Source organism: Solirubrobacter ginsenosidimutans (assembly GCF_027587205.1).
The window spans coordinates 1-115343 of record NZ_JAPDOD010000011.1 but is presented as its reverse complement, the minus strand read 5'-3'; the positions used below and the strand labels follow the sequence as shown (position 1 = coordinate 115343).

The following is a 115343-nucleotide window of genomic DNA, read 5'->3' as shown; positions in this document are numbered from 1 at the left end:
GTAGACGGGACCTAACAACGGGGTCTCCGATCAGTTGGCGATGAACTGATGCAGGGCTTCGTTGACTTCGTCGGGGTGCGTCCAGGCGATGCAGCCGCGCGGCGGTGGACGCGAAGGGCAGGAGCGCGCGCTATGGGTCGGCCTCGCGTTGCGCGCGGATCGCGTCGCGGTGCGGATCTTGAGCGGGAAGCCAGGTGTCGCCGGGCGGCAGTACGTGAAGCCCGGCGGCACGTGCCAGCGCGATCGCCGTTTCGCGCAGCGCGAGGACCGCCGGGCGCTCGTCGTCGGCGCGCGTGACCAGTGACCAGCACCACAGCGGTGTCGGATCGACGACCAGATGGGTCCGCAGCCCGGCGGGCAGCGGGTCTGGATGCCGCTTGGGTGACATCAGCAGCGGTGCGCGGTACTTGCGCGCGCGGTCATAGAACGCGCGCCCGGTGATGCCACCGTCGTCGATGTGGAGGATCTTGGCGCCGACGTCGTTCGCGAATTCCGTCGCGTACCGGTTCCACGCGTCCCACGAGGTGAGGTCGGCGTCGACCAGCACGCGCAACGCTGACGCCTTCACGATCTCGTTGCCGCCCTTGGCGGGCGCGACGGCCGCGAGCGGCTCGGCCCACAACAGCTGGTGATCCAGACGCTCGTCGGGCCCCGAGGCCCAGGCGATCGCCGCGTCGAGTCCGCGGTCCAGGACGCGCGCGATCTGGATGTGGCTGGGCATCACCCACTCGTCGATGCGCACGTCGGAGCGCAACGAAGCGATCAGCTGGTCCGGCAGCCAGCTGACGTAGCCAAGCCGGAACGTGACCGTCGTTCCGGCGAGACGGCGCTCCGCGTGGGCCGCCATAGTGAGGATCTCACGCGCATCGGGGAGCAGCGTTCGGCCCGCGGCGGTGAGTTCGACGTGGCGGCGGTCCCGTGCGAACAGCGCGACGCCGAGGCTCGCCTCAAATGCCTTGATCTGCTGGGAGAGGGACGGCGCGGCGATATGCAAGCGCGCGGCCGCACGGCCGAAGTGCAGTTCCTCGGCGACGGCCACGAAGTAGCGCAGCTGTCGTAGTTCCACCAGGACGCACCGTACGCCGTCTGTTAGGCGACGTCTACGAGCATGACCTCCGAGATCGTGGAGAACGCCCGCCCCTACGGGGACCATGAACGCCATGACCTTGATCGCCGCCGACGCCACACGAAGTCGGGCACTCGGGCTCACGGGGATCTGCCTGGGCTTCCTGGTGATCACGCTCGACGCGACCATCGTCAATGTCGCGCTGGGGCCGATCGGCGCCGACCTCGGTGGCGCGCTCCCGGCGGCGCAATGGATCGTCAACGGCTACACGCTCACGTTCGCGTCACTGCTGTTGTCGGCTGGAGTGCTGGCCGACCACGTCGGCTCGCGCACCGGCTTTCTCATCGGCCTGGCGATCTTCGCCCTGGGCAGCGCCGCCTGTGCGGGAGCGGGTTCGCTGACCGTGCTCATCGTCGCCCGGGTCGTCCAGGGCGCCGGCGCCGCCGCGTTGATGCCTTGCTCGCTGGCGCTTGTCGCGCTCTCCTTCCCCGAAGCGCATGACCGCCGCAGAGCGCTCGGCCTGTGGGGCGGCGCGTCGGGGATCGGCCTTGCGGCCGGCCCGGTGCTCGGGGGAGTGTTGGTCGCCGCCCTCGGCTGGCGCGCGATCTTCCTGGTCAACGTGCCGATCGCAGCCGCTGCTGCGCTCCTGCTCGTGCGCCATGTCGACGAGACGCGCCGGCATGCTCATCCGCTCGACGTTCCAGGGCAACTGCTGGCCGTAGCCGGCCTGGCGTCACTAACAGGCGGGTTTATCACCACGGGCAGCCAGGGCTGGGGCGCGACGCTCACCGTCGCGCTGCTGGTCGCCGGCATCGCGATCGCCGGCGCATTCGTGATCGTCGAACGATCGGTCGCCCACCCGATGGTCGATCCGCTGCTCTTCCGCGAGCGCACGTTCTCGACGGCGGTCGCGATCGGAACCGTGTTCAACTTCTGCTTGTACGGAGCGATCTTCTGCTTGGCCGTCTACCTGCACCGCGCCCAGGGACTCGATGCGCTGCACACCGGCCTGGCCCTGCTGCCCATGACGGCCGTCACGGGGACGATGGCGTTCCTCAGCGGTCGCCTGGTTAGCCGCGTCGGCGAATGGCGCGCGATCGTCGTCGGCCTGACCGCAGGCACCGCCGGAGCGCTGCTGATCTCGCTCGAGGCGCCCGGCGCTTCCACGACGGCGTTGATCCCTTCCACCGTTCTGCTCGGCGTCACCGCACTGGCGATGCCGGCGATGACCGCGCTCGCGCTGAGCCGCGCGCCACGCGACCGCGTCGGCCTGACGTCGGGCGTGTTCAACGCATCCCGCCAGACCGGAGGAGCCTTGGGCGTCGCCGTCCTCGGCGCCCTGCTCGTCTCGGACGGCAGCTCCGTCTCGTTGCGCGCCGCCTTTATGGCCACCGCTGCGGCCTACGCGACCGGTGTCGCCCTGGCGCTGAGCGGCCACCGCCGAGAGCGGGTCGGCTCGCTGGCATCGGCAACGAGTCCAGGGCTGTGACCAGGGCATTCAACCGGTACGACCCGCGGCCCAGGACGTGAGCATGACGCCTCCATGACGACCCGAAGGAGAGGCACCATGCGTAAGTTCAGACTCATCGTCGTCGCGACGGTGGCCGCGGCCGGCGTGCTGGCCACGGCCGCCGTGGCATCGACGAGCAAGTCAACCATCTCGCTACGGAAGACGGCGGTGGGAAGCGTGCTCGTCGCCGCGAACGGCCGGACCGTCTATCTGTTCACCGCGGACAAGGGCTCCAAGAGCGCGTGCTACGGAAAGTGCGCAGCCGCCTGGCCGCCGCTGCTCAGCGCCAAGCCGACGGCCGGCGCCGGCCTGAGCGCTTCGAAGCTCGGTACGACGAAGCGCAAGGACGGGAAGCTGCAGGTCACCTACAGCGGCCACCCGCTCTACTACTTCGCCCCGGACAAGAAGGCCGGCGACGTCAACGGCCAGAGCGTCGTGCATTTCGGCGGAACGTGGTGGGTCGTCTCGGCCGCCGGCGAGAAGATCACGTCGAAGCCATGAGCGTCATGCCCTCACCAACGAAGGCCGCGCAAGTCAGGCTCGATCGAGTTACACCTGCACACTGTCGAGTCCTGCTCGACAACCCGCCGCTCAACCTCATGGGCCCGGAATTCGTCCCGCAGATCCGAGACATCGTCACGACGCTCGAGAACGACGACCGCGTGAAGGTGGTGGTCTTCGAAAGCGCCGTCGACGGCGTCTTTCTGAATCACTCAGACTTCCTCGCGAGCTTCGACGATCTGATCAGCATCCCGCAAGGTCCGACCGGCCTTGAGGCGTGGCCCGACGTCCTGGTGCGGTTGACGCGCGCCCCGTTCGTCTCGATCGCGCTGATCCGGGGGCGTGCGACCGGAAACGGCAGCGAGCTCGCGCTCGCCTGTGACATGAGCTTCGCGAGCCGCGAGAACGCGCTCTTGTCGCAGTTCGAGGTGGGCGTGGGTCTCGTCCCCGGGGGCGGGCCCATGGCGCGCCTGCCGCGGGTCATGGGACGGGGACGCGCGCTCGAGGTGCTCCTGGGCGCGGACGACATCCGAGCCGCCGACGCCGAGTTCCTCGGCTACGTGAACCGTGCGCTTCCGGATGCCGAGTTGGACGATTTCGTCGATGCACTCGCCACCCGGATCGCCTCGTTCGACAAGTGGGCGATCGCCAACACCAAGCGCCTCGTCAACGAGGCCAGCCTGCCGCCCGACGTCGAAATCAGAGCGGGCTGGGACGCCTGCATGGCCTCTGTCAAGCGCCCAGCGGCACAGGAACGCATCAAGGCCCTGCTGGATCAGGGGCTGCAGACGCCCGGCGACGCGGAAGATCGACTCGGATTCCACGTGGGACAGCTGGGCCGGCAGGGACCGTGCTGACCATGGACTTGCTCGCTACCGCCAAGCAGGTCGCCGACCGCGTCGAGGCCGAGTCGCTCAAACAAGGCGTGCCCGTCGCGGTCACCGTCATCGACAGCCACGGCAACGTCGTTCTCACGCACCGCATGACCGGAGCGCCCGCTTTCTCTCTAGAGCTCTCCGAGCGAAAGGCCTACACGTCCGCTCTCGTCGGCCTGCGCACCGCTGACCTCGTGCCCCTGGTGCAACCCGGCGCGGAGCTCTATCCGCTCCTCGCCGTCTCCGGCGGCAGGTACTCCGCGATGGGCGGGGGCGTGCCGCTCACCAGTGAGGACCAGGTCATCGCCGGCGTCGGGGTCAGCGGCGGAACGACGGAACAGGACATTGTCATCGTCGAAGCGGCGATGACACAAGTCATGGCTACCGAGCTCGTCGCGTAGCCGCCTACCTACCCACTCTTGAAAGGAACAGCATGTCCAAGCCGACGATCCTGCTCATCCACGGCGCGTTCGGAGACGCCTCGAGCTGGCGTCCCGTGTTCGACCGCCTCGACGATGACGGGCACACCGTCATCGCAGCCCCGAATCCGCTTCGTGGGCTCGCGGCCGACGCCGCCTACCTCTCAGTGGTCATCGACCAGATCGACGGGCCGATCGTTCTCGTCGGCCATTCCTACGGCGGCTCCGTGATCACCGTCGCCGGCGCGTCGGACAAGGTCACCGGACTGGTCTACGTGGCCGGGTTCGCGCCCGTCGAGGGCGAGTCGATCGCCGACCTGCAGGCACGCTTCCCATCGCTGGCGATGGGGAACTTCCTCCAGCCGACGCCACTGCCCGACGGGACCGCCGAGCTGACGGTCGCCCCGCAGCGCTTCCACGACATCTTCTGCGCCGACGTGCCTGACGCCGACGCGGCGTTCATGGCCCACGCGCAACGCCCTCTCCTGGCGACGGCGTTCGAGGAGCCGGCCACCGCTGCCGCCTGGCGCATGAAGCCGTCTTGGGCCGTGTTCGGCACCGCGGATCAGCCGATCGCCCCGCAGCTGCACCGCTTCTCGTATGACCGTGCCGGCTCCACGGTGACGGCGGTCGAAGGCGCCTCGCACTTCGTGCAACTGTCGCAGCCCGACGTCGTCGCCGACGTCATCCGCGACGCCGTGCAGGCGTCCACCTCGAAGCTGGCTGCGTGATGCCAGGATGCCGCCGATCTCGCGCGGGTTCCGTCGTCGCCGCGGCAACGAGGCCGAGGCCGAGGCGGAGCGCGTGCCGCAGGGCCAGTACGTCACGCCGGACTTCCCGGTCCTCTCCGCCGGGCCCACCCCGCACCAGCCCATCGAGTCGTGGACCTTCGAGATCCGCGGCGAGATCGACGAGGTGCGGTCGTGGACGTGGGCCGAGTTCAAGGCGCTCCCGAGCGAGCGCATCACGGTCGACATCCACTGCGTGACGAAGTGGTCGAAGCTCGACACGTCGTGGACCGGCGTGTCGCTCGACACGCTGCTGGACGGCGTCGACACGAGTGCGGCGTACGTCCTCGCGTTCAGCGACGGCGACTACTCGTCGAACCTCCCGCTCGCCGACGTGCGCGACGGCAAAGCGTGGGTGGCGTACGAGTACGAGGACGAGCCGCTCGCCCCGGAGCACGGTGGCCCGGCGCGGCTGCTCGTCCCTCGCCACTACTTCTGGAAGAGCGCGAAGTGGGTGCGCGGGATCGAGCTCCGTCCGGACGATCAGCCCGGATTCTGGGAGACCTACGGCTACCACAACTACGGTGACCCATGGAAAGAGCAACGGTACGCCGGCGACTGAGCTGGCAGCTTGGCCGGGTGGTCGAGCTGGTCTCCGAGAACGCGCGCACGAAGAGCATCGTGCTCGACGTACCCGAGTGGCCGGGGCACCTCGCCGGCCAGCACGTGGACGTGCGGCTCACTGCGGAGGACGGTTATCAGGCGCAGCGCAGCTACTCGATCGCGTCCGCGCCCGAGGACGACCACTTGGTCCTCACCGTGGAACGGCTCGAGGACGGCGAGGTGTCGCCGTACCTGACCGAGAGCCTGCAGCCCGGAGACGATCTCGAGCTGCGCGGCCCGATCGGCGGCTACTTCGTCTGGCAGGAGTCACTCGGCGGCCCGCTGCTGCTCGTCGCGGGCGGCTCCGGCGTCGTCCCGATGCGCGCCATCCTCCGGCACCACCGCGCGACGGCGAGCGACGTCCCGGCCAGGCTGCTCTGCTCCGCGCGCACCCGCGGTGACCTCATCTACCCGGGCGAGCTCCAGGGCGACGGCACGATCATCACCCTGACGCGCGAGCAGCCACAACGATGGGACGGCCGGACGGGCCGCATCGACCGCGAGCTTCTCGCCGAGGTCGGGTGGCCGGCGGCCAAGCGCCCACTGATCTATGTCTGCGGCCCAACAGGCTTAGTCGAAGCCGTGGCTGACACGCTCGTCGCGTTGGGGCACGAGCCTGGTCGCATCAGAACCGAGCGCTTCGGCCCAAGTTGAACCTGTACCAGGCCGGGTCGACGTCATCGAACTCGGCACCGGACGGTAAGTAGTGTCGCCCGGCGGCGCGAGCTGCGGCTACTCGACCAGATACACGTCGTAGGAGACGCCGCCGGGCCGGCGCGCGCCGACGCCGATGAAGACGCCGTCGTTGAGCCAGGCCAGTTCCGGGGCCGAGGTCTCGATTCCGACCGATATGCGAAATGTGTACTCGGAGGGTCGACGTCCTCACCATTGGCTAGGCGCGCGAGCACGTCCGGCTTGCCATGGCGTACCCCGTGCGACTGAACGTAGAGCAGCGCTCCGCGATCGGTCTTGAGCGTGTATCGGATGTCGGCGACCGAGCTGCCTGACGGCCGGACGATCTGCCAGTCGGCGCCGCCCCTCGCCAGAAGTTCCGCATGGAAGTCGGGGCCCTCGGCGCGCCCACCGGTCAGTGCGACGATGCGGCGGTGACCTTGCGGCGTGACGCCGAGGTCGATGGGGGCCTCGAGGTCAGCGTCCAGGCGATAGATGTGGCGGAGTTTGGGGGCTGGGAGGGCGGTCATGGCCGATCTCTAGTGGCCGGCACTCTGGCCGCCGTCGACGTGCATGAACTCGCCGGTGACGAACGGCGCCGACTCCAGGTACATGATCGCGTTGACGACATCGCTCGTCTCACCCATGCGTCCCATCGGGTGCAACGCGTCCAGGCCGTCATAGGTCTCCGGCGCGTGCATGGGTGTCTTGATGACCCCCGGTGAGACGGCGTTCACGCGAATGCCCGTGGCGGCGTACTCGGTCGCCAGCGACTTTGTCACCGCCGCCAGCCCGCCCTTGGTGAGCGACGCCAAGGCCGACGGAATCTTGACGTCAGCGTGCTCGACCAGCGTGGTCGTGATGTTGACCACGTGGCCGCCACCGAGCCGCTCCATCTGCTCGATCGCGCGCCGGGTGATGTGGAAGAACCCGCCGAGGTTCACCCCCGTGACCAGGTCATAGTCGTCATCGGTGTACTGCGTGAATCGCTTGGCCACGAACACGCCGGCGTTGTTGATCAGCGTGTCGATGCGACCGAAGCGGTCAATCGCGTGTCGGATGACGCGCTCGGCGGTGTCCGCCGTTGCGATGTCTCCCTGAACCGTGGCAATCATCGGGTCGTCGGAGAGCGGCCGGATCGTCCGCGAGGTGCCGAGCACGGCATAGCCCAGCTTCCTGTAGGCGGGGACCAAGCTCGCGCCGATGCCCTGCGACGCGCCGGTGATGACCACCACACGCGGCGTCTGGTCGCTCATGATGCCGATCCGCCAGACAGAGCGGGGTCGTTGGGGTGCTCGGCCAGCGCAGTCACCGAGATCTCCATCCAAGGCCACAGCGGCAGGGATGCCAAGTTCGCCTGCAGCTCTGTGTCATCGGCCGCCCGATAAAGGCCGATGGCGCGAGCGCGTCCGTCGTCGGGCAACGGCTTCCAGACGCGCAACGCGCGACCCCGGGCCGCGAGCTCGGCAACTCGGATTCCTTCGCCCGTCGTGCGTTGCTCAAGCTCGGAGGCGGGGGTCCCCTCCGGCACCGTGAGGGCGAAGTCGACGAGATAGTCCATGACGATCGCTCCTGTCCTCTTTCAAGCGGCCCGGACGAACTCGAGCTCGGCGGTCAGCTCGACGTCGTCGGACAGAGCGCGCCCGCCCCTCGGCAGGTCCGCGTTCCAGCTGATGTCGTAGGCCGTGCGGTCGATCATGGCCTTGAGGGAGAAGCCCAGGCGCGTGATGCCCGTGGAGTGTGGAGAAACGACGGACATGATGACCTCCTGCGGTCAATTCGGAGTCTGCGAGGGCCAAACAGGCCCCCGTGGCGACATGGTTGCCCATGCAACTCTCGAACTCCACGACCTATCCCGTCACGCTCTTAGCCGCCCCCTCATACGAGCGTTCGCAGTCCGTCTGATGCGGGGAGCCCAATAGTGCCGCAGTTCCGGTGGTCGATTAGTGCGCCGCCGGCACCCGCGAGGGTGCGCCAAAGTCGGCGCTGCACGAGCACTGGCGCATGGCGCGGACCGCGGGCCAGGGAATCTGCAAGTGATCACCACGGGTACGACGGGGCATCCGGAGCGCGACGCTGAACCAGACCAGCCTGCAGAACAAATCCGCGGGCGGCGGCGGCGCCGCAGGGCGGCGCCGGCCATGCCATGTCTCTTCAAACCCGGAGTCAATCGATGAACGACAACAGACGCCAGGATGGCATCAACCCCTTCCCGGCCGGTATGCGGTCGCATGAGATCGAGACCAACGGCGCCAAGATCCACGTACGCGTGGGCGGGCATGGTCCAGCGGTCGTCGTGCTCCACGGCTTCGGCACAACCGGCGACATGTGGGGCCATCTGACGAGCGCACTCATCGAAGACCACATGGTTGTCGCACCCGACCTGCGTGGGTTGGGCCTCTCGTCGAAGCCTGACGGCGGCTACGACAAGAAGAATCAGGCGGCGGACGTGGTGGGCGTCCTGGACGCCCTGGGTGTGCGTACGGCCCAATTGGTGACGCACGACATCGGCGTCATGGTCGGCTACGCAGTTGCCGCCACCCACCCCGAGCGCGTGAGCCGATGGGTGGCGATCGATGCGCCGCTGCCCGGCGTCGGACCCTGGGATCAGATCACGCAGGATCCGGCCATGTGGCACTTTGGGTTCGGTGGTCAGGACATGGAGCGCCTGGTCGCCGGCCGCGAGCGCATCTATCTCGACCGCTTCTGGAACGAACTTTCCCGGGACCCGAAGCGGTTTGATGAAGCGAAGCGCCAGCACTACGCGGCGCTCTATGCGCGACCCGGCGCAATGCGAGCGGGCTTTGCCCAGTTCCTGGCGTTCAGCCAGGATGCGGCCGACAACAGGACGTTCCTTGCGCAGGGCAAGCTTCAGATGCCGGTCTTGGCCTTCGGTGGCGAAGCCACATTTGGCCCGATGATCGGCTCGGTGATCCGGTGTGTCGCCGAAAACGTCGAAGATCTGATCATCCCGGATTGCGGTCACTGGATCACGGAAGAGCAGCCGCAGGCGACGACAGGCATCGTCGTCGAGTTCCTGCGCCGGTCCTTTGAGGCCGACACCCCGTCAGGTGTGAACGGTGGCGGCGTCGCCGTTTAGGGCGGGACGTCGTTGGTGCTCACCGCCTTTGCCGTCGCCCCCACCGGACCGACAGCGCGCTAAAACAGCGCTGCGGGAGCTTGTGGGGACGCTGGCACCCGATGACCGGTGCCGAGCGTGCGTGAACTGAGCATCCCTCAGTCAACGGATCCTTCAGCTCGTCTGGTCCTTGAGCTCGCCAGATCCCTGGTCTTTAGCGCCGGCCGGGACGGCTTGCCAGAACGAGAAAGGCCCCGCTTTGCGGGGCTTTTCTGTATGCTCCGAAGAGGACTCGAACCTCCACGGGATTACCTCCCACCAGGCCCTCAACACGGTTCGCACCTTCCCGATCCGTGCCGTTTTGCTCGCGCCCGACGGCGTCGAGGTGTTTGACAACGTCGGCGGCGAGATCCTCGACGCGGTGCTCTCGCACTTGGCTCGCGGGGCGCGCGTCGTCATCAGCGGGGGTCTCTCGCAGTACGACGAGGATCAGCGCTGGGGACCGTCCAACTATCTGGAGCTCCTGCGGACGCGCTCGTCGATGACCGGATTCGTCACGCCCGACGACGCCGACCGCTATCCGGAGGCCGTTGCGGAGCTCGCCGGCTGGCTGCGCGAGGGCGGCTGGTACGCGAGCGGTTGCGCTGCCCAGCACGCTCGCGCCTGTCCGCTCTACGGAGAGTGGTGCGCGGCCCCGGCCGCCGAGCCGACGCGCGCGAGCAGGTGCGCACCGCGCACGACAGCTTCGAGGCGATCGGCGCGCGCGGGTTCGCCGAGCGCGCGCGACATGAGGTGCCGACGACCGGGCGACGGTCCGCAAGCGCCGCGACGACACGCGCGACGACCTCACGCCGCAATCGGATCAGCTCACGCAAGGCCTCGCCGGCGCTCTGCCCGTGCCGGCTTGACCCAGACGCCGCCGGTCAGCGCAGCGCCCGGAACGCAGCGCGGACCTCGCTCGCGAACAGCTCGGGTTCCTCCCAGGCGGCGAAGTGGCCGCCCCGTGCGGGTTTGTTGTAGTACGTGAGCGTCGGGTAGCCCTGTTCGGCCCAGGTGCGCGGGGCCTGGAAGAGCTCGCCAGGGAACGCGCTGAAGCCGACCGGGATCTTGACCGGCGCGGGGACCTGACCCGTGGGCTGTGCGTTTTCCCAGTACGAGCGGGCTGCCGAGGCGCCGGTGCCGGTCAGCCAGTAGAGGGTGATGTTGTCGAGGATGTGCTCGCGGGTGAGGTGGCCTGCGGGTGGTTCGCCGAGGAAGGTGCGGGAGATCTTGGTGTAGCTGTCCGTGTCGTGATCGAGCATCCATGCCGCCAGCGCGATCGGTGAGTCCAGCAGCGCGTAGCCGATCGTCTGGGGGCGAGTTGCCTGCTCGACGAAGTAGCCCCTGCCGGTATCGGCGAAGGCTTTCAGTGCGGCGGCCGCGGCGCGTTCCTCGTCGGTGTTCACCGGCTCGGCGGCGCCGCCGAGCGCCGTCACGAGCAGGTTCGTGTGGATGCCGATCAGCCCCGCGGGGGCCTGGCGGCCCATCGCGTCCGTGACGATGGCGCCGACGTCGCCGCCTTGGGCGACGTAGCGGGTGTAGCCGAGGCGGCGCATCAGCTCCGCCCAGGCGCGCGCGACGCGGCCAGGGTTCCAGCCGAGCTCTCTTGGCTCACCGGAGAAGCCGTAGCCGGGAATCGACGGCAGCACCAGGTCGAACGCGTCATCGGCGCGGGCGCCGTACGCGGTCGGGTTCGTGAGCGGGTCGACGGCCTCGAGCATCTCGATGATCGACCCGGGCCATCCGTGGGTCATGATCAGCGGCAGCGCGCCGCGCTGGCGCGAGCGCACGTGGATGAAGTGGATGTCGACGCCGTCGATCTCGGTCCTGAACTGCGGCAGCGCGTTCAGTCGCGCCTCGCACGCGCGCCAGTCGTACCTGGTCACCCAGAAGCGGGCGAGCGCCTGGGTGGCCGCCAGTTGCACCCCCTGCGAGCGGTCGGCGACGAGCTCCATCGACGGGTAGCGCGTCGCGGCGATCTGGCGTCTCAGCGTGGCGAGCTGGTCGTTGGGGATCTTGACCCGGAAGGGGTGGATCCCGGCCGGGTTGGCCGACCAGTCACGCAGGCGTGTTGCCTTCGCGGGCTGTGCCGCGCCCGCCGCGGAATCGGCGAACGCGCTCGCGGCGCCGACGGCGAGCCCCGCGGCCAGGCCACGCTGCAGAAGCTGCCCGCGCGTGATGCCGGGTGTGTCGAAGGAGGTTGAGCTCATGTCGAATCCCTCTCTTGATCCGTTGAGCGGCAGTGTCATCGCGAAGCCTGTCCCTCTCGTCCGGTTCTCGCCCCCCTGCGAGTACTGGCGCGACCCCGGGTCGCGGCCACGTTCCCGCGCCCCGGGGTTCCACTAAGCGCCAGGGGATCAGGCGTCGGGCAGCGATTCGACGACGCGGTGGCCGAGCGAGCGTTCGAGGTCGCTGTCGGTGTTGAGCCCGAGGGCTTGTAGCCGCGCCCACTGCGCTTGCTGAGCGGGACGGGCGAAGAGCTCGCGGAAGTCGGTGATCGCGCCCGTCAGCTCGGCTTCGGCGGGGAGCGTGACGCGGTCGACGTGGGCCTTTGTTCGCGCGATCGCCTCGCGATCGAAGCGTGCCAGCCGGGACGCGATGGCGGCGACCTCGTTGTCGAGCTGGTCGTCGGCGATGACGCGATTGACGTACCCGTAGCGCTCCGCGCGCGGCCCGTCGAGATCGTCGGCGACCAGGAGGATCTCGAGTGCCCGGCCGCGACCGACCAGACGGGCGAGCCGGGCCATCGGAGCGCCACCGGGCACGACGCCGATCCCGACCTCGAACTGGCCGAGCAGCGTGTTCTCGCGCGACGCGAAGCGCAGGTCGCAGGCGAGGATGAACTCGCTGCCGGCGCCGCGGGCGCGTCCGCGGATCGCGCAGATGCTCACCACCGGCAGGCGCGAGATCCGGACGAGGACGTCGGTCCAGGCCGGCAGCCCGGTCGGGCCGAGGCCCAGCGCGGCCGTCCGCGCAGGGTCGTTCTCGACGTCGTAGTGCGCGAGGAAGAAGTCGGGGTTGGCGCTTGAGAACACGACGACCTTGAGCTCGGGGTCCTCCTCGATCAAGGTGACCAGCTCGGCGAGCTCCGCGACGGTCGCCGCGGTGATCGTGTTGATCGGCGGGTGATCGAACGTGACCCGGCAGTGGCCGGAGCTCACGCGCTCGACCGACAGTTGCGTCCAGGGCCTCGCCCACGCGTCGGAACCGCGGCCGTTCGCGGCCGCGGTCGTTTCGTTGATGCTCATGCCAAGAAGCGTCGCGCGACTCGTGCGCCGTTGCGCCCGTAACTTCACGTGGCCGGTACCCGGGCCAAGGCCAGGGGGCCTACGGGGGCGACGAAGGGCCCGCTGGCGGGACGCTGACGGCCCATCAACTCATCGGTCCAAGGAGCTCCCATGAGCACCATCGACGTGCACGCTGATGCCTCGGCGACAAGCCAGCAGATCGCGACCATCGACATGAAGCTCGAGGTCGTGACGCTTCCCGTTTCCGACGTCGATCGCGCGAAGCGGTTCTATCAGCGCCTCGGCTGGCGCTTGGATGCGGACTTCGCGATCGGCGACAGCATCCGCGCGGTGCAGTTCACGCCGCCGCGGTCAAACGCTTCGATCTCCTTCGGCACGGGCCTCACCACCGCCGAGCCGGGCTCCGTTCAGCGCCTCGAGCTCGTCGTCTCCGACATCGTCGCGGCACGCGAGGACCTGATCGCGCGGGGTGTCGAAGTCAGCGACCTCTTCCACCGCGGCCCCGAAGGCTTGGTCGGAGGCCCTGACCCGGAGCGCCGGTCGTATCTGAGCTACGCGTCGTTCAGCGATCCCGACGGCAACGGGTGGCTGCTGCAGGAGATCACCGCCCGGCTTCCGGGCCGCGTCTGGGAGGGCTGACGACTCGGCTGCGTGGACGTCCCGACGACGGGGCGCGGGTCATGGGGGTACACCTCCAGCGCGGCGACAGCCTCGTCCTGGCTCAGCTCCACACGCGCGCGCCCAGCCGCGATGGGAACACGTGGATCAGGAGCACGCCCTCGAAGGCTGGATCGGCCGCGACCTGTGTCTTAGGCTCCGTTGCCCATGTCCACACGCCGTCCGCCGGTGTTGCTGGGCCGCGGCCGCGAGCGCGAGCTGCTCGACCGCATGTTGCGCAACGTCCGCGACGGCCAGAGCAGCGTGCTGGTCGTGCATGGCGAGGCCGGTGTCGGCAAGACCGCTCTGCTGCGTCATTGCGCGCGGCAGGCGGTCGGGTTCCGCGTCGTGGAAGTCCCTGGCATCGAGGCGGAGATGGAGCTCCCGTTCGCCGGGCTCCACCAGTTGTGCGCGCCGCTGGCGGAACATTTCGACGCCCTTCCGGAGCCGCAGCGGGCGGCGCTCCGCGTCGCCCTTGGCCTGTCGTCCGGTGCTGCGGCTGACCGGTTCCTGGTCGCACTGGCCGTGCTCACCCTCATGTCGACGGTGGCGACGGAGCGCCCGCTGCTGTGCCTGGTCGACGACGCGCAGTGGATGGACGCCGAGTCGGGTCACGTCCTCGGGTTCGTCGGGCGGCGGCTGCTCGCGGAGTCGGTCGCGCTGGTGTTCGCCGTCCGCGAGCCCGGCCGCAGGACCGACTTCGACGGCCTGCCTGAGCTGCCGCTCGCAGGGCTCGACGAGGAGCACGCGCGTGCACTGCTGGCACGGGTGGTTCCCGGCAGGTTGGACGAACGCGTCCGCGACCGGATCGTCGCCGAGACAGATGGGAATCCACTCGCGCTGCTGGAGTTGCCTCGCACCATGAGCACCGCGGACCTCTCCGCCGGGCTCGAGCGATCCGGGACCGGCGATCTTCCCGCGCAGCTGGAGGAGCACTACCTGCGGCGGGTCAGCGAACTGCCCGCCGAGACACAGCGCCTCCTACTGCTGGCGGCGGCTGAACCATTGGGCGACGCGACGCTCCTGTGGCGCGCCGCCACGCAGCTCGGCATCGGCGCGGACACGATCGCGTCGGTCGAGAGCGGCGGGTTGGTCGACATCGGGGCAAGGGTGCGCTTCCGTCATCCCTTGGTTCGCTCGGCGATCTACGGGGCGGCGTCGCGCAGCGACCGGCGCCGCGTGCACGAGGCACTCGCCGCGGCGATCGATCCGCGGGACGACCCCGATCGCCAGGCTTGGCATCGCGCGCTGGCGGCTCCCGGCCGCGACGAGGCGCTGGCCGGAGAGCTCGAACGCTCGGCCGGGCGAGCGCAGTTGCGCGGCGGGCTTGCCGCGGCCGCGGCCTTCCTGGAGCGGGCGGCCGAGCTGACGCCGGAGGCCGGACCGCGGGCCCGGCGTGCGCTGGCCGCGGCGGAGGTCAAGCACTACGCGGGTGCGCGCGATGCGGCACTGCGGCTGCTCGCGCAAGCCGAGGCCGGCTCGCTGGACGAGCTGCAACGTGCCCGCGTACACCTGATCCGCGGGCAGTCCGCATTCACGTCGAGCCACGGCCGCGACGCTCCCCCGCTGTTGCTCGCGGCGGCGCGCGAGCTGGAACCGCTCGATCCCCTGCTGGCGCGCGATACGTACCTGGACGCGCTCTCCGCGGCGTTGTACGTCGGCCGGCTGGCGGGTGAGGTCGGCGTCCGCGAGGTGGCCGAGGCGGCCTGCTCCGCGCCGCCTTCAGCGGCCCGTCCACAGGATCTACTCCTCGACGGCCTGGCCTTGACGATCACCGACGGGCACGAGGCCGGCGCTCCGGCGCTCAAGCGCGCGGTCCGCGCGTTCATCGGCGAGGAACCGCCGGCGGGCGAGGCCATTCGGTGGTTGTGGCTCGCCGCCCACGCCGCCCACGATGTATGGGACGACGAGAGCTGGGCTCGGCTGTGCGCCAGGCACATCGACCTCGCACGGCGGGCCGGCGCGCTGTTGGTCTTGCCGATCGCACTGAGCGCCCGTATCGGGCTGCACCTGTTCGCAGGCGAGCTCGCGCAGGCGGCCGCGCTCAACGAAGAGATCGCCGCCGTGAACGCTGCGACCGGCAACGGTCTACCGCCTTACGGCACGCTCGCGATCGCCGCGTTCCGCGGGCGCGAGTCCGAGGCCGAACCGCTGATCCGCGCGGCTCGCGTGGGCCTGGAGCCGCGCGGCGAGGGGATGGGCCTCACGCTCGTCGAGCACGCCGTCGCGGTGCTCTACAACGGACTCGGGCGCTACTCGGAGGCGTGCGCCGCGGCACAACGCGGTGCGGCCCATCCGCAGGAGCTGGCGTTTTCGATGTGGTCCCTGCCGCAGCTCATCGAGGCGGCGATCGGCAGTGGCCGATCCGAGCTCGCCGCCGACGCCATGGAGCGGCTTGCGCGGGTCACCGGACCGAGCGGCACCGACTGGGCACTCGGGGTCGAGGCGCGCTGCCGTGCGCTGGTGAGCGAGCGCCCGGAATCGCACTACCGCGAGGCGCTCGAGCGGCTGGGACGTACGCGCCTGCCGGGCGAGTGCGCTCGTGCCCACCTGCTCTACGGCGAATGGCTTCGCCGCGAGGGCCGCCGCGGCGACGCCCGCCCGCAGCTGCGAACCGCCTACGAGCGCTTCACCGAGATGGGCATGGAGGCCTTCGCCGAGCGCGCCCGACACGAGTTGCAGGCCACCGGTGAGACGGTGCGCACGCACACCCCCGAGGCGCAGAGCCAGCTGACGCCCCAGGAGACGCAGATCGCGCGGCTGGCGCGTTCCGGGCTCACGAACGCGGAGATCGGAAGCCAACTGTTCCTCAGCCCTCGCACCGTCGAGTGGCACTTGCGCAAGGTGTTCGTCAAGCTCGCGATCAGCTCTCGCGCGGGCCTCCGGGACGCGCTGCCCGAACCCGTGACCGTTGGGTGATCAACCGCCGGTGCGCCACTGGTCGAGCAGCGCCAGCAGTCCGCCGCCGTCATGGCCCGCGCCGGGAGGCGCCACACCCGGCGGCATGCCGTTGACGGTGATCTCCTGGTCGCGCAGCCCAGCCTCGACATCCGGGAGCATCGGCTCCGAGCCCGCGAGGCTGAGGATCGCCCCGCCGCGGCGCAGCTTACGCGCCGCGAACCGATAGACCAGGTTCGCACCACGTACGGCGGTGTGGCCGATCACGTCGACGGCTCCGAAGGCGGCGTCGGTCTCGTAGAAGAGGCGCTCGACGTCGACCTCGTCCGTGACGTCGGCCCGCACCGAAACCGCCGTGCCGCCCGACGCGAGGATCTGCTCGACGGCAGCCTCGGCGCGCTCCGGGTCGCGCAGGTACACGATGACCACCGCAAAGCCGCGATCGGCGAGGCCACGGGCGAGCTCGCGACCGATTCCGCAAGCTCCGTCGGTGACGATGGCCACCGGATCGCTGACCGGGAGCATGGCCTCAGTGTGGCCGCGAGCGTGATCAGTCGCCCCCCGGATCCCACCGGGCGGCACCCTGGTCAAGACCAGATGGGCAGCCCATGTCAAACGTGCGAGAATCGCGGCGGTGAGCGGCCAGCGGCTCACGGTGGCGCAGGAATGCGGACAGTGATGTCCACGGGCCTGGATCCCGTGCTGCTGGGTCGCGCGAGCGAGCGCCAATCGCTCGATCGGGTACTCGACGACGCGCGCGACGGGCGCAGCGCGGTGCTGGTCATCCGCGGCGAGGCGGGCGTCGGCAAGACGACGCTGCTGCGTCATTGCGCCCGCCAGGCCTCTGGGTTCCGGGTCGCGCACGTTGCCGGGGTCCAGTCAGAGATGGAGCTGCCGTTCGCCGGTCTGCACCAGTTGTGCGCGCGCATGCTCGGCGAGGTCGAAGCGCTCCCCGAGCCGCAGCGGGACGCGCTCGGTGTCGCGCTCGGGGTGACGTCGGGGGCGGCGCCGGACCGCTACCTGGTCGGCTTGGCCACGCTCAGCCTGCTGTCCGAAATCGCGGCGCGACGGCCGCTGGCGTGCCTGATCGACGACGCGCAATGGCTCGATGCCGCATCCGGCCAGGTGCTGGGGTTCGTCGCTCGCCGGTTGCACGCCGAGTCGGTCGCGATGATCTTCGCGGTGCGCGAGCCGCTCGAGGTGCGCGAGTTGGCGCGCTTGCCCGAATTGACGCTCGACGGGCTGGCGGACGAGGACGCGCGCGCATTGCTGTCCACCGTGATGCCCGGCCGGTTGGATGCGGCGGTGCGCGACCGGCTCGTCGCCGAGACGCGCGGCAATCCGTTGGCCATCCTCGAGTTGCCGAGCGCGTTGGACACGCCTTCGACGTTCGAAGCCCCTCCGGCGAGGCGGATCGAGGAGCGCTTCGTGCGCCAGCTTGAGCTGCTCGACGATCACGCGCGGTTGCTCTTGCTGGTCGCGGCGGCGGAGCCGGCCGACGACGCGCGGCCGGTCTGGCGCGCCGCCGAACGCCTCGGCGTCGACCCGTCCGCGACAACGGACACCAGGGGCCTGCTGACCATCGGCGAACGCGTGACGTTCCGGCATCCCCTGGTGCGCTCGGCGGTGTACGGAGCCGCGCCCCTGGAGCGCCGCCGGGCCGTGCACGCGGCGCTGGCGGACGCAGTGGAGGAAACGGACCGTCGCGCGTGGCATCGGGCCGCGGCCGCGCCGGGCCCCGACGAAGCGGTGGCCGCGGCGCTGGAGGCATGCGCGGTGCGCGCCGAGGCGCGAGGCGGGCCGGGGGCGGCCGCGGCCTTCCTGGAGCGAGCGGGCACGCTCTCGACCGTCCCGGCCAGACGCGCCGAACGGCTGCTGGCGGCGGCCGGGGCCAAACACGACGCGGGGGCACTCGACCCGGCGCTGGCCCTCCTCGACGCGCTCAACGCGGACGCTCTCGACGCGCGCGGCCGCGCCCAGGTGGCGATCCTCCGCGGGCAGATCGCGTTCGACCAGCTTCGGCCTGGCGATGCCGCACGCCACCTCGCCGGCGCCGCCCGGCGCCTTGAACCCGTCGACGGCGGCCTCGCGCGCGAGACGTACCTGCAGGCACTCGGCGCCGCGATGTGGGATGGAGGGGGGATGGGGGAGATCGCCGCCGCCGCGCGAGCCGCGCCGCCCGCTCCCGCGCCACCGGCGGCCGGCGACGCGCTGCTGGACGCGGTGGCCCGCCTCGTGACCGACGGGCACGTGGCCGCGGCGCCCGCACTGCGGCTTGCGCTCGAGCTGGTGCTCGACGCGCCGGACGACTGGGTGTGGTTCGCGGTGGCGGGGAACGCGATCACGATCGCCCAGGAACTGTGGGAGCCCGACGCCTGGCGGGCGTTGTCGGCGCGACACGAGGACTTCGCGCGCGAGGCGGGTGCGCTCGTCCAGCTCCAGTACGCGCTGGGGATGCAGCCGTGGGTCTATGTGCTTGCTGGCGACATGTCGCGAGCCAGGGCCGCGATCGCCGAGGAGCGAGCGATCGCCCACGCCACGGGCAACCCGTCGATGGCGTTCGTCGAGATGGTCCGCGCGGCGTGGTGTGGCGAGGAGAGCGAGCTGATCGCGGCGACGCGAGCGAACACGCCGGTGCGCGGGCGGATCGGCTGCTTCGCCGCGTACGCGGGCGCGATCCTTCACAACGGCCTCGGCCGCCACGCGGAGGCGCTCGAGGCCGCGTCGCGCGCGTTCGCGCCCGATCACCTCGGGTATGGGCCGTTCGTCGTGCCGGAGCTGGCCGAGGCCGCGGCGCGAACGGGCGACTCGCAGCGACTCGGGTCGGTGATCGACTGGATGGCCGAGCGTACCCGCGTGACCCGGACCGATTGGTCGCTGGGTACCGAGGCGCTCGTGCGTGCGCTGGCAGGCGACGGAGAGGTCGCTTACCGCGAGGCGATCATGCGTTTCGGCCGCACGTGGCTGCGTCCGCAATGCGCTCGCACGCAGCTGCTCTACGGCGAATGGCTGCGCCGCGAAGGCCGTCGCATGGCAGCTCGCGAACAGCTGCGTGCCGCATACGAGACCTTCGCCGCGATGGGCATGGAAGGGTTCGCCGAGCGCGCCCGGCGCGAACTGGCGGTCACCGGAGAAACCGCCCGCCGGCGCACCGTGGAGACGCGTGACGATCTCACACCGCAGGAGCGCCAGATCGCCACCCTCGCCCGCGACGGCCTGACGAATCCGGAGATCGGTGCGCGGCTGTTCCTGAGCCCGCGAACCGTCGAGTGGCATATGAAGAACGTGTTCAAGAAGCTGGGGATCGGCTCGCGCACCGTTCTCCGTGACGTCCTCGAGGGCGAATCGAGGGGGGTCTAGATGGCCGCCAACTCGGCGCTCGGTTTCTTGGGCCGGACCGCCGAGCGCGAGCTGCTCGAGCGGTTGCTGTCCGACGTCCGCGAGGGCCAGAGCGCGGTCCTGGTGCTCCGCGGCGAGGCGGGCATCGGGAAGACCGCGCTGCTGCGCCATATGGCGCGGCAGGCGTCGGGCTTTCGCGTCGCACGGGTCACGGGCATGCAGGCGGAGATGGAACTGCCGTTCGCCGGGCTGCATCAGCTCTGCTTGCCGCTTCTGGCTCGCCTCGACACGCTCCCGCAGCCCCAGGGCGAAGCGTTGCGCGTCGCCTTCGGCCTCGCGCCGGGTGATCCCCCCGACCGATTCCTGGTCGCGCTGGCGACCTTGACGCTGCTCTCGGCCGCCGCCGAGGAGCGGCCGCTGCTGTGCCTGATCGACGATGCGCTCTGGTTGGACGGTGCCACGGCCCAGGCACTCGCGTTCGTCGCACGACGGGTGCTGGCCGAGCGGATCGCGCTCGTCTTCGCGGTGCGCGAGCCGGCGAACCGGCCCGAGTTCGACGGGCTTGGAGAGCTGTCGCTCGCCGGTCTGGACGAGCACTCCGCGCGCGAGCTGCTGGCGAAGGTCATCCCGGGCCGGCTCGACGAACGCGTCGAGCGCCGCATCCTCGACGAGACGCGCGGCAACCCGCTCGCGCTGCTCGAGCTCCCGCGGGTGATGACGCCGGTGCAGCTGGCGGGCGGGTTCGCCCTTCCTGCCGTGGGAGACGTATCCGGCGAGCTCGAGGACCACTACCTCAGGCGCACCGACGCGCTGCCCGAGCCGACGCAGCTGCTCCTGCTGCTCGCGGCGGCGGACCCCTCTGGCGACCCGGCGCTGTTCTGGGCCGCCGCCCGAACGCTCGGCGTCGACGCAACCGCGCTCGAACCCGCGCTCCAAGCGCAGCTCATCGCCGTCGACACGCGGGTCCGGTTCCGCCATCCACTCGTCCGTTCGAGCGTCTACGGCGCGGCGACGGAGAAGAACCGGCGCCGTGTGCACGCCGCGTTGGCCGAGGCGAGCGATGCGGAGCTGGACGCCGATCGCCGGGCCTGGCACCGGGCGCTGTCAGCGGCCGGCTACGACGAGGACGTAGCGGTGGAGCTCGAGCGCTCCGCCGGACGGGCCCAGATGCGCGGAGGCGTGGCCGCCGCCGCGGCGTTCCTCGAACGCGCCGCGCGCTTGACCGCCGACCCCGCGCCGCGTGCGCGCCGTGCGCTGGCCGCCGCGCAGGCCAAGCACCAGGCGGGCGCACCCGAGGCGGCACTCGCGATCCTGGCAGGCGCTGAAGCGATGGCGCTGGACCCGCTCCAGCGCGCACAGGTGGAGATGCTGCGCGCCGGAATTGCCTTCACGACCGATCGCGGCCGGGACGCTCCCGCGCTGCTGCTCCGTGCCGCGCGCCGGCTCGAGCCGCTCGACGCGACGCTGGCGCGCGAGACCTACCTCCAGGCACTGGTGGCCGCCCAGCTGGCGGGCCGCTTCGCCCCTGGCGCGGTCCTCGAGGTGGCGCGGGCAGCGCGAGGCGCGCCGCCTTCGCCCTCGCCGCGCCCACCCGACCTGTTGCTGGACGGCTTTTCCTTGCTGATCACCGACGGGCACGCTGCCGCGGCGCCGATCCTCAAGCAGGCCGTGCACGCGTTCCGGACCGGGGATGCCGTCGCCGTCGGCGGGTTCCGCTGGCTCTACCTCGCCGAGATGGCGGCGATCGAGCTGTGGGACTACGACAGCTGGCACCACTTCACCACCCGCGAGGTCCAGTTGGTCCGCGACGCGGGCGCGCTGACGGTGCTGGCGCCCGCGCTGAGCGTCTACATCTTTGTCCGGATCTTCGGCGGGCAGCTCGACGCCGCCGCGTCGCTGATCGACGAGCAGCGGATCGTCACCGAAGCGAGCGGCAGCCGGCTCGGGCCGCATGCCGCGCTGATCCTGACCGCCTGGCAAGGCCGTGAGCCTGAGCTGTCGGCATTGATCGATGCCACGATGAAGGACGTGGTGCCGCGCGGAGAAGGCATCGGGCTAAGCGCCGCCCAGTGGGTCAACGCGCTGCTCCACAACGGTCTCGGCCACTACGAGGTCGCCTTGGCATCGGCGCAGGAGCTGATGGAACCGCCGCGGAGATTCGACCAGGCGATCGGCTGGGCGCTCCCCGAGCTCATCGAGGCGGCGGTCCACTGCGATCAGCTCGACGTCGCGCGAGCCGGGCTCGCGCAGCTCGCGGAGATGACGCGCGCCGCGGGTTCTGATTGGGGCCTCGGGCTCGAGTCTCGCTGCCGGGCGCTGTTGAGCGACGATGCGGCGGCCGAGTCGCACTACCTCGACGCGATCGAGCGGCTCAGTCGCACGCGGGTCCGCGGGGAGCACGCCCGTGCCTGCCTGCTCTACGGCGAGTGGCTGCGTCGCCAGGGCCGCCGCACGGCCGCCCGGGAGCAGCTGCGCCAGGCACATGCGTGGTTCACCGACATGGGGACGGCGGCGTTCGCGGAGCGCGCGGGGCGCGAGCTGGTGGCGGCGGGCGAGCGGACCGTGGCGCGCCAGGCGCCGGCCGGCGTCGAGCTGACCGCGCAGGAGCGTCAGATCGCCCAACTGGCGCGTGCCGGACTGTCGAACCTCGACATCGGCACGCGGCTGTTCTTGAGTCCGCGCACTGTCGAGTGGCATCTGCGCAAGGTGTTCAACAAACTGGACATCAACTCTCGGCGGGAGCTCGCGGATGCGCTCCCGGCGGCGGAGGGCGAGCTCGCCCCCGCCTGACCTAGGAGCGATACCCGGTCGTCAGGTCACGCGTCGTGACACGCGCATCCCGGGGGGCGAGCACGCGCGCCGCCCGGGACGCTTGGGTGCATGGACAGCACGATCAACCAGGTCTCCACGTGGACCCATCTGAAGCTCGAGCGCCGGAGCCCCGCCTATTGGCGCGTGACGTTCGACCATCCGCCGATCAACACGATCACCGCAACGACGGTGATCGAGCTCGTCGAACTCGTCGAGCTGATCGAGGCCGACAGCGAGCTCAACGTCGTCGTCTTCGACAGCGCCAACCCCGACTTCTTCCTCGCCCACTACGACACCGAGGGCGACCCGGGGCGGACCGCGTCCATGCCGGCCGGGCCGACCGGGATGCACCCGTGGCTGGACCTCATGGCGCGCCTGGCTCGCGCACCGGTGGTCAGCATCGCCGCGATCCGCGGACGCGCCCGCGGCGCCGGCAGCGAGCTCGTCCTCGCCTGCGATCTGCGGTTTGCCTCGCGTGAGAACACGCTGATCGGACAGTTCGAAGTCGCGTCCGGGTTCGTGCCGGGCGGCGGGCCGACCGCGCGCCTGCCCCGTCTCGTCGGGCGCGGCCGAGCGCTGGAGATCCTGCTGGTTGCCGACGACCACGACGGACCCCGCGCCGAGCTCTACGGCTACGTCAATCGCGCCATCGCCGACGACAATCTCGACGACGAGGTCGACGCGATCGCGTCGCGACTCGCCCGCTTCGACCATGAGGCGATCGCCCGGACCAAGGCGCACGTCGACACGGCGACGCTGCCGTCCGACGCGGAGCTCGGGGCCGCGCTGCCGGACTTCTTCGCCGCGTTCGGACGTCCCGGCCCGCAGGCCCGGTCAGCGCGGCTCGCCGCGCTCGGGCTCAACCGCGACGGCGATCTCGAGCGCGACCTCGGCCGGCGCGTGCTCGATGTCAATTGATCAAAGGAGAACCCATGGCTGTCATCACCCACCAGGAGAACCCGACGCTGGTCGAGTCCAGTGTCTCGGCGACGATCCACGCACCGTTCGAGAAGATCGACCTCCCCGCCTGGTGCTACGCGCTCCCTGAGGCGGAGTACCAGGCGTGCTCGCCGGCGCACGTCGCGGCCGGGGCGACCACGAGCCCGGACGGCCGAGCGATGTCGATCAACGTCGAGGTCATCGGCGGGAGCCTGATCGTGCAGCACTACGTCGAGGAGATCGGCGAGCCAGACCACCTCAGGCTCGTGTCGCGTTCGGACCTCTTCACCCCCGCCGGCCGCACCAAGATCGACGTCGTCTGGGACCTGCAGGTCCGCCGCGTCGACGACGAGACGTGCGAGTTCACCAACACCGTGCGCAGCTCTGCACCACCGGAGATGCAGGAGTTCCTCGCCCGTCAGGGTCTCGCGTTCGACGCCTTCGCCGCCGCCCGCCGTCCGAACTCCGTGGCGCACAACCAGCAGGAGACGCCGGAGTTCGCCAAGAGCATCGAGCGCCACGCGCTGGGGTGAGCCGTGACCTACGACCCCGACAACACGGCGCTGCTGGTGATCGATCCCTACAACGACTTCCTGTCCGAGGGCGGGAAGATCTGGGATCGGCTGAAGGCGGTCGCGGAAGCCAACCGGTGCATCACCAACATGCTCGCCGTCCTCGAGGCCTCGCGGGGCGCCGGGCTGCGCGTCTTCTACGCGCTGCACCATCGTTACCGGCCCGGTGACTTCGAGGCGTGGAAACACATGGCGCCGATCCAGGGCGCGGCGTGGCGGGCCAAGACCTTCGAGGAGGGCAGCTGGGGCGGTGCGATTCGCGAGGGCTTCGAGCCGGGTCCCGGCGACGTGGTGGCGCACGAGCACTGGTGCTCGAGCGGCTTCGCGAACACCGATCTGGATCAGCAGCTGAAGGTGCACGGAATCCAGCGCGTGATCGTGATCGGCGTGCGCGCGAACACGTGCGTCGAGGCCACCGTGCGCTTCGCCGCCGAGCTGGGTTACGACGTCACGGTCGTCAGGGACGCCACAGCGAGCCTCTCCGAAGAGGAGATGCACGCGACGCTCGAGGTGAACCTGCCGAACTACGCCGCCATCGTGACCACTTCGGAGATCGTCGAGTCGCTCGCCGGCTCACTCAGGCGGCCGAACCCAGCGCGGCCTCGAGCTCTCTCCGGGAGCTGATCCCGAGTTTGGCGAACACCTTGCGCAGGTGCCACTCGACGGTGCGCGGTCTCAGGAAAGAGCTGGCCGGCGAGCTCCGGATTCGAGACGCCGTCCCGCCCCAGCTGCGCGACCTGGGCCTCTTGGGCGGTGAGTTCGTCCCGGGTCGCCGACTTGCGGTTTGCGCACGGTCGGACCGTGCTTCCAGCTCTCGGCGCACACGCTCGGCGAAGACATCCATGCCGATCGTGGTGAACATGCCGTGCGCGGCGCGGAGCTGCTCACGCGCGTCGGCTCGCCGGCTTGTCCGCCGAAGCCATTCGCCGTAGAGCAGGTGGGCGCGGGCCACGTCCGGAGTTGCGAGAGCGCCGCCTCGTCGCCGCGGAAGCCGCGAGGGTCAGCCGGGTGGCGCCGATCCCTGCGCTCGAGCGCACGGTCGGGTTGATCGAGGCGACCGCCAGCGACCTCGGTGTCGCGCCGATGGTGCAAGGGACCTTCGGTGTCTCGGACGGCAGCAGCCTGTGGGCGGTGCGGTACGCGACCGAGGGCCGGGCGCGGTCCCTCTTCGCGTCGGCCGACGTCGACTCGCCGCACCATCTCTATCCCGATAAGAAGATGTGGTTCGCGACGGCGGGGTCGGGCGACCGGCTGATCGCGTCCGAACCGTTCTCGGATCTGCCGGGCGTGTGGCACGAGATCGACGAGTCCTCCGCCGTGATCGTCCGCAGCGGCGGCGTGCTCGAACACGTGCCGTTCCGCCCTCAGGTTCCGCGGGCCACCGTCTCGTCGCCATAGACCACGACGCCGTCGATCACGGAGACGCACAGAAGAAGCTCGCGAGCTGCGCGGACCGGGTCGTCGGGCACCCTCATCCGTTTGAGGTGATGTGTGCTGGTGCGTCAGGGAGGACGCTGCATGCCGTGGCCGCGACACTCCCCTCACCCGCTGCTGAAGTCGGCGCCGCTCCGATGCGCGGGCGACGCCGCGCGCTTGTCTGGACCTTGATCGTCCTCGCCTCGCTGATCGGGCTGGGATCGATCCTCACGACGTGGGTCCACAGGCAGATGCTCGACAACCAGTCCTGGAAGAACGCGAGCGCCCGGCTGATCGAGAACCCGCAGGTCCAGGACTCGCTCTCTGTCTTCCTGGTCAACGAGCTCTACGACAACGTGGATGTCGCTTCAGGGCTCGAGCAGAGACTGCCCGACAACCTCAAGCCATTGGCCCCGTCCGTCGCCGCCGCGCTGCGCCAGCCCGCCACGGACGGTGTCAAGCGGCTGCTCGAGGCGCCTCGCATACAGCAGCTCTGGATCAATGCCAACGCGGTGGCGCAAGAGAAGCTCGTCAACGTACTCGAGGACAAGACCGGCCACGGGATCTCGACCGGCAACGGGGACGTCACGCTGGACCTGAGCGCGCTGGTGACGGAGATCGGGACCGAGCTCGGCGTCCCGGCCTCGGCGCTGGCCAAGATCCCGCCGGACACCGGGGTGATCACGGTCATGCGCTCGGACCAGCTGTCCGCGGCCCAGACCGCCGTCAAGGGCGTGCGTGTGCTCAGTACGGGCCTCCTGGTCCTCGTGCTCGCGCTTCTCGCGCTTGCGGTCTATCTGGCGCGCGGCGAACGCCGGCAGACGCTCCGGGACATCGGATTCGCGCTCGTCCTCGTCGGTCTGACGGTCCTCGTCGTGCGCCGAGTGGCCGGCAACGTCGCGGTCGACGCGCTCACGTCCCCGCAAGGGGAACCTGCGGGGCACGAGGCGTGGCTCATCGGCAGCGAGATCCTCAGCCAGATCGGCTGGGCGACCATCCTCTACGGCGCCATCCTTCTCGCGGGCTCGATCTTCGCCGGTCCAACCGCAGCCGCGACCAGCGTTCGCCGGCGGGTCGCGCCGCTGCTCAACGAGCGCCCGGGCATCGCCTGGGCCGCCGTCGGCACCGTGTTTCTCTTGCTCGTCCTGTGGGGCGGCACACACGCGCTTCGCACGTGGTGGGGCATCCTGCTGCTCGGCGCACTGATCGTCATCGGCGTCGTGGCGCTGCGTCGCGAGACGTTGAGAGAGTTCCCCCGCGGAGGGTCCGATTCCGCCACCGCTACGGTCGCGTCCGCGTGAGCCGCGCCGCTCATTAGGCCGCGATGCGGCGCGTGCGGCGAGGCACGGGACTCCGTCACCGAGAACCGCCCTTGTCCAGCGATCCGCGGCGATCTGCCAGAAACGGCGCTCCGGCTGCGCAACCGACGAGGATCAGCCCCGTTCGCAGCCCTGGATGGCTGTCTGAGATCAGGAGTTCCGAGGCGCCGTAGGCAATCGCCGGAACGACGACGAAGTTCGCGACCAGGGCGAAAGTGCCGGTCGTCCACATCACCGGCCCTTCCGTCTCCGCTCCTGCGCCGAGAGGAACGAGACGGCCCTCGCCGCTGGGGACCAGAGACGCGCCACGAGCGCGAGACCGCCTGGAGGTTGCCGGCGGCACCTGTGGCCGAGTTCGAGCCGTTTATGGCCGCTTGCTCCACCGGCGACCGCTGCGCGACTGACCGATAGGTGCGTGCACCCCCGGGGTGACGTGTGCGCATCCTTGCTCGCACGGGCGCCGCCCCGCAGGCTGCGTCCCCATGAGCGCCCGCCGCCTCCGGACCCCGAAGGAGTCGCCCCCTCCGCTGGTCACCAAGCTGCTGCCGCCGCGCCTCCCGTCGGCGCATATCCGGCGTCCGCGGCTGATCGAGCGGCTCGAGCGTGGCGCCGCCGGACCGTTGACGCTGGTCTGCGGTCCGCCCGGCAGCGGCAAGACCTCGCTGCTGTGCTCGTGGATGCAGGAGCGCTCCGGGACCGAGCGCGTCGCCTGGGTCTCGCTCGATCAGAGCAGCGACGCTCCCGCCGTGCTGTGGAGCGCCGTGCTGACGGCCCTGCGCGGCGACTCCGCGGAGCCCTCGATCGCCCCGCCGGTGCGCGGATCGCACCTGACGTTCATGCCGCGGTTGGTCAACGCGCTGGCCGAGCTGCCCGAGACCGCGATCCTGGTGCTCGACGACGTCCACGTCCTGCGCTCGCGCGAGTGCATCGCCCAGCTCTCGTTCCTGACGCTGCACCTGCCGCCGACGGTGCGGATCGTGCTAAGCGGACGCGCCGAACCGCCGCTGCCGCTGCACGTGTCGCGCGTGCTCGGCACGCTCACCGAGATCCGCGCGAGCGACCTCGCCTTCAGCGGGAGCGAGGCCGCGGAGCTGCTCGCCGCGCACGAGCTCCCGCTGGGTGACGCGGCCCTGGCCACGCTGTGTGCGCGGACCGAGGGCTGGGCTGCGGGCCTGCGGCTCGCCGCGCTCGGCCTGAAGGGCTGCGACGATCGCGACCGCTTCGTCGTCGAGTTCGGCGGCGACGATCGGGTCGTCGCCGACTATCTGCTGGCCGAGGTCCTCGACCACCAGTCGCCGTGCCGACGGGCGTTCCTGCTGCGCACGTCGATCGCCGACCGCGTCACGGGAGCGCTAGCCGACGCGATCACCGGCGAGAGCACCGGCGCCGAGACGCTCGCCGACTTGCAGCGGACCAACGGCTTCGTGGTCGGTCTCGACCAGCGCGACGAGTGGTACCGCTACCACGCGCTGTTCGCCCGCCTGCTCGAGGTCCGCGCGCGCTGGGAGCTCGGCGACGAGATGCGCACGCTGCACGCGCGGGCCGCTCGCTGGCACGCGAGCGAGGGTGAGATCTGGCCGGCGCTGCGCCACAGCGTCGCGGGCGAGGACTGGGAGCTGGCCGCACGGCTGATCGTCGCGCACGGCGTGGAGCTGCTCGTCGGCGGCCAGGGCGGATCGCTGGGCGCACTGGTCGCGCAGCTCCCGCCCGAGAGGGTGGAGTCTGATCCGGAGCTGTCGGCGATCGTGGCGTGCAGCCTGCTCGACGCCGGTGACGCTCAGGCCGCGGCGCCGCACCTCGAGGCCGCCGAGCGCAACGCCGCGCTGGTCGCGCCCGACCGGCGGAAGGATCTCGCCCAGACGCGCGCGGTCGCGCGGCTCTATCTCGCGCGGTTGCGCGGCGACGTGAGCGACGCGCTGGTGGCGGCCGACGAGCTGCTGGCCGGCGCCGCTGATGCGCGCGGGTTCTCGGGCATGTCGCGACAGGCGCTGGTGAGCTCCAATCTCGGCCGGGCGGCGCTGTGGGCCGGCGACGTCGCGCGCGCCGCGTCGCTCCTCAAGGACACGGTGGCGATCGGGCGTTCCGGCGGGCTGGACTACCTGCTCGTCGGCACGCTCGGCCAGCTCGCCCTGTTGCAAGTCGCGCGGCGCGGGCCTGACGCCGCGATCCCGCTGGCCGAGGAGGCGCTCGAGCTCGCGTGCCGCCGCGGCTGGGAGGGAATCCCGGAGACCGCGCCCGCACAGCTGGCCGCCGCGGCGGCGGCGCTCGACGCCCACCGTCTTGACGCGGCCGCCGCGCACCTCGACGCCGCGCGCACGGCCCTCGGAGGCGCGGGCTCGGACGTCCATCTCCGCGCGGTGGCGCGGCACCTCGACGCACTGCTGGCCGCCGCGGACGGCGACGTCGAGCGCGGTCTCGCCGAGCTCGAGGCCGGCGGGATGCCCGGCTGGGGGCTCGCCGACCCGGGGCTGGCTGACGTCACGCGCGCACGGCTGCTGATCGCCGTCGGCGACCTCGCCGGCGCGGAGGACGTCTTGCGTCGTGTGGCGTCCGCACCCGCGGGGGCGCTCGAGTGCGGCTTCGCGCGGCTGCACCTCGCCGCCAGCGATCCGTACGCCGCGCTCGCTTCGATGGAAGACGTGCGCGCGGAGCTCGCGTCCACCCGAGTTGAGCTGCTGCTGATCAGGACGCTCGCGCTCGAAGCGCTCGACCGGTCCGACGTCCGCCTGGCGCTGGAGGCCACGCTCGCCGCCGCCGAAGCGACCGGCAACCGCTCGGCACTACTCGAGCCCGGCACGTGCCCGCGCTCGCTCCTGCGTGACGCGATCCGCCACGGCACCCAGCATCGGGCGCTGGTCGGCGAGCTGCTCGACGTGCTCGACGACCGCCAGCCGGTGATCGAAACGCCGGGCCTGACGCTCGATCCGCTGACCGAGCGCGAGCAGGGCGTCCTGCGCTACCTGACCACGTCGCTCTCCAATCGCGAGATCGCCGGCGAGCTGCTGGTGACCACGAACACGGTGAAGACGCACGTGCGCGCGATCTACCGCAAACTCGACGTGCCTGACCGCCGTGCCGCGGTCGAGCGGGCCAAGGCCCTGGGCCTACTCCGCGGCCAGCTCGCACACGATGGGCAAGTCATCCGCTCGGGGTGATGCTCGGCGTGAGGATCGCCCCGCGCCCGCACCTCCAGAGGCAGCCGTGGTCTGACGGGTTCACCGTCCGGGTCCTGATCGTCGACGATGTCGCGCTGTTCCGAGACGTGGCGAGCGAACTGGTGCAACACCGCGGGTACACGGTGGCCGGCGAGGCTGCCAGCGCCGCGGCCGCCGTGGAGACGGCCGCCCGGGTCATGCCCGACGCCGCCCTGCTCGACCTAGGACTGCCCGACGGGAACGGCATCGAAGTCTCAGCAGCCTTGACACGCGCCCACCCGGGCCTGGCGGTGCTGCTGACGTCCGCGGATCGCGACGCGCCATCCGACGAGCAGATCCACGCGTGCGGCGCGCAGGGCTTCGTCTGCAAATCGCGCCTCGCGGCCACTGATCTCAGTCAGTACTGGCCTTCACCAGCTCGCGCACACGAGTAGTCCCGTCGCAACCGCCGGCTCAGACGTCCGGTTCGCGACGATGATCGCCAGTACGAAGCCGATCAACCCGGCGATCATGAAGATCAGACCGACGGTTTAATCGCGATTCCCTCGAGCTCGGCCGTCACGATGAAGCGCTCGGCGGAGTCAAGCCCGGGTGAGCGGGCTCGCAAACCGATCGGTGTCGCGCGCGTTCGTCAGCCGGTGCGAGACGCGGAACGGCTAGGAAGGGATCGAGGCCCAGACCGAGCAAGCCCTGACCAATCTGGCGGCCGTGCTCGAGGCTGCGGGTGCGTCGATGGATGACGTGGTCAAGACGACGATCTTCTACGCGGATGTCGAGGACTTCGGCCGCCTCAACGAGGTGTACGCGCGGCACATGCCCGACCTTCCCCCGGCGCGCTCGGCCCCCGCTCACGTGCGGCTTCCGCGCGGCCTGCTCGTCTCGATCGAGGCGATCGCGGTCCTCCCGACCTAGATCCATCCGCGGCGCTGACGGGAGCGTGTGACACTTCGCACCTCGGCGATCTTCGTGCTGAGCACTCGGTCATCGGCAGACCGGGTGGCCGAAGGGTTCGGCGGCAACGAATACGACGTCCTGCGCTCCGAGCTCTTCGCCGCGCAGGAGCAGCATCTCCGCTACGCGCTCAGCGACCGCTGAGGCCTGGCGGGATCACCGGGCCCGGTGAGATTCCCTGGCTGCGTGCGCCGTCGAGCTCGAGACCCGCGGTGACGCTTGTTCAGTCGAGGTCGCGGTAGGGATCGTCGGCACGCGCTGCTGACCCCCCCTCGCGGCTGAGGGACCAGTGCGTCCGCGCCTGCCTCGCGAGTCCGCTTTGCTCCAACGCGACGAGTGCGACTTCGACGTATTCGAATTCGACATGCGGTGGTTCCGCCCGCCGGGATCTGTGCGGGGCCGCCGGCAGGGCTGTCCCCACCCGATTGACGGGCTGTCGGACTCGCCGCGATTCGGTGAACGCGGGTCAGGCCACTAGACCGGTGCGCAAGGCGGTGGCGACAGCGGCTGCACGGTCGCCGACGCCGAGCTTGTCGTAGATGTGCTCGAGGTGGGTCTTCACCGTCGAGGGGCTCACGAAGAGCTCCTCGGCGATCTGCGGGCCGCTGTACCCCTCCGCGGCCAAGGTGAGCACCTCCAACTCGCGATTGGAGAGAGGTCGCGGGCCCAGTTGCGCGCGCCGGCGCGAGAGGAAGCGCCCGAGTTCGCTGCCGATGCCGGTCAGCGTGCGGATCAGACTCGGGCTCGGCACCCGCTTCTCAAGCGAGTAGAGCGACAGCACCGCGAGCGGGCCGTCGGGCCCGACCGCGGGGAACGCGATCGCGGACTGGACGCCGAGCGCGAGCGCTGCGTCACGCGGCCGGAACGCGGGATCGGTCGCGACGTCGATCGTGATCACCGGCTCCTGGCGCCGCCAGGCGAGTCCCGGCTTGCCCTCGCCCGGCGAGAACACTGCTGAGCGCATCACGGGCTCGAACTCGCCCGGGTCGAGGTCCGGAACGTGCCAGAGCGCGCGGCAGCGCAGACCTTCGATCGACTTGTCCCACAGCCACAGCGACGCCATCGGGTACTCGAGCGCGGTCGCCATCCGGCGCAGGAGGTCGACGACGCCTTCGTCGAAGGACTCCCACTCGCGCAGCGCCTGGCTGACGGCGTAGTGCGCTCGCAACTCGCGTTCGGTGAGCAGCTCGGCGGTCACATCCTGGCCGCTGCCGATCCAGCGCCGGCGGCCGGTCCGATCGTCGCACTCGATCCGGCCGAGGAAACGTACGTGGCGCACCGAGCCGTCCGCCAGGCAAGCGCGGTACTCGTCGACGATGCCCTCCGGCCCGGCGAGGTCGGGGCGCTCGCCGACGTTCTCGAGCAACGCCTGGATGCGGTCGCGATCGTCGGGGTGGACGAGCTTCAGCAACATCTCGACCCCCGGCTCGACCGACTGCGGCGGCAGGCCGTGGATGCGGTACATCCCGTCCGTCCAGCGCGCGTGCTGCGTGTCGAGGTCCATCTCCCAACCGCCCATCAGAGCCAGCTCCTCAGCCGACGCGAGCAGCGCCGACATCTGGGTCGCCGCGACCGGCTCGCGCAAAAACAGCGACCACAGAGCGGGGTTCCTCCGAGTCTGCGCCACGGTGACCTCGGCGGCGAGCTCCTGACCGGCGCGCCGCACGCGTGCCTCATGCGGACCGCCGGACTCCGGCTCGGCCCTAGGCCGCAGCGCGGGCGCCGCGATCCACTCGCCCACCGCCCGGCCGACGACCGCCTCGCGCGCCTGCCCCAGCAGCGTCTCCGCCGCCCGGTTGACGTGGACGATCGTCCCAGCGATGTCGATCGTGACGATCGCGTCGAGCGCGGCCTCGACCGCCGCGCCGGTCCAATCCTCGCCAGGGTTGACGCTGCTCGCCACCTCTCACACCTTGCCAGGCCGGCCGAGCGAATGCGTGGCAACGCGCCACTTACGAAGCGTCGGAGAGCGCTCGGCATCCGCCGATTGAAGGATCTCCGGGTACTGTCACGGCGAGATCCGCCGAACGGCGGATGGGCCGGCGGCGCGTTCGTTCCGATCTTCATTCACATGACCATTTTGGCCGCTGACGCCCAGCCGCACCGGAGCGCCGACGCGAGCTGGTGGGAACGCTCCGAGGACTTGCTGTGCGTGCTCGGGGACGACCTCGTGCTGCGCGCCGCGAACCCGGCATGGGGCCGCGTGCTCGGCCGCCCGCCGCACGCGTTCGTGGGGGCCCACGTGTTCGAGTGCGTACACCCCGACGACGCTCGCGCCATCCTCGATTGCCTGCCCGTGGCGGCAGACCGCTTCACCGACCTGCAATGCCGCCTCCGCGACGCGCGCGGCCGCTGGCGCTGGGTGCTCTGGTCCGGCGTTCGCCGGGGAGCGGCGTGGGACTGCAGCGGCAAGGACGTGACCGCGCTCCGCGCGCGCACCGGCCGCGGCCGCAACGGCGACGCCTTGGCGCGTGTGCTGCGCGATGGGCTGTGCGAGGTCGACCCGTACGGCCGCATCGTCGAGGTCAACGAGCGGTTCTGTGAGATGGTGGGCTTCTCCGCGGCGGAGCTGGAGGGCGCACGGGCCCCGTTTGCGTTCTGGCCGGAGGAGGATCACGCCACGCTGGCCGCCCACTTCGCGCTCGCGCTCACGGGCGACGAGCGGCGACTGGAGCTCGTCTTCTGCCGCAAGGACGGCGAGCGCTTCCCGGTGACCCTCGACGCGTCGCACATCGAGGTCGGTGCGGACATAGGCGCCTTCATCTGCGTCGTTCGCGACATGTCGCGCGAAGTGGCCGAGCGCGAGCGGCTGCGGGAAGCGCATCGGGTCGCCCGGCTCGCGAGCTGGGAGCTGGACCCGAGGACGATGTCGCTGGAGCTCTCGAGCGATCTCCGCCACATCGGCGGTCTGCGGCTCCCCAGTGATCCGCGCGTCGAGCACGTACTCCCCCTCATCGCCGACGCGGATCGCGATCGGGCTGTGGACGCGCTCTCGGAGGTGACGTCCGGCGTCGTCGACGAGATCGTGGTCGAGACCGCCGTCGCGTTCGCGCCGGATGACACGCGCTATCTCGAGACGCGGATGCAGGGCGTCCGGGGCGCCGCCGGCGCGGTGCGCAGCGTGCGCGGGACGACACAGGACGTGACCGCCCGCCGGCGCGCCGAGCTCGCCCGCGAGGAGTCCGAGGAACGCCTGCGCCAGGCGCAGCGCATGAGCGGCATGGGGAGCTTCGAGGTCGACTACTCGACGGCGACGATCAACTGGTCCCCGGAGCTCTACCGGCTCTTCGGCGTCGAGGGCGAGCACTTCGAGCTCGGGCTGTCCGGGGTTCGGGCGATGCTGCCGGCGCCGGACCGCGAGCACGTCGTCGAACTGGCGTCTGAGACCGCCGCCGACGGCCGGCCGAGAGGGTTGGAGCACCGCTATCTGCGCGCCGGTGAGCCGCGCTGGGCGGAAATGCGGCTCGAGCGCCTGCGCGAAGGGGCGGTGCGCGGCACGATGCAGGACATCACCGCGCGCAAGGAGGCCCAGCGCGAGATCGACCTGCAGGCGCAGCTGCTCGACGCCGTCGAGGTGGCGCTGATCGCGAGCGACCTCCAGGGCTGCGTCACGCATTGGAACCGCGGTGCGGAGCGGCTCTACGGCTGGTCGGGCGCCGAAGTCCTCGGGCGCTCGATCACCGAGTTCACGGTTGTACCCGAGGACGATGGAGTCGCCGACGAGATCATGGCCACGGTGCTCGCCGAACAGACTTGGGAGGGCGAGTTCGAAGTGGGGCGCAAGGACGGCTCGCGCTTCCCGGTCTACATGCGAGCGGCCCTCTTCGTCGACGCCGATGGGCACCCCGCGGGCATCGTCGGCGTCTCCGTCGACCTCAGCGAACGCAACGAGACCGCGCGCCGGTTGCGGGTCGCGCTCGACTACTCGCGGGCGATCACCGACAGCATGGGGGAGGGGCTGTTCACCGTCGACGGAGACGGCCGCCTGACCTACATCAACTCGGCCGCCGAGGCACTGCTCGGATGGTGCGGGGAGGAGCTCGTCGGCCGCGACATGCACGACACCATCCACCACCGCCGGCCCGACGGCACGCCGTTCGATTCGGCCGACTGCCCGCTGTACACCGCGCGACGCGAGGGCCGGCTGGTCCGAATCGAGGACGACGTCTTCATCCGCCGCGACGGGGCACCGCTGCCGGTCGCGTACACGGCGACGCCGTTGGACGTTGGCGACGGCGTCGCGGGCTCGGTGGTCGTCTTCAGCGACATCAGCCACCGCAAGGCCGAGGAGCGGCGCCTGCGCGAGCAGGTGGACCGCGTCACCTGGGCCGGACGCGTCCACGAGGCGCTCAACGACGAGCGCATGGAGCTGCACGCCCAGCCCATCATCGAGCTGGCGACGGGCCGCACCGTGCAACACGAGCTGCTGATCCGCATGCGCGATCGCGACGGCGCACTGGTCATGCCGGACCGCTTCCTCCCGGCGGCCGAGGCGTACGGCGTCATCGTCGACGTCGACCGGTGGGTCGTCTCGCGCGCCACCGAGCTGGCGGGCCAGGGTCACGCGGTCGAGCTCAACCTGTCCGCGCGCTCGCTCGGTGCGCCCGGGCTGGTCGAGCACTTCCAGGCCGAGCTCGCCCGCACCGGCGCGGACGCCGGCCTGCTCGTCGTCGAGCTGACGGAGACGGCGCTGCTCGAGGACGAGCAGGCCGCCGAGGCCTTCATCGAGCGCGTCAAGTCGTTCGGCTGCAAGCTGGCCCTCGACGACTTCGGAACGGGCTACGGCGGCTTCGTGTACGTCAAGCGCCTGCCCGTCGACTACCTCAAGATCGACATCGAGTTCGTGCGCGACCTCGTTGTCAACCAGGCCAGCCAGGAAGTCGTCCGTGCGATCGTGGGCCTGGCCCGCGGCTTCGGTCAGCGGACCGTGGCCGAGGGCGCGGAGGACCAGCGTACGCTCGAGCTCCTGCGCGAGCTCGGCGTCGACTACGCCCAGGGCTACGGGATCGCCCGCCCGGCGCCGGTCGCCGAGGTTTTCGGCGGATAAATCCGCCGAACGGGGGATGGTCCGGCGGGCCGGCGTCACCCATCCTGAGTCAAGCGGGTACACCACCCGAGCGAGACCCCGGCGACCGATCCAGCGGTCTCCGGCAGATCGATCGGCACCCGTGCGGCAAGCCCTCGGCCCGCCGTTCATCCGCTCCGGATGGCGCCCCGCGACTGGTCATCGCGCGGCCCACGCCCTCCGAACCCGGTGCGGTCGGACGGCGGGCGCGCCGCCCACGTCAACGCGCAGTGGGGGCTGACCCTCCTTGAACGCGCCCTCCGCGCCCTAGAGCGAGGACGTGTTTGTCCCCGGCAGAGTGGGAGACCTCGGAACGCTCTTCGCGCATCTCACAGGCCTGGAGGCGCTCGATGAGGCGGTCGCGCTGGGGTTTCTCGCAGGCCGCGCCGCTGACCGTCCACGCCACCCGAGGTCGCTCGACGTGTCCTCGTTCTTGATGGACCACGATCTGCTGGTCCGCGGCGCCGGGGGCCGAAGCATCCTCGAGCTGCCCTGGTTCGACGACGATCTATTCGTCGCCCGCCAACTGCCCGACATCAGGGAGATGCCATCGGCTGTGCGAAAGCTGTGCGTCCAGCATTACCGGACCGCGTTGGGCGGGCAGCGTGGACGCATCGAGTTCAGCAGCTACAGGCTCTCCTACGCGGTAGACGCCGGAGCCAGTCAGAGTCGGGCCGCCTCACCGCCCGTGAGCTCGAGATCCTCCAACTCGCTGCCGACGGGATGTCGGGACCGCAGATCGCTGAGCATCTGGTACTCAGTCCCGGGACCATCAAGACACACTTCCAGCACATCTACGCAAAATGCGGCGTATCCGACCGTGCCGGCGCTGTCGCCGCGGCGCTGTGTCGGGGCTTGATCGATTGACACAGATCTGCTCGTGGCCACGCTCGGCCGGCGGGACGAAGGCGGCCAAACGAGGTCCGGCGACCGCCTCGTCGAACTACGTGAACTGCATGAGCTGGCCGAATGTGGCGAGCAGCGCGGGGTCGTAGCGGCCCGTGCGACCGTTGAGCGCGCGCATGGCCGTTTCGCCCGGGGCGCCTTGGCGGAGCTGTAGCTCGAAGTCGAGCGCGATCCGGAGGACCTGGGCGCCGCCGGGGACATCGGGCGTACGTGGGCGTGACGTGGCGAACGGCGGCGCCGTGGCCGCGAGCAGCGCCGCCACCGGCTCCAGCGCCACGAATCCCGGCACCAGCGGCGCAGCGAGTTCGGGCAGCCGCTCGAGCTCGGTGGCGTGCTCGGGGCCGAGCCGGCTGTTGGCTGCGGCCCGGGCGCGCGTCTCGGCGGAGACTCCGACCGCGCCGAGCTGCATGAGCAAACATGCGGTAGCGAGCTCGGACGTGGAGGTGATCGCCTTGACCCGCCCCGCGAGCTCGAGCGCGTGGCGCTTGACCCGGTCGCCGCGAGCGCGGCCATCGGGGTCGACCTGGGCGGAAAGCTTCATCATCGCCTGCACGGTCGTGTCGACCAGCCCGTCGCGCTCCGCGCGTTGGTTGATCCGGGCCCCGTGTTCGACGACGGCGGCTTCGAGTGCTTTGACGAGGTCGTCGGTCTTGCACGGCTTGAGCAGGAGCCGGAAGATCTGGCCATCGTTGATCGCGGCGGCGGCATCCGGCAGCGCGGACTGGCCGGTCAGCATCACGCGGACGGTGTCGGGTGCATGCTCCTGAGCGAGGGTGAGAAAGCGGGCACCGTTGAGCATCGGCATGCGCATGTCGGTGAGGACCACGGCGAACGGGTCGGACGCCAGCAGCCGCAGCGCCTCGAAGCCGTTGGTGCTGACGACGACCTCGAACTGACGGCGCAGGGCGTCACGTAGCGACTCGAGCACTTCGGGCTCGTCATCGAGGCACAGTACCCGGGGCTTCGTCGTGCGGTTCATGGGAACACCGCGGGGTTGGAGGCGTTCGTCAGCGGGAGGCGGATCGTGAACGTCGTGCCTCCGCCGGGCCGGGGGGCGAAGCTCAGGACTCCGGCGTGACGGCCGACGACGATCGCCCGCGCGATGGCGAGCCCCTGGCCCGTTCCACGCCCGACGTCCTTCGTGGTGAAGAACGGGTCGAACACCCAACCTGCCAGCTCGGGCGGGATGCCGCAGCCGCTGTCGCCGACACTGCACACGATCGCGGGAACCGGCCCGAGTTCGGTCTTGATGTCCGCCACGTACTTGTACTGGTTGGCCGCGACGATGAGCGTGGTCCGAATGGACTCGTTGATGTCCACGGCCGTGTCCCCGCCGCACGCGAAGGTGGCTCGCCACCCGCGGCGCCACGGACGCAGTGCGTCACGGAGACTCTCGAGCACGCTCGGGTCGTCGTCGACGAAGAGGGCCTGTTTCATGCCGCCTCCAGTACTGTCCGCGCGGCGCTGATCGGCAGCCGGACGTGAAACGTCGTGCCGGTGCCTGGCACGGTGTCGAAGGTCAAAGTGCCGCCGTGCCGCTCGACGATCATGGTGCGCGCGAGCGCGAGCCCCTGGCCCGTTCCGCGCCCTACCTCCTTGGTGGTGAAGAAGGGGTCGAAAACGCGCGCCGCGACCTCGGCTGGGATGCCACCGCCGGTGTCAGCAATTGAGACGAGCACGTCGTCGCCGTCTTGCTCGGCGCGCACGGTGATCTTTCCGCGCCGGCCGGAGTCGCCGACGACGCTCTCGATGGCGTGCGCCGCGTTGACGATCAGATTGAGGAACACCTGGCCGATCTCGCCGCCGTTGCACGTGACGTCGGGCAGCACGTCGATGTCGGTCTCGACCTCCGCGATGTACTTGTATGCGTTCATTGCCACGGCTAGCGCGTCGTGCACCGTCGCCGCGACGTCCACGGGGGACTTCTCGCTTGTCGGCGGGTACGCGAAGACGCGCATCGCGCGCACGATCGCGCCCACGCGCGCGACGCCGTCGACGCCGCGCGCGACGGCCGCCGGTACACGATCGCTGAGGTATGTGAGATCGGCAAAGTCCTCGGCCTCACGCGCCCGTGCCAGCAGCTCTGGCGAGACCGTGTGCGCCTCCGCGGCCCGTCGCAGCTCCGACTGAACCTCGGTGAGCGCGAGCAGGTCCGAGAAAGCGTTCTGCAGGAAATTGAACGTGTCGCCGACGAACTGGATCGGGGTGTTGATCTCGTGCGCGATGCCGGCGGCCAACTGGCCGACGGCCTCGAGCTTCTGAGAGAGCCTCAGCTCGTGCTCCATCTGCTGCCGTTCGCACTCCGCTCGCTTGTACTCGGTGATGTCGACGAGCATCGCCTGCAGGTAGCGACCTCCCGGCTCCTCCATGATGAGGCCGCTGACGTCGCGGACCCAGACCTCCTCGCCGTCGGGACGCGTGAAGCGGAACTCCGGGTGGTTCGTGCTCCTGCCATCCTCGCGTCGAGCGAGCTCGGAGTCGAGCTGTGCCAGGTCCTCGGGATGGATGCGGGCACCAATCGCGCTCGGATCGGCGAGCCACTGCTCCGGACTCACACCGAACATGCGCTCCGACTGCGGGCTTACGTAGACCGGGATCGGCTGGTGCTGCCCGAGCCGGAACACGACCACGACCGCAGGGACCTTCTCGATGAGCTGCCGATAACGGCTCTCGCATTCCTCGAGCATGCGACTCCGCTCGTCCAACGCAGCCGTCGCCGCGTCCGCTTGTGATCGCGCTCGTCCGAGAAGCTGCATGACGCACGCGATGACGAGCGTCGTCAGGACTGCCCCGCACGCCATCACGGCAACGCTGAGATGGCTGGTGTCATCGATGCCGGAAAACGCCGCGGTGAATCTGTGCATGGTCAGCACGAGCGATGCGATCAACGAGGTGAGGCCTAAGACGACTGCGCTGGTCGTCCGCAGGCCGTGGCTTGACGGCTTTGAATCACCGATACGACACACAGACGGATGCAAGGCGGCCCACCCGAGCAGAAGGGCAGCCGCCGCCGAACCGACCTCGGTCGCAAGTTGTTCGCCACCCGTGCCACCACGGACCAGGAGCGAGCCGATGACCAGGCCGGCGCCTACCGCAATCGTGACGAGCTCGACTAGCACCGTCGATGGGCGCTGGCGCCGGCTCAGCGCAACGATCAACGTGGCGGCCAGCATCAGGGCCGCGAAGACGAGTCCTGGGTCGGCGTGCGATGGCTCGGCCAGCGAGCCGCTGGGGTCGAGAATCACCGGGGTCACCGACCCCAGTACAAACACGAGATTCGTGACCATGGTGACGGCGAGCAGTCGGAACAACCCGCGAGGAAGACGGTGACGTCGAAGCCCGGCGCCCACCCACACCGACCCGAGAACGGTGGCGCCCACGATGGCGAGACCGTGCAGCCGCGGGTCGAGCGCGAACGCGACCGCCGCTGCGGCCACGACGGCAAGGAGCACCGCTCTCGGGGGCAAGAAGAACATGTCCGTTGCATCGGCTTCTGCGGTCGGTCGCCGAGATCCGCCAAACGGCGGATTTTGGCTGGTTCCGGCCGGCCGATCACTCAGAAGGTGAACGCCACGACGACTCCAGCTGTCAACGTTGCTCCCGCGGTGCCGGCCGGCGATCCTTGAGGCGCGATCGAAGCGGTGGCCGCGGCCTATCGATCGTCTGCCAGCCGATCGTGGAGCTCGGCTCACGCGCCGTCGTCGGGTTCGCGAGGTAGCGCGAGAGACAGAGCTCGCCGAGCACACGAGCCCTATGCGCCGAGCCGGCGCTAGGAGCTCTCGGGCGTGCAGCGACGCCCCGGCGCTGGTGGCATGCACGCGCTCGGCCAGCGCATCCACATGACGCCGCACGCGTACGACGCCGTCGTTCAAATGCACGTGGCCGTTTCTGCATCGAAGGACTGCGTCGACGAGCAACTTTATGATCCGGGCACGCAGTTGCACTCGCTAAGTGCCTGCGCATCACCATCGGTTACGAACGTCCGCGATCGCTGCCGTCCCTTTTCGCCGTTGTCACGGAATGTCGGCCCCTGCGGACCGGATCGGCCGAGAACGACGAAAGCCACGCCGGAGCGGGGCTTTCTGCGATGCGCCGAAGAGGACTCGAACCTCCACCCGGTTATCCCGGACCAGCCCTCGACACGGTTCGCACCTGCCCGATCCGTGCCGTTTGCTCTATGCGGTCGATTCTGTACACGCTGGGGAACTCATTGGACGCCCTGGACGATCTGGATGTTGTCACGGGTGTTGTCACGATCAGAGGCAGGGTTGCGCGAGACCCCGAGTTTGGTCGTCCCGTTCGACGGCGCCACTGGCGCCGTGCGCGCACATCCGCATTCGGGCGTACGTCGCGGCGTAGTTGTCCGCAAGCTCCGTCGCCCGCAGTGATGAACCTCGACGGGAGCGCAGCGAGCGGAAGCGGCGATGAGCGAGACCTCGTGACCAGCCCTCGCCACGGTGGCCGACACACCATCCGCCGTTTAGTACTACGCGGCGTGGACGTGGTCGGCCGCAGCGGTCGCGTGCGGACTACCGATGTATATGGCCGGGGTCGGTGATTGTCTCTGATCGGCAGCGCTTTACACCGAACGGGAGAGAAACATGACCGCAATCCTTCGAGAGCGCACCGCCTACCCTGCCCCTGGTTCGCCTGACAGTCCGATCACCGTCGCCGCGCGATACGGCAACTTCATCGGCGGAGCCTTCGTCGAGCCAGTCGACGGCAACTACCGCGAGAACCGCACGCCCGTCACGGGCGAATTGATCTGCGAGGTCGCGGACTCCACGCCCGGCGACATCGAGCTCGCGCTCGACGCCGCCCACGCGGCCAAGGATGCGTGGGCCGCGCGGTCTCCCGCCGAGCGGGCGTCCGTCCTGAACGCGATCGCCGACGTGATGGAGGCCAACCTCGAGGAGCTGGCCATCGTCGAGAGCTGGGACAACGGCAAGCCCGTGCGTGAGACGCTCGGCGCCGATGTGCCGCTGGCGATCGACCACTTCCGCTACTTCGCCGGCGCGGTCCGCGCAGAAGAGGGCCGGATCTCCGAGATCGACGGCCAGACGTACGCGTACCACTTCCAGGAGCCGCTCGGCGTGGTCGGACAGATCATCCCGTTCAACTTCCCGCTGCTGATGGCTGCCTGGAAGATCGCGCCTGCCCTCGCGGCCGGCAACTGCACGGTCGTCAAGCCGGCCAGCCCGACCCCGTGGTCGGTCCTGAAGCTGTGCGAGCTGATCGCCGACGTGGTACCGGCGGGCGTCGTGAACGTCGTCAACGGCCCGGGCGGCGAGATCGGCAAGGCGCTGGCGACCAACCCGCGCATCGCGAAGGTCTCCTTCACCGGATCGACGGAGATCGGCAAGCAGATCATGGAGTACGCCGCCGAGTCGCTGATCCCGTCGACGACCGAGCTGGGCGGCAAGTCGCCCAACATCTTCTTCGCCGATGTGATGGACGAGGACGACGCGTTCCTCGACAAGGCGGTCGAAGGCCTCGTGATGTTCGCGTTCAACAAGGGCGAGGTCTGCACCTGCCCGTCGCGCGCGCTCATTCAGGAGGACATCTATGACGCGTTCATGAAGCGCTGCCTTGAGCGGATCGCCGCGATTGTGCAAGGCACGCCGCTGGACCCGGCGACCCAGGTCGGCCCGCAGGTCTCGCAGTCGCAGCGCGAGACGATCGAGCGCTACGTGAAGATCGGCCGCGACGAAGGCGCCGAACTGCTCATCGGCGGCGCGCGGCCTGAGCTCGGCGACGAGCTCGACGGCGGCTCCTACTACGAGCCCACCGTGTTCAAGGGCGACAACTCGATGCGCATCTTCCAGGAGGAGATCTTCGGTCCCGTGCTCGCCGTCACCACGTTCCGTGACGAGGCCGAGGCGCTGGCGATCGCCAACGACACGCTGTACGGCCTCGGTGCCGGCGTCTGGACCCGCGACGGCAGCCGCGCGTTCCGCATGGGGCGCGCGATCAAGGCCGGCCGCGTGTGGACCAACTGTTACCACCAGTACCCCGCCGGCGCGGCGTTCGGCGGCTACAAGGCCTCGGGCGTCGGACGCGAGAACCACCGCATGATGCTCGACCACTACACGCAGACCAAGTGCCTGCTCGTCAGCTACGACCCTGAGCCGGTCGGGCTGTTCTAAGGAAGTCCGGCGGAGGCGGTCCTCATGCCAGATGGTGTGAGGTCCGCCGCCGCATCGGCGATCACCACGTCTTGACGCGCTCGATCGGCTGCTGACGCGCGATGCGCATCCGCAGGTCGAGCACAACGCAACCCTTGGGCATGCAACGCACCGGGTTGAGGTCGGCCTCGACGATCTCGGGGGAACCGCGGAGCAGCTCGGCGAACCGCAGGATCACGTCCCGCAGTGCCGGCCGGTCGACCCGCGGGCTCCCGCGGAAGCCGGCCAACTGGGTCGCCACGCTTTCAGATGCGTCGATCAACTCGTCCCCCTCCTCACCGGTCACGGGCAGCATGCGGAACGCGACGGCGCGTGCCAGGCCGGCCTGGCGACCGCCGAGGCCGATCGCCATGACCGGACCGAAGTCGGGATCCCGGACGGCGCCGACGAGCACGTCCGCTCCCGCGCCCACGAACGGCTGCACGAGCGCGCCGATCCACGGCCGTCCCGCCGCCTGCACCCGCCGCTCGAGCTCGCGCCAGCCCGCCCGTGCCGCCTCCTGACCGGCGAGACCGAGGAGTACGGCATCGATGTCACCGGCGTGCCCGGGGGCGGGAAAGTCGGCCTTCAACGCGATCGGTCCCCCGATGCGTTCCGCCGCGGCGACAACCGCTTCAACGTCTTCACAGCGATGCGACGCGACGGTCGCGATGCCGTGGGTCGCCAGTAGGGCGGCGCCGTCCGCGGTGCCGAGCCAGCTCGTGCCGTCCGCTTGGAGTTGCGCGGCGAGCAGCACACCGGCCGCCGTGTGATCGATGTCGTCGTGCATGGGCCGCTGGCCCACCGGACGCGAGAGCCACGCGCGTCGCTCGGCGCCGCGCGCCAGTACGGCGGAACAGGACTCGGGAAACAGGAAGTTGGGCAGTCCCACGGGTCCGTCGGCCGGCAGGCGGCCGTCGGCCGTCACGACGGAGGCGACGACGGGCTTTGACTGCTCGGTCGCCGCGTCGAGGACCGTCCGCGGATCGCCGCCGGCGAGGTCGGCGAAGCACGCGATGACGGCGTCGATGCCTGCGTCGCCGAGCATGCTGCGGATGCCCTTGGCGTACGCCTCCGGATCCGCGTGGATGCCCAGCACCAGCGGGTTCCGTGCACCTTCGTCGAGCTCGCCGATGACCAGCCCGCGCGTCATGCAGCCGTCGGCGGCGAGCGTCGCCACGCCGGTGGAGTTACTGACGATTCCGACCCGCCGACCACCCGGGAGTGGCTGGCCCTCGAAGAACTCGGCGGCGTTGAAGAGTTCCTCACCGCTCGTGAACCGAAGGATCCCGGCGTTGCGCAGGACTGCGTCGATCACGTCGTCGCGGCGCAGCGTCGGCGGCGCAGCTTCGCTCGACCACGTCGAACGGAAGCTCAGCGGCCGTCACGACGCCGAGTCGCTCAGACCCGAGCCGGGAGAGCGGGGCGCTCAGGGCGCGTTGGGCGCCGGCGCAACGACGCACGGATCGATCTGGTCCGCGTCGCGTACGATCGCCTGGATCATCGCGTTGCGCTCGGTCCGGCGATCGAGGAGCGGGTTCACGAGCCCGCGCAGGATCGACATCGGGACCCAGCGGCGCGGCGCGAAGATACGTGGCGCCCGGCGCTCGATGCCGCGCACGATCGCGTCGGCGGCGTCGTCCGGCCCGACCGGCCCCAGCCACCCGCGCGGGAAGGTCGGCTCGAAGCTATCACCGACCCGCTCGGCGAACCCGTCGCGCTCCGCCGCAGTGTGGATGTAGCCGAAGTACGCGACGCTCGCCGAGGCGCCGTGATTCACGAGCTCGGCGCGCAGAGCGCGGCCAAACTGCTCAACCGCCGCCTTCGACATCGCATAGGGGGCGTGCAGCGCCCCGTTGATGAACGCGTACACCGACGATGTCACGACTACGTGCCCGCCGCCGGCAACGACCTCGGGGAGCGCAGCGCTGACCGTGCGGTGCACGCCGAGCAGGTTGACCTCGATCACGCGGTCGAAGAGCCTCGGGTCCATCGCGCGCAGGCTGCTCGGCTTGGGCGTGATGCCGGCGTTCGCGACGACGATGTCGAGCGACCCGCGCTGTTTGACCGTTTGTGTCACGACGCGTTGCATCGCGGCCAGGTCCGTCACGTCGGCGCCGAAGCCGATCGCGCGCGGTCCGATGGCCTGCGCGGCGCGCTGGGCGTCGCGCGCGTCGAGGTCGACGATCACCGCCGTGGCGCCACGCTCCTGGAGCGCGCGCGCCGTTGCGAAGCCGATCCCCCGGGCGGCGCCGGTGACGAGCGCCACCTTGCCTCCTATGTCGAACGAACCCATCAGACACCCACGCTTTCGGGGTGCTGCTGCAGCTCAGCAGGGCTGGGCGGGAGCAGCGGCGCGGAGGGCGACAGGGATTTGCCCTTCACGTCCTTGCCGGTGATCGTGTTGTCCCCCCTCCTTGATCGACGCCCGGGTGATCGAGCCGGCGGCGTGAGCCACGCAGGCGAACGCGGCCAGAGCAGCTTGCGCTTCATGCGCGCTGATTCGCGTCATCTGTGGCGGGATTGCCACGCGCAGACGCCTCGTGCCCTGCGCCGAGGCGCACGTCTTCGTCAGGCACGTCACGCGCGTGGCCGTCCAGTCGCGCCGCCTTGCAGGGCGGGGTGTTGAAGTGGACGAACTCAAGGCGGCCGGTCAACCCGTGGTGACCGAGCACCACGCCGACGGCCGCCCGCACGGAGTCCATCAGCTTGCCCGCGGTCTCGTGGTCGGGTACCGACACCAGCAGGCGCATGCCGATGTCGGCGGTCATCGGGGTTTCCATCAGGGCTCCAGTGGGTTCAGGGCGCAGCGCGGCCGGGAGTGGCGAGGATCCGGCGCTGGGAAACGGCCCAAGGATCCGATGACGCATGCGCTATCGCGATGGCGTATACGTTACCGCGCAGTTCCTCACCTGTGATCGGACACTCGTCCACGCCCGCCACAAGCCGGAGCCCGCGCCGTCGGTAGAGTTCCCGCTCGTGGCCCTGCACGCGACGACGATCCGCTTCGGCGACCGGGGCTATATGGCAATCGCTCGCGCGGCGGACTCGCAGGGGATCAGCGTGTCGCAGTACGTCCGCGAGGCTGCCCTGATCCGCGCTGTGCTCGACGACCTGGACTACGCCGAGCAGGCCGTCCACACCGCCCACGACCTGCTCGCCGTTGCCCGCGAGATCCGCCGCCTCGCCGAGGTCGACCCGCCGGGGCCGCCGCGGGCGGGCGCCGGACGCAAACGCTCCGCTTCTGCGAAGGACCGACAAGACAGCTAGCCCGCACGCGGTCTGGGCCGCGGGGACGCCACCAGTTCTGGCCGGTCAATCGCCTAGTGGACCCTGGCCCCTCCGCCGCCGGATGGGCGACCAGCGCTGGTACGTGATCCCCGATGCCACCGATCCGGACACCGTGCTGGACTGGCTGGTCACCCGCGCGCTTGCTGAACACGTACCCGGAGCACTGCGACGAGTGCGGGCGCCGGGCGTCGTGATCGACTCTCTGCAGACGCCGGCCGAGGCGTCCGCACGACGCCGGCTCGCTGAGCTCGAGGCGACCTACACCGAACAGCGCCGTCAGCTCGAAGAGGAGTCGCGCGGCGCCGCGGACGCGGCCGAGCCGATTCGACACGGGTTGCTGTACGACACCGTCACAAGTCGAAGCTCGCCGAACCATGGCAAGAGCCGCTTGCGCCCGTGCGTCGCGTAATCCTGCAGCGTGCCGGGCGTGATGTACGGGCGCTTGGCCTCGAGAAGCTTCTTCCAGAACTCGCCGAACGTGTCGGGCGTGGCGCGGATCTCGCCGCGTCGGACCTCTTCGAGGGCGATACCGCGGGCGGTCAAGGCTGCGCTGCGACTGGTGAAGCCGCGACGGGTCGTGAGCCGTCCGTCGGACTGCCGGTAGACGAAGCGCCAGCGAGTGCCGGCACTGGTCGCATAGGCGTAGACGCCCGACTGGTCGCCGGGCGACGGTCTCGGATCGTTGAACCGCGCTTCCTCGACGACGTCGCGCGAGGCATCCGGCGGGTTCAGCGTCCAATCCAACTCTTGCGCCTCGGCCTCCGTTGCGCACGTCCGCGATCGCTGCCGTCCGCTTTCGCGCCACCGGACGACCCAGCGGTCCCGGTTTCGTTCGTAGTGCACGCTCATGGCGGCCTCCCAGTGGTGGGGAACACTGGGGAACACGGGTTGTTCCCCAGTTGCCAGAGGCGTTGTCACGGAATGTTGTCCCCCGCGGGACAGAGTCGGCCGAGAACGACGAAAGCCCCGCCGTAGCGGGGCTTTCTGCGATGCGCCGAAGAGGACTCGAACCTCCACCCGGTTATCCCGGACCAGGCCCTCAACCTGGTTCGCACCTGCCCGATCCGTGCCGTTTTGCTCTATGCGGTCGATTCTTTCCACGCGAGGGAACACATTGGACGCTCTGGACGATCTGGATGTTGTCACGGGTGTTGTCGCGATAGGAGACCAGGGTCTTTGGGAGGAACCGAACGGCGACTCGCCAGAGCGCCGTCACCATTGCGACGCTGGACGTCAGTCGCCAAGCGGTGTTCGCAACGCCTTCGCCGGGTCGCCACCGAGCCGCAGCGTCTCGAGCGCGTCGTTGTAGCGCCGCCGCTGCTCCGCGAAGTGCTCGACAACCGTTGTCTCGCGAAGCAGGGCGTCCATCGTGGATTCGAGCGCGTGCGCGGCGACCTCGTCTTGGAAGCCAACGATCGAGTGGGCCGTCGGAAGAAGCAGAGGACCACCGTGAACGATGACGTTGCGGGTGCGCACGGCTCTGGCATGTTGCGTCGTGAACTCGGACTCGAGTCGCTTGAGCCAGGAGAAGACGGTCGATCCGTCGGCCGTCCGTGCGCTGAGGTCGATGAGCCAATCTCCGATCCAGCCGTCGGGGGGAAACCGCGCGATGAGCCAGCTGAGTCTCTCGAGGACCTTCCACGGGTAGACGCGCGGGCGCCACGAGTCGCGGTCCGGTCGGAAGATCTCCGCGCTCACCTTCAGGAAGGCCGCACGCTCCTCTGGTGTAGTGGTGGCTCCGCTGTGCCCACGCATATTGTCCACCGCCTCGCGACCAGCGCGTTCGAGCTCGTCGGCGACCTGCGCCCAGCACCAAGACCAAGCGAGGTTGTCAGCCACGAATGCGGGAGGGCTGAGATCCGCCCATCGCGCACATTGCTCGATGATTCGGCTCGAGAGCACGAGCCGGGCCGGCGGACCGGTCCGCCGCGCGTCGTGGAGCCACTGGTTGAGTTGAAGCGCCGCGCGTAGCCGGCGATCAGTCACTGGGAGGTGGGCTCGAAGGCGGGGGAGCTCTCGCTTGATGGTTTCCGCTGTCGGGTCGCGGATCACGTCGGTACGGCTTAGTCGCGTGTAGATGTCGGGGTCGCCAACCGGACCGGACGACTCGAACACGGCATCGCCGTCGACGAAATGGATGACCTTGCCGCTGATCCGCCAATTTGTGCCACCTTGCAGAACCGATGCGCGAGCGAGGAGTAGCTCAAGCGTGTCCCGCGCTCGATCACGGGCCCCGGCCGTAGGGCCGTCCCCGAGATCGACGCGCGCGAACACGACGGGGATTTGCTCCTGGACCGGTTGCTCAGGGTGAAGGCGAGGCCACGCCCTCGCCAATACCTCGGGATCGGCCGCCAGTTCCGGCGGCACTCCCGCCCGCTGTCCAGTCCACACGCCGAGCACCGCGAGTAGCCAGTCTCCGTCAAAGAGCTCGACGCGGGGGTCGGAGGACGGTTCAGACGCTGAGGCATGATCGACGCACAGCCAGACAACGGATCGGCCCTGCCTCGCATCGGCCTGAAGTGCGGTACGGGCGGTATCAAGCCGACTCTCGAACGGAGTGTCGGGAAACCACTCGACGGCGTTACGAAGCCGGTCGGCGACGACCGACCAATCGTGTCCATGTCGCTCGCCAGCGGAGGCCAAAAGCGCCAGGTGCCAGCGCACCGCCGGCGCGGGCGAGCCGGGACGGACGTGTTGTTCCGCCGCTTCGAGAAGGTCCTCGAACGCAGCGAGTAGCGTGCCGGGTTGGACGAGGCCACCGGCCAAATGCGCCGCGGCATCGGAGATCGCTCTCCGATGCAGACCCTCCTTGACCCGTTGCGCCGCGAGAACCCGTTCCAGTGCCGCGACATGCGGCGCGGCAGCTATCACACGTTCGAGATGCGCTCCCAGCAACGACCATGACGCGACGACGTCGCCCAAGAGCGAGCGCCAATCGCGGTCGCCCCTGCCAAGCGCTGCCCAACGAGAGTCATCGTCGACCCACTCCGCAAACTCATCGGCGACGTCGCTCGGCTCGAGGTCGACCCCCATTGATGCGGGCCGTCTCCAGCGTTCGAGCAGGGCCGGTTTGAGCTCACGAAACCAAATCGGATCGTCAGAGGCGGTCATCGACCCCCGGCTGAATACCGATACCTCCGGACGTTCCTGCGATACGCCGGTCCTTGGGTCGGTCGCTCGCAAGCTCGATCAAGCCGACGTCATCGAAGCGGTGCGCCAAGTCCTGATCGCGATGGTCGCTACGGAAGACCTTCCGGTGTGACTCGAGCCGCCGCCTCGGAAGAGCCAACCGCGCGACCACCCCAGCAGGAGTGGATGGCACTGCTGGCGCGCACGGACCAGCGGCTAACTATCTGGCGGGTGCGTCCCGACTTCGGCCGGGGCGCGTTATTCCTTTACCGTAAGCGCGTCCAGGATCACGTGACGGTCGATGTCCGCACCGCCGGCGAGTTCTGGTCGGCGCGCGAGCGCATCGATCACGCGACGGAGATAGGTGGTGGCGAGATCGACGGTGCGAATCTCTTGCTCGCCGACCTGGATGCTCTGCTTCCTGGCGACGTTTCTCGCGTTTCCGTGGGCTACTGCGGAACGATAGCCGTAGATGTGCTTGACCGCCGCGAACACCTGATTCGGATCGGCGGCCTGCTCATCGAGACGCGCGAGGACCGCTGCCGCGCGTAGTGCCAGCTTGTGCGTGACCTCGGTCGTCGTCTGGTCGCCGAGGATCGCCTCGAGGCCGATGACGAGGTCAAGGATGGAGTCACGGTCGTTGTCGCGGAGCATCGCGTCGCTCAGTCGGCCGGCGGCGAGGGGAAGAGTGCCGCCGTCCGGTGCGTTCGCGAGGTTGGTGTAGAGGGCGGCAACTTCCGCAATTTGGTCATCGGTTACGGGGGGACGAGCATCGAGCCACCCGTATCGCTCGAAAGGCGCTGGGTAGCGCCGCACGGCGATTCCATTCACAACCGGCGGGAGATCGGCGGTGTAGCTGCGCGCCCATCCCTGCGGCCGCACGAAGGCCTGCGCGTATCCGGTCTCGAGGCCGGTGACCACGCGAAGCGCGTCGAAGAAGCGATCGATGATCTCGGCGGGATACCAACCCATGTCCGACGGCCCCGGCTGGAACGGATTCGGCGAGGTCATCTGCCATCCGAGCAGCACGAGCGCGTGCGTCGCCGCATTGACGACAGTCTGATTCACCGTCGCCCCTGAGCTAGATCCTCGCGCTCGCGCGAGCTGCAGGTCATCAAGTAGCTTCGCGATGACGACGTTGTCCGCGACAGGCAGAACGCTCGGTGTCTCGAAGTGCGTCAACGCGATCGGGACGACGATGGCGATCGGTAGCTGTTCAACGAGGATCGCGGTCTCGACCTCTTCGTAGATGGGCTCGATGTCCTCTTCGCGGAAGTCTGGACCGTGGAGGTGCACCGTCCTCTCGAAGACCTGTGTCGGCACTTCGCCGACATTGATCAGGAAAAACAGGCGCTTGAAGTTGTCGGGCACATTGGCCTGTGCGTGGGCGCCGAAGTATGAGCCGAGGCGATCGTCGCGTTCAACGATGGCCAGAAGCTCCTTGAACGATTCCCAGTCCTCGTAGCCGTACGGAGTCCATGTATTCGGACGTGGACCGAGCAACTCCCCAAAGCGGAACACCTTCGCGTCGAAGTCCCGCACGAGATGCGGAAAGCCGGACTTGAAGTGGTCGATCTTCATCCAGTCGGAGAACGTCGGCACGAACTTTCCAGCGGCCAGATGCTCCTGGACAACTGCCCGGGCGTCGAGCACGACCGCCTTCACCGCCGCGAACAGCTCCGAATTCTGCACCGTCATCGAGGCGGAACCGTACCGCTCAGTGCTGAGGCGTGGTGACGCCGGTCGCCGGCCCTCAGTTTCACGAGAAGGTGAAGAATCGGCTGGCGTGGCTGCCGCCCGTCGGTGGCGTGCACGGCTGGGAGCCGTGTTTCGAATCCCGTTCGCCGGACCCTCCGCGAGACTGACCCAAGGAGCCGGCAGTGACGCCGCCCGCAAACACGGGCGGATTCCCGTATCAATCGGTTCCTGCAGTCCGATGTGGCCGATAGCGTCAACGTCATGGCAAATAGTGAAAGCGGCGGGCGCCCATGGCTGCTCGACCTCGCCACCGAACAACGCGGCGCACGCGAGCCGCTGCAGGGCGTCACGTACGACGACGGGGCCCAGATGACCTACCTGGCCGAGCCCTACATCGCGGTGATCGACACCGATCAGCGCTCGCAGACCAAGAAGGCCGACCGCGAGGTCGGTGAGGACCAGAAGCTGTGAGTCATCGCGGCGTCCTGATCGTTACCAACGAGCACGACGTCGAAGCCGACCTCGTCGTCCGCGAGCTCGTGCGGCGCGATCACGGCGTCGTGCGGCTCAATACCGAACGGTTCGAGTCCTGGCGGATCGCCGTCGAGCCGGGGCGGGCGTGGACCCTCGAGGGCCATGGGCGTCGACTTCATAGCGAAGGCTGCAGCGGCGTGTGGTGGCGTCGTCCGGAGTCGGCGGCGACGCCTCGCGACGTTGCCGATGAGGAGTGGGCGGTGATCTGCGCCCACCAGTTCACGCTGATCAGCGCGCTGCAGCACGTCGACGGTCCTCGCTGGATGTCCCGCCCGAGTGCTATTCGCGTCGCAGACGACAAGGCCCGCCAGCTCGTCGCCGCTGCTGCCGCCGGCTTCCGCGTTCCGGCGACAACGTGGACTAACGACGTGATCGCCGCCGAGCAGCGACTTGTGGCGCACGGGGGCCACGGGATCGCCAAGCCCACGGCTACGGCGTACTGGGAGCACGACGACACCTCGCATTTCGTCTTCGCGCATGCGATTGGCACCGCCGGGCTCCCACGGCCCGACTCGCTCGCGCCCGCCCCGCTGGCATTCCAGCAGCGAATCGAGGCCAAGCGCGACGTTCGCGTGACCGTTGTCGGGACGGCGGCGTTCGCTGCGGTCACCGACGACGCGACGATCGACGAACCTGATTGGCGCCTGGCCGACACCCCGATGTGGGCGCCATACGAGCTGCCGCCGGAGATACGGCAGCGCTGCGTGCTGCTCGTCGCCGACCTGGGTCTGCTCTTCGCGGGCGTGGATCTGCTCGTCGACGCTGACGGCGAGCATTGGTTCTGCGAGCTCAACCCCAACGGCGAGTGGGGGTGGCTCGACGCTGCCGGCCTTCCGATCGCCGAGGCGATCGCCGCAGAGCTCACCCAGTGACCCACAGGCGACCGAACTGGTGGCAGTCGGTGATCCTATGGGAGCCGCTCGAATACGTGTTCCCGACGGCGACGAACTGGTACGTCAACCGGTTCTATCTGTGCGACGAGCTCGACGTCCCAAATCTGCCCGAGGCGCCTTGGGCTCAGCAAGAGGCCAACGCGCTGCTAACGCGTAGCGAGGACCGCCTGCGCAGCCTCGAATCTAAAGGGCCGGGACTAGTCACGGTGTCGGCGATCATCGCCGCCGGAATCGGCGCCGCCATCGTCGAGGCCGGCGATGACGCCACGCTCATCGGCAAAGCACTGCTCGGGTTGGCTCTGTGGTACGCGGCATGGTCGCTCGCCGTCCCGCTCTACCTGGTGGGTCCGCAGAAGCGGTCCACGATTGATGTCGCCGACCTTGAGTTCGCCGCCGGTCTGCCGTCGCCCACGCAGCACCTCGCACAGGTGGCCGTCGAGGCCGCCCAGGCAAACACCCGCCGGACCCAGCGGATCGTCAACCTGCAGGAGGCAGCGCGGAACGAGGTAATCCTCGCGCTCGCGGTGCTGCTCACGTGGTTCCTGCTCGGCCCGGCGACCGGACTGCTTGAACGCGACACAAAACCCGCGCCGAAGGTAGGCGGGCCGCCGGGCACGTTGCCAATCAGGTCGCCCGCGGCCGCAACTGAAAGGACATGGCGGCTACCGGTTCCGACCCAGTCGAGCACGTCGGATCCGATGTCGGCATTGCCCCATAAACGTCGTGAGCCCGCTCGCCCACTCCCGTCATCGCGATAGCCAGGCGGTGCCTCCCGGGCACGTGAAGTTGCCGTTTGATGACGAAGTAAAGAAGAGAAGACCCCTACTGTTGGCCGTCTTCGCGAGGGAACGGCCCGTCTCCGCACGCCTCGACATGACCTTGTTCGACCTGTTAGTCCGCGGGAGAGAGTGCACTACGCGGGCTCGGGCGCCGGACACGCTGCAGACTTCGGGCGCCCGCGACCTGTCTCTCGCTGAACGGCGGGCCTGACCGAGACGTCGAGGCGGACGCTTTTCGTGGTCCGCGCCGGCCTGTCGCTTGGGTTCGGCCGCGAGCAACTCCCTCACCCCGTCGATGGCCGTCTTGTGCGCATCGCCGCGCGACACACCGATCGTCACGACCGACGGCATCCACGGCAAATGTCGCGCTGATCCGGGCTCCTTCGTCCGGATCGAACAGAACACGCCGGAACTGTCGCGCCGCCATGGCAACAATTCCAGGCTGAGTTCGAGCCGCGGTGTCGCTAACTCGAACGCAACCCAAGGCGAGCAGCACAGATCAACGTCAACGAAGCCGCAAGGGGTCTCAAAGCGACAGGTTCGCGTGGTCTAACCGGATTGCCCGTTTGCGGGGTTCGGCGGCTTGGTCGGTGTTATGGCCGATCGGGATCGTGTGGTGGGGCTTCGTGGTGATGAGGCCGAGTTGTTTGGTGGGTTCAATGACGAGCTCGTCCGGAGGGTCGGGGGCTATGTCGTTCATGACGATCCGGAGGTGATCGTCGAGGCGTGCGGGTTCGCGTGGGCGCAGTTCATGCGCTACCAGCCTGATCGCGGGTCGAATTGGCGGGGTGGCTGTTTCGGACGGCGGCGCGGCAGGCGTGGCGGTTGGCGCGCCAGTCTCGGCGCGATGCGGCGTCCGTCGTCGCGTTAGGTTCGACCGAGCTCGCGGAGACGGTCTCGCTGGTTGACGAGATCGAGCTGCGGCGGGACGTCGTGGACGCGTTGTCGGTGTTGTCGCGCCTTGGTCTGCGGCTTCAGCGGGTGGCGTTGCTTCGGGCGCTCGGGTTCACGCACCCCGAGATCGCCACGCTGACGGGCGAGAGCGAGGTTCGTGTCGATCGGCTTCTCGTGCGCGCGCAAGAAGAGATCCGCGAAATCCTCATCGAGCAGCGACGCGCGGACGGGCAGTCATCGCCGCGGGCGGAGCGGCTGTGGGAGCTCGAGCGCGAACCTCCGCCGTGGCTGGTGGACCGGATCGGGTCGCCACGGAGGCCGTCGCACAAGCACGGTGTCGAGACCGAGCGGCGGTCGTGGCGGCGGGCGGCGTTGGCGCTCGACGACTACCGCGAAGCCGTCGGTCCCGAACAGTTCGCGGCGCTCAGCGCGGAGGCGCCGCCGGAACCGACGGTTCGCCAGCTTCACGCTCGCGTCGTGCGTGCGCTTGCGGAGCACTCGGCGGTCCGCAGCCGCGGGCACGAGCGGTAGGGACGCGATGATGCTGCGAGGACGTTGAGATGACGCGGGTGGATGAGATCGAGGCGGTGACGCTGGCGGCGTATCGAGCGGGTCTTGAGGAGTTGCGTGGGGTGGGGGAGAGCGTGGATGCGCTGTTTGATCACCTGGGGGACGTCAATGCGCAGGTGTCCGACCCGACGATCGCGGTGCGGTTCGGTCTCGCCGGCCGGTTGCTCGCGGCCGCGCAGCTGGTGGCTGAGGAGCCGTGGACGGAGGCGCAGATCCGGCAGATGGTTCGGGATCTGCTCGATGCTCAGCGGGCGGAGCGTGATGACGCGGCCCCGGTGTCTGAGTTGCGGGCGCGGCCGGAGGAGAGCGCGATCGACAACCTCGACACGCTGCTGGTCGACGAGACGTTGCGCGAGGGGCTGGAGATGGCGTGCTCGCTGGCCGCGTCGATGATCTTGCAGTGGATGGTGCCGGCGGAGATGGATCTCGAGCTCAGCCTGGCGCTGCAGCAGGAGCTGACGGAGCTTGCCGATGACGCGACGGTGCTGCTGTCGATCGCGCCGCCGCGGGGGACGGACGGGATGTACTTCGAGGAGCTGCTCGGACTCTTGATCGCGCGCGCCAGACGCGACGGGCCGGGCCGGGCAACACCAGCTCGGCACTACAGCAATCGCCGGAAACCGGCTGGCTCCTGATCGCCGCCGCGGCGGCGAGCGCGCACGCGGACTGGAGCGGGCAGCGGGTCGAAGAATCGATTCTCCGCTCGGTCGCACGCGCGACCGAGCGACTGGCGAGCGGACGTGTCCCGGAGCAACCGCAGCGATTCTCGGCGGCGGGTGCGCTTGAGCACGTCCGAGAGGCGGCAACCAACGCGGCTCTCTCGAGGCTGGGGGAGCTCCTGCACCCGGAAGACTCGTTCACCGATGACGAGCTCGACGGACTCCTGGAGGTCAGCAGCACGGGACTCGTCGGGGCGTGGGTGAGTCGGCGGCTGCCGGCGTAGTCGGCGTGGTGGTCGGATGCTGAGGGCGCGAAGAACTTTGCCCGGATCGGTGGCTCGGCGGCTTGAGCCGCTGAGATGGCCGATTCCGATCAATTCCCGCCCGCGCACGGCGATGAGGCGGACCTGTTCCGCGCGTTCAACAATGACCTGATGCAGTCCATAGACCGTTCGGTGCGTGACACGACGCCGCAGACGATCGAGGACGCGTGCGCGTTTGCCTGGACGGAGTTCATGCGCCACCAGCCCTCGCGCGAGAGGAACTGGCAGGGCTGGTTGTTCCGCGTCGCGCAGCGAGAGGCGTGGCGGCTCGAGCGCGGGCGCCTTGATCACAACAAGCACGAATTCAACGCGCTGCACGAGGTCGAGGTCGTCGACGACGGTGTCTCGCCGTTGGAGGAGATCGAGATCCGCAACGACGTCAAGGACGCGCTGACGATTGTGTCCAAGCTTCCGCCGCGGCTGCAGCGGGTTGCGCTGTTGCGCGCGCTCGGGCATACCTATCGCCAGATCGGTGAGCTGACGGGCGTCAGTACCGGTCGGGCGCACAAGATTGGCGTGCAGGTCGACGATCAGATCCGCGAGCTGCTCGCCGAGCGGGCGCGTCTGCGGGGTCATCCTTCGCCGCGTGCCGAGCGGCTGTGGGAGCTTGAGCAGCGCCCGCCCGAGTGGCTGGTGGAGAAGATCGGTCCGCAGGTCCGGCTCTCGCGCAAGGTCGCTGGTCGGCCGGTGCAGCAACGGGCGTGGCGACGGGCCGCGCTGGCGCTGGATGACTATCGCCGGGTCGCAGGTGCCGAGGGTTTTGCGGCGATGACCGCTGATCCGCCGGCGAGCCCGATACTCCGCGCGCCGCATGCCGCTGCGACCAAGGCGCTGGATGAGTTTCACGGCCTGCGTGAGCGAGAGCGCGAACAAGAACGCTCGCGCGAGCGCTGACGGGGCCACTTTCTCAGCCGTAGCCCTCTATGGGGTATGCAGCTGCCCGTTCTCGTTCCGATCGAGCATCGTGGAGAACTCGTCGCGCTCGTTTCCACCCGGCGCACGCACATCGTCTCTCCGCGTCTATTGGCCGCTCCTACAGGCGACGCCGATCTACTGTTCGTCGCGTTGATGTGTGCGTGCTGCGCCGAGGTTCTGGCCGGCCGTATCCCTGGGCCGTACACCGACGCGCTGGGGCGCGATTGGGCGCAGCGTGCGCTCGACGCCTCAACGCAGAGGACCGAGGCGACCCGCGACATCACATCTAGCGGCCTATGAGGCGTCGTCCGCGGGCGGCCGTGGGACGTTGTCGATCGCTGCGCCCAGCTCGGCGAGCGTCAGGCCGAGCGCGTCGGCAACGCGTCGCACGGTCGTCCACGTCGGGTTGACCTGGCCGCGTTCGATCCGAGCGTACGTCGCGACGCTCAGACCAGCTGCGTGCGCGAGCGATTCCTGGCCAACGTTCCGAGCTTCGCGCAACGAACGGATCGTGCTCGCGAGCGCTGGGTCGACACTGCTGCGAGGCGGCACGCGATGGAGCGTGCTTAGTACCTGGTGTACTCGCAAGAGCACATGCTACCGGTAGTAATCTACTGGTAGATTTAGATGTCATGGCTGAAGAGCGAGTTAGCGTTGCGGCGCGTGAGGATCATTGGCCTCGGGCACCCAAGGTCGTCGGTCTCGGCGCGCCGATCTCTGTGCGGATCCTGCTGGACGCGAGCGAGGTGACGTTCATCCGCAGCCGCCTCCTGCTCGAGATCGACCATCACGTGTTGCAAGCCCCCGGCGCGGCGTCTGGCACTGCAGCCACCCTCACGGAATGGGCGGAAGAAGTCGAGACGCTGGAGGGAATGCTTCGGGCGCTCGATCGCCACAACGCCGGCGCGGTCGAAGTTCTGTGGCCAACGAGCGTCGCCCATGACATCTTGCGGGGCGCGTTGAGCGATGCGCTCCACGAGCTGGGCGATTGCGACGTGAACGCCTGCGCACCCGAAGAGCTGTCTGGATTGCTCGATGCGGCGCACGCGTGCCTTCGGACCTGGGCTGGCTTCAAGGCCGTCGATCTCGGAGGGCTGGAGTAGCCGAACGGGTGCGGACCGCCGGGTTGTGGTCCCGGCGGCCGCGGGTTCGAGTCCCGTCGCTCACCCCTCAAGAGTGCCTGCAAACGGGGCACTCCGGGCAGAAGCGGACCGGGCGGTCCTCGGCGACGGGGACATAGCGGGGACAGTTTCCAAGTCAACTACCGCCGGGACCGCGGGCGACGAGGGTGGCGATGAGCCCCCATTACGAGTCCGCGGTGACGAGCTCGATCTCTACGGCGAGTTCCATTTCGAGCTGACCAAGACGGTCGCCTCGCGCGTGCACGCGTCATGGGAAGTGGTCGAGGACGCGTGCTCGTTCGCCTGGGTGGAGTTCTTTCGCTATCAGCCCGATCGCGACCGCAACTGGAAGGGCTGGATGGTGACCGTCGCCAAACGCGAGGCCTGGCGCCTGAACGCCCTGGATCTCAGGGAGCGCGAGGCCGTCCGCGGTGAGGATCTGCCGATGGAGCCGGTCGATCCTCGCGACCGGCACGCTGAGATCCTCGAGTTCCGGGCGGCGATCGACGAGCTCAAGAAGCTCCCACCGCTGCTGCAGGAGATCGTGGTGATGCACTCCCAGAGCAGCCGCCACCAGGACGTCGCTGACCTGATGGGTCTCAGCCGTCCGCGGGTGGCGCAGCTACTCGTCCAAGCCGCGCAACGGGTCGCGCAACTCAACGAGGAACGCCACGAGGACGAGCGACCAGTGGCGTCGCCGCGTGCCGCACGGCTCCGCGAGCTCGAGGAGAGCCCGCCGGAGTGGTTGCTCAACGGGGTCGGCCGGCGGCCGGGCAGAACGAAATCCGATAGCGCGATCGTGTTGTCGTGGCGGCGGGCGGCGCTGGTGATCGACGACTTCCGGCAGAGCCACGGCTGGAATTCGCCGACTGACGCGATCGGAGCGATCCCGATCGATCCGGTCGCGCGGCACAGCTACCAGCGGGCCGAGCGAGCGATCGCCGATGTCGCCGAGGCCCGGGAGCGACGGAAAGGAGCTAGCCGCGAACGCTGAGCCGCAACTTCGGCGGGGGCCGGCGGCTCGACACGGCCGCCGCACGCCCGCCCCGGCTCAATGTGATGAATAGCCGGTACTCACTCGTAGGCGAGGTCGCCGAAAGTTCGCCCCAGCGACAAGGGATCGATGCCCTTCAGCACGCCTAGCCTGCGGCTCGCTGCGGCTGCACCGGCAACTCGACCGGTCCGCAGCCTGCGCGTTCCTCGACGCACTCGCTGCAGATCGCCGGCTCCCCTCTGGGACTCTGTGTGGGCTTCGAGCAGCAGTCGCATCGCACCGTCACGCTGGCGAAGATAGGAGCGGTGTGCGACACGGCCTGTCGCTATTCGTCTAGTTTCGACGCGTTGCCAGGCGACTTGATTCGCCGGTCGCAGCCGCCGGTGGCCCGCGACGAGAGTGATGCAAATCCACAAAAGCATATATTTCGACGACCATCGAAAGAAGCGCGTTTGCACAAAGGGATGCGTTTCCACAGACTCGGCGCTTCGGTACACAATTGCGGCGCTGTTCCGAAGTGCCAGAACGATCAGAGCTACTAAAGGGTCGCTCGTTGGACCGACCAGCCCGCCGCTAGCGCTTCTCAGCCGGAAGGTCGGCTGCGAGACCCGTACGGCGCCTTCCAACGAGCCTCACCGTCCAGTTTCGGGCCGCCTCTCGTCGCACGGTGGTTGGACGCGTCGGGCGGCGCTGATACTGGCCCGACGACCGCAACCCCGCTCGTCGTGGAGCGGCCGTGGGTGGTACTCGGCGTCGGTCCGGGTGCGATCTCGGCTACCCGGACGCGAGCGCGGCCGCGGCCGCCGGCCCGAGCGGCGCGACCAGCGCGCGGACGATGGCGTCCGCGTCGTCCCCCAGCGTGTCAGCAAGGCGCGCAACGCTTCGCAACTGGGCCTCGAGCGTCTCGATGGCTTCCGCGCTTGGCTGAACTCCCAGTTGTGTCCCCACCATCGTGCTCGCCTCGGACGGGCTGTGCACGGACAGGAACGCCAGCAGCACGCCGTATTCGGGATCGGGCGGGAGGAAGTAGAGCAGCGTCGGGATGCGGTCGAACGCGTGCCGCAGAAACCGGCGCACGTCCGGGTGCAGGTAGGGCGGATCTTCGTCGTCGACGCCGTAGCCCGGGAAGGCGAGCACGATCTGCCCTTGCAGGCCGCGCCAGCTCCCGATCACGGAGGGATCCGAGAAGATCGCGACGAGGCGGTCGACGTCAAGCCGTTTGACCTCCGCGTCCGTCACATCGACTCGCATCATCCGACGCGCCGGACGCGTCGGCGCCGCGACCGGCACCGTAGCGGGGTGAGCGCGCTCGATGGGCGCTGCGCCGAACATCGCCGCGCTCGCGGCGGCCACAAGCATGACCGCCCGCGCAGTCGCGTCGCGCTGTTCCGGCGCGAACTCCGCCCACACCGCCTCGGGGAGATGGAGGGGGAGCTGCGGACCACCATCCGGACGCAAGGTCGGGTTGAACAGCATCGGCCGCAGCGTCTTGAACGCGATCGCGGCGTAGAGCGCCAAAGGCTGAGCGAGGCCCTCGATCGGGTCCACGCCGCCGGACGCGCGGCGATGGTCCACGGCGTCCAGCAGGGGATCGAGCAGCGGATGACGGAGGCCCTGCGCGCGCCGGACGTCCGCGGCGGTCCCGAGGAACCTGCCGGCGAGTGCCTCGGTGAGGCCGAGAAGCGCTCGAGCCGTGCCGGGTTCGTAATGCAGCGAACGACGGTCGAGCTCGTGCACGAGCGCGATGAAGGTCTCGGCCGGATCGGCCGTAAGCAGCGCCAGCGAGCAGAGCAGCGGGAACGTCGTGAACGTCTCGTCGGCGAGATGGTCGCGCGCGAACTCGTACGCCGTGCGGTACTCAGGTGCGGGCGCTGAGACGAGGATCGCGTCGTACGAAGCAGCCGTCAGCCCGGTCCACACCGCTTGCTTCTGCACCAAGTACGCGTGCGACTCCAACACTGAGCGCGCCGTCACACCCTCGGGGCCGACCGCGTCCAGTACGGACAGCAGCCGCGCCACCTCTGCGCTCGCACCGGGTGGGATCTCGACGTCAGCCGTCGCGGTCAGTGCGCGACGCACGAGGTCGAACAGCCGTGCAGAGAGCCGGTACCCGTACCCCGTGGTCGCAAGCTGTACCAGGTGAAACGACTCGTGCGCGAGCGTCTCCGCGAAGACATGGCTCGGGGTCTCCTGCCGCCACTCGTCGTACGCGCGATTGATTCGTAGGAGGCCGGTCGCCCAGTCCAGGTAGGCCTCGACGCCGTCGTCGACGGCGAGGGCGGTGACGATTTCGCCCCAAGTCATCGGCATGTCAACTCGCTTTCACTTCGCGGGTGACCGCGTAGGTCGCCTTGTCCTGAACCCATTGCGCGGTCACGCTGTACGTGGTCCCGCCGGCGACGCCGTTCACACGCGTGTCGAGATCACCCTTCGGGCCCGCGACCCGCAAGGCCATCGCGCGATACACCGGCTTCGACGAGCGCACGACGAACTGCACGTCGGCGTTGGGAGGGAACCGGCCGCCGATCAAGATCGTGTTCGTGTTGTCGACCCGCGCCGCGAACGTCCCCAGGGTGACGGGGCTCATCGTGGCGGTGACCGTCACCGCGATCGCGACGGCCACCGCGGATACGATCAGCAGGCCGACCGTGATCCGCAGCCGGCGGCTCAGGGCGCGGACGGCGCCGATGTGCGCGGCGCGGATCTCGAGCGGATCACGAGGATCGAAGGCGATGTCGACCGGCAGGGCGGCCCACGTCGCCGTGAGGTAGGCGATCAGGAGCAGAAGCGCTGGCGCGGCAAGCGCGGCGCCGGCCGCCAGGCCGACATCGCGGTCGGCGAGGGCCACGCCGACCAGCGCGGCCACCGTATAGACGGTCCAGAACCAGCCGACGGCCCCGGTCAGCGCCGTCGCGGCGCTCTCCCGGAATGTCAGAGAGCCTGTCGTGAGCTCGCGCCCGCGGCCGAGCCAGTATCGATCGTTGACGACGAGGTCCTCGAGCGGCGTCGGCTCACTCATCGGCATCGCCCTTCATCACGACTTCGTACGCGCGCGTGTGATGGTTGTGGCACGTCAGGTAGACGGTGCGGCGTTCGGCGGTCGCGGGGAGGTCGTTGCGCCGCAGAGCGAGGCCCGGGATGACGTCGCGACCGCTGTACACCACGGTCAGGCCGCAGCCGGACTCGGGGCACTTGAACTCCTGCTCAGGCATCGCTGCTGACTCTAAGCACGCTCAGCAACTCTTGTCCAGCCGTTGCAGGGTGTTGTCGATCCAATCACCCGAGGTGGTGCCGTGGTCACGCCCGCCGGCCCGGGCGCCCGATGATCACTCGCGTGAGACGATCGCCGATGGAGTCGACCCGCGTCGGCCGCCCCCGGCCCTCGCCCTCGAACTCCGTGTCGTTGTGTATTGGCGGCGGGGCTCTCTAAGTTGGCCGGGAGCTCCCGCCGCGTGCCGCCGGATTGCGCCGTGCGGGCGCGCAAGCGGAGTCGTGAAAAGCGCGACTGTGCCACAGCAGCGTTTGCGCGCGCTCTCGGGTTGTGAGATCGCCTGGGCCGCACGCGATCGTCGCAGGGCCGCCGTGGTCGCGCGAGTGCTCGATCTTTCCACTCCACACGTGGGAAATCGATCTCGTGGAAGCCAGGCCGCTCCATCAACGGGAAGGCGAGCGAAAGTGGCACTTCTCGACGCACTCGAGACATCATTGGCTGCCGCTCGCCTCGTCGTTCAAGAGGCCTTGTTCGTCGGGATGGAGTTGGACGCGGAGCCCCCGGCGTTGGCCTTGGGTGACTTGGATGGCGTCGCGGTCGCCGCGGCGGACCTGGTTGAGGATCGTTTGGCGCGCGAGGCCGGTTCGGGCTGCGGCCTCGGCGAGACGGACGTAGTCGTCGGGGACGGCGGGGGTGAAGCGGCGGCCGACGTCTTCGGTGAGCGTGATCCGCCAGGGCGCGTGCGGCGTGGTTTGCTGAGCAGGCAGCAGGCCTTCGCGGAGCCAGCGGCGGACCGTCTGGGTGCAGACGCCGAGTTGCCGGGCGGCTTCGTGAATCGAGACGCCATCGTCGCGGGTCGCTTGGTGGTGCGGGCCGGCGGGGATGTGCGCGCGCTCGCGGATGCCAGCCACGCGAGTGGCAGTGAAGCTCAGGCCGGTGGCGGTGCGCCGGCCTTGCTTGGCGAGGATCATGGCGATCTCGGCGTCTGCGCTGTGCTGGGCGAGTCGCCGGATGAGCGCGACGAGATCTTCGGAGGTGTCGGTGCGTTTGGCCGCAACGCGGTTGAGCATGACGGCGAGTTCGGTGTGGCCCCGCCTTGCCAGAACAGCTCGAGGCGCGCCTGCTGGTGCGGGCGGTCGACGGTGAGGACGACGTCGTCGAGTAGGGAACGCAGAAGCTGTTTGCGATCGCGATCAGTGTCGTGGACGCGGCCCAGACGCGCGGGAGGTCACCCGCGAGGCCTGCCAGGGCGCGCCGTTCGCCGTCGTCGAGCGGCACGGGACGGCGCTGCTCGAGCGTGATGAGGGCGCGCTGTTGGGCGTCGTGCTCGGCGAGCGCGGCCTCGAGCGCGCGTTCGAGGGATCGGGCGACGAGGCGGTGTTCGGGTTCGCAGGCGTCGTACTGCCGGCGCGCGCGTTCGGCGTCGTAGACGGCACGCTCGACGGCGAGCCGCTGCAGTCCGACCCGCTCGTCGTGTTCGCCCTGCAGCGTCTGGATGGCGTGCGCGGTGGCCTGGACCCCGGCCGGGGTGACGGCCTCCAGAAACGCCTGCGCGAGCGCGCGATCGCAGGTCTCCGGTTCCGAGCGCGTGATCGTCGACTCGGACTTCCGCTCCAATTCGGACGCGCCGCGACTTCCCGTAGGCTGGTGTGTCCGGGCATCGGAGCCTTCGTCCAACGTGTGCTGCGTGATCCGGACGGAGGCCCGGACCTCAATATTCCGCGGCCGCCTGACCGCGAGCAACTGACTAGGGCTCGCTCCGGCCCTAAGTTGGTCGGCGGATGCATCGCACGCTGATTTTCGCCGCGCCGCGTCGACGCCGGTCCTCATGCAGGAGATCTAGCGGAGCGCGCTCGAGCGGCCCACACATTTCGCACTGCGATCCCGAACGTGCGTCGCGGCGAGCCGCCGACTGGACGCTGGAGGAGGCGCTGACGGCGCAGGAGCACGCCGCAAGCGGGCCGACGGGCCTGCTCGAGCCCTGCGTCGAACGCTTGCTGGGCGGCGAGGACGCGTTCGAGTCGATCAAGCGGACGCTCGCGGGCGACGAGTACGACGACGTGATCATCCGACGCTACCCAGGCGGACGTCGGAGCGGCTGCGGCGCGACCTGCCGCAGCGCGTCGAAGGGCTCGGCTACCCGGCACGGTGATCACACCGCTGCGCGAGGGGCATCTGTTGGCGTCCGACAAGAAGCGCCCCGCGGCCCGGCGGCGGCTACTGAGGGCGCGGCACCGGCTCGGGCTCGCAGACAAGAGCGACACGCTCATCCACACCATCCCGCACGTGCGCTGACGACAAGGCCCTTGCCAGTGGCGTCGTGTCGAGTTAGATTTTGCGGGGGGGCGCGGGCGACTGACCTAGCGAAGCGCAGACGCCAGGAGCTTCGAGTCTGCCACGCGGCTTTGCCCCGTTGAGGGCCTGTTTGATGCGTGCTCCCTTGTCGCGCTCGCGCCCAACCTTCGTGCTTCACCGAGACGGCGCCCGCCGCGGAGGTTCCCCGATCCGACGGCGCGATTGACACATACCCGGCCGACGGAGAAGAATCGCCACCGACGTGCTGACCTACACGGAGCGGCAATTCGTCACACGGGCGCTGGAGGACAGGATCGCTCTGGAGCAGAATCCGCGCGCGTTCATGGGCGCGCTCGTCGGCGACGGCGAGTTCCTCAGGAAGCTGCGTTACTGCCAGTTCCCCGGTGACTACGCCAGCGACGCGCTCCACCTCGCCGAGACGCTCGGATCGCGGTATCTGCCGCCGTGGCTCGTGCGCCTGATCGCCGCGCTCCCCGAGACCGACGAGATCGCTGCGCTGCTCGAGCACCTGCGCTCGGAAGGGCCGTCCGGCGTCGTGTACGCACCGAGTCCGCCGGAGGAGCCGGAGCCGGCGGCGGGCGTCAGCGTCGAGGACGCGATCGACGCGCGTCGGCTCGCCGGCAACCTCCCGTTCGTAGACCGGTACGCGCTGAGACACTCGGTTCGCAGGCTGCTCGACGATGCCCGCGTCCTCATCGTGAATGGACCGCCGCGAAGCGGCAAGACGTACACGGTGCGTTTCCTCTCGCACGTCGGTCAGGCGTCGGGGGCGTTCGGTGTCGCCCATGTCGAGCTCCCCAGCGATATGACGCCCGTGTACGGACCGGTGGATCTCGCGGCCGATCTCGTAGCCCGGATGGGCCGGGACACCTGGTCGCTGCCGCAGGTCGACGAGGAACCGGCACGCGCCGCCCGCACGCTATCTCGCTGGACGTTGTCGGAGGTCCCACGTGCCGGGGGCAACTGGTGGCTGGCGCTGGACGGCTTCGGGGCGCCTGATTTCCGCGACGACACCCTCAGCTTCATCCGGCAGCTGGCACGCGACGTCGCGACTCTGCCCGGTGGGACACGCCTCGTCCTCATCGACTTCCCGGGCGAGCTCGCCGGCGTCCCTGCCCACGCGATCGAGTTTGAGGAACTTCCGAGCCCGTCGAGCATCGGCACGTTCGAAGTCGACGATTTCTTCAAGAGGCTGTTCGAACGGTTGCCGGGCGAGTTCCTACCCGACGCGATCTCAGCCGCCACGGTTCACGTGATGAACGGGCTGCCCGAGGATGACGGCCGCCTCGAGCGGATGGCGGCGCGCCTGCGGGCCGCGAGCGATGCCCTGGAGCGGGCGGCCGAGGCGTGAATGGAACGCCGATGGACCGGTGAGGTGGTAACCCGGCTCCTCGAGAGGAGCGACCTCGGCCGCGGGATCACGCCGCCGGACCCCGAGCGCCTGCGATACCGACGGGCCGCCGCGGTGCTCACGGTGTTCGATCCCGAGGAGCTAGCGCCGCTTGGCGGTTCAGCCGTGCCGGGTGAGGCCATGCGACTCCTCTTTGAGGACCTTCAGCCAGCCCCTGGTCACGGCCGGCGGTCCGCCTGGACGCTGCGCTCGAACGTCCGGGCCGAGATCCTCGCGGAGTTCGAGGACCGGGTGGCGATGATGCGCGCCCTCGACGCCAACCCGGCGCAGGCCGGCCGGCAGGATCCGTCGCAGCGGATGCTGGCGGCGTACATCCGGGGTTCGGCTCCTGCACTGGACTCGCAGTCGATGGAGGAGCTGTCCGCCAGCCTGCAGGCCGCCCGGTGGCTGCACGGGCTCGTGAGCAACGTCCCAGAACCGGGCGCGGTGCGTACGCTGCTGGACCGGCGGCGGCTCGTCGAACCGTTCGTGCGGCTCGCTGGGCAGCAGTTCACAGACCGGGTGCACGAGTTGCAAACCCTCCGCAAGCACGCCGGCAGCCGCGGGCGGCGACCTCCGCTCGCGGTGACAGGACCGGGCGGCGTCGGCAAGACGACGCTGATCGGCCGGTTCATCCTCGATCATGCCGCCCCCGGGGCTGGTCAGTCGATGCCGTTCGTGTACCTGGACTTTGCTGACGCGGCACTCGACGTCACGGATTGGCGTACATGGCTGCGGGTCGCGGCAAGCCAGCTCGCGATCGAGGCGGCCGCCGCCGGCACACCGTCGCGCGAGGCGGACGCGCGAGGCACGCTCGAAGAGGCGACTGAGTTGCTCGCGAGCCTCGCGCGGCTGAGCCAACTGACCGGCCATCCCACCTTCCTGTTCGTGATCGACTCATACGAGGAGCTTGCTTATCAAGGCGCGGGCAAGGCGGTGCTGTGCCGATTCCTTGAAGGACTCGCCGTTGCGCATCCCGGACTTCGCGCGATCATCGCGAGCCGCGGCCCGGTGGAGCTCGCCCCAGGCGGCCTGCGGTGCCCGACGCTGGAACTCGCGGAGCTCGACACACAGTCAGCGGTGGCGTACGTCAGAGCGTCGGCAGGGACAGACCCTGAAACGGCCGCCGAGGTCGTCCGGCATATCGGTGGAAGCCCTTTCGCCCTCAAGCTCGCCGCCGCGGTGCTCGCGCAGGAGGGAGGCCCGCTTACAGATCTCCCCACTTCACGGCGCGTGCTCACGGTGGGGGAGAACGCAATCCAGGCCGCGCTCTACAGCCGCCTCGTCGCGCACATCCCCGATCCAGACGTCCGCAGGCTGATGCCTTTGATGCTCGTGTTGCGGCGGGTAACTCCGGAGGTGATCGACGAAGTCCTGACTCCCGCGATCGAGTTTGACGCTGATGCGAGGTCGCCCGCCGAGCTGTTCGAGAGCATCCGCCGCGAGAGTGCGCTCGTCAGCGTCGGCGAGGACGATGGCGTACTCCGATATCGCCCCGACCTCCGTCGCGCCCTTCTGCCATTCGTTCAGCAGGAGTCGCCTGCGGAGGTGCGCGCTCTCGACACACGAGCGGTCGACTTCTATTCCGTTCGAGACGGGACCGAAGCGCGCGCGGAGGAGCTGTATCACCGGCTCCGGTTGGGCCAGAACGTCGACGACCGCTGGGTCGCGGGAGTGGAGCGATATCTGCGAGGCGCTGAGACCGAGCTGCCGGCGAGGAGCCGGGCGACTCTCGCTTCCCGATTGGGCTCCGAGCTCGACCCGAGCCTGCTCGCTCAGCTCTCCGATGTCACCTGGGAGCGGGACGCGGCGCGTGGCGCGGCGGACCTGCTCGCCGTAGGCGAACCCGGTGCAGCGCTGGAGCGCCTCAGGCAGCGATCGTCACGCGGTCCCGACAGTCCGCTGTACGCGCTCGAGGCCCGGGCCCTCGCCCAGCTTGGAAGGATCGCCGAAGCCCGCGCGTTGATCGATGCAGCAATCGATACGACGCGGCGTGACGGCAGCCCGGGAGCCATCGTCGTCCTGTTGGAGCTCGCGGCGGACCTGGCCGGTGAGGATGCGGTGAGCGCCGGCCGGTACCTCGACGAGGCGGTCGGCGCCGCCTCGTACGAACCTGACTGCATCCGCCTCCTCGGGCTCGATCTCCGCCGCCTTCGGCTCCAGACCGCCAGGACAGATCGAGAGGACCCGGGGGCGGTGCACTACCTGACGGAGCGGCTTGTCGCGCAGTTCGATGCGGCGTCCGACGCGCAGCTCGCCGCGCACGAGGACCTCGCACGCGCGGTCGCCGCCGAAGTCGGGCGTGATGCACCGCAGGTCTTGGCGCGCGCGCTTCGTGTCGCCGGCGTCGGCCGGCTGGATCAGGAGCGGCGCGGGGACATCGCGTCCGCGCTGGCCGACGACAACGCGCCCGAATTGTTCGACGTGCTGGCCGGCCGACTGGAGCCAGGCCCTGAGGACGAAGCGCGACAGGCGTGGGCGCGAGCCCTCGACCAGGCTCAATTAGTAGGCCGTCTCGACGAACTCTTCAAGAGCGCACTCGCGGCGGCGCCGGGCAGCCCGTCCGTGCGACACGCCGTGGCGCTTGCTCTCGGGGCGTGAGCTTGCCGATTCCCGAAGCCGAGATCCAAGCGCTGGTCGACGCCGCCCTCACCACAGGCCTGGGTGACCCTGGACGGCGCAAGATCCTGCTCGGCAACGTGAATCAGCGGTTCGTCGCGGGCCAGCTGCCGGCCATGGCAGAGCCGCGCACGCAGGTACTGAGCGACATCCGCCGGCTCGCCGGCGTCGATCGCCTGGCGGACGGCTCGGTCCCGCTACGGGATTGGCTGGAGATGGCGGTCGCCTTGACCGCGGAGCGTGAGGAAAGCAGCGTCTTCCGCGGCATCCTCGGCCGCCTTGCGGCGTGAACGCGTCAAGGATCGGCGACGCCCAGCGACTCGAGCGCCGCGGCGAACACGTCGGCTTGAGTGAGCGACGAGGCGAGCTGGTGCGCGAACGCCGGCCAATCACTCAGCGGCAGCGAGCCATCGTCGAAGCGAACGCCGTTGAGCCGCTGCAGGTCGCTCAACAGCTACTGGCGCGCAACGGCCAACGTTGGCAGCTCCGCCGTGAACGTGCTGGGTAGGTCGCCGAGCAGCTGCCCGTTCTCTTCGGGAGTCAGGCCGTTGGGGACGCTGGTGTCGCGATGGCGGCGGATCGTGTCGAGCAGCGAGGCGTAGTCGATGTCCCCCAGGCGGTCCACGAGGTCCCCGTAGCCGGGCGTGTGCTCGACCTGGTACGCCAGCGTGAGCTGGGCGGGCGTTGCGCCGCGGACGACGTCGGCCCGGCAGCCGGCGCAGCCGCCAAAGCCCTCGAGCTCTGGCGAGGCGTCGTGCCGAAACGTCGCAGGGTCCGGGACGTGCTCGAACGGCGGCGGGACGGGCGTCACCTTGGCGTGCTGCATCAACGTCAGATCGGCCTGCCGCCGGCGGTGGTAGATCGGCCACGCGAGGTACTGCTGCACGCGCTCGACGCTCAGGTTCTCCCGGTCGGGCGTGGACGATCAGCAGATGCTGGAGCTGCTTCGTGAACCCTCGCTGGCGCAGGTCGCCAACGTAGGCGAGGGTCGCCCCGGCCGCGAGCAGGTGACGCGCAAGCTCGACGAACATGTGGTTGACGTGGGCACTGATCAGGCCGCGGTCGAGCAGGTCATCGGGCGGCGGCGCGGAGACCGAGATGCCGACCACCATGCCGCTCAGCGGGCGTCGGAGCCAGCGGTCCACGCTCACGAAGCCAGCAGGTCGGTGCCGCTCCGGGCGTTGCCGTCCCTGCTGGCGGCGGGCGACGTCGGTGAGCCGGTCATCGCGAGCGCCACCCCACAGCCGGTGGCTCAGACGATCAGCGAGGGTCTGCGGGCGAAGCTCCGGCGCTACCGCGTGGAGCGCGATCACGCGGCCGAGGTCCCGCGGCACGGCGCGCGCGGCGCGCACGGATAAGTACACGGGGATGCGGAGGCCCGGCGTATCGTCGGAGTCCTCGAAGAGGTGCGCGAACAGCGCCTGCGCGTACTCGCGCCCGGGCTCCCAGATGACGTGCGCCACGAGCGTGGCCGTTTCCATGCTGCGTATGATCGCTCCGACGTCGACCATGCCCGGTCTCCCGGAACCCCAAGAGCGTGATCGTCTACGTATCGGCGAGCGGTTCACGGTGTCCTTCCAGCGCACGCTGCGGGTCCCCGAAGACGGCCGTGAGTATCCACTGCCACCGGGCTGCGGCCCGTTCGGTGTGTACCCGGTCGAGGCCTTGGGCGAGGGCGGGCCACCGCAATGGCGGTCCGACGGCGGGCACTTCATCACGATGTACCCAAGCGAAGCGCTCTGGCTTGGCTTTGGCGGCGCCGACTTCAAGCCGAACGCGGTGCAGGTCTTCGCGGGGTCGATCAACGCCGTGTCCGGCGCCGCCGGCGACGAGGGGTTGCGCGACGACCCGCAGAATTACATCGTCGCGCCGTTGCAGCCGTGGCTGGACGGTTTCAACACGAGTACGGGCGCGATCCGGCAGTTCGTCGCCACCGTCCTCGGCGCCGGACTGAGCGCCGAGGGACAGCTGATCGGCGCCGAACGCCGCGGAGGCCTTGACCTCTTGGTCTACGAACCGCGACCGGGCATCTTCGAAGACCGGCCACCGGCCGCCGAAGCGCCGGCGGGGCCGCAGCACGGCGCGCCGATGGGCCTCGGTGCGGGCGGGCAGATCCGGCAGCGGGTCTACCGCGACCCGTACGGCATCGACACATGGGATCCGGCGAGCGTCCGGCGAGCTCGCGTGCACATCCTCGACAGCGCGGCCTACCGGGCCCTCACTGGGCGCCCACCGCCGCCCACGCCGGTCGATGCGGCCGCGTACATGGCCGCCGGCCTGCCGTGGTTCGACCTCTACGACGAGGACCGGCCCGCGGTCGAAGGGGTGGAGGCGCTCGCCCGCCTGAGCTCCACCGATGCTGCGCACGCCGACCAGGACGTCGCCGCCGGCGCGGCGGCTGCACCCCTAACGAGGAGGAACGCATGAGCGACGATACGCCCAGGGTGTGCATCGACCGTGATCTCCCCAGCGCTTACGGCGCCGAGGAAATGGCGATCGAGATCGCCAAGAAGTGGGAGACGGGGAAGACGTTGCGCGTCACGTTTCTCAGCGGCATGCCGGCGGTGCAGGAGAAGGTCGTCGCCTATGCCCGCCAGTGGGAGGAGTACGCCAACATCCGCCTCGAATTCGGAAGCAGCACGGAGGCCGAGATACGCGTCGCCTTCCTCGGCGATGGATCGTCCTGGTCGGCGGTCGGGACCGACGCGCTCAACCAGGACTTCTTCCCGCGGGGCGGCCCGACCATGAACTTCGGCTGGCTGACGTCGGACTCGACCGACGACGAGTACTCGCGCGTCGTGCTGCACGAGTTCGGCCATGCGCTCGGGTGCATCCACGAGCACCAGAGCCCGGATGGCGGCATCCCGTGGAACCGGGAAGCCGTGTACCGCTATTACGGAGCCCGAGGGTGGTCCAAGCGCGTCGTCGACCAGCAGGTCCTCAGGCGCTATGACCGCAGCACAACGCAGTTCACCGACTTCGACCCGACGTCGATCATGGAGTACCCGGTGCCCAAGGAGCTGACCGACGGCGCGTTCGAGATCGGCTGGAACATGCGGCTCTCCGAGAGCGATAAGGCCTTCATCGCGGAGCTCTATCCGCGCGCCGCGACCGGCACTTGACACGCCTGTCCTGCTCACTCCAGAATTGCTCATCGACGCCCTGGCCGGACATGCTGACTCCGCGACCGTCGCCGCGCTCGCGCGCCGGTCATTCGGCGACATCGTCGCCACCGTCGCACGCGCGCGGCGCGACGCCGCCGAGCCCTCGCCGGCGGACCGGCGCGAGTCCGCCATCGGCGTCGAGACCGCGTCGAGCGCCGACCCGCTGATCGCCGATCTGCGCGCGGCGGGCATCCTGGACCGCGGCGCCGCCGCGCTCGCGCAGGTCGCGGACGGAGCCGCTCCCTCCGAGCCGGCGGACGTCGCCGCGCTCGAGGCGATCATCCTGCTCTACGGCCGCCCCGCCTTGCTGATCACGGGCGGGACGTTCGATACACCACCGCCGGACTGGGTCCAGCTCGCCGACCATCGCGAGTCGATCGACGGAGTGATCCGCGCCGTCGCGCGCGTAGAGGTGACGCCGCCGCCGAATTCGCGGTGGGTCGCGACCGGATTCCTCGTGGCGCCGGGCGTGCTGATGACGAACCGCCACGTGACAAAAGCCTTCGCCGCCGGGGACGGCGTCGAGGTGACGCTGGGCGCGGACACCCGAGCCCGCGTGGACTACGCCGCCGAGCACGCCGCGGTGACGTCCGTCCGCCTCGATGTCACGGACGTCCTCGGCATCCATCCGGAGTACGACCTCGCCCTGATCGCCGTCGGGTCCAGCGCCGCCTTCGAGCCGCCGCCACCGCTGACGCTTGCCGGCGAGGAGCCCGCGCAGCTCGACGGTCTCGAGGTGTACGTCGTCGGGCACCCGGTCCAGGACGGGCAGCGCAACGACGCGGTCCACATGATGCGCATCTTCGAGCGCATCTTCCGCGTCAAACGGCTGCAGCCGGGCCGCTCGAGCGGGATGACGACATACGACTACCGCAGCGTGCTCGCGCACGACTGCTCCACGCTGTGGGGCAACAGCGGCTCCTGCGTGGTCGAGCTCACGACCGGCAGGGTGATCGGCCTGCACTTCGGCGGCGAGTACGCCGAGCGCAACGTGGCCGTGCCCCTGTGGCGCCTGGTCGATGACCCGCTGTTGGCCGCCCACAACATCGCGTTCGCGTAAGGGAGCAGCATGCTCGAGCAGCCCGAACGAGACTACATCCTGCGCGAGCTGACCTCGGCGATGGGCCATGCCAACCACCCACGCACGTGGCTCAAGGGACGGCCGTTCGACGGCGACTTCCTGGCGATCCTGCCGATCTGCGACGACCCCCCGTCCTATGCGCAGGAAGCGGTTCGGCTCGCGCTCGAGCGCGGCCCGCGCCGGACGCCGCCGTGGCTCGTGACCATCCTGCAGGGCCTCGCGGAGACGCCCGAGACGGCGCTGCTGATCGACAAGATCAACAGCGCGCCGCTGCCGGCGCCCGTGGACCCGTTCGCGTGCCAGTGGCTCGACTTCGGGATGCCGTTCCTCGATCGCGTGAGCCTGCGCACCAGCATCCAGTCGGTCGCGAGCACGGGCGGTCGCAACGTCCTCGTCGTCAATGGCAAAACGCAGAGCGGCAAGTCGTACACCGCCGAGTTCATCGACTACATCTCGCGTCAACTCGAGGACGCGGCTGTGATCCCAGGGCTGCCGCGATTCGGCGTCGCGCGCGTGAGGCTCGAGAAGGGCTACGGCCCGACGTACACCGCCATTCGGCTGGCGCGCGACGTCGCGGCGCGGATGCAGAGCTCGGCCGAGCCGCCGCCGGGCGAGCCGGGCGACCTGCACTGGGTCGAAGATCTGGCGAGCTTCGTGCTCACGACGGCGGCGCAGAGCAAGCGCGTGTGGTGGTGGGTGTTCGACGGCTTCGCCGACCCCGACCTCGATCCCAGCAGCCGGCGCCTGATCGAGAAGCTGGCCGACCGGGTCAGCGCAGGCTCCGAGGCAAACGTTGGGCGCGTCGCCCTACTCGACTACGACGACGCGATCCCCGGAATCCTCCGGGCCAAGATCCAGACCGAGCCGCTCGGCCCGCCTGCCAGCATCGGCGAGGTCGACGTCACCGCATACTTCAAGACGCTCTTCGACAGTCTCGGCATCCCGCCCCAGCAGGTCAGCGCGGCGGTCCACGATGCACTCGCGGACTTGCCCACCGACGAGACACGCCTTCCGGAACTGGCCGCCCGGCTGGAGGAGGTGACGCGTGTCTTCCGAGAGCGGACCTGAGCTCACGTCGTGGACCGACAACGCCGTCGCCGACGTTCTCGCCGAAGCGCGCGACCGCCGGCAACGCCGCGGGCGCGTGCCCGGCCCGTCACCGGAGCGCATCGCGTTCCGTAAGGCCGCCGCGGTTCTCGCCTGGTTCAACCCGGAGGAACTGCGCCCCTTCGACGGCCCCGGCCAGCCCCCCGACGCGCTCCGGCTGCTGGTCGACGACAGCGTCGTGGCGCCGGGCCGCCGCAGCGCACCGGTCTGGGCGCTGCGCGACGAAACGCGACGCGAAGCGCTGGCCCAGCTCGGCAGCCGGAAAGCGCTGATCGCGGCGCTCGCCACGAACGACGCGCCGGCGCACGAGCCGCTCCAGCAGATGCTCGAGGAGTACATCAGCGGCCCGAGCCGTTCGCCGGCGGAGCTCACGACGGGCGAGCTCTCGTGCGCATTGCAGGCGGCCGGTTGGCTGGAGGGAGTGCTGGAGGACGTGCCCTCGCCGGCCGGAATCCGGCATGCACTCGATGAGCGGCGGCTGTTCGCGCCCTTCCACGCCCTCGCGGGCGAGCACTTCGCCGGCCGTACGGCGGAGCTGACGACGCTGCGCGAGTACGTGGGCGTGCGGCCACCGACGCGGACGCGCGATGCCTTCGCCCGGACGGTCCGCCGCTGGCTCGGGAGCCCGCGCCGGGCGGCACTCTGCGTGTGGGGTCCCGGCGGCATCGGCAAGTCGACGCTGATCGCGCGCTTCATCCTCGAGCACGCCGGCGGTGAGCAGGATCCGATCCCGTTCGTGTACCTGGACTTCGCGAACTCCGGCATCAAGGCAGACGACTGGCGCACCTGGGCGATGACGGCGGTCCGCCAGCTGCGGATCGAGCCCGCGCCGGACGACGACTCGCCCGCCGGCAGGTCGCCGCTGTTCGAGGACGCCGCGGCTGAACTGGAAGCGCTGATCTCCGCGGCGAGCATGGTTCCCACCATCCCGCCCCAGCCCGAGTTCGCCCCACGTCTCGCGCGGCTGGCGCAGCTGGTGGCGGGCGATCCGTCGGATCAGAAGGATGCCACGCCGTTCCTGCTCGTCTTCGACTCCTTCGAGGAGGTCCAATACCAGGGTGATGCCACGCTGCTGGCGCTCACCACGTTCCTGACGCGCCTGCAGAATGCCCATCCGCGCTTGCGCGTCGTCATCGTCAGCCGCGCGCCGGCTGACATGCGCGTCGGCGGAAAGAGCCCGGAGTCGCTTGAGGTCGAAGAGCTGGACCGCGAGTCGGCGCTGGAGTACCTGCGCAAGCGCGGCGTCGACGATCCGAAGCTCGCGGCCGACCTGGTGCGCCGCTTCGGGGGCAACCCGCTGAGCCTGAGGCTCGCCATCGGCGCGCTCACCGAGGCGGGCGAGTTGAGCGACATCAAGACACGGCGCTGGGGCGGGTTGCTGCCCGTTCGCGACGCCGTCGTCCAGAGCCAGCTCTACTACCGGATTCTCGGCCACGTCAAGGACGAGGGCGTTCGCGCGCTCATCACGCCCGCGATCGTGCTGCGCCGGGTCACGCCCGAACTGGTGGCCGATGTCCTGATGCCGGCGGCGGACATGCAGGCCGACAAGAAGACCGCGCACAAACTCTTCGAGCGGCTAGGCCGCGAGGTCTCGATCGTCTCCGAGGCGCGCGACGGGTCGCTCGTCATCCGGCCGTACATGCGGCACGCGGTGCTGCACCTGCTGGCCGACGACCGGCCGGAGGAAGTGCGTGCCGTCGACGAGGCCGCCGTGGCCAGCTACGCTCGCCACCCGCAAAGCGACGTCGCCGCGCGCGCGGAGGAGATCTACCATCGCCTGCGGCTCGGCCAGGACACTGCCGAACTCGACGCGCGCTGGGTCGATGGCGCGCAGGACTATCTGCGCGACACGCTGGACGAGTTCGGCGCGGGCGAGCGCGCGTACCTCGCCGCCAAGCTCGGCATCTCGCTCGACGCCGACACGCTGCGCGAGGCGAGCCAGCTCGTGTGGGAGCGTCACACCGCGAGCGCGGTCCGTGACCTGCTCGCCGCCGGCGCACCGGCGCGGGCGCTGGAGCGGTTGCGCGAGCGGCCCGCGCGCGTCGCGGGTAGCGAGCTGGACGTGCTGGAAGCGTGGACGCTGTGGCAGGTCGGGCGGCTCGACGAAGCGCAAGCAATCGTCGACCGGGCGCTCGACGAGGTGGGCGGGCGCGGGCGGCGCGCCGACGGGCTGCTGCTGCTTGAACTGGGAGCGACGGTGGCCGAGCGGCGCGGCGATCCGGAGCTGGCCGAGGAGTACCTCGAGCGCGCCCTGCAGGAGGCGTCCCCCGAGCGCGACGCGAGCGTGCGACTGAGGCTCGAGCTGCAGCGGCTTCGCGCGCTGCGATCGAGCGGGGCGGAGGGTGGGCAGCTCGCCGAGGCCGACGCCGAGTTGGCCGCGGACTTCGCGAACGCGCCGGACACGGAGCTTGCGGTCGCGGAAAGGCTGGTGTGCAACGTTGCCGCCGAGGTAGGCGACGGGCGTCCCGCGCTCCTGTCACGCGCCCTCGCGATCGCGCCGATCACGTCGCTCAGCGATGAGCGGCGTGAGGAGCTGGCCGCAGCGCTCGGCACCACACACGAGCTGTCCGCCGAACTGCTCGCCGGCGGTGGCGCAGGGACGCTGCTCGACCTCTGGGCGACGACGCTCAACGTGCCCGCGGCGCCCGACGACGACGTCGCCGCATGGTCCCATGTGCTGGAGCGGTCCGAGCAGACGCTGCGCCTCGGCGACGTTCTGCGCCATGCGCTCGCCGTCGCGCCGCACCACGATCTGCTCTCGATGTCGATCGCGGGCGCGTTCGGCGACGAGGCGCAGCCGCTCGAGCTCGACGCGGCCGATCTGCCCGAGGCGCGAGCATGACCGCCCACCTGACGACCCCGGAACTGATCAAGGTCGCGAACGCCGCGGTTGCCGCGGGTCTGGCGTCGATGCGCCCCGTGCTCCTCGGCGCGCTCAACGCGCAGTTCGCCAACAGCCAGATGGGTCTGAACGAGCTGCCACCGCTCCCGCAGACCATCGCCGACCTCCAGCGACTCAACTCGGTCAGGCGCCTCGTCGACGGGTCTGTCCCGTTGCGGGACTGGCTGGGAATGGCGGTCGAGCTCGTCGGTCCGCGCGAGGAGGCCAAGGTCCTGCGCGAAGCGCTCGACAAGGTCGCGCGCAAGGTCGCCGGTGAGCCCACGCCCTTCACCCCGCAGGAGCTGCCCGAGACCAACGAGAAGATCGTCCACCAGGACGACATGGTCCCGGTCGGGTTCCTCGCCGGGGGTGTGGCGGCGGGACGTTCGGTGGCCAGGCTCGAGGTCCCGCGGTTTGAGGGCGGCGACCAGATCGAGCTGGCACCGGGCAAGCCGCTGCTGTTCCTCGGCACGGGCTGGGTGGCGGCTGAGCGGTTGCTGGTGACCAACCATCATGTCGTCGCGGCTCGTGAGGTGGGCGAGCCGCCGCCCGCTGACGCGGACCTGCGCGCCCAGGCCGCGGGCGCGCGCGCCTTGTTCGGGTATGACGCCGACACGCTGCCGGGCGAGACCGTCCTGATCGAGGCGCTCGAGACCTCTGACGCAGGCCTCGACTATGCGATTCTGCGAGCCGCCGCGCCGTTGCCCGGCCCGCCGCTCGCGCGGGCGGCCGAACGCCTGCCGAACCTGGTCAACGGCTACATCCCGGTGAACATAATCCAGCACCCGGGCGGGCGTTCGAAGATGGTCGCGATCCGCAACAACCTCGTCACGGCCTCCGGCGATACCGACCTGCGGTACTTCACGGACACGCGCGGCGGGTCCTCGGGGTCCCCCGTGTTCGACGACACGTGGCGCGTGGTCGCGGTCCATCGCGGGTCGAGCACGGTCGAGGACGTCGACTTCCAAGGACGCTCGACCGCCTGGGTGAATGTCGGGACCCAACTGGCGGCGATCCTCGACCACGTGCACGCGAACCGGCCTGGCCTGTACGCGGAGATCACGGGGGGCTGACACGCGATGGGCAAGGACGAACAGCCGCTGCTCTACTGGCTGCCTCGGTCTGTGGTGCGAATCACCGGAAGCGTCACCGTCGAGGTGTCGGACACGGGCAAGCCGGTGCCCAAGCGCACGAGCGACGTCAGCATCGCGACGGAAGCGGAGTTCGGCGACCCGCTGCGGCTGACGCTCAAGGAGCGCTTGGGCGCCGAGCGCGAGTTCGATCTGAGATTCACCGCCGATCAACGGCTCTCCGGCGCCACGAGCAGCTCGACCGGGGTCGGGGCGAAGGTCATCGAGGCGGGCGTACGCGCGGTGTCGCTGGTCGCGAAGCTGCTGCCCGCGATGACCGCGGCGCTCGACGCCGCGCCCGGGCGAGAGACCGTGCTCGGGGCGCTCGAGGTCGAGCAGCCGGATCTCGCCGCGCGCGGGCGCGAGGCTCGCGACCGCGTGGAACGCGTGCAGGAGGCGCTGGAAAACACGATCGACTCGCTCGCCGCGGGGACCCTGCCGGACGGAGCGGAGCAGCTCAAGGCCCTCGAGGAAGCGCTGGCGGCCGCGCGCCGGGAAGCGGCGCTCATCGAGGCCGAAGTCGCGGCGTGGCGAGCCGAGCGCTTCCCGCCGTGGTCGCAGACGCTGTCTTACATGGTGGGCACGGACGCGCTGCCCGTGCGCCCGAATGTGGCCGAGCGGCACCGTGTTCACGGACGACGAACTCAGCGAGGAGGCCGGCGACGCGGCCCGGAAGCTCGGCGTGGTGGTCGCTCGGATCGGCGACACGGTGTCGGATTCAGCGGACGGTCCGGAAGACGACGAGCGTCTGATCTACCGCTACCCACGGCGTGTCGTCCTGGCCGTGTACGAGGAGGAGCCGCCGACTGCGGCCGCGGTACCGAGCGACGCGCCGGCGTCGTTCCGTCTGCGCACGCTGACCTCGGCGTGGATCGTTGATCGCCACTCGCGTCGCGGGGTGATCCACTTCCGTTCGGGGGTGTTCGGAACCTACGGTGCCACGGCGGAGTTCGGGGACGCCGGGACGCTCGTCCATCTGACGAACAAGCAAACCTCGGCCTTGGGCGCAGTGGCCGGCGCGGTGAGCGGCGCGGGGGCGCAGGTCCAGGAGTCGCTGGAGCAGGCGGCAAAAATCAGCACCGCGCTTCCCGGCGATCCGAAGCGGAGGGCACTGCAGGACCAGGTCGACGAGAAGGAGTCCAGGCTCGCCTGGCGAAGGCGAACCGGACGATCGTGAGAGACAACGGCGCCGCGTGAGCAGCGCCGCGTTCGCTACTCCAGCACTTCGATCCCGAGCGTGGCGGCCCCAGAGCCCGGCCAGCTCGACGATGTCGGGCCATTCCATCGCCGCGCCGCGCAGGCTCTCGACCCCCCGCAGGTCCGCCAGCGTGCTGCGGCGCCACTCGCACAACCGCAGGCGAGCCCCGCTGAAGTCCGCGCCGGACAGGTCGCAGCCGTGGAAGCGGACGGCGTCGAGCCGGGTCTGTTGGAAATCGGCCTGCGCCAGCAGGCAGTCCTCGAACGTCACGCGCTCGAGGCGGCACATGCGGAACAGGCGAGGTCGACGCGGGAGCCGCGGATCGTGACGTCGCTCAAGATCCCTTCCAGAAGCATCACCCCCGTCAGCCGGCAGTCCTCGAGCGTGGCGCGGTCGACGTTCAGACCGCGGCCCTGGAGGTTGGCGAGGTCGCAGCCGGAGAGGGCGCTGTCGGCGATCCGGAGGTGTGCGAGCCGGGCGCCGGACAGGTCGGCGCCGGTGAGCCTGACGGTCTTGAAGGTCACGCCGGCGGCGCGCCTGGTCGACAAAGGCGCGCACGTGGTCGCCGGCGCCCGCGGCACCGAGAGCCTCGACGGCCTCGAGCGCGTCACCGCCGTGGCCGTCGACCTCGCCTCGCCCGACGGCCCGCGCGGCTGATCGAGCGCACGCTCGCTGAGCACGGCCGGGTCGACGTGCTGGTCAACAACCTGCGTCGCAGCCGGCGCAGGTCGCTGCGGCTCCCGGGAACGTTCGACCTGCAGTCCGTGCTGAAGGGCGCGCCGCCGGCGGCCCAGCCCGCCCCCGCCAAGCGCCGCAAGGACCTCGCGGCGCTCGTGCAACGGTTCGGGAAGCTGACGGCGGCGGTCGACGAGCTCACGGCAGTGAGCGGCGAGCAGTTCGTCCGCAGCACGCTCACGGCCAGCCCGCGCAAGCTGCCGGCCAAGGAGCTGCGGCCAATCGAGATCTTCACGAAGGCGCTCGCGAAGGGCAACACGCCGCAGTCGACGGTGCTGCTCGCCCGCGCGCGGCGTGCCGACCACGACGACGCGACGACCGACGGCGCCGGCGCCGTCGTCACCCAGGGCACTCCGGTGGTCGCCGCCGACGCGTTGCCGAACGCGCGCGTGCGCACGACCTTCGCGGGCATGCCGAGCTTCGTGCTGCCCGTGCCCGACGAGCAGGGCTTCCGGCTAACCAAGGCGGCCGAGCAGACGCTGTCGGCCACGACCCTCACCGTCCTCCAGACCCGCGCGCTGGCGGCCGCCGAACGGCCGTTGCCCGAACTCGTCGACACGCTGCGAGCGGAGGCGTCCACGCTCGCGCAGACGCTGAGCGACGCCACCGAGACCGATGTCGTGCGCAGCTTGACCTTCGGTTCACGTCACACGCGACTCCCGAGGAGCCGGTTCAGCGCCCCGGACCGGGACGTGAGGCTCCTGAGCCAACGTCACGAATGGGTCGCGCGAAACCCTCCATGGGCACGTAGAGGCGCGCGTTTTCTGTTCTCGGCGGTCGCAAGGTAGAGCGCGGCTCGTCGAACGCGCCACTCAGGATGTGATTTCAACACCGCGCCCCGTAGTCGTCTACGAGGTGCCTTGTGCCGCTTTTGGACAAGAAGCGAAAGTGGTGCTTTTCGACGCTTGCGTCACTCTGCAGCGCGGGACGGCGATTCGGCGAAGCGGCCGCTGCAAGTCCCCAGACAAGCGCAAGGTTGCACGGCCTCCGTCACGGGTGCCCGGCCGGTCGGTTGGCGCGCGCGATAACGGCGAACTACGGAAACACGCGTCGCGGATGACCGGGACGTCGGCGATCGGCCGCGGACGTGCAGCACCTGATGGGCTGAGCGTCTCGTAGGTGTTCGTGCCGGTCCTCGACCGCGGCGCGGCAGCGCGGCGTCGGGCGCACCTGAGGCCGCGTGACGGAGCTTGCAGTAGATGATCGGCCGCTGAGAGACTGGCGCCTCGGACCATCGATCTAACTGGGGGTCGAACAGTCATGGCCAGTTCAGCGTGGCGCGGATCAGATGTCGGCGGCGGGTCGCACCGCAGGAGGTTGATCGGCGCGCTCGCTGTCCTCATCGCGCTGGCCGTGCCCACCTCCGCGCAGGCGTTCGAGCGTCCCTCGCCCGGAGCTCCCGGCCTCGGCGACCGGCTGTTTCCGCTGCTCGGTAACGGTGGCTACGACGTCCAGCACTACGACCTCGACCTGCGCTATGCGACCTCGGCGCCGTCCCAGGGCATCGATGGCACGGTGACGCTGCTCGCGGTCGCCACGCAGTCGCTCTCGCGCTTGAACCTGGACTTCTCGGGCGACTCGGTTGGCAAGGTCACGGTCAATGGGCTGCCGGCGGCGTTCACGCGCGACAGCGGCGAGCTCGTGATCACCCCGAGGCTGCCGCTGCTCAAGGGGCTCCCGTTCGTCGTGCAGGTCCAGCACTACACCGCGCATCCGATCGCGTCTGACCCGAACGACCTGCTGGGGGCGCCGTTTTTCATCACCCCCGACGGCTCCGCGACCGCGGGCCAGCCCGCCGGCACGCACGCGTTCCTACCGTCGAACGACCACCCGCGCGACAAGGCCTCGTACACGATTCGCTTCGACGTGCCGGCCGGCGAGGCCGCGTACGGCAACGGCGTGCTCGTGCACAAGAGCACGTCGGGCGGGCGTACGCACTACGTCTACCTCCAGCGCCAGCCGATGGCGACGGAGCTGATCCAGCTTGCCGTCGGCCGCTACCAGGAGATCGGTCGCGGCGTCCACGGCGGCATCCCGATCCGCGACGCGGTCTCGCCGAGCCTCGCCGGACTGCTCGCGGACAAGCTGCCGACTGAGATCGACCATCTCGAGTGGATGAAGGCTCGCGTCGGCGAGTACCCGTTCGACATTTACGGCTCGCTCGTCGTCGACGCGGAGCTCGGCTTCGCGCTCGAGACCCAGACCCTGTCGCTCTATGACCGCCTCTGGTTCGACGGGACCTTCGGCGGCCAGGGCATCTGGGAGCCGACGATGGTGCACGAGCTGGCGCACATGTGGTTCGGCGACTCGGTCGCGCCGTACTCCTGGGACGACCTCTGGCTCAACGAGGGCCACGCCACCTGGTACCAGTTCACGTTCGCCGCTGAGCGCGATGAGCTCGAGGAGAACACCGGCATCGCCGACTTCACCGACCTGATGCAGGTCATCTACCAGCTCGGCGACATCTGGCGGATCGAGGACGGCCCGGTGGGGCGGCCGCTGAGCCCGGAGGCGGCGCAGCTGTTTAGCATCCAGGTCTACTACGGCGGAGCGCTCGTGCTGTACGCGCTGCGCCAGCAGATCGGCGACGCTGCATTCCAGCGCCTCGAGCGCGCCTGGGTGACCCGCTTCCGCGACGACGTCGCGTCGACCCAGGACTTCATCGCGCTGGCCTCCAGGGTCTCCGGCCAGAACCTGACGAAGTTCCTCAACGACTGGGTCTACGGGACCAAGACGCCGCCGATGCCCGGCCACCCCGACTGGACCGTCATCCCGACTGGCGACGCGGCCGCGCGGACGTTCGCGGCGCCGCAGCTGTTGTCGTTGCGTCGTCGGAGCTAGCGCACGTGCTCGTGGAGCCCGAACGCGCCCCGGGGGTCGGTGCAGAAAGAGTCCCGTCCCACGCTCGGAACGTCTAGGGCTCCACGACGACCGGCCCCGGAAGCCAGGGCGATTCCGCAGACTCGCTCGATAATCCCCTACGGAAAGCGCCGCCGCACGTCCTGACTTCTCCGGGTCGGCGGCGGCGCGGCGGCCGCCGGCGGTCGCGGCTTGCGGGCGCGCTCGGCGAGCAGGAGCAGCGTGCGCTGGGCGTGCTCGTCCGGGAGGGCGTGCAGCGACTCCAGCGCGCCGGCGAACTCGGGCAGCTCGAGGTCCGGCACCTCGAGCGCCAGCCGGCCGGCCCAGCGGATCGCCGAGCGCTCGAAGCGCTCATCGTCCTTGGCCTCGATCACCAGCAGGATCGCCAGCGCATCCCGCAGCGCGATCCAGCCGAGCTCGGCGGCGGTGGCCTCGATGATGGCCAGGTTGCCGGCCCGGATGGCGCGGGTCAGGCGGGTGTAGGGCGATCCGTCGCTCGTCATAGGCGAACGCATGTTCGCATCACGTGCGGCGGGATGAGCGGCTGCCCGACGCCGCAGCTGCGCATCCACGACGCTGCTTCGTCGTATCAGTCGGCGGTGGAGTACGCGGCGATCCGTTTGCCGGGGCTGACGCAGCTGGCCAGCCGAGGCAGCTCCGACGCCGGCGCGGTCTGGCACGTCCAGCCGGCGTGTTTGCGCAGGCAGGACGAGCCGCTGCAGGGGGCGTGTGAGCGGAAGTAGGTGCGCAGGATCTTGCGGGCCGTCGAGCACGGCACCTTGCCGCGTTTGACGACGATGCCGACGCGTGCGCCGTCATCGCGGATCCGGCCGCACGAGCGCTCGGCCACGGCGTGCGCGGTCGAGGCACCGGCGTGGCCGACGGCCAGTGTGATGACAAGCACGGCGAGACGGGTGAGACGCTGCACGGGGACCTCCGATCGGTTCTCTGTCGAAGGTCGTAGGGCGGTGCGCGAGGATCTCACCCCCCTCGGCCGGAAGGCGCGAATGTGGCGTCGTTCTGTCAGCGTGGCAACATGCGCAGGAGGCCCTGAACGGTCGACCAGGGGCGAGTGCGAGGGACGGCTCTAGCTTCAGCGCGTCCACGTCGAAGGAGTGTCTTGATGCGTCGTCTATTGATCGCCGCCCTCGCGGCTACCGCGCTTGCCACCGCAGCGCCGGCGCTCGCCGCGCCTGCGAGCGACGCGCCGGTCGCGCACATCGCGTGCACGAGCGCCAAGATCGGCGGGCAGAGCAAGTGCATTGCGCGCGGCCAATACTGCGCCCGCGCGCACAAGCGCAACTACAAGCGCTACGGCTTCTCGTGCTCCAAGCGCGACAACCGCGGCCGCTACCACCTCACCTAGCCTCAAGCGCGCGTCAGATCCGACCGCAACCGCCCGACTGGACGACCCATGACTCCCCGCCCCGAACTGTCGCCATCCGCGGCGCGCGCCCGCAACACCGCTCGCCCGACCAGGACGGCAGGGTGGGCGTTGGCGATCGCCGCCCTGGCGGTCCTGTTCGTGGGACTGACGGGCGCGCCTGTCAGCGCACGCCCGCAGCTTGACCCGGTCGCGCGCGCCGCCAGCGTGTGCGCCGACTATCCCAACCAGGCGGCCGCCCAGCGCGCCGCCGACACGATCGACGCCGACGGCGATGGCATCTACTGCGAGTCACTGCCGTGCCCATGCCTGAGGCCGGGCGCGCCTGCCCCGACTCCAGAGCCGACCCCTGTCCCGACACCGGCGCCGTCCGTCGCCCCGGCGCCGACGGTGACGCCCACTCCGACGCCGGCGCCCGCGGCGACCGACGAACCGGCCTGCACACGACCGAGCGGCGTGCAGTCGATCTCGTTCTCTAAGACCAAGTACCCCAACATCAAGCGCCACGCCGAGCGGGCGATCCGCAAGGGCTGGCCGTCGGTCTTGGTGCTTAACCGGCCCGGCGCCGACGCCCGTCGCGACCGGCTGCTGGAGTCCTGGTCGACCAAGAAGGGCAACGACCGTGACGAATACCCGCCCGCCGTCGGCCGCGGCCGTGGCGCCGGACTGACCAAGGGATCCGATCCACGCGGCTGGAAGGCCGACGTCGCCTACGTGCCCTCCAGCGAAAACCGGAGCCACGGCTCGACGATGGGCACCAAGCTCCGGCGCTTCTGCAACGGCACCAAATTCAAGTACGTCTTCTACTAGCCATTAACTGACGCATCCCGACTACGCCGATGGGCGGCGCGGACACCACTCGCCCCGTTACCGCGTGGCTCGCGCCCCGCTCCTTCGCATGGAAAGCGAGAGCGGATGACTCCCGGATCACGAGCGGCATTCGGTGCGCGGTTGGAGACGACCCAGGCGCGCACCAGCGCGCGCCAGGCCCGGGATTGCCCTCAAACCGGCAGCCTGACCTCGGTGAGATGCTCCTGCTCGGAGGCGTCCCCGTCGCCGCGGCGACCTGTCCAGATCCGCACCAAGCGCTCCAGCTTGCCCTGGTCTGCGAGTCTCGCCATCAGCGCTGGCGAAGCAAGCACGAGCCATCCCTCTCCGACTTCGTCGGCTTCGGAGTAGGGAGGCCAGAAGCGAAAACCTGAGCGCCACCAGACTGAACGCACGGCCGGGTTCCCGTCGAGCGTCCAACCGAATAGCGTGGAGAGGTCACGCGTAAGCCCAAACTCCGCGGCCACACCGGGATGCAGCGCCAGCCACCCGTCAGGCGATGCCATGGGGATGCCCTCGCACCGCATGATCGTCAAGCCCTTCGCGGACGAGGCCCGCAGACGGTCATAGCCAATCGCCGACCAAGGGATCACCGGGAAGAAAGCGCGGTCGTCGTCTCGGTCGGGGTCAGGCCGGAGGACCCCAGAGACGCGGTTCTCGTAGTTGCGCAGGCGGCCGAGCATCCAGAGCTCGGTCGACTCGCCAAGAACCGTCCAGCCGTCGACCTTGACCGCCAGCCGGTCAGAGGCGCCCGATGCGATCTCCTCGGCAGTGCGCTTGTAGAGGCTCGTGCTCTGGCGCTCGTCGAGATCAAGCAACGGAAGGACCTCCTGTGGCCGGCGCGCCGGACGGTCAGCCAGAAGCCCCGAGTCATACATCGGCCACAGTCCGGCCGCGCTCAGCGCATCGGCAGGCTCCGCTCGCCTGGCGTCGACCAGCTTCGCCGCGGCTTCATCGAGCGCGGTGCGAACCGCGGCCGCGCTGGGCTTGAGGAAGCCAAAGCCGAAGATGCCGCCCGTGCGGCTGAGCAGGTAGTCATCGACGTCCGGTCCGCCGACCTGCTCGGTGCGGGTCACAATCTGCTGATAGAGCGCGTCCTCATCGACGCCTGCCTCCGCTGCCAGCGTCTCAACCTCCCGGCGAAAGAGGTGGGTCTTGGCGCGGATGCCGCTGACGATCTGATGCTTGCCCGGATGCGCGGGTAGCTCCAGCCGCAGTCCCGCGGGAAGCTTGGTCTCGGCCGGCCAGGCGGGTGGGCTGATCCCCATCATCGCCAGACACGAGCAGCCGGCAAGTCGCACGCTCAGAGCGTCTGAGTCGACGAGTGCTGCCAGCTCGTCCGCAAGCCCGGTCAGATCGAGTCCAACGTCAAGCGCGGTCTCGATCACCGCGCAGGCGCGAAGAATGACCTCTGTGTTGCCGCTCGTTAGCGCGTCGCGAAGGACGTTCCGTCCAGCGCCACATCCCGCCAGCAGAGCGAGCAGGGCTCGCTGCGCGGACTGCCAGGCCAGCACATACGGCGATGCCAGCAGCCAGCTGATTGTCAACTCCAAGGCCTGCTCGACATTGGCCGGCGAAAGTTCCGCGACGTCTGACGCCGCCCGGAACTCGCCAGAGTCGGGGAGGGGAGTCACGTCGCGCAACACCGCCGCTGCGATCGCCAGCGCGGCACGTGCGGTCTCCTCGGCTGGCAGCTCAAGAGCATCGAGATAGTCGTCGAGCTGGCCGGCGACAGAGCCGAGGAAGGAGTCGGTCGAATAGGCCAGCTCAGAGAAGCGCCGATAGACGATCGAGCGAGCGAGCTCACGATCGATCGCCTGCAGCTTGGGAATCACGTCGAGGATCGGGCCACCGCCCCATTGGCGAGACCAATCGCCGCTGCGGCTGCAGTTGATTGCCGCTACGCCCTCCTCCCACTGCCGGTCGATGTCGCTCCGAAGGGCCGTACTCTGAGCGAGGGCAGCACGCAGTGCCGCTTCCTCGTCGGTTCCACTCACACATGAGGACAGGCGGCCGAGTTGGGCCTCGTCGAGTTCGTCGACTCGTGCGATCAGCCAGCGGGCCCTGGTCAGCCCGAAGTCCTTCGGGCTCTTGGCCTCAAGCCTGGCCAGCGCCGATTCGATCGTCGGCTCCTCCTCCGGCTCGTCCTCAGAGAACGAGCTTCGTCGGGCCGGAGCCTCGGCCGTGACCGTGAGCTGTAGCGGCCCGACATGCACTCCTTCGATCGAGTGTTCCTCGGCCCGGTCTCGGATGACCTCGCGCCAAGCGCGACGCCACGTCGGGCGGCCTTCAACGGCGACGCGCTCGACGAGATGTGGCAACCAGCGTTTCGCGAGCGCGCCGTTGCTGGCTACCGCGCCGGCCAAGACCTTGCGCGGGACGTCAACTCCGTAGACCGCGAGGAGTTCTGTCATCGCCACCCACCAGTGCTCGGAGGGCGTCTGCGCCGCGGCCGACAGCAACGCGACCAGGACCTCATCTGCTTCGAGCAGGCGGTGTTCGAGGAAGCGGCGCGCGGCACTCCATGCGCGAAGTGGGTCGGATTTCGCCAGGCCGTTGATCAGCGTCTTGGCGGCCAGGTCCGGGGAACCGCCGTAGCTGACGCGGTCGAGTTCGACGAACGCTTCGACCAGCGCGTCGGTCAGTCGCTCACCGTCGGGCCCGTCGAGCAGAGGACCGACGAGCTTGGTCCAGGTCCGCAACTGGAGATCCTTCTCCGAGCTCAACGACAGCGTCCGACCCACTGCCCGGTTACAGCAGCGCACTGCCGCAGCGCAGTCGCCGAATCGCGACCAGGCAAGCCCGAGCTCGATCCACTGCTCCGGACTGGATTCCGACTGCTCGATGAAGTCTTCGAGGTCCTTAAGGAGCGCGCGGATCTTCATCTTGCCGACACCCGCGCGGGAAAAGGCGCGAAGGAGGTCCACGCCGTCCCAGGCCAGCTCGCTCGGCTTGGCCGTCCAGCGTTCTTGGAAGTAGTCGAGGATCCGAGAGACCGCCTCGGACCCTTGACGTTTGGCGATGGCGACCGCCTGATTGCCGATGAGCGTTCGCGCCTGCGCCGGCCGGTCGAAATGCTCCTGCCCAGTGCGGGTAGCCCAGAAGGCGTGCATGGAACGCAGTGCGGCTTCGATCTCCGCAACCGCTGGGGGATCCGGACGCGCGTCAAGATTGGCCAGGACGACGACGTGGCGCGCGGCCACGACGGTCTGGCCCAGATAGTCCTCGGCCGCGGCGGGCACCGCGGTGACCGGATCCGATGCGCCGTCGAGCTTCGCCGCCAAGCGGTGGTAGGCGTGGAAGAACTCCCAGGCCCTGCGGTCGCGCCGGTCGTGGTGCTCCCGGCTGGGCAAGTCCGGGTTCGCGATGGTCTGAAACAACGCCCGCGCTGCGCCCGGGTCGTCGTCTCGCAGGCAAAGCGCGGCCAACACGAGACGGCCCGCCGGCGGCAGCGAATCAGCGTCGATGTCCTGACGACCGCTCAGATCGCCTTCGCAGGCGTCGGAGCGGGCGCGCAGCGCCTGCAGTTCGAACAGGGCGACGGCAGTCGCCGCGGATGGCCCGACGGCCAGCAGGGCTTTGTGAATGATTTCGGCCTCGGTCCACTTCCCCGCGTCGAGCAGCTGCTCGCCACCGAGCCGCAGCAGCGTCCAGCGCAGATCGTCGAGTTCCTCTTGGTCGAGTCCGACGTCACGCCGGCGCCCGGTGGGCGGGCGAAGGACTCGGACTGCGTCGACGACGTACTGCGGGCCCTTGAGGATCGCGGCCGTCCGAGCCCAGCCCCACAGTGCGGGCCGGTTCCCGCGCGGCGATTCCCGCCAGGATCCTGCGCGCCCACCGAGCCAGTCCAGGGGTTCGTGGACGTCGAAGACGCGCAGCGCCTCACCTTCGAAGCCACGCTTGTGGAGGCTCATGGCCAACTGCATGGCTGACCTGATCCGGTCGTGCCCGACGGTGCCGTTGTCGATCTCGCCCAGATGGGCGATGGCCAATTCCGGCTGGTCGATCGCCACCAAAAGCCGAAGGAAGTCGGTGTCTTCGGGGAACTGATAGCCGCGGACCTGCAGCTCATGTGCTGACAGCGCCAGGTTCAGAACGCCGATCGGGACGTGGCACTCGCCCAGCGCCAGCGCCGCCATCTGGATGTCTTCCTGAACGTCGGCGCGAGCGCGCAGGCCGTCGACCTGATGGCGGAAGAACTCGGGCGTGGCTTCGCGCAGCACCGCTTTGGGGTGGCCGCTTTCAAGGAGATGAAAGAGAACGTCGAAGCGCTCGGGACTCTCGTCGCTCGAGGATCGGCATCGCGCTGCGAGGTCGGCGTGATGCTTGCGATGAAGGGCCTCGGCGAACTGACCGTCGACTTCTGCGGTCTCGGCCTTCAGGTATTCGCGAAAGGACGAGTGAAAGAACGTCCAGCGGTCCGGGCCGCTCTTGGCGAAGAGATAGTCAAGGCGTCGAAGACGCTCGATCTCCGCGGGGCTGCTGCCGGTCTCAGCCAGCCACGCGAGCCGGATCGTCCCCCGCATCCGGCTGACCATGCCCAACTGTCCGACCAGGTCGGGATCGGCCGACACCGTTTCCCAGACACCGTCGTAGAACTCCCACACGTCACCGGCGCCGGCAGGCAGCGCGGCCAGCGCGGCGCGACGGTCCCGGGGAGCCAAACCCTTGGCGAGTTCCAGATAGGTCCGGGCCAACAGAGGATGTCCCCCGGACAGCGCCGTCACGTCGTCGCCTAGCTCGCCCAGGCCCTCCTGTTCGGCCAGGCTGATCACCGCTGCGCGTGGCAGCGGGGCTACTTCGACGTGACGCTCGCCGACGATGCCGCGGGACACCTGCTTGGGGAGGTCTTCGAGGCTGCGCGTCCCGATCACAAAGAGAACGCCGTCGGGGATCTCCTCGACCGCCGGAAGCTCCTTGAGCAGAGAGTGGTGGGGAAGCGGGTCGCGGCGGACGTGGTCTAGACCGTCGATGAGAAGGATCTCGGTCTGTCCCTTCTCTCGGGCTTGGGTGCCGAGCCGGCTCAACTCCTCACGAAACGCCCGATGCAGCGACCCGAGGTCATTCGAACGTGGCGCGGGCCGCCGGCGGCCTTGGCGCTCGGTGATCGCCAAGTAGAGGTCGTGCAGGAAGGCGGTGGCCTCGCCGCGCTGCGAGTCATAGCTGTCGGGGACGTAGGCGTAGTAGCGCGCGGCGACGCGCCGGTCAGCTCGCAACAGCCGGGTCAGCAAGGTCGACTTGCCGGCGCCGGGGCTCCCCGTCAGACCGATATAGCCGTGATCGAAGCGGTCGAGCGCCTCTTCGAGTTGCTCGATGCTCGACTCCAAAGGCTCATACGGGCCACTGGTCGGAAACTCGTGCGTCAGACGCGGATGCCAGCGCCCTTGCCAGTCCTCACCCAGATGGGAGAGCAGATCCTGGGTGGTCAGCCAGACATAGGTCTCGTCTCGGCTGCTGACTAGGTCCTGCAGCTTGCTGCGGATCGTCACCAGGTCTTCGAGGGAGTCGCGCGTCGACCAGTCGGTGTCCTCGATCGTCTCCTCTCTGAGCTCCTGGCCGGTATGGATGCGCAGGTCTGGCGCCGCGGCCAGCAGGTCGTCGGCTCCTAGTCCGACGGTCTCGGCCAGGCCAGTGAGGTAGACATGCCACTGTAGATCGACGTCGTTCAGCGCGCTGACCAGCTGGCGCTCGGCGGGCTTCCAGACCTCCTCGATGAACTTGTGAAGGCTGCGCCCGCCTCCATCGAACGCATCGCCGGCTCGGGAGAAGGTCGACGGCGCGTCGCTCGTGTAGAGGTGCGCGACGACGCGGACGACTTCTGGGGCTCCCGCGACAACACGCCCCTTGCGCGCTTCGATGATGGCCTTTCGCCCTTCGATCATCTGCTTGAGCAGGTCGGCGAGCTCGGCGGGAGCCAAGATGCCGCCGCGGTGGCCCCACTTAACCTGGTAGGCGTCGAGGATCAGTCCGGCCCGGTGTTGCCGCACGAGCTGGATATCGTCGAGCGTCTTGGCCTCGGGATCGGCAATACCGAGCTCGTGCAAGCCGCCGTCGAGCAGCAGGGCGTAGATCTTCTCCGCGGCGATCTTGTACTGCGGGACGAGACCGAGCTGCGCGCGGCGTTCGCCCTCCGCCGGAGGGATCGTCACGTGAGTGGCTCAGTCTCGTTGCGATACACCGTTCGATCGTAAGTCAGCGCCGGACGACACGAGAACGAGATCACGATTGTTCGCAAGTATGCATCCAGTTCGGGGCCGCGTCTACGCGCGAGCTAGCGTGAGGCGGGGCTCCGCGAGCAGTACTACGCGACCGACGGCTATCGGTTTCTCGCGCCCTTCGCCGCACGGGTCGGCGACGTCACCACCGGCCTCTTGGAGTGGCCCGGCCAGCGGGTTGCGGTGCCGCGCTCGGCACCAAGGCGCTTCGGTCGCGGCGTGAGCACACGGTTGGCTTCGACTTGCTTTGCGCCTGTCGGCTGGCGAACGGTGCGATGTTGCCTGATCTATCTGGTCACCGCTTCCGCTTTGGACGGTGGCTGTCGCGCAAGGGATGCGCGTGGTGGGTAGTTCATCATTGCCGTCGTGAGGCGGGTCGCCGGCACCGCGCCCGGGCGCAACCTATTGAGACCCGGGGCGGGGTCGAAAAGGTGTTGAGGTGGTTGCATGGCCCCGTCGCGGCCCGCCTCGCGACCTACGGGCATGTAGTCAGGCGATGGCGAGCTGGTGCCGGTGCAGCTTGAGCAGGTTGTGGGTGGCGGTGATCAGGCGCCATTCCGAGCGGGCGGCGGATCGGCCGCGGCGTTGGAATCGGTCGCAGCGTCGGTTGAACTTGGTGTCGGCGAAGATCGGTTCGATCATGCCTTTGCGTTGGCGTAGAGCTCGCCGCCGCGATCGGTCGCGAGCACGCGCCGCATGAAGTCGTAGAGCCCGCCGTTCCAGCCCGGGCGAGTGCCCTGGCGCTTGCCGGCGTCGGGCGGGATCAACACGACCGCTCCGCGGCCGGTGACCTGCTCGATCTGCACGTGATGCCAGTAGCCGGCGTCGGCGAGCACGATCTCCAACGGCCCGCTGATGCCGGCCCCGGCGAGTTCGGTTTCGGCGGCCGCGATCATCGGCGCGAGGTGCCCGAAGTCCGGTGAGTCGAGCGTCACTTCGGCGGCGATCACGATCTGATTCTGTGTGCAAACCGCCTGGGCGTTGTAGCCCTGCACCCGCGCGGCGTCTTGACGTTGCGCGAATCGGGGTCGGTGAGATTGACCTTGCCCGCAGGCGTGGCCGGCGGCTCGTGCGGGTCCGGCGGGCGGCCAAAGCGGCGACCGTCCTTCATCCGTCCACGGGCGCGGTAGGCCTCATAGGCCGCGTTGGCCTGGCACTCGACCCGGTGTTCTCCTTCCAGCCGTTGCTTGGCGTCCTCGAGGCGGTCGCGACGCGAGCCGGGAACCGGGCGCGCCTCCTCGGCGCGTCGCTCTTTGAGCCGGCGCTTGGCCTCGCGCAGCCACCCCCGCCGCCCCTGAGCGCTCGAGAACTCCGCCGGCAGCTCATCGCCGCGCCGCTCGCCGTAGCGCTCGTCCTCAGCTCGATCGACGGCGTCGGCCTCGTCCAGGATCTCAGCCACGATCTGCCCGTAATCGCGCGTCGCGTGCTGGGACGCGTTGGCGTGCACCTTCTGCCGTCGACCGCGATCACCCCGACCTCGACCAGCCCGGCCTCGGCGCACAGCGCCAGCACGTCCCCGAAGAGGGCCGCGAGCGCGCGCTAGTGCCGGACACGAAAGCGCGCGATCGTGGCGTGATCAGGGATCCGATTGGCGGCGATGACCCGAAACGCGACGTCGTGCTCGCAGTGGCGCTCGATCCGCCGCGACGAGCGCTCCCCGATCGCATACGCGTACAGCAACAACGCCACCATCATCGCCGGCTCGTGTGCCGCGCGACCCCACCCATCGGCACGATAGGCCGCGTAGAACGCGGCCAGATCGAACGTGCCGACGGCGTCGATGACGCACCACGCCAGGTGATTCTCCGGCAGCCACTCGCGCAGGCTCGGCGGCAACAACAACTCCTGCTCGCGATCACACGCCAGGAAGTTCTGCGGCATACCAAAATCGTCTTGATCCGCTCGGACAGATCCGACCGTTTGTGCGACAGCCACGACGAAGAGCGGTAGCGCAGTGTTGGCGCCAGGGACGGTTGGTGAGGGCGGGTGCCTGGGCTTATCTCGGTCTGCGCGGATGCCACCCCGCGCGTGCCTTGACCTATGCCGCCCGACGCGGGAGGACTGGCCTACATTCGACCGCGCCACGCGGCCCGTATTCGACCGCCAGGCGTCGCCCTGCACATGCCAGCTTTCTACGGATTCAGGAGGATCGCGGTCGTGGCCGATTGCGTTCCGACGGGCGCCTCTTGGCCTCGTCCGTCCCAACAGCGCGCGGGAGTCGTGGCGGCATTTCCAAGAGCGCTGTGAGTCGGTCGGGCGCCGTAAAGGCGACGACGTAGGTGCCCTCAAGTCCGCCAAGACGATCGAAGCGGGTCCTATGCCATGAGACCTGCCTTACCACGGTCGCCGGAGGTCAAGGCTCAGATCGATCGGCCAAAATGCCGTGGGGCCAGAGCCTGTGCGACTCGTGGTGGGAGCTGGCGAGCGTCGGCACCATGCTGATCATCAAGCGCGGCGGCACGGACGAGTTCGACGCTTGGTTGGGCCAGGCTCGATAGTCCGTTCAGTCCTCGTCGCTGCCACTACCCACGGGCGGTCCCGGCGGTCGCCTACCCCGCGCAGGCTCACCGTTTGGCGTGATCAGCTCGCGGACGTGCTGTCGAGCGATCATCGCGCTTCCGACGCTGGTTAGGGCGGTGACCACGCCGACAAGCGCACTGACCTCCTGTCCGGTCAGAGTCCACCAATCGAATGCGGTGCCGAGGGCTAAAGTAGTTGAGACCGTAGCTGTGAACGTCGCCGCGAGAGCGACATGTTCCTGCGCCGTCCCCGGCTTGAGGTGCGCGACGAGTGCCGCGGCGAAGCCCGTGATCGCGGCCAGTTCGGCGGTCAGTAGCGCGGTCTGCGCCGCCGACCAGTCGACGACCGCGAACACCGTGAGGAGCGTTATGACGCCGAGGCTGAGCGTACCGAGAGTCCCGACCACCGTTTTCGGGTCGAGGCGGGCCATAGTGGCCGAGGCCGGCGATCCAGGAGGACCGATTCCGCTCATCGGCTCAGGCGCCGCTGGACGTTAGCTGGTTGGTCGCGATCCCGAGCATGTCCGGCACCAAGCGCTCGCTGAACCCTGCGGCAAATGCACATGCAGCGTACAGTGCGTTCACCTGGGATGGGTCGCTCGGCGCGAGCGGTATCAGGCCGCTCGCGAGGAGCAAGTAGACGCCGATGCCCGAAATTGCGCCGAGCAACGGGCGGCTTGCCCCGAGCACATGACCGATAGTTCGGCCTACCAATACATCGACCTCGATGCCCTGATCACGTGTCATGCGCAGCAACACGCTCATGAACGCACCGGCCGTGCCCGCCAGCACGCTGACAATCGCCCGTCGCGCATCGCTCCCGTTGATCGCCAGGTGATCGCCAAGAGCCGTTCCGTCTATCGCAAGAATCGCGACAGTGGCAGCGGCGATTAGGAGTGTCCACGCAAACATCCCGCTGAGATAAACCAACTGCATCGAACGGCGGGCTGCTTGCTCGAACTGGCCTCGGACCTTGCCCATCCGGCTTCGGAGATGTTCCAGAGGATTATCTCGCGCAGCGGCCTTTCGACCATGACGAGATTGGCTGCCTTGCTCCGCTGCGGAAGCAGGCGGTGGCGTGAAATCGTCAAGCAGCGCGAGCGCGGTAGTAATGACCTCGAACAGCATGTGCAAGCAACGCCCGCGGGCCGAGCCCCTAAGGCTGTCTTCGATCTCGTCCTTGAGCACGCTGCAATCGTTGAGCGTAGCTTCGATGGCGGGCCATGCTCCGCGTGGATTGATGAACAGCCACACATGGCACTCCGCGCGCCACCCTCTACGCCGACTGGTCAGCACCGCGGCCGCCGGAGCATGCGCGCACCAGTGGTACTCCGCGATGCCGTAGCGTTCCACAAAGGCAGCATGAAGATGCGGATAGAAGCGCGCCATCGCCGCCTGGTCCGCCCCCGACGAGGCCTCCTGGCCCTTCGCCAGCGGGCCTTTCGAGTACATGTAGGCCTGCGCAACCGCGCGGAAGTGGCTGTGCGCGGGTTTCAGCGCAGAGGCCAGGGCTGGGTACGCCGTCTTGTCGCTTTGTGTTGGGCCGAGATCCGCACGAGCCTGCGGCTCGCTCGGAATCGGGGTCGTCGGGACCCGCGCTTCCTCCTCGCAACCCGTCTCCGCGCCAAATGCTGGTGTACTGCTCCGCGAGTCGATTTGCGACGCGCGATCCCTGGGATCGGTTGCTGCGGTCTTGTCACGTTCCACCGGCACACCCGATGCTAGTCGGCGGTCGGCGGCACGGTCAATCGCTTTGTGGGTGACACTCGCCGGCGAAACGTACGACGACCAGGAACGCAGGACGAGACTCCGCTTCTCGGTGCGACAGCAGTCCTGGCGCACCGCCTGGCGCACCCGCGCGCAGGGTCGGCGGCGAGGCGCCGGTGTCGGTGCCGGTGCCGGCTTTCAGCCGGTGGTCCTCGCCGCCGTCCTCCAAACCGGACTTGCGAGTTCCACCGCATCCGGCTCTCCATGAGCACATCGAGAGGTTGCATGCTCGCGCAGCTAGCGCTGTCAGTGAAGCACCCACTCCCGGTCAGACGACGGCGCGCCGGTGTTCGCCGGCGACCTCGTTCCGTCCAGCGTGCCCCGTGCTGACGGGATCCCCTTCGCCCTGTGGACGGCTTTCCCGCCCCCCGATGCGGCGCTACTCGCACGACTGCGACGGTTCCTCCGCCACGTCCCGGCGGCAACCGCGGACGGTGTGCCCTGGACAAGCAGGCACGCATGGGGTTCGCGACGGGCGGCCCTCGGTGGTTATGCAACCACAACCGGAGGCCCGTTCGGCTAGGACCCAAGCGAGAAGCGGACGTCTCGTCCGGCCCGACTTCTGCCGCTCGCGCCAGGTGAATCTCCTCACGCTGTGGAGCAACTGTTGCTGTGGACGAGAAGCAACAGCGGGTCGCAGTTCTTTAGGCGGACTCGTTGTCTCATGGAGTGGGCGCCGTGCTGGCCGCCGAGGGGTCGAGGGTGTCTGTTCGTGGTTGAGGCGTTGTCAGGCGCTGGGTGTGTGGCGAAGGCGGGTCATCGTCACGGCGACGATCTCGGCCTCGATGGCTTCGGAGAGCACGTAGGCGTCGTGCGATAGCGGTGTCGCGCCGGCGGCCAACATCGCCAGCGTCAGTTCTGATGCCGCTTCGGAAAGTGCGGCCGCGGCGCGGTCGAGGGCGAGGAGGATGGGGTTGAGATCGCGGGTCATGGTGGTGATAGGCGTGCGGGCGCGGGGCTCGCCCCCAAGGTGCTGGTGTATCCGGCTGGTTCGGTTGGGAGGGTTTTGAGCTTTTGGCCGTGGACGCTGCGCGGTCGTGGCGTCAGGGTTTGTCGGTCGGTCTGGATCGGCCGAGTTGATGAGAGGAGCGCCTGATGCGTTCAAGCGTGGACGAGCCGCGGTTGGTGGTGGATGGGTATGTGCGCGTCTCGCGCGTGGGTCCTCGTTCTGGGGAGCGCTTTATTTCTCCGGACCTGCAGCGGGAGTACCTCGAGGCGTGGGCGCGCAGTCGCGGGGCGCGGTTGTTGCGGGTGGTCGAGGAGCTCGATGAGTCTGGCGCGCGGGCTGATCGGCCGTTGCTGTTGGAGACGGTCGCGCGGGTCGAGGCGGGCATCTCTGATGGCGTGGTGGTGGCGTGGGTGGACCGCTTCGGGCGCACGCTGTTGGACAGCGTGCAGCTCATTGAGCGCATCCGCTCGGCCGGGGGTGAGTTCTTTGCCGCCCAGGACGGGCTGGATACCCGGACCGAGGCGGGGAGGATGGTGATGCAGATCCTGCTCTCCACCGCCGAGTGGCAGCTGGCCCGCTATCGCCAGTCGTGGCATGACGCCAAGCTGCGCGCCGTCTATCGCGGCGTGTTCATCGCAAGTGTCGTGCCGGTTGGATATCGGCGCACGCGTTCCGGGCGGCTGCGGCCCGACCCGCGGACCGCGCCGCTGATCGGGGAGGCGTTTGCGCTGCGCGCCGACGGGTGGACGTTGCCGGAGCTCGGGCGCTGGTTTGAACGCCATGACGTTCGTACTGCCAAGGGCAACTGCGGTTGGTCGTATCAGACGGTGCGCAACACGTTGGCCAATCGGGCCTACCTGGGCGAGGTGCACTTTGGCCTGGTGTGTAACGAGCGCGCGCATCCGCCGCTGGTGCCGGGGCCGGTCTGGCAGGCCGCGCAGAGTCCGACGCGACGCTCCTACGGCAATGAATCGATCGGGCTGCTGTTGGCCGGGCTGGTGCGCTGCGCGAGCTGCAGCCGGCGGATGGCGCAGGTCCCGGCGAGGCGCAAGGACGGTGTGCACCGCACGTGGGGCTGTCGTGGAGCGTTCCCCGGCGGACGCTGCCCGCGACCCGCCTACATCGCGAATGACCATCTCGAGCCGGTCGTCTCCGACGTGATGTTCGAGCTGCTGGCGCGTCGGCGCGGCGCTCCATTGGCGGCTGTGGCGAATGCGCTGCACGGCGTCGAGCAGGCCGCCGAAGATCTCGCTCGCTACCGCGACAGCTCAAGAGTTCACGCCTCACTCGGCGAGGACGCCTTCGTGCGCGGGCTGATCGCCCGACAACAGCGGCTGCGAAGCGCGCGCCTGGACGCCGTCGACGCGCAACGGCGCGTCGGCGTGCATCAGCTGCCCCCCGTCGAGGAGCTCGAGCGCGACTGGTCCGGCATGCCCTCCGACGCGCGGCGCCAGGTCATGAACACGGTCATCGAGTGCGTCTTCGTTGAGCCTGGTCGTGGGCATACCGCCGAACGGACCACGATCTGCCCCGCGGGCACGGCGCCACACGACCTGTCCAGTCTCGCGCTGCATGCGACCCCGCTCCGTCGATTTGCCAAGCGTCGCGACTGGATCAACGCCGGCAAGCTCGGAGCCTCGCAGCACCGGTGGAGCCCGCGACGTGTCGAGCGCGAGCTGCGGGCCTTCACCCGCAACCTGGACCAATGGCCCGCACGCGAGCTGTTTGCCAATAGCGACCGCCTCCGTCTCTACTGCCAGATCGTCGCCCAGGGTGGTGAGCCAGTCTGGGCCGACCGCATCGGGTTGCCGATCGCGCCCAGGGTGGCCTCGCCACGCGAATGGACCGACGAGCGAATCCGCGCCGGGCTCACGTTGTATCTCGAGGACAAGGTCGCCTGGCCGACCGAGGCCCAATTCGTTCGCGACGGCCTGCGCGCGCTCAGCCAAGCCGTGGCGCACCACGGCGGCCGCGCCCGCTGGAGCAAGGAATTCACACAGCCCTGCCGGCAATGCCACAACGGCGGCCGACCGCGCGAATGGACCGACCCACGCATCCGCGCCGAACTCGCCGTACTGTGCGCCCAGCGGGACATGTTCCCGCCGCGACGCGACCTGCGCCAAATCAACGACGGCCGACTCCTACGAGCCATCGACAGCCACCACGGGCTGCGATGGTGGGCCGACCAATTCGGCCTCGAGCCAACCAACACCCGGCCCGATCGCCGCACCTAGAAGCGCACCGGCCAACGCGTCATGTCATAAGGCCAGTTCGCGGACGCGAGATCGTGCTGCAAGCCCGCACAGCGGTCAGACGAAAGCGATGCGCGTCCCGCCGGCCGGCGCGTCGCTCGGGCGGTTGCGGTGCATGGTCGGCTCAGCGAGCCCGGCCGATGATCAGCGGATACGCCGCCGTGACCCCGGGCAAATGGTGCGCCTGGCAAGCGAGTGGCTAAGCACGCTGCTCCGGCCAGGACCGACGGCGTGCAACGGTTAGCTCCGCCGATCAGTCGCGCCACGGCGGCGGGCCTAGAAGTCGCTTCCTCCGAGCGTTTCCACTCCCATCCGCGAGTCCCACTCCGGTTGCGTTCTGAAGATTCCGCGACGTCGATCGCCGCAGGCGTACTGTCGTCTGAACACGATCCCGCTGCGCTGCAGCTCGATCGATGCGATCGAGTCGCACGTCTCCGTCACGTTGTCGAGGTCGTATTCGTCGCGGTACCGGATCTCGCAATCGACGCGTCGGGTTCCGAATCTCCGGCAGCGATCGGAGCGATAGATGACGTAATTCGCTTGCTCCTCCTGAGCGTCGCCCAGCAGCTCCTTCGCGCGCGCCACGCCGAGTTCGCGTGCCGCGAGGACCGTCACCTCATCGCGCGCTGTCGTGGCGCCCTCGCTGTGGAGTGCGACGCGCAAGGTGTAGAGGCGTCCGTTCGGCTGCTGATTGACGCGTAGCGTCGCGTGGCCAAGTCCGACGGGCTGGCGCGTGCGGGCCATCACGTCGCCGCCGCGCACCAGTTCGAGCGTCGCGACGCCGGCGCGGCTCGTCTCGATGACCGCCGTCAGGCGCTTGGGGCCGATCGAGGTGTCGCGCAACGCCACCAGAGCCCAGGCCGAAGGTCCGCGCGGCAGGTAGACGACACCGCGGTCGCTGGCGATCAACAGCCCCTCATGCGCGGCTTGGCCGAGGCCGCGAGCGGTCACCGAGCGTCCTGCGAAGTCCCACTGATGCCGGGCTCCCGAACGGAGGATCAGCGCGGGTCCGTTGGCCTGGGGCGCCAGCGTTCGCAGCCGACCTGACGAGTTGGTCCACAACAGAGCGCCGTCCGCGAGCGACTCGACGTCGCCGGTGGTATCCGCTGAGTCGGTGAGCAGCTCCGTGCTGCCGTCCGGCCGCACGTGCCGCAACCCGCCCTGGTCGCTCACGACGAATCCGCCATCGCGGGCGAGGGCCAACCCGGACGGCCCTTCCAAGGACTGGCGATCGGCGTCCGCGACCGTCGTGATGACGCCGAACGCGTCGACGGCGCGCACCCGCCGGTTGCCAGTGTCGGCGAACAGGAACCCACCTGAGGGCAAGGGCACGATGCCTTGGCTGTCATCGAAGTCCAGCGAGAGCTGTGCGGCCGACGCTGCGGCGCCGTCGCCGCTGAACCCGCGTCCGGCGCCACCGGCGACGACGATCGGCTGACGTCCAGGTACCCAGCGGCGAATGACGTTTGACGTGCCGTCGACTCCCAGCACGCTCCCGTCCGAGGCAACCGCCAGCCCGGTGGCGTCAAAGCCCCGCACGCGCACGCGTCGGCCATCCGGCCACAGCTGCCAGGTCGGCGCGCTCGCCGACGACGGCAGGTTCGAGACCAGGACGCTGCCGTCGGGCAGCATCGCGACGTCGTGCGGCCACGCTAAGCCGCGGGCGAGCACGAACACGCCATCGCTCTCGTATGCCCCCCGCGCACTCGGCACTACCAGACCGAGCACCAGCACCCCGATCAGGGCGGCCCGACGCCCGACGCGACGACCCACGCCGCGGCGGCGCTCCCACGATCGTGCGATCTCCCGCCGGCCATCGGTCCGGTCCCTTCGCCGAACCCAGACACCCAGGATCAGCGCCACCCGTCCGTGCGGTCGTCCACCCATCGCTTCGTCTCCGTGATCGTCACCGCAACCCTACGCCTGCCCCTCCTCTCGGGCCATCGGGTGAACGCCTTATCCTGCGACAACGTGAAGCCCGATCTCGCGATCGTCCGGCCCGCATGATCGGCTGACGACCAAGCCGACCGCCACGACCGCAGTAGGTGCTCGTGAGACGTGCCACACGCAACTCGACGACGGTGAGCTCTAAACGTTTCGGCCCCCGCCACCGCAAGCGGACCACGTCGCCGCCCCCCGACCTGACAGGCCGCCGTACGTGCGGCCTGCCGTCGCCGACCACGCCCACGTCGTCGAACTCCCTGGCTCCGGGTCGAGGCAGCGGTCGGCGTCATAAGCCCCATTGAAGGGCGATGCGGTGTTGGCGCCTGTCCGTCCGGGCCATTCTTGTCGCGGGGCCTGCCCACCGGATTGCTCGTCCTGGATACTCCGGGCACGTCGGCAAGGACGCCATACCAAAGGAGCTACATCGTGTCGCGAGCATTCATCCAGAGTTGGCGACGAGAGACGTGGCAGGACGCTGAGGACCGCGGAACTGCTGGCGACCCGCTCATTCACACTGCGAGTGATCAGTTTCTGTCTCGCGGCGTGCAAGCAGGCGACCGCATGTACGTACTCGGCAACGATCATGGCCGGCTGATCGTTATCGGTCGCATGACAGTCGAGTCGGTGCTCGACTTTCAGGCAGCGAAAGCCCGGTTCGGACCCAACATCTGGGACGCCGCATGGCACCTGATCGCGAGCGACGCGACGCCCCAGCGGTTCGATCGGGTCGTCCCGGAAGCCGATGCCCGAGCGATCACTGGAGCCTCTGGCAAGCCGCTGCGAATCGCTCCGGGGGCTTATCAACTCGACTCCCAGACACTGATGACGGTCAGACAGATCACTGCAGCTAGCGCCGAGATTCTCGATCGCGCCCTGATGGAGTCCGGAGCAGAAGAACCGTCTAGCGCAATCGCCACGACGGCAATCGTCCGTCGTCTTTCGGCGGCCGAGTGCAAGGTCGTCGAGGAGCGGGCGATGACCGTCGCGCTTGACGAGCTGAGGCGCGCCGGATGGAGCAAGATCACACGCACGGCTGAACGCTTCTCCTGGGACTATGAGGTCCAGGAGGGCGCCGCCGCCGCTCGCGTCGAAGTGAAGGGAAGCACTCGCACTATCAAATCGATCGAACTCACGCGCAAGGAAGTGGACAGCGCGCGGACCTACCCGCATTCGATACTTGTGCTCGTAAGCGACATCGCGCTGGATCGTGCGGGCCCGACGGCGCAAGGCGGGCACGCGACGATCGACGACCCGTGGGAGATCGTCGAGGAGCAGCTTCGCGCTGAGCGCTTCAGCTACCGCCTCAGTTGACCTCGAGCCGTCGGGACGTCGAATGAGCCGGCCCAGCTTCGCCACCGCTCCCGGGGCGAGCGGATCATTCGCCATAACCCGCCTTCGAGGGCACTCTCAGAGTCGGTGGCGGTTCGTCCCTAGAGCGTGCCCACCCGTCGCGAGCGGCGACATCGGCAACGCTCGAATGTTTGTTGATCTGTCCCACAGGCCTCTCCACTGCGCGTAGGCTGCGCGGTCATGGGACGACTGGTCACGGTGCTCGCGGTTGCGGCAGTCGCGCTCGCGGCCGGCGTGAGCGCCGCCGACGCCGCTTACCCCATTGCGCACCCGCCGACGTACGTCCAGTCGGGGGCCGGCGTGTTTGAGTGGCAGATTCGCACTTCGAGCGCGGGCAGCTCCACAGGCGCCGTCGCGTACAAGCTCAGCACCGAGAGCGTCTGGCACCGCTGCAACAAGGACCTCCCGGCGCGCCTGAGCGACATCCCCGAGGGCGCCTACTCCATCACCTTCGCCGACGACATCAGCCTCGACTGGTACAACGCGCGCGGCTTGCTCTTCAGCGGGTTCACGCAGCCGTGTTGGGACAACCCGACAACGTACGCGCCGCAGACCACGCCGACCACGGCGATGCTCTACGTCGATGCCACCCCGCCGACGGTCTCCGAGCCCTCGCCCATCATCGCGGGCTTGGACATGCTGGTCAGCGTCGAGACCAGCGATGCCGTCTCAGGCGTCGCGAGCATCGAGTGGAGCACCGGCGATGGCGCCTCGTACTCCGGGAAGTCGTGGGTTCGCCACACGTACCTGCTCGCCGGGACATGGACCGGGTCGGTCACCGTCGTCGACCAAGCCGGCAATCGCACCACGCGCCCATATACGGTCACGGTCGCGCCGAGCGCTCCTCCGACGGCCGCCAAGCAGCCGCCGGCCGCCATCCCGACCCCGGTTCCCGCCGCGGACACCACCGCACCACTGCTGCGCGTCGACGCGCAGTCCCGGCAACGTCTCCGCACGCGTCGGGCAGCAGTTGTGACCGTGAGCTGCTCGGAGCGTTGCAGCGCGAGCGCCACAGGAGTGCTGACCGTCGGTGGCCGGCGCCATGCGCTGCGGGCGAGCTCTCGCGAGTTGCTCGCCGACCAGCCCGGGAGCGTTCGGGTCGCGTTGAGCTCGCAGGCGCAGCAGGCGCTCAGTCGCGCATCCCGCCGAGGACGGCGGCCCGTCGCGGTCATCCGCGTCACCGTCCAAGACGCGGTCGGCAACCGCGCGAGCAAGACGGTCAGCGTCAGCGCCGTCTGAACGAGCGACGTGCTCGACCTCCCTTGGACGAAACATCACCCGCTCGATGAGCGTTGCCGGGCGTGATGAGTTCCATGTTCCGGGGCGTCACGCGGTATCGCGCGTCAGCGAGTGTCGACCGGCGTAAGAACCGCCTGACCGAGGTCAACGCGGCGGCGTTGGGGCACGTCGACCGGCTGGCGATGACCTTCGTCCAACGGCCGCCCGCGCTCGCCGAGCGCGACGCCGACCGCCGGCGGCTCCCGGCGGTGCAGCGCTGGCCGTCAGCGTTCGCGCTTCCCGCGCGGCTGCGACGCCCGGCACGTCGAGGGCAGCGGGGTAAGCGGGTCACTTCCGATGTCCGCGCCCTCGTTGCCCGCGTATGGCGGCGTACGCGAGCACCCCGCTCAGCACCATCGCAGCGATCATCAGGCCGAATCCAAGCCAGGTTCCCTCGCCGGGCAGCCGCGTGTTGGCTCCGAAGATCCCCGCTACGAGCGTCGGTATCAATACGACGGCCGCCACGATCGCGACGAGCTCCTGGAAGTGCTCGGCCCGCCGGCTCTGCTGCGCGAAGGCAAGCGTGGCGTGGAGGTCGATCGACGCTCGCAGCGTGTCACCGAGTGCGCGGAGGTTCGCCAGCGCCCGATCAATGATGTCGTCAATCCGTTCAGCCTCGACGCCGTCGGTGGCGTGCGCGAACCAGACAAGCCGCGGATTCTTGGACATCCCCGGCTGGTTGAGCGCCTCAAGATGTTCCTTGAGGTGAGCGATCAGCCCACGCATGCGCAGCAACGTGACGGTTTCCGTCCGTTCGCGACGCCGAAAGAAGTCCAGCTCCCACTGGTCGTGCCAGGCGTAGAGGACCCTGCGGCTGCGCGTGTAGGTCCGGGCCAGTTCGTAGAGCACCATGAGACCGAGGTCGCCCGCACTCGACAGGCCAGACGCTGGCCAGCGCTCGGCGATCTCTTCCACCAGCGAGGAGTGATCCTCCGGGGTCAACTCGCCCGCCTCGTCGGCGCCGTCGCGCGTGATCCGGGCACGGTGCCAGCACGAGACGAGCCAACGCTCACCGGCCAGAAACTCGACCGGCTGGAATACGAGGCTGCCGGCCTTGCTCTCGTCGACGTTGTCAGGGTTGGCCTCGTCCTCTTCGGCTCGCACTGCGAACGAAGACACGCAGCGGACTGCGGTGTCTTCGGTGTACGCGCGAACCTTCGGCAGGGAATCCGCCTCGAACAGGTCCTCGAGCATGGCCAGGTTCAACTGGTTCTCGCAGAGCGGCTGCAGCAGCCCCAGCAGGGCTGAGGCCTCGCTCAGCTGCGAGACATCCACGTCCAGCCAGAGAACTCCGTCGCCTGCTCGCGCGGCCGAGAACATCAACTCCCGCGGTGGCTGCCCAGCCCTCCAAAATGTCACGCGGATCGCTTCGTCGGCCGCTGCGATTGGCAGGTTCGTCTCAGGAGACGATCGCCCGCGCAATGAAAGGCGTACGGTCCCGTATCGCTCGACTTCGGTGAAAGGCGGCTCGACCAAGAGTCCGGCCACGTCGAGCGCCTCGGCGATCCGATGACGAACCGGTGTGGTGAGCCGGTGGACCCCGAAGCGGTCGAGCAGGGTAGTGACCTTGCGCCAGGTCCGGCGTGAGGATGTCGAGGCCGCGACCTCCTCCGCGAGCGCCTCGGCCGTGGCCCGGTCCGCTTGTAGATTCGTCATTGCCTCTCGCTCAGAAACGGGATCGCGACGCTCGAGGGCGCCCGGCAAACGTCGGCATCACTCTGCGTCCTTCAGAGACGTCCAGGGCAACTCCGACCAGCGTGCCTCTGGTAGTCGGCTGGAGCCCGCCGATAGGCGTCCAGGGTATGCGGTCGAACATCAAGGCGCACGCCGAGAAGGCGATCGCTAAGGGTTGGCCGGGCTCCCTGGTCATCAACTGCCCCGGTTCCGACGCTCGCCGCGACCGCGAGCGGCGTAAGTTCGACACCAATCCGGATCTGCAGGCGCGCGGGGCCACGGCGCACGCCCGGACGCAGAACGCAGTGGCCGAGGTGCTCGAGCGCCATGGCCTCACGCCCATCGCCATGCGTGGTGGCGCGGCCTTCGACGTCGGCCGGGAGTGGAACGGCGTCCTACACATCGTGGAGGTCAAGAGCCTCACGAGGCGAAGCCCACCTCGTCAAGCTCACCACCCGGATAGGTCCGCGGCTGGGCCCGCGTTGCGGCGAGCGCCCTGAGCGTCGCGTCCGCTCTCGCACGCAGTGGCTCGGAGGGAGGCCGGCGATCGGTGGCGCGTACCGGGCGGGCGCTGGTCTCAGGATCAGGTGTTTGCCGGATGACGGATCTGGTTCTGAGTGGGAGGATCTTTTCGTGGTCGGCGCGTGTGTCAAGGCCGTTGCTGGGATCGTCGCGGTTGCGCTGGTGGTCTGCGTTCCGGTGGCGGGGGGCGCGACGTTCGCGGACCCGGGAGCGCGTGTCTTCACGCTCGTGCCGCACGGGTCGATCTCCGCGTTGGCCGAGTTGGCGAACGGTGACGTCGTGTTTGCCGTGCGGGGCCAGCACGACTACCTCGGGGACGCGCCGGGGAAGTTGATGCGACTAGCCGCGGACGGCGGCGTGCACGTGGTCCGCACGGACGGCGCCTCCTTGCTCGCCGCGGACTCACCGAGCACCGTGTTGCGAGTTCCGGAGCCGACACCTGGTGTTTCCGACGTTCACGCGCTCGAACGTGTCGACGTGCTCACCGGGGCGGTGACTCCGGTGGCCGCTCTTCCAGGGGACTGGAGCGACAGCCTCGGAACGCTCGGCATCGATGCAGTGACCGTTCTGGACGATGGCAGCGACCTGGTCGCGAGCCGGCGCGGCATGTTCGCCATCAGCCCAGCGGGGCTCGTGCAGCCATTGCCAAACGGAGCTGATCTCACAGTTCCGCATGGGGCGCTCGCGCCGTTGCCGGGTGGCCGCTTCGCGTACGTCAGCGGCGGGCAGTTGTTCGTCGGCGACCTCGCGGGCAGCCAGCGGCTACTGGCACCCGGCTCGTTCGGCGGGCCCCTCGCGGCGTCGACCGATGGCGGGGTGCTTGCGATGCGATTTGACTGTCGCGCCGCCGGCGAGTTTGACGAGGCCGAACCCGTGTGCGTGACGCTCGTTCACGTCGGAGCAGATGGCGCGTTGACGTCGCTGTTGACGGCGAACCAGCGACCGTACGGGGCGCTGGGCAACGGTGACGGCCTCGGATTGTTCGCCTCCGAGCTGCCGATCGGCGAAGACGAGTACGCCGGTGCGATCTTGCTCGCGCGTGACGGCTCGTTGCTGTTCACCGACGACCAGGGCTTCGAGCAACCGCCCACGAGCCTACGCGCGCTCGTGCCAGCTGCTAGTCCACGGCCGCGAATCGCGATGTCCCATGACGGCTTCGCGACCTTCCAGCGCGGCGTGGTCGGGTACGCGGCCGGCGTACCCGGCGCGATCACGGTCAGCGTGCGCGACCTCGAGACCGGCGCGACAATCGACGGCGGCGGCCAGGCGCCTGCACCCGGCGACGGCGCGCTCGGCCTGCAGTCGGTCCCACCTCCAGGGCGCTATCGCGTGCGTATGAGGCTGACGACGACGACCGGGGGCGGCGCCGGAGCGGTCGTCCACGTCGACACGCGCCGGATGTTGCCGGCCCGCGAGGCTCGTGCGGCGCTCGAGCCGGTCTATGAGCAAAGCGACGGCGATGAGGGGGGCCAGCTGGGCACGGAACTCGGTCGCTGCCGCCGCGACGCGCCGAGAGTCGTGCGCTGTTTGCTGCTGGACTTCAACTTCACGAATGCGCTCGACAGACCGGAGGTCGGTCGCTGGTGGTACACGGCCGAGCCTCTCGGTTGGACGTTTGCGACGCTGCTCAATGACGGGGTCCACACCAGCGATCGCGGTCGGCTGTACGGCGACATCGCCCCCGAGCCGTGTCTTGACGTGGTCACCGCTCGGCGTCCGCACGTCGGACATGCGGGCCGGCTGAACGTTCGCGTGACGGCAGCGTGCACACCGCGGGTTCACGTCGGTCTGCATCTGCGCTGGCGAACCCATGCGGGCAAGCACGAGAGGGTGCTCGCCATCACGCGCACGCTGCACGCCAGGCAGGCCCGAGCAATGGCGTTCAGGCTCCCAGCCGGAGCACGCGCCGCCGTCCGCGCCGGTCGCCGAGTCAATGGAGAGATCGTCGTGCGCGCGGCGCGCCCGACGCGCTACGGCCCCGTCCCGGAAGAACAGGGCATCCCATTCTTTGCGCGTCGTTAGACGCCCGATCTCGAGGCCGCGCCACTGCATCTCGCCGTCCCACTCCCGGCGGCGAGCCGAAGCCGGAGGGTCATCGCAAGAACGCGGGGCAGACGTCCCGGGGTCCGGCAAGGCGCGGGAGCACGGCGCGCCGTCGTCTCAACTTCGCTTGCTGAATGGTCCGGGGCGCGCCGGGCGTGTCGCCGGCGCGTCGCGTGTCCGCCGGCCTGTGGTCTACGTCTCCTGCGAACGCTTGACGAGCGCGGCGATGTCGTCGACGAGCAGTTGCCCTGCGGCACGGCCGGCTTCCGCCTCGCGCAGGCGGCTACCGGCGGGTCCGGGCACTGACCGGCCCGGTCACGGCCACCACGGCTCATGGCTCCTGATGGCTGGCCAGGGCTGCAGGCGGCTTGTCGGTCTGCGCGTTATCGAGCGCGAACGAGCCAGCGTCGTCAGCGACACGGCGTCGCTCGCGGCGGCCACTTGAGTGCCAATGCTTTCAGGAGCCCGACCGCGTTTTGCTCAGGGTGGCCCTTCTACCGCTCGCCGTCTAACCGCTTCCCAATCTGTCGGCTAGATCTGCGAGCAATTCGAGCGTGCGGTTCGTACGATCATGATTTTCGGCGGCTTCGCGGCGATACGCGTCGGCGTCGAACCTATCCGGATGCGCGCGCATGGCGCGGCGGTGCTGCTCGCGGAGCAAGTTGTCGGCTTCGACGTGCATGAGGGTCAAGCTGATGAGGCGCCACGCTTCGTCCGTGGACCAGATCGCAATCGACTGTTTGTCCTCGGGCCGCAGCTGGATTGTGGTGTCCATCGTCTCAGGGAGCAGTGGATTGTCGCCCGTTTTGTCACGCTCATGCTGGTAATTCAGCACGGCACTTCGAAGGTCGTCCATGAGGAGTCTCACTGATCCCAACGCCTGTCGTCGCTCTCCGGCGAGCGTCCGCTCCGCCCTCGCCGTGTCGAGCCGTTCCTCTCGGTCCGCTCTGGCCGCGTCCAGTCGTTCCTCTCGCTCCGCTCTCGCCGCGTCCAACCGCTCCTCCCGCTCGGCACGGGTCGATTCGATCCCCTCCATCGTGGTGCGGTTGATGCGGCCACCCAGCATCACGCCGCCGATACCGCCGACGAGTGCCGCGATCAACGTGCTGGCTGGCACGACGAACGCCCGCCACCACGCGTCAGGTTGGTCGACCAGCTCAACGCTTAATCGCGTGGAGGTCGGAGTTGGCGTGGGCGTCGAAACCTGCGCAACGAGCAACCCGATGCTTTGCAGAGCGTTCACGGCGCGCGCAATCTAACCCGCCTCCAGGACGGTATGACTTCCGGTCCGAATGCGCGTCTAAGAGTCCAGCGACGGGATGCCGGGAGCGGCTGAGCAGCATCATGATATGCGCGGACGCGAATGGGCCGAGCTCGGGAGCGCTAGCAGCCGGTCAGCCACGTCCTCGTCGCGCAGGATCGGGTCGGTGAGCCCTTCCGCGGCTGCGAGATCGCTTTCATGCCCAGCGGGCGCGGAGATCGCCGCGCGTGCGCACCGGGACGCACTCAGCTCGGCAGCCCGCGGCGCCACTGCCACGTGAACGCGCCGCTGCGCCAGGTTACCGTCGATTTCCTTCCCGGCCATGCTGCGGACTCCGTGAGGTCGTCGCCGGGTCGTGACGCTCCGCAGAATCCGGCCGCCGATGACGTGGCCGCGATAATGCGCAAGCAGGGCATGTGGATCCTGCTGCACGCGTGGGGGCTGGTGCCCGAGTCGCTAACGGTCGACGGGATTGTCGTGAGGGCCGCCGCTGACGGCGCGCGTAAAGGACAGAGCGTGAACGCTGTGCTCGTCCTAAGCGCTACGCCATATTCCGGCTCGACATGCGCACGTCTGGGTGCGTGCCTTTGGCATATCCGCGACTCGGCGATGAGCACCCCGTCGAAGGGTCACCCTCCCGACGCTCGGCCTCTCCAGCTCCGTCCGCCTCGGCCCCGGGGAAGGTCACGTGCGCCCCGACTCCCACACGGAGGAAGGCGATGTACACCCACATGCCGGTTCCGCGGCCACGACGCCGTGCCCCGCGACGCACGCAATGGCGACGCCGCGCGTTACACGCTGTGTGGCGTGTGATCGCGCTCGCCGCGGTGTTCACTTTGCCGGGCATCAGCGACGCCGCGGCGTCACCAGCGGATCCCACCGGGGACAGTTGCACCGGCACCCCGGGATGGGAGTTGCATCAACGCGCGAGCGGCAACCGCCGCGTCGAGCTCGTCTCTAGCGGCGAGTCGATGATCACCGACTACGCCCAAGAGCCCGACACCAAGGCGTGGCTGCCGCGGACCGCGGTGCTCGTCGACAATCGCCACGGAACCACGACGTCGATCGACTACGCGCAGCGCAGCTACATCGCCACGTCGCTGCGGGACGCGGCCGCCGCAACGGAACGAGAGCAGGCGCTCGTCCGCAAGTCGCAGGTCGCGTTCGCCGGCGGCTCCAAGCCGCTGGTAGGCGTCCCGCAGCCGCGCAAACCCAGCTTCCGTGGCCGTTCTAGGGTCGCTGGGCTGTCAGCGGTGAGCTATCAGGCTTCGCAGCCGTTCCTGACTCGAGGCTGGTACGCCGCGAACCTGCCGGTCGCGCCCGCCTCGATGCGTCGGCTCTCGCCGACGCTCACGATCGCGAAGGCTCCGCCCAACGTCGCGCTCCGGCTCCAGTACCGCGACGCCGCGGGCCATTGGCATGTCGTGCTCCGCACTACCAGCGTCCAGCACACGTGCATCCCCAACGACCAGCTGCAGGTTCCGGACGGCTTCACCAAGACCGATGTGCCGGCACCGGGGGAGAGCACCCCGTCGCCCGGGCTGCGAGCGCCGTTTGCGGTGCCGCACGTCACGCGCGGCGCCGGGCCCGTCATGACCCATCCGAACATCTACGTGATCTTCTGGGGCAAGGCGTTCCGCAACGCGTGCTACTCGTGCCTGTACAACACGCTCAGCGATTCCATGTTCAACGGCCGTGGAAGCTTGCTCGACCAGCTCAGCGAGTACGGCATCCGTAACGGCGGCAAGATCGGGATGCGGTTCGTCGACGAGGACCCGCCGCCGGCGGTCGGCTCTGACAACCCACTCACTGGCTACCCGCTGCTCGGAACGTTCATCACCCAGCAGATTCTCCGCGGCCGCGTCGCCGGTGATGCCGGCAACGACGGCCCGCCCGGCATCTGGGAATACAACGACCACGACCCGATGGTCGTCGTCTTCGTGCCTGAGCACGCGGTCGCCTCAAGCTCCTGGTGGGGCTATCACTTCGTGATCCCGACTCTGGCCGGCCTGCTCAACGCGATCCCCGGCGTATCGGTGTTCAAGCCGATGCACCCCGTCCTGCCGATCGCGGTGGTCAAGGCCCCAACGCCGCTCGGCGCAGCCGTCGGTGACGCGGCGTTCAACGACGCGACCGCTCGGGCCACGCACGAGATCGAAGAAGCGGTCACCGACCCCGTGCCGCCGACCGCATGGGAGGATCGGAGCCGGGACCAGTTCAAGGAAGGGGAAATCGCGGACATCTGCGACGCAGAGCCAGCGATGCCGACCGCTACGGGGCCCGACCTGGTCGCGTCGTGGTGGAGCAACCGCGCCGGCGCGTGCATCCCTGCTCCTCCTGCTCCGCCCGCCCCCCGTCCGTGGAGCGAGAAAGCGAAGGTCCCGGGCGTCGGCACAGGCACATCCCCGGCGCTGGCCGTGTTTTACAACCGGCTGTACATGGCGTGGCGAGGCGTCGGCGATGACCACCATCTCTACTGGACGTCGTACGACGGAACGTCATGGGCTCCGCAGCAGAGCTTGGGCATCTCGACCACCGAAACATCGCCTGCGCTCGCCGCATTCGACGGACGCCTATGGATGGCCTGGAAAAACGGCACCAGCATCTACACGAGCTACTTGGACGGATCCTCGTGGACGTCGCAGGCTCGCGTCTCCGGCGTCGGGACGAGCTACGGCCCAGCGCTCACGGCCAACCAGGGCCGGCTGTACATGGCGTGGCGCGGCGTCGGCGATGACCACCATCTGTACTGGACGACGAACGACGGGTCGCGCTGGGCACCGCAGGGAAGCGTTGCCAACACCGTCCCCGAAGCCATCGCGGACGGGCGTCCTGCGCTCGCCGTCGACCACGGTGTCGTCGTGATGGCATGGCGGCGACAGTCTGAGAGCAGCCTCTGGTACGACGTCTTCGACGGCCGCTGGGAGCCGGCGACCAGACTCAACGGCTTCGACAGCACGACCGGAATGGGGCTCGCCGGCACAGGCGACAAGCTGTTCATGGCGTGGAAAGGTATCGGCCCGCAGGTGTACTGGAGCCGCGCCGCCGCTCCGGCCTGGGAGCCGCGGAGCCTCATCGACGGTGCATCCACCGCGACGACCCCGGCGCTCGCCGTCTACAACGGGTTCATCTACGCCGCCTGGCGCGAACCTCGCGCGACCGAACGAGACGGCATCTACTGGGCGAAGCACATCCCGTAGTCAGCGTCTCAAGCGGGCGCGGACGCCGGCCCACGAGTGGGCGGGAGCGCTGCCGGCGCCCGTCCGCCGCCACCCGGCGTAGATTGCTCATTGAGGCTGTCATCACCGATGAGGTCCGTGGCATCCTGGCCGGATCGAGCTCTGCGTGCGGCGGGACTTCGACGCTCATCTGCACCACCTGATCCACACCGTCCACCTGACCTCCGGCACCCGGAGGTACGAGCACGCTACGCGGCCTAACCGGACCGCCCAGGCTCGTCGATGCCGGTTTGGCGGCCAACGCGCAGGTGCGGGTGCTGGTGTACGAGCTCGCGCATGCCGTCGGGTCGGCTATGCGCAGTTCGGTCGCGAGCGGGCCGAGGCGATCGTCGACACGGTGACGTTCATTGTCTGCGGGTCGGTCGGTCTGGATGTCGGCGGCGAGTCGATCCCGTATGTCGCCGGCTGGGGCGAGCAGGGCGCCCTGGAGGCGGTGACGGCGTTCGCGAAGACGATTGACGCCCTCGCGCGTCGGTTGGAGGACGCGCTCGCCGACTCGCCCGCGGACGACGAGGCGGCGGCGTAGACGCGAGCCAGGGCTCAGGCGGCCTCGATGGCGGCGGCGAGGTCGTCATCGAGGTTCTGGGCGCGGCGCAGCGCGCCGCTGATGCGCTGGACCTCGAGTTCGCGGGCGGCGAGCTGGCCGGCGGGCTCGCCGCCGCCGAGGGCGCGCCTCCAGCGCGGACTGGTGGCTGCTCAGCATGCGCGCGAACAGCGATGCGGCGCTGCGTTTGGGTTGGGCGGAGCTGCAGCCGAGGCAGACCAGGCCGCGGGCGCAGTGCTCGCCGGCCGGGAGCGCGCACAGGTGCTTGCCATGTCGCGCAGCTCGACCCTGCGCGCGAACTCGGCCCATTCCGCGGCGTTGGGGGCGCGGAGGCTGTCGGGCCCGTGGAAATCGGCGCAGGCAGCGCCGACGGTCTTGCGGTACTCGTCGATCAGCGTCGCGGGGTAGAGCTTGGCGTAGACCATCACGGTGTCCGGGCTGGCGTTACCGAACAGGGCCTGGATGACGTGGATCGGCGTGTCGTTGTCGAGATGCTCAGACGCGAACGCGCGCCGGCAGTCATGCGGGCGTAGCACCAGCGCGCTGCCGTCCGCGTGCGGGCCGGCGCGTTTCTCGCTGGCGTCCCAGCCGTCGCAGGCCGGGACTTCGTTGGTGCCGTAGGAGCGTTTGACGTGGACGATGATCTGCGCGATCACGCGGCCCAGGCCGTCGCCGATCGGGATCGCGCGGGCGCGGTCGAGCTTCGACGGCTTGACATCGAGGAGCGGGCCACGCGCCCGCCGCTGCTGGTGTTACCAACCAGGCGTCCAGCCGTACCGGTGTTTAACGCTGGCTCGGAAGCACGATGTTGAGGGGCGGCCGGTCGAGTGAGCCTCGTCTGGGAGTCATCCGCCCGCCGTCGGCATGCGGACGCGGAGCGGTTGACCGTAGTCACGCCTTCGGCATAGGGTCGTGACGGCCATGGCCGCGGCGGAGCATCAGCCGAGCGCGCCATCGCAGGCGCGCATCGCCGTGACGGCACTCGACGTAGTCGTGCTGACGGCGGTCGTCGTGGTGCTGGTGTTCCCGCTGGTCGCGCGACTCGCCGCCGACGCGCTGCCGATCGCGCCCGCGCCGGCCGTCTCGCTGCCCCCGCTGCCGTCGGGCGGGCGCGGCGGTGCGCTCAAGAATCTGCCCGTCGGCCTTGTCCGCGGGCCGCCGCCGCGTGTTGCGAAGGACATCGTCCCCGCGGCGGTCGAACTGCTCGGCGCGCCCCGCGCCCACGCGCTGGTGGAGGAGATGCGCAAGGCCCCCGAGCAGATCAGCTCCCTGACAGCACGCGACCACGCCCGCGCCGCTCGCACTGGTCGCCACGGCTGCGCAGGCGGAGACGCCCGAATCGAGCCCGACTGCAGGCCCTGGTGTGACGCCGGTGCGGCTCACCTGCAGGAAGCGCACGTCGTGACCCTCGATCGCGAAGAGCTCTCCCGGGGCTCCGGTCGGAGCGGTGCAGTCCGGGCGCGTGGCTGCCACCGTCGAGGGTGCGGCTTCACCGAACGTCGCAGCCGCAACGGCGGCGGGGAACAGCGACGTTGCGGCCAGGAGCGCGAGTATTTAGAGACGCAAAACGAGTCGAAGGGTACTCACCAACGCAGCGGATCGACCGACCACGTTGACCGAGGACCGCTCACGCGGAACGCACGAAGAAGCCCGGCTCGCGCGGTCGCAGGCCGAGCGACGCCGGGTCCCGGACGGTGTCGGTGCTGCCGACGAAGAGCACGCCACCGTCGCGCAGCGCGGCGCTCAGACGTCGCAGGACGTCCCGGTTGACCGCGTCGTCGAAGAACGGCTGCACATCGCGGTAGAGGATCAGGTCGAAGTCCGACGCGTACGGGTCCCGGCGCAGGTCGTGGGTCCCGAACGCGATGGTGCTCACCAGCCACGGTGCGACGGAGAACGGCGGGCCACCCGGGGCGAAGTAGCGCGCGCGCTGCTCGGCGCTCACGCGGTCGACGTCATGCTCGCTGAACGGTCCGCCCGCGCGGGCGCGCTCGACGAGCCGGGCGTCGAAGTCGGTGGCCATGAGGTCGTGGCCGCCCCCGGGGGCGAGCTCGTCGAGCAGGATGGCCAGCGAGTAGGGCTCCTTGCCGAGGTGGCAGCCGGCGCTCCACGCTCGCAGTGCCGGGCGCCGGGCGACCAGCTCCGGCAGGATCGTGCGCTCCAGCGTCTGCCAGCGGTCGAGGTCGAGAAAGAACTCGGATCCGACCACGACCCTAGGCATGGCCCATCCCCGACGTGCGGAAGTAGGCGTTCAGCTCGCGGGAAGCGAGCCCTTCACCGCGCTTGGAGAACCCGATCCAGCGCAGGTTCTCGAGCTGCCCGACGGCGAGCTCGTGCGGGCCCAGCTGCGCGGCGACCATGCGCCGGACGGTCTCCTGCGCGAACGGCGCGGTCAGGTAGATCATGTCGCGGCGCTCCGCCTTGAACGCGATCGACAGCGTGCGGCCGTCGTTGGCCTCGATCAGCTCGCGTTCCTCGGGCGAGCACCACCGCTGCAACCACGCTCCGGGGTCGCCGCCCTCGCGCCGCCACAGGTAGTAGGCGCGCGGCCGTTCCTCCCCGGTCTCGTCGATCGAGGCCGCGACCATGACCTTGTGCGTCCCGTCGGGTGGACTCGCTCCCGCGGGCACGAAGGCGGCGATCACGGGGGAGACCGCGGCGACCCGGCTCGTGGAGACATAGAGCTTCAGCTCGGCGCGCCGCGCACCCGCCTGACCCCACTCCGCGTAGCCGAGCGCGACGCCCTCGCCGACGTCGCCCGCCAGCTCGCGCAGCCACCCGAAACTCCCTGTGCCGACGCCGGCGAGCAGCTTGTCGACCGCCGGCTGGGCCGCGGCGAACGTCTGCTGGCGGGCGGTATGCAGGAAGCGCGCCCCCTCGAAGCGACCGTCGAGCACCTTGCACGACCACTCGAGCACGCGCGTGTTCGCGCGCATCGCGGTGCAGTAGCGCTCAAACAGCGGCAGGTAGCGGCTGCCGCGGAGCTCCACGGCGTCTCGCAGCTGCGCGTAGCTGTAGAGCACCGCTCTTCACCAGTTGGGGTTGGTGGGGAGGGCGAGGGCGAGGTAGCGGTCGTTTTCGGTGAGCATGA

General features: G+C 69.4%; 99 protein-coding genes and 5 pseudogenes. 58 read left to right on the top strand and 46 right to left on the bottom strand.

The features are described 5' to 3' along the window. Nucleotides 1-130: 130 nt before the first annotated feature. Nucleotides 131-1066 carry a LysR family transcriptional regulator gene (locus OM076_RS46865; RefSeq protein ID WP_372518037.1) on the bottom strand — a complete coding sequence of 312 codons (936 nt, stop codon included), beginning with the start codon at nt 1064-1066 and terminating at the stop codon, nt 131-133. Between the two features lie 94 nt (nt 1067-1160). Here OM076_RS46865 and OM076_RS13895 point away from each other — a divergent pair, with 94 nt between their 5' ends. From OM076_RS13895 to OM076_RS13865, 7 genes are all read left to right on the top strand, one after another. After that, a complete protein-coding gene (locus OM076_RS13895; protein ID WP_270040583.1) occupies nt 1161-2555 on the top strand; it encodes an MFS transporter in 1395 nt (464 codons plus the stop codon). 78 nt (nt 2556-2633) lie between these two features. Continuing rightward, nucleotides 2634-3077 carry a COG4315 family predicted lipoprotein gene (locus tag OM076_RS13890; protein ID WP_270040582.1) on the top strand — a complete coding sequence of 148 codons (444 nt, stop codon included), beginning with the start codon at nt 2634-2636 and terminating at the stop codon, nt 3075-3077. Continuing rightward, nucleotides 3074-3934: an enoyl-CoA hydratase/isomerase family protein gene (locus OM076_RS13885; protein ID WP_270040580.1), complete on the top strand. Its 861-nt coding sequence runs from the start codon at nt 3074-3076 to the stop codon at nt 3932-3934. The genes OM076_RS13890 and OM076_RS13885 overlap by 4 nt, the downstream gene beginning before the upstream one ends. A 2-nt stretch (nt 3935-3936) precedes the next feature. Beyond that, complete coding sequence (locus OM076_RS13880) at nt 3937-4353, top strand: GlcG/HbpS family heme-binding protein (RefSeq protein ID WP_270040596.1); 417 nt, start codon at nt 3937-3939, stop codon at nt 4351-4353. A gap of 32 nt (nt 4354-4385) precedes the next feature. Next, nucleotides 4386-5102: an alpha/beta fold hydrolase gene (locus OM076_RS13875; protein WP_270040579.1), complete on the top strand. Its 717-nt coding sequence runs from the start codon at nt 4386-4388 to the stop codon at nt 5100-5102. Nucleotides 5103-5109: 7 nt separating this feature from the next. After that, nucleotides 5110-5721: a sulfite oxidase-like oxidoreductase gene (locus OM076_RS13870; protein WP_270040578.1), complete on the top strand. Its 612-nt coding sequence runs from the start codon at nt 5110-5112 to the stop codon at nt 5719-5721. Beyond that, the gene (locus tag OM076_RS13865) at nt 5691-6416 is read left to right on the top strand and encodes a ferredoxin reductase (protein WP_270040576.1); all 726 of its coding nucleotides are present in this window, start codon (nt 5691-5693) and stop codon (nt 6414-6416) included. Before OM076_RS13870 ends, OM076_RS13865 begins: the two co-directional genes overlap by 31 nt. Nucleotides 6417-6494: 78 nt before the next feature. Here OM076_RS13865 and OM076_RS46860 read toward each other — a convergent pair. From OM076_RS46860 to OM076_RS13850, 4 genes and pseudogenes are all read right to left on the bottom strand, one after another. Beyond that, nucleotides 6495-6964, bottom strand: a pseudogene (locus tag OM076_RS46860) (DUF3237 domain-containing protein). A 9-nt stretch (nt 6965-6973) separates the two neighbouring features. Then, a complete protein-coding gene (locus OM076_RS13860) occupies nt 6974-7690 on the bottom strand; it encodes an SDR family NAD(P)-dependent oxidoreductase (protein ID WP_270040575.1) in 717 nt (238 codons plus the stop codon). Next, nucleotides 7687-7995 (bottom strand): muconolactone Delta-isomerase family protein, encoded by a 309-nt coding sequence (locus OM076_RS13855; RefSeq protein WP_270040574.1) that lies wholly within the window; start codon nt 7993-7995, stop codon nt 7687-7689. Before OM076_RS13855 ends, OM076_RS13860 begins: the two co-directional genes overlap by 4 nt. 21 nt (nt 7996-8016) lie before the next feature. After that, on the bottom strand, nt 8017-8193 hold the full coding sequence (locus OM076_RS13850) for a YceI family protein (RefSeq protein ID WP_270040573.1): 177 nt from the start codon (nt 8191-8193) through the stop codon (nt 8017-8019). Between the two features lie 414 nt (nt 8194-8607). Between OM076_RS13850 and OM076_RS13845 the strand changes: the two genes are divergently transcribed. Beyond that, nucleotides 8608-9534 carry an alpha/beta fold hydrolase gene (locus OM076_RS13845; protein WP_270040572.1) on the top strand — a complete coding sequence of 309 codons (927 nt, stop codon included), beginning with the start codon at nt 8608-8610 and terminating at the stop codon, nt 9532-9534. Nucleotides 9535-9880: 346 nt separating this feature from the next. After that, a pseudogene (locus OM076_RS46855) lies at nt 9881-10135 on the top strand (NADP-dependent oxidoreductase); the annotation flags it as partial. Between the two features lie 301 nt (nt 10136-10436). Here OM076_RS46855 and OM076_RS13840 read toward each other — a convergent pair. Together OM076_RS13840 and OM076_RS13835 are read right to left on the bottom strand one after the other, a co-directional pair. Further along, nucleotides 10437-11762, bottom strand: a complete 1326-nt coding sequence (locus OM076_RS13840; RefSeq protein ID WP_270040571.1) for an epoxide hydrolase family protein — start codon at nt 11760-11762, stop codon at nt 10437-10439. Between the two features lie 147 nt (nt 11763-11909). Next, on the bottom strand, nt 11910-12800 hold the full coding sequence (locus OM076_RS13835) for an enoyl-CoA hydratase/isomerase family protein (protein WP_270040570.1): 891 nt from the start codon (nt 12798-12800) through the stop codon (nt 11910-11912). 150 nt (nt 12801-12950) lie between these two features. On the opposite strand from OM076_RS13835, the pseudogene OM076_RS13830 reads away from it, so the two are divergent. Together OM076_RS13830 and OM076_RS13825 are read left to right on the top strand one after the other, a co-directional pair. After that, nucleotides 12951-13427 (top strand): annotated as a pseudogene (locus OM076_RS13830) (VOC family protein); the annotation flags it as partial. A 198-nt stretch (nt 13428-13625) separates the two neighbouring features. Continuing rightward, nucleotides 13626-16376, top strand: a complete 2751-nt coding sequence (locus tag OM076_RS13825; protein ID WP_270040567.1) for a helix-turn-helix transcriptional regulator — start codon at nt 13626-13628, stop codon at nt 16374-16376. Here OM076_RS13825 and OM076_RS13820 read toward each other — a convergent pair whose 3' ends face one another. Beyond that, the gene (locus OM076_RS13820) at nt 16377-16880 is read right to left on the bottom strand and encodes an SDR family NAD(P)-dependent oxidoreductase (protein WP_270040566.1); all 504 of its coding nucleotides are present in this window, start codon (nt 16878-16880) and stop codon (nt 16377-16379) included. A gap of 153 nt (nt 16881-17033) precedes the next feature. On the opposite strand from OM076_RS13820, the gene OM076_RS13815 reads away from it, so the two are divergent. From OM076_RS13815 to OM076_RS13785, 7 genes are all read left to right on the top strand, one after another. Next, nucleotides 17034-19715 (top strand): helix-turn-helix transcriptional regulator, encoded by a 2682-nt coding sequence (locus OM076_RS13815; RefSeq protein ID WP_270040565.1) that lies wholly within the window; start codon nt 17034-17036, stop codon nt 19713-19715. Then, entirely contained in the window at nt 19716-22484 is a 2769-nt protein-coding gene (locus tag OM076_RS13810; protein ID WP_270040564.1) for an AAA family ATPase, read from the top strand. 90 nt (nt 22485-22574) lie between these two features. Next, the gene (locus OM076_RS13805) at nt 22575-23423 is read left to right on the top strand and encodes an enoyl-CoA hydratase/isomerase family protein (protein WP_270040563.1); all 849 of its coding nucleotides are present in this window, start codon (nt 22575-22577) and stop codon (nt 23421-23423) included. A 14-nt stretch (nt 23424-23437) separates the two neighbouring features. Further along, complete coding sequence (locus tag OM076_RS13800; RefSeq protein ID WP_270040562.1) at nt 23438-23977, top strand: hypothetical protein; 540 nt, start codon at nt 23438-23440, stop codon at nt 23975-23977. Between the two features lie 3 nt (nt 23978-23980). After that, the gene (locus OM076_RS13795; RefSeq protein WP_270040561.1) at nt 23981-24640 is read left to right on the top strand and encodes a cysteine hydrolase family protein; all 660 of its coding nucleotides are present in this window, start codon (nt 23981-23983) and stop codon (nt 24638-24640) included. A gap of 384 nt (nt 24641-25024) precedes the next feature. Beyond that, nucleotides 25025-25414: a class II glutamine amidotransferase gene (locus OM076_RS13790; protein ID WP_270040560.1), complete on the top strand. Its 390-nt coding sequence runs from the start codon at nt 25025-25027 to the stop codon at nt 25412-25414. 125 nt (nt 25415-25539) lie between these two features. Beyond that, on the top strand, nt 25540-26733 hold the full coding sequence (locus tag OM076_RS13785; RefSeq protein WP_270040559.1) for a hypothetical protein: 1194 nt from the start codon (nt 25540-25542) through the stop codon (nt 26731-26733). 55 nt (nt 26734-26788) lie between these two features. Here OM076_RS13785 and OM076_RS13780 read toward each other — a convergent pair whose 3' ends face one another. Then, nucleotides 26789-26983, bottom strand: coding sequence for a bile acid:sodium symporter family protein (locus OM076_RS13780; protein WP_270040558.1), 195 nt, complete (start codon nt 26981-26983; stop codon nt 26789-26791). 250 nt (nt 26984-27233) lie between these two features. Between OM076_RS13780 and OM076_RS13775 the strand changes: the two genes are divergently transcribed. The 4 genes from OM076_RS13775 (at nt 27234) to OM076_RS13760 (ending at nt 31001) form a co-directional block, all read left to right on the top strand. Further along, on the top strand, nt 27234-29906 hold the full coding sequence (locus OM076_RS13775; RefSeq protein WP_270040557.1) for a winged helix-turn-helix domain-containing protein: 2673 nt from the start codon (nt 27234-27236) through the stop codon (nt 29904-29906). Then, complete coding sequence (locus OM076_RS13770) at nt 29906-30340, top strand: response regulator (RefSeq protein ID WP_270040595.1); 435 nt, start codon at nt 29906-29908, stop codon at nt 30338-30340. Before OM076_RS13775 ends, OM076_RS13770 begins: the two co-directional genes overlap by 1 nt. A 232-nt stretch (nt 30341-30572) precedes the next feature. Then, nucleotides 30573-30818, top strand: coding sequence for a Rid family hydrolase (locus OM076_RS13765; RefSeq protein WP_270040594.1), 246 nt, complete (start codon nt 30573-30575; stop codon nt 30816-30818). Between the two features lie 27 nt (nt 30819-30845). Next, on the top strand, nt 30846-31001 hold the full coding sequence (locus OM076_RS13760) for a hypothetical protein (RefSeq protein ID WP_270040556.1): 156 nt from the start codon (nt 30846-30848) through the stop codon (nt 30999-31001). A gap of 322 nt (nt 31002-31323) precedes the next feature. On the opposite strand, the gene OM076_RS46060 is transcribed toward OM076_RS13760, so the two are convergent. After that, nucleotides 31324-32760 carry a LuxR C-terminal-related transcriptional regulator gene (locus OM076_RS46060; protein WP_270040554.1) on the bottom strand — a complete coding sequence of 479 codons (1437 nt, stop codon included), beginning with the start codon at nt 32758-32760 and terminating at the stop codon, nt 31324-31326. Nucleotides 32761-32928: 168 nt separating this feature from the next. Between OM076_RS46060 and OM076_RS13750 the strand changes: the two genes are divergently transcribed. Together OM076_RS13750 and OM076_RS46850 are read left to right on the top strand one after the other, a co-directional pair. Further along, nucleotides 32929-35904, top strand: coding sequence for a PAS domain S-box protein (locus OM076_RS13750; RefSeq protein ID WP_270040552.1), 2976 nt, complete (start codon nt 32929-32931; stop codon nt 35902-35904). Nucleotides 35905-36489: 585 nt separating this feature from the next. Next, nucleotides 36490-36789: a response regulator transcription factor gene (locus OM076_RS46850; RefSeq protein WP_372518036.1), complete on the top strand. Its 300-nt coding sequence runs from the start codon at nt 36490-36492 to the stop codon at nt 36787-36789. Between the two features lie 76 nt (nt 36790-36865). Here the strand turns inward: OM076_RS46850 and OM076_RS13745 are convergent, their stop codons facing one another. Genes OM076_RS13745 through OM076_RS46055 form a run of 3 tightly spaced genes read right to left on the bottom strand, consistent with a single transcriptional unit; the run spans nt 36866 to nt 40265 of the window. Continuing rightward, a complete protein-coding gene (locus OM076_RS13745; protein WP_270040551.1) occupies nt 36866-37807 on the bottom strand; it encodes a response regulator in 942 nt (313 codons plus the stop codon). Then, the gene (locus OM076_RS13740; RefSeq protein ID WP_270040550.1) at nt 37804-38265 is read right to left on the bottom strand and encodes a sensor histidine kinase; all 462 of its coding nucleotides are present in this window, start codon (nt 38263-38265) and stop codon (nt 37804-37806) included. The genes OM076_RS13745 and OM076_RS13740 overlap by 4 nt, the downstream gene beginning before the upstream one ends. Further along, on the bottom strand, nt 38262-40265 hold the full coding sequence (locus OM076_RS46055) for a PAS domain-containing sensor histidine kinase (protein ID WP_270040549.1): 2004 nt from the start codon (nt 40263-40265) through the stop codon (nt 38262-38264). The genes OM076_RS13740 and OM076_RS46055 overlap by 4 nt, the downstream gene beginning before the upstream one ends. 1164 nt (nt 40266-41429) lie before the next feature. On the opposite strand from OM076_RS46055, the gene OM076_RS13730 reads away from it, so the two are divergent. After that, nucleotides 41430-42974 carry an aldehyde dehydrogenase family protein gene (locus OM076_RS13730; protein ID WP_270040548.1) on the top strand — a complete coding sequence of 515 codons (1545 nt, stop codon included), beginning with the start codon at nt 41430-41432 and terminating at the stop codon, nt 42972-42974. Between the two features lie 61 nt (nt 42975-43035). On the opposite strand, the gene OM076_RS46050 is transcribed toward OM076_RS13730, so the two are convergent. The 3 genes from OM076_RS46050 to OM076_RS13715 all read right to left on the bottom strand — a co-directional run bounded on the left by OM076_RS46050 (nt 43036) and on the right by OM076_RS13715 (nt 45763). After that, complete coding sequence (locus OM076_RS46050; RefSeq protein WP_270040547.1) at nt 43036-44310, bottom strand: acetate--CoA ligase family protein; 1275 nt, start codon at nt 44308-44310, stop codon at nt 43036-43038. A gap of 111 nt (nt 44311-44421) precedes the next feature. Continuing rightward, on the bottom strand, nt 44422-45288 hold the full coding sequence (locus tag OM076_RS13720; protein ID WP_270040546.1) for an SDR family NAD(P)-dependent oxidoreductase: 867 nt from the start codon (nt 45286-45288) through the stop codon (nt 44422-44424). A gap of 193 nt (nt 45289-45481) precedes the next feature. After that, nucleotides 45482-45763 carry a hypothetical protein gene (locus OM076_RS13715; protein WP_270040545.1) on the bottom strand — a complete coding sequence of 94 codons (282 nt, stop codon included), beginning with the start codon at nt 45761-45763 and terminating at the stop codon, nt 45482-45484. Nucleotides 45764-45860: 97 nt separating this feature from the next. Here OM076_RS13715 and OM076_RS13710 point away from each other — a divergent pair, with 97 nt between their 5' ends. Next, nucleotides 45861-46262 (top strand): hypothetical protein, encoded by a 402-nt coding sequence (locus tag OM076_RS13710; protein WP_270040544.1) that lies wholly within the window; start codon nt 45861-45863, stop codon nt 46260-46262. A 297-nt stretch (nt 46263-46559) separates the two neighbouring features. On the opposite strand, the gene OM076_RS13705 is transcribed toward OM076_RS13710, so the two are convergent. From OM076_RS13705 to OM076_RS13695, 3 genes are all read right to left on the bottom strand, one after another. Continuing rightward, complete coding sequence (locus OM076_RS13705; RefSeq protein WP_270040543.1) at nt 46560-47384, bottom strand: hypothetical protein; 825 nt, start codon at nt 47382-47384, stop codon at nt 46560-46562. Nucleotides 47385-47516: 132 nt separating this feature from the next. Beyond that, nucleotides 47517-49394 (bottom strand): hypothetical protein, encoded by a 1878-nt coding sequence (locus OM076_RS13700; protein WP_270040542.1) that lies wholly within the window; start codon nt 49392-49394, stop codon nt 47517-47519. A gap of 276 nt (nt 49395-49670) precedes the next feature. Continuing rightward, on the bottom strand, nt 49671-51110 hold the full coding sequence (locus OM076_RS13695) for a HEPN domain-containing protein (protein ID WP_270040541.1): 1440 nt from the start codon (nt 51108-51110) through the stop codon (nt 49671-49673). Between the two features lie 261 nt (nt 51111-51371). On the opposite strand from OM076_RS13695, the gene OM076_RS13690 reads away from it, so the two are divergent. The 6 genes from OM076_RS13690 to OM076_RS13665 all read left to right on the top strand — a co-directional run bounded on the left by OM076_RS13690 (nt 51372) and on the right by OM076_RS13665 (nt 56656). After that, entirely contained in the window at nt 51372-51581 is a 210-nt protein-coding gene (locus OM076_RS13690; protein WP_270040540.1) for a hypothetical protein, read from the top strand. Further along, a complete protein-coding gene (locus tag OM076_RS13685) occupies nt 51578-52516 on the top strand; it encodes an MvdC/MvdD family ATP grasp protein (RefSeq protein WP_270040539.1) in 939 nt (312 codons plus the stop codon). Before OM076_RS13690 ends, OM076_RS13685 begins: the two co-directional genes overlap by 4 nt. Before the next feature lie 29 nt (nt 52517-52545). After that, complete coding sequence (locus OM076_RS13680; RefSeq protein ID WP_270040538.1) at nt 52546-53295, top strand: hypothetical protein; 750 nt, start codon at nt 52546-52548, stop codon at nt 53293-53295. Between the two features lie 846 nt (nt 53296-54141). Then, nucleotides 54142-54741, top strand: a complete 600-nt coding sequence (locus tag OM076_RS13675) for a hypothetical protein (protein WP_270040537.1) — start codon at nt 54142-54144, stop codon at nt 54739-54741. Nucleotides 54742-54779: 38 nt separating this feature from the next. After that, entirely contained in the window at nt 54780-55415 is a 636-nt protein-coding gene (locus OM076_RS13670) for a hypothetical protein (protein WP_270040536.1), read from the top strand. Between the two features lie 383 nt (nt 55416-55798). Next, nucleotides 55799-56656: an RNA polymerase sigma factor gene (locus OM076_RS13665; RefSeq protein ID WP_270040535.1), complete on the top strand. Its 858-nt coding sequence runs from the start codon at nt 55799-55801 to the stop codon at nt 56654-56656. Between the two features lie 315 nt (nt 56657-56971). On the opposite strand, the gene OM076_RS13660 is transcribed toward OM076_RS13665, so the two are convergent. Further along, entirely contained in the window at nt 56972-57229 is a 258-nt protein-coding gene (locus tag OM076_RS13660) for a helix-turn-helix domain-containing protein (protein WP_270040534.1), read from the bottom strand. An 80-nt stretch (nt 57230-57309) separates the two neighbouring features. On the opposite strand from OM076_RS13660, the gene OM076_RS13655 reads away from it, so the two are divergent. Together OM076_RS13655 and OM076_RS13650 are read left to right on the top strand one after the other, a co-directional pair. Beyond that, a complete protein-coding gene (locus tag OM076_RS13655; protein ID WP_270040533.1) occupies nt 57310-57780 on the top strand; it encodes a hypothetical protein in 471 nt (156 codons plus the stop codon). A 73-nt stretch (nt 57781-57853) separates the two neighbouring features. Then, nucleotides 57854-58792, top strand: a complete 939-nt coding sequence (locus OM076_RS13650; RefSeq protein WP_270040532.1) for a sigma-70 family RNA polymerase sigma factor — start codon at nt 57854-57856, stop codon at nt 58790-58792. A gap of 774 nt (nt 58793-59566) precedes the next feature. On the opposite strand, the gene OM076_RS13645 is transcribed toward OM076_RS13650, so the two are convergent. The 4 genes from OM076_RS13645 to OM076_RS13630 all read right to left on the bottom strand — a co-directional run bounded on the left by OM076_RS13645 (nt 59567) and on the right by OM076_RS13630 (nt 63073). After that, nucleotides 59567-61096: a hypothetical protein gene (locus tag OM076_RS13645; protein WP_270040531.1), complete on the bottom strand. Its 1530-nt coding sequence runs from the start codon at nt 61094-61096 to the stop codon at nt 59567-59569. Nucleotides 61097-61103: 7 nt separating this feature from the next. Beyond that, nucleotides 61104-61811, bottom strand: coding sequence for a hypothetical protein (locus OM076_RS13640; RefSeq protein WP_270040530.1), 708 nt, complete (start codon nt 61809-61811; stop codon nt 61104-61106). Beyond that, nucleotides 61804-62004 (bottom strand): hypothetical protein, encoded by a 201-nt coding sequence (locus OM076_RS13635; protein WP_270040529.1) that lies wholly within the window; start codon nt 62002-62004, stop codon nt 61804-61806. Before OM076_RS13635 ends, OM076_RS13640 begins: the two co-directional genes overlap by 8 nt. A gap of 490 nt (nt 62005-62494) precedes the next feature. Then, on the bottom strand, nt 62495-63073 hold the full coding sequence (locus OM076_RS13630) for a helix-turn-helix domain-containing protein (protein WP_270040527.1): 579 nt from the start codon (nt 63071-63073) through the stop codon (nt 62495-62497). 244 nt (nt 63074-63317) lie between these two features. Between OM076_RS13630 and OM076_RS13625 the strand changes: the two genes are divergently transcribed. The 4 genes from OM076_RS13625 to OM076_RS13610 all read left to right on the top strand — a co-directional run bounded on the left by OM076_RS13625 (nt 63318) and on the right by OM076_RS13610 (nt 68618). Continuing rightward, the gene (locus OM076_RS13625; RefSeq protein ID WP_270040526.1) at nt 63318-63800 is read left to right on the top strand and encodes a hypothetical protein; all 483 of its coding nucleotides are present in this window, start codon (nt 63318-63320) and stop codon (nt 63798-63800) included. Nucleotides 63801-64560: 760 nt separating this feature from the next. Then, on the top strand, nt 64561-65670 hold the full coding sequence (locus OM076_RS13620; protein WP_270040524.1) for a P-loop NTPase family protein: 1110 nt from the start codon (nt 64561-64563) through the stop codon (nt 65668-65670). Beyond that, complete coding sequence (locus OM076_RS13615) at nt 65671-68310, top strand: AAA family ATPase (protein WP_270040523.1); 2640 nt, start codon at nt 65671-65673, stop codon at nt 68308-68310. Further along, nucleotides 68307-68618: a hypothetical protein gene (locus OM076_RS13610; protein ID WP_270040522.1), complete on the top strand. Its 312-nt coding sequence runs from the start codon at nt 68307-68309 to the stop codon at nt 68616-68618. Before OM076_RS13615 ends, OM076_RS13610 begins: the two co-directional genes overlap by 4 nt. Nucleotides 68619-68623: 5 nt before the next feature. Here the strand turns inward: OM076_RS13610 and OM076_RS13605 are convergent, their stop codons facing one another. The 3 genes and pseudogenes from OM076_RS13605 to OM076_RS46845 all read right to left on the bottom strand — a co-directional run. Beyond that, nucleotides 68624-68779: a hypothetical protein gene (locus OM076_RS13605; RefSeq protein ID WP_270040521.1), complete on the bottom strand. Its 156-nt coding sequence runs from the start codon at nt 68777-68779 to the stop codon at nt 68624-68626. A 3-nt stretch (nt 68780-68782) separates the two neighbouring features. Continuing rightward, entirely contained in the window at nt 68783-69214 is a 432-nt protein-coding gene (locus OM076_RS13600; RefSeq protein WP_270040520.1) for a hypothetical protein, read from the bottom strand. 67 nt (nt 69215-69281) lie between these two features. Beyond that, nucleotides 69282-69440: pseudogene (locus OM076_RS46845) on the bottom strand (hypothetical protein); the annotation flags it as partial. Nucleotides 69441-69795: 355 nt separating this feature from the next. On the opposite strand from OM076_RS46845, the gene OM076_RS13590 reads away from it, so the two are divergent. From OM076_RS13590 to OM076_RS13555, 8 genes are read left to right on the top strand one after another with little or no spacing between them, the layout of a single operon-like run. Next, nucleotides 69796-70755, top strand: a complete 960-nt coding sequence (locus tag OM076_RS13590) for a hypothetical protein (RefSeq protein ID WP_270040518.1) — start codon at nt 69796-69798, stop codon at nt 70753-70755. Then, complete coding sequence (locus OM076_RS13585; RefSeq protein ID WP_270040517.1) at nt 70752-71450, top strand: zinc metalloprotease; 699 nt, start codon at nt 70752-70754, stop codon at nt 71448-71450. The genes OM076_RS13590 and OM076_RS13585 overlap by 4 nt, the downstream gene beginning before the upstream one ends. Nucleotides 71451-71475: 25 nt before the next feature. Next, nucleotides 71476-72552 (top strand): trypsin-like serine peptidase, encoded by a 1077-nt coding sequence (locus OM076_RS13580; protein ID WP_270040516.1) that lies wholly within the window; start codon nt 71476-71478, stop codon nt 72550-72552. A gap of 9 nt (nt 72553-72561) precedes the next feature. Further along, nucleotides 72562-73641 carry a hypothetical protein gene (locus tag OM076_RS13575; RefSeq protein WP_270040515.1) on the top strand — a complete coding sequence of 360 codons (1080 nt, stop codon included), beginning with the start codon at nt 72562-72564 and terminating at the stop codon, nt 73639-73641. Further along, a complete protein-coding gene (locus tag OM076_RS13570; protein WP_270040513.1) occupies nt 73619-76522 on the top strand; it encodes a hypothetical protein in 2904 nt (967 codons plus the stop codon). Before OM076_RS13575 ends, OM076_RS13570 begins: the two co-directional genes overlap by 23 nt. Beyond that, entirely contained in the window at nt 76519-77634 is a 1116-nt protein-coding gene (locus tag OM076_RS13565) for a trypsin-like peptidase domain-containing protein (RefSeq protein ID WP_270040512.1), read from the top strand. Before OM076_RS13570 ends, OM076_RS13565 begins: the two co-directional genes overlap by 4 nt. Before the next feature lie 6 nt (nt 77635-77640). Then, entirely contained in the window at nt 77641-78570 is a 930-nt protein-coding gene (locus OM076_RS13560; RefSeq protein WP_270040511.1) for a hypothetical protein, read from the top strand. Between the two features lie 19 nt (nt 78571-78589). Beyond that, nucleotides 78590-78868, top strand: coding sequence for a hypothetical protein (locus tag OM076_RS13555; RefSeq protein ID WP_270040510.1), 279 nt, complete (start codon nt 78590-78592; stop codon nt 78866-78868). 243 nt (nt 78869-79111) lie between these two features. On the opposite strand, the pseudogene OM076_RS47120 reads toward OM076_RS13555, so the two are convergent. Further along, nucleotides 79112-79177, bottom strand: a pseudogene (locus OM076_RS47120) (hypothetical protein); the annotation flags it as partial. Next, nucleotides 79156-79413, bottom strand: coding sequence for a pentapeptide repeat-containing protein (locus OM076_RS13550; RefSeq protein ID WP_270040509.1), 258 nt, complete (start codon nt 79411-79413; stop codon nt 79156-79158). The gene OM076_RS13550 and the pseudogene OM076_RS47120, both read right to left, overlap by 22 nt. On the opposite strand from OM076_RS13550, the gene OM076_RS13545 reads away from it, so the two are divergent. The 3 genes from OM076_RS13545 (at nt 79403) to OM076_RS13535 (ending at nt 82465) form a co-directional block, all read left to right on the top strand. After that, complete coding sequence (locus tag OM076_RS13545) at nt 79403-79546, top strand: hypothetical protein (protein ID WP_270040508.1); 144 nt, start codon at nt 79403-79405, stop codon at nt 79544-79546. The genes OM076_RS13550 and OM076_RS13545 overlap by 11 nt on opposite strands. Before the next feature lie 35 nt (nt 79547-79581). Continuing rightward, nucleotides 79582-80412 carry a hypothetical protein gene (locus OM076_RS13540; RefSeq protein WP_270040507.1) on the top strand — a complete coding sequence of 277 codons (831 nt, stop codon included), beginning with the start codon at nt 79582-79584 and terminating at the stop codon, nt 80410-80412. A 472-nt stretch (nt 80413-80884) separates the two neighbouring features. After that, complete coding sequence (locus OM076_RS13535) at nt 80885-82465, top strand: M1 family metallopeptidase (RefSeq protein ID WP_270040506.1); 1581 nt, start codon at nt 80885-80887, stop codon at nt 82463-82465. A 137-nt stretch (nt 82466-82602) separates the two neighbouring features. Here the strand turns inward: OM076_RS13535 and OM076_RS13530 are convergent, their stop codons facing one another. Both OM076_RS13530 and OM076_RS13525 read right to left on the bottom strand, forming a co-directional pair. Next, nucleotides 82603-82986, bottom strand: coding sequence for a hypothetical protein (locus tag OM076_RS13530; RefSeq protein WP_270040505.1), 384 nt, complete (start codon nt 82984-82986; stop codon nt 82603-82605). Between the two features lie 86 nt (nt 82987-83072). Continuing rightward, a complete protein-coding gene (locus tag OM076_RS13525) occupies nt 83073-83411 on the bottom strand; it encodes a hypothetical protein (RefSeq protein ID WP_270040504.1) in 339 nt (112 codons plus the stop codon). Between the two features lie 195 nt (nt 83412-83606). Here OM076_RS13525 and OM076_RS13520 point away from each other — a divergent pair, with 195 nt between their 5' ends. Further along, the gene (locus OM076_RS13520; RefSeq protein WP_270040503.1) at nt 83607-83849 is read left to right on the top strand and encodes a hypothetical protein; all 243 of its coding nucleotides are present in this window, start codon (nt 83607-83609) and stop codon (nt 83847-83849) included. A gap of 129 nt (nt 83850-83978) precedes the next feature. Beyond that, a complete protein-coding gene (locus OM076_RS13515) occupies nt 83979-84677 on the top strand; it encodes a NucA/NucB deoxyribonuclease domain-containing protein (protein ID WP_270040502.1) in 699 nt (232 codons plus the stop codon). A 191-nt stretch (nt 84678-84868) separates the two neighbouring features. Here the strand turns inward: OM076_RS13515 and OM076_RS13510 are convergent, their stop codons facing one another. The 8 genes from OM076_RS13510 to OM076_RS13475 form a co-directional block, all read right to left on the bottom strand. Beyond that, nucleotides 84869-90844, bottom strand: coding sequence for an ATP-binding protein (locus OM076_RS13510; protein WP_270040501.1), 5976 nt, complete (start codon nt 90842-90844; stop codon nt 84869-84871). Nucleotides 90845-91399: 555 nt separating this feature from the next. Continuing rightward, the gene (locus OM076_RS13505; RefSeq protein WP_270040500.1) at nt 91400-91552 is read right to left on the bottom strand and encodes a transposase; all 153 of its coding nucleotides are present in this window, start codon (nt 91550-91552) and stop codon (nt 91400-91402) included. Then, nucleotides 91549-91860, bottom strand: a complete 312-nt coding sequence (locus OM076_RS13500) for a hypothetical protein (protein ID WP_270040499.1) — start codon at nt 91858-91860, stop codon at nt 91549-91551. Before OM076_RS13500 ends, OM076_RS13505 begins: the two co-directional genes overlap by 4 nt. Beyond that, a complete protein-coding gene (locus OM076_RS13495; RefSeq protein WP_270040498.1) occupies nt 91857-92309 on the bottom strand; it encodes a hypothetical protein in 453 nt (150 codons plus the stop codon). Before OM076_RS13495 ends, OM076_RS13500 begins: the two co-directional genes overlap by 4 nt. 140 nt (nt 92310-92449) lie before the next feature. Next, on the bottom strand, nt 92450-92845 hold the full coding sequence (locus OM076_RS13490) for a transposase (RefSeq protein ID WP_270040497.1): 396 nt from the start codon (nt 92843-92845) through the stop codon (nt 92450-92452). 568 nt (nt 92846-93413) lie between these two features. Continuing rightward, entirely contained in the window at nt 93414-93860 is a 447-nt protein-coding gene (locus tag OM076_RS13485; protein WP_270040496.1) for a hypothetical protein, read from the bottom strand. Between the two features lie 46 nt (nt 93861-93906). After that, on the bottom strand, nt 93907-95136 hold the full coding sequence (locus OM076_RS13480) for a hypothetical protein (RefSeq protein WP_270040495.1): 1230 nt from the start codon (nt 95134-95136) through the stop codon (nt 93907-93909). Nucleotides 95137-95923: 787 nt separating this feature from the next. Further along, the gene (locus OM076_RS13475; RefSeq protein ID WP_270040493.1) at nt 95924-96127 is read right to left on the bottom strand and encodes a hypothetical protein; all 204 of its coding nucleotides are present in this window, start codon (nt 96125-96127) and stop codon (nt 95924-95926) included. Nucleotides 96128-96303: 176 nt separating this feature from the next. Between OM076_RS13475 and OM076_RS13470 the strand changes: the two genes are divergently transcribed. Beyond that, entirely contained in the window at nt 96304-98379 is a 2076-nt protein-coding gene (locus OM076_RS13470; protein ID WP_270040492.1) for a recombinase family protein, read from the top strand. A gap of 294 nt (nt 98380-98673) precedes the next feature. Here OM076_RS13470 and OM076_RS13465 read toward each other — a convergent pair whose 3' ends face one another. Then, a complete protein-coding gene (locus OM076_RS13465; protein WP_270040491.1) occupies nt 98674-100260 on the bottom strand; it encodes an NHL repeat-containing protein in 1587 nt (528 codons plus the stop codon). 642 nt (nt 100261-100902) lie between these two features. Between OM076_RS13465 and OM076_RS13460 the strand changes: the two genes are divergently transcribed. After that, complete coding sequence (locus OM076_RS13460) at nt 100903-101652, top strand: protein NO VEIN domain-containing protein (protein ID WP_270040490.1); 750 nt, start codon at nt 100903-100905, stop codon at nt 101650-101652. 219 nt (nt 101653-101871) lie between these two features. Continuing rightward, a complete protein-coding gene (locus OM076_RS13455) occupies nt 101872-102930 on the top strand; it encodes a PKD domain-containing protein (RefSeq protein ID WP_270040488.1) in 1059 nt (352 codons plus the stop codon). A gap of 327 nt (nt 102931-103257) precedes the next feature. Here the strand turns inward: OM076_RS13455 and OM076_RS13450 are convergent, their stop codons facing one another. Then, nucleotides 103258-104625, bottom strand: coding sequence for a CorA family divalent cation transporter (locus OM076_RS13450; protein ID WP_270040487.1), 1368 nt, complete (start codon nt 104623-104625; stop codon nt 103258-103260). 146 nt (nt 104626-104771) lie between these two features. Here OM076_RS13450 and OM076_RS13445 point away from each other — a divergent pair, with 146 nt between their 5' ends. Next, nucleotides 104772-105143, top strand: coding sequence for a hypothetical protein (locus OM076_RS13445; protein WP_270040486.1), 372 nt, complete (start codon nt 104772-104774; stop codon nt 105141-105143). A 91-nt stretch (nt 105144-105234) separates the two neighbouring features. Further along, a complete protein-coding gene (locus OM076_RS13440) occupies nt 105235-107187 on the top strand; it encodes a hypothetical protein (protein ID WP_270040485.1) in 1953 nt (650 codons plus the stop codon). 529 nt (nt 107188-107716) lie between these two features. Here OM076_RS13440 and OM076_RS13435 read toward each other — a convergent pair. Then, complete coding sequence (locus tag OM076_RS13435; protein WP_270040484.1) at nt 107717-108451, bottom strand: hypothetical protein; 735 nt, start codon at nt 108449-108451, stop codon at nt 107717-107719. An 827-nt stretch (nt 108452-109278) separates the two neighbouring features. On the opposite strand from OM076_RS13435, the gene OM076_RS13430 reads away from it, so the two are divergent. Both OM076_RS13430 and OM076_RS13425 read left to right on the top strand, forming a co-directional pair. After that, a complete protein-coding gene (locus tag OM076_RS13430) occupies nt 109279-111669 on the top strand; it encodes a PLL family lectin (RefSeq protein ID WP_270040483.1) in 2391 nt (796 codons plus the stop codon). A gap of 376 nt (nt 111670-112045) precedes the next feature. Next, on the top strand, nt 112046-112234 hold the full coding sequence (locus OM076_RS13425; RefSeq protein ID WP_270040482.1) for a hypothetical protein: 189 nt from the start codon (nt 112046-112048) through the stop codon (nt 112232-112234). A 170-nt stretch (nt 112235-112404) separates the two neighbouring features. Here OM076_RS13425 and OM076_RS13420 read toward each other — a convergent pair whose 3' ends face one another. The 4 genes from OM076_RS13420 to OM076_RS13405 all read right to left on the bottom strand — a co-directional run bounded on the left by OM076_RS13420 (nt 112405) and on the right by OM076_RS13405 (nt 115275). Continuing rightward, on the bottom strand, nt 112405-112908 hold the full coding sequence (locus OM076_RS13420) for a site-specific integrase (protein ID WP_270040481.1): 504 nt from the start codon (nt 112906-112908) through the stop codon (nt 112405-112407). A 235-nt stretch (nt 112909-113143) separates the two neighbouring features. Next, nucleotides 113144-113650, bottom strand: a complete 507-nt coding sequence (locus tag OM076_RS13415) for a hypothetical protein (RefSeq protein WP_270040480.1) — start codon at nt 113648-113650, stop codon at nt 113144-113146. Between the two features lie 229 nt (nt 113651-113879). Continuing rightward, complete coding sequence (locus OM076_RS13410) at nt 113880-114473, bottom strand: CheR family methyltransferase (protein ID WP_270040479.1); 594 nt, start codon at nt 114471-114473, stop codon at nt 113880-113882. Then, entirely contained in the window at nt 114466-115275 is an 810-nt protein-coding gene (locus OM076_RS13405) for a hypothetical protein (protein WP_270040478.1), read from the bottom strand. Before OM076_RS13405 ends, OM076_RS13410 begins: the two co-directional genes overlap by 8 nt. Between the last annotated feature and the right edge of the window lie 68 nt (nt 115276-115343).

Coding starts and splice junctions, on each gene's coding strand:
- OM076_RS13855 (WP_270040574.1), bottom strand. CDS start 7,995: ATGGACTATCTCGTCGACTTCGCCCTCACGGTGCCGGAGGGGACCCCC.
- OM076_RS13615 (WP_270040523.1), top strand. CDS start 65,671: ATGGAACGCCGATGGACCGGTGAGGTGGTAACCCGGCTCCTCGAGAGG.
- OM076_RS13885 (WP_270040580.1), top strand. CDS start 3,074: ATGAGCGTCATGCCCTCACCAACGAAGGCCGCGCAAGTCAGGCTCGAT.
- OM076_RS13485 (WP_270040496.1), bottom strand. CDS start 93,860: ATGGCCCGCCTCGACCCGAAAACGGTGGTCGGGACTCTCGGTACGCTC.
- OM076_RS13640 (WP_270040530.1), bottom strand. CDS start 61,811: ATGAGTGAGCCGACGCCGCTCGAGGACCTCGTCGTCAACGATCGATAC.
- OM076_RS13740 (WP_270040550.1), bottom strand. CDS start 38,265: ATGAAACAGGCCCTCTTCGTCGACGACGACCCGAGCGTGCTCGAGAGT.
- OM076_RS13565 (WP_270040512.1), top strand. CDS start 76,519: ATGACCGCCCACCTGACGACCCCGGAACTGATCAAGGTCGCGAACGCC.
- OM076_RS13870 (WP_270040578.1), top strand. CDS start 5,110: ATGCCGCCGATCTCGCGCGGGTTCCGTCGTCGCCGCGGCAACGAGGCC.
- OM076_RS13835 (WP_270040570.1), bottom strand. CDS start 12,800: ATGAGCATCAACGAAACGACCGCGGCCGCGAACGGCCGCGGTTCCGAC.
- OM076_RS13780 (WP_270040558.1), bottom strand. CDS start 26,983: ATGTGGACGACCGGCACTTTCGCCCTGGTCGCGAACTTCGTCGTCGTT.
- OM076_RS13665 (WP_270040535.1), top strand. CDS start 55,799: ATGGCCGATTCCGATCAATTCCCGCCCGCGCACGGCGATGAGGCGGAC.
- OM076_RS13410 (WP_270040479.1), bottom strand. CDS start 114,473: ATGCCTAGGGTCGTGGTCGGATCCGAGTTCTTTCTCGACCTCGACCGC.
- OM076_RS13585 (WP_270040517.1), top strand. CDS start 70,752: ATGAGCGACGATACGCCCAGGGTGTGCATCGACCGTGATCTCCCCAGC.
- OM076_RS13890 (WP_270040582.1), top strand. CDS start 2,634: ATGCGTAAGTTCAGACTCATCGTCGTCGCGACGGTGGCCGCGGCCGGC.
- OM076_RS13775 (WP_270040557.1), top strand. CDS start 27,234: ATGAGCGCCCGCCGCCTCCGGACCCCGAAGGAGTCGCCCCCTCCGCTG.
- OM076_RS13720 (WP_270040546.1), bottom strand. CDS start 45,288: ATGGGTTCGTTCGACATAGGAGGCAAGGTGGCGCTCGTCACCGGCGCC.
- OM076_RS13460 (WP_270040490.1), top strand. CDS start 100,903: ATGTACGTACTCGGCAACGATCATGGCCGGCTGATCGTTATCGGTCGC.
- OM076_RS13505 (WP_270040500.1), bottom strand. CDS start 91,552: ATGATCGAACCGATCTTCGCCGACACCAAGTTCAACCGACGCTGCGAC.
- OM076_RS13750 (WP_270040552.1), top strand. CDS start 32,929: ATGACCATTTTGGCCGCTGACGCCCAGCCGCACCGGAGCGCCGACGCG.
- OM076_RS13475 (WP_270040493.1), bottom strand. CDS start 96,127: ATGACCCGCGATCTCAACCCCATCCTCCTCGCCCTCGACCGCGCCGCG.
- OM076_RS13805 (WP_270040563.1), top strand. CDS start 22,575: ATGGACAGCACGATCAACCAGGTCTCCACGTGGACCCATCTGAAGCTC.
- OM076_RS13850 (WP_270040573.1), bottom strand. CDS start 8,193: ATGTCCGTCGTTTCTCCACACTCCACGGGCATCACGCGCCTGGGCTTC.
- OM076_RS13860 (WP_270040575.1), bottom strand. CDS start 7,690: ATGAGCGACCAGACGCCGCGTGTGGTGGTCATCACCGGCGCGTCGCAG.
- OM076_RS13815 (WP_270040565.1), top strand. CDS start 17,034: ATGTCCACGGGCCTGGATCCCGTGCTGCTGGGTCGCGCGAGCGAGCGC.
- OM076_RS13895 (WP_270040583.1), top strand. CDS start 1,161: ATGACCTTGATCGCCGCCGACGCCACACGAAGTCGGGCACTCGGGCTC.
- OM076_RS13560 (WP_270040511.1), top strand. CDS start 77,641: ATGGGCAAGGACGAACAGCCGCTGCTCTACTGGCTGCCTCGGTCTGTG.
- OM076_RS13690 (WP_270040540.1), top strand. CDS start 51,372: ATGGCAAATAGTGAAAGCGGCGGGCGCCCATGGCTGCTCGACCTCGCC.
- OM076_RS13875 (WP_270040579.1), top strand. CDS start 4,386: ATGTCCAAGCCGACGATCCTGCTCATCCACGGCGCGTTCGGAGACGCC.
- OM076_RS13820 (WP_270040566.1), bottom strand. CDS start 16,880: ATGCTCCCGGTCAGCGATCCGGTGGCCATCGTCACCGACGGAGCTTGC.
- OM076_RS13845 (WP_270040572.1), top strand. CDS start 8,608: ATGAACGACAACAGACGCCAGGATGGCATCAACCCCTTCCCGGCCGGT.
- OM076_RS13810 (WP_270040564.1), top strand. CDS start 19,716: ATGGCCGCCAACTCGGCGCTCGGTTTCTTGGGCCGGACCGCCGAGCGC.
- OM076_RS13730 (WP_270040548.1), top strand. CDS start 41,430: ATGACCGCAATCCTTCGAGAGCGCACCGCCTACCCTGCCCCTGGTTCG.
- OM076_RS13800 (WP_270040562.1), top strand. CDS start 23,438: ATGGCTGTCATCACCCACCAGGAGAACCCGACGCTGGTCGAGTCCAGT.
- OM076_RS13715 (WP_270040545.1), bottom strand. CDS start 45,763: ATGACCGCCGACATCGGCATGCGCCTGCTGGTGTCGGTACCCGACCAC.
- OM076_RS13575 (WP_270040515.1), top strand. CDS start 72,562: ATGCTCGAGCAGCCCGAACGAGACTACATCCTGCGCGAGCTGACCTCG.
- OM076_RS13530 (WP_270040505.1), bottom strand. CDS start 82,986: ATGACGAGCGACGGATCGCCCTACACCCGCCTGACCCGCGCCATCCGG.
- OM076_RS13450 (WP_270040487.1), bottom strand. CDS start 104,625: ATGACGAATCTACAAGCGGACCGGGCCACGGCCGAGGCGCTCGCGGAG.
- OM076_RS13745 (WP_270040551.1), bottom strand. CDS start 37,807: ATGAACCGCACGACGAAGCCCCGGGTACTGTGCCTCGATGACGAGCCC.
- OM076_RS13700 (WP_270040542.1), bottom strand. CDS start 49,394: ATGACCGCCTCTGACGATCCGATTTGGTTTCGTGAGCTCAAACCGGCC.
- OM076_RS13655 (WP_270040533.1), top strand. CDS start 57,310: ATGGCTGAAGAGCGAGTTAGCGTTGCGGCGCGTGAGGATCATTGGCCT.
- OM076_RS13455 (WP_270040488.1), top strand. CDS start 101,872: ATGGGACGACTGGTCACGGTGCTCGCGGTTGCGGCAGTCGCGCTCGCG.
- OM076_RS13445 (WP_270040486.1), top strand. CDS start 104,772: ATGCGGTCGAACATCAAGGCGCACGCCGAGAAGGCGATCGCTAAGGGT.
- OM076_RS13770 (WP_270040595.1), top strand. CDS start 29,906: ATGCTCGGCGTGAGGATCGCCCCGCGCCCGCACCTCCAGAGGCAGCCG.
- OM076_RS13645 (WP_270040531.1), bottom strand. CDS start 61,096: ATGACTTGGGGCGAAATCGTCACCGCCCTCGCCGTCGACGACGGCGTC.
- OM076_RS13635 (WP_270040529.1), bottom strand. CDS start 62,004: ATGCCTGAGCAGGAGTTCAAGTGCCCCGAGTCCGGCTGCGGCCTGACC.
- OM076_RS13630 (WP_270040527.1), bottom strand. CDS start 63,073: ATGCTCAACCGCGTTGCGGCCAAACGCACCGACACCTCCGAAGATCTC.
- OM076_RS13825 (WP_270040567.1), top strand. CDS start 13,626: ATGTCCACACGCCGTCCGCCGGTGTTGCTGGGCCGCGGCCGCGAGCGC.
- OM076_RS13865 (WP_270040576.1), top strand. CDS start 5,691: ATGGAAAGAGCAACGGTACGCCGGCGACTGAGCTGGCAGCTTGGCCGG.
- OM076_RS13710 (WP_270040544.1), top strand. CDS start 45,861: ATGCGCTATCGCGATGGCGTATACGTTACCGCGCAGTTCCTCACCTGT.
- OM076_RS13840 (WP_270040571.1), bottom strand. CDS start 11,762: ATGAGCTCAACCTCCTTCGACACACCCGGCATCACGCGCGGGCAGCTT.
- OM076_RS13695 (WP_270040541.1), bottom strand. CDS start 51,110: ATGACGGTGCAGAATTCGGAGCTGTTCGCGGCGGTGAAGGCGGTCGTG.
- OM076_RS13520 (WP_270040503.1), top strand. CDS start 83,607: ATGCGTCGTCTATTGATCGCCGCCCTCGCGGCTACCGCGCTTGCCACC.
- OM076_RS13880 (WP_270040596.1), top strand. CDS start 3,937: ATGGACTTGCTCGCTACCGCCAAGCAGGTCGCCGACCGCGTCGAGGCC.
- OM076_RS13535 (WP_270040506.1), top strand. CDS start 80,885: ATGGCCAGTTCAGCGTGGCGCGGATCAGATGTCGGCGGCGGGTCGCAC.